Below are 110,164 nucleotides of genomic sequence, written 5' to 3'. Positions count from 1 at the left end.
ACGTCGGTGCCGATGATGGTGCTCGCGCCCGGCTTGTTGTCGATGACGACCTGCTGGCCCCACAGGCCCGTGAGCTTCTCGCCGATCATGCGCGCGACCGGGTCCACGCTGCCGCCCGGCGGGTAGGGGACCACGATGCGCACGGGCCGCGTGGGCCATGCGGCCTGGGCGAGCGCGAGCGTGGGCGCGAGTGCGGCGGCCGCGATCGCGGCTGCCAGGGTGCGGCGGGAAAACTGCATGTCGGTGTCCTTGTGAAGTCGGAAGGGGCGGCCGCGGCGCTCAGCGCATGTCGCCGTCCAGGCGCGCGATCCAGCCCTCGTGCTCGCGCGTCTCGGCGGGGAAACGCTGCAGCACCATCGGGTCGTGGCCGGGGATGACGAGTTCGGGCTTGTCGGCCAGGCTGTAGATGCGCTGGTAGCCTTCCATCATGTCGGCCACGTTGTAGACGGCGGGGAAGGGCCGCTTCTGCTCGATGTTGGCGTAGAAGTGAGACGCGTCGGAGGCGAGCACCATCCAGCCCTTGGCCGTCCACACGCGCACGACCTGCAGGCCGGCGGTGTGGCCGCCCAGGTGGTGCACGGACAGGCCCGGCGCGATCTCGTCGTCGCCGTCGTGGAAGGCGACGTTGCCCTTGAAGACCTTCTTGACCATGCTGGCCACGTCTTCCGGTTCGAAGTGCACGGCGAGCGGGCGATGGCACATGCAGCGGCCGGTGCAGAACTCCATTTCCTTGTCCTGCACGTGGTAGCGGGCATTGGGGAACATGTCGCGGTTGCCCGCGTGGTCGTAGTGCATGTGCGTGATGATCACGTCCTTCACCGACTCGGTGGAGATGCCCACCGCGGCGAGCCCCTGGTCGATGGGGGTGGAGATCTTGCGTCCCCCGCGCTTGTCCGCGCCGGGCTGGTCGAAGCCCGTGTCCACGAGGAAGGTGCGGTCCTTGCCGACCACCGCCCAGACGAAGTAGTCGAGCGGCATCGGCACGTCGTGCGTGTCGCCGCCGATGAAGTTGGCGCTGGAGCTGCGGGCGTGGTGGGCGTACTTGATGGCGTAGACGCGGTACGGGTCTGCGGGTGCTGTCATGGCTGGTGTCCTCGCCGGGTGCGAAATGCTGTGCGGTCAGCGGTGTTGCGTGCTGGCCATATGATACCGCTATCATCGTTTCTTGCCAAAGGCCCTTGTGGCATATGATTTGGCGCATGGCAACTGTGACCGAAACCAAGAAGAGCCGGGTGTCCGAAGCCAAGGTCCGTCCGGGAGGGCAGGGGGCGCGGATGCGGGACGTCGCGCATGCCGCGGGCGTGTCGCTGATGACGGTGTCGCGCGCGCTGCGCGAACCGCAAAAGCTCTCGGAGGAAACGCGCAAGGCCGTGCTCGACGCCGTGCAGAAGATCGGCTACGTGCCCAACAGCGTGGCCGCCAACCTCGCGTCGAACCGTTCCACGGTCGTGGGGCAGATCGTCCCCAGCATCCAGAACTCGCTCTACGCCGACACGGTCAAGGGCACCGCGGACGTGCTGCGCACGGCCGGCATGCACCTGCTGATCGCCGACAGCGGCTATTCCATGCAGGAAGAGGAGGCGCTCATCGGCGCCTTCCTGTCGCAGCGCGTGGGCGGCCTCATCCTGCACAACACCGACCACACGCCCAAGGCGCTGCAGATGATCGAGCGCGCCGGTGTACCGGTGATCGAGACGGGCGATGTGCCCCGCGACCCGATCGACATGGTGGTGAGCTATTCCAACGCCGATGCGGCCAAGGCCATGACGCTGCACCTGGCCTCGCGCGGCTTCAAGCGCATCGGCTTCGTGAGCCTGGACACGCGCACCAACCGCCGCGCGCGGGAGCGCCAGCGGGGCTACCTGGCCGGGCTCAAGTCGCTGGGCCGCGCGAAGGATCCGCTCCTGATGATGGAAGTCCCGGGCGGCCTCACTTCGGGCTCGCACGCGATGGTGGACATGATGCAGCGCGCCCCGGACGTGGACGCGATCTTCTTCGCGGGCGACGTGCTGGCCATCGGCGCGCTTTTCGAGGCGCAGCGCCGCGGCTGGAAGGTGCCGGGCCGCATCGCCATCGCCGGCTTCGACGACCTGGACATCCTTCAGCACACCGTCCCCCGCCTGACCTGCCTGCGCCTGCCGCGCCTGGAGATCGGCCGGCGCAGTGCCGAGGCTCTGCTCGGGCGGATGCGGGGCGACGATGCGCCGGTGCTGCTGGACCTCGGGTTCGAGGTGATCCAGCGCGAGAGCACCTAGGGGGCTTTGCAAGCCCTTGCGTCGCCAATCCATTCGCGCGATAATGTTACCGCTATCACGCATGCTGCTCACCGGGCGTGTCCCGGCTTTTCCATGGAACCTACCTCTCCCAGCCTGAAGGGCAAGACCGCACTGGTCACGGGCTCCGCCGCGGGCATCGGCTACGCCATGGCGCAGGGGCTCGCCAAAGCCGGCTGCAACCTCGTGCTGCACGGCATCGAAGACGCCGATTCGGTGCGTCCCGCCCAGGCCGCGCTGGAGCGCGAGCACGGCGTGAGCGCTGCCTACATCAAGGCCGACCTCGCGGACCCGAAGGCGATCGAGGGCATGTTCGCGCGCATCGCGAAAGAGCACGGCCGCGTGGACGTCCTGGTGAACAACGCCGTGACCCGCCACTTCTCCGCCATCGAATCGTTCCCGACGGACGCGTGGGACAACGCGCTCGCCGTCAACATCAGCGCCGCGTTCCACACGATCCGCCTGTCGCTGCCCGGCATGCGCGAGCGCGGATGGGGACGCATCTTCAATATGTCCTCCGTGTACGGCTCGCGCGCGGTGCCCAACCGCATCGATTACGTCACCACCAAGACCGCGCTGCTCGGCATGACGCGCGTCGTGGCGCTCGAGACGATCAATTCCGGCATCACCTGCAACGCCATCTGCCCGGGCTCGGTGCTCACGCCCTCGATCGACACGCGCGTGCAGGCGCTCATGGAAGAAAAGGGCCTGGACCGCGACGACGCGACCCGGCTCTTCCTCGCGGGCAAGCAGCCGATCCTGCGCTTCGTGGAAGCGTCGCACGTGGCGGACCTGATGGTCTTCCTGTGCGGGCCGGCCGGCCGCGACATCACCGGCGCCATGCTGCCCGTCGAGGGCGGCTGGCTCGCAAGCTGATGGCCGCGACTTCGACCGGCGCCAGCGCCACGCTCGCGACGTTCGCCGCAGGCCTGCGCTGGGCGGACGTCCCGCAAGCCGTGCGGCACGAAGCGAAGCGCTCGCTCGTGAATTTCTTCGGCACCGCGCTGGCGGGTTGCCGCGACCCGGCGATCACGACGGCGGCCTCGGTGTTCGCGGACTTCCGGGCCGCCGGCGACTGCACGGTGATCGGGCGCGCCGCGGGCACCGACGCGCTCCATGCCGCATCGCTCAATGCCATGGCCGGCAACGTGTTCGACTTCGACGACACGCACATGCCCACCATCATCCATCCGACCGCGCCGGTCGCGCCGGCGGTGTTCGCCTTGGCGCAGATGCAGCCGGTGAGCGGGCAGGCGCTGCTCACCGCGTTCGCGCTCGGCGTGGAGATCGAATGCCGGCTCGGCAATGCGGTGTCGCCGTGGCATTACCAGCGCGGTTGGCACATCACATCCACCTGCGGCGTGTTCGGCGCGGCGGCTGCATGTGGCCTGCTGCTCGGGCTGGACGAGGAGCGCATGAACTGGGCGCTCGGCCATGCGTCGGCGCAGTCCTCCGGGCTGGTCGAAACCCTGGGCAGCATGGCCAAGAGCATCGGGGTGGGCAATTCGGCGTCCAACGGCCTGTTGTCCGCGCTGCTCGCGCAACGCGGCTTCGAAGGTCCGGCGCTGCCGCTCGAGGGGCAGCGTGGCTTCCTGCGCGTGATGGGCGATAACGCGGATCTCGCCTCGCTCACGCAAGGTCTCGGCGAGCGCTGGGAACTCTCGAACAACACCTACAAGCCCTATCCCTGCGGCGTGGTGCTCAACCCGGTCATCGAGGCCTGCCTGGCGCTGTACCACGAGGATGGCGTGCGCCTCGAGCAGGTGGAGGGCGTCGAACTCACCGGCCACCCCTTGCTGCGGGAACGCACGGACCGCGCGCGTCCGCGCTCCGGGCGCGAGGCGCAGGTAAGCGGCCAGCACGCGATCGCGATGGTGCTCTCGCGCGGCCGGGCCGGGCTCGACGAATTCAGCGATGCGAGCATGCAGGACGCAACGGCGTCCGCGCTGTCTTCCCGCGTGCGCTTCAACGACGATCCGGCCTACGCGATCGAGGCCGCGCAAGTCCTGCTGCATCTGCGCGACGGCACCCGGGTGTCCCGCCACATCGCCGCGGCGCGCGGCAGTTTGCAGGGGCCGCTCGCGGACGCCGATCTCGACGCGAAGCTGCGCGAGCTGTGCCGCTGGGGCAACAGCGGATGCGAGGCGCAGCCGCTCATCGATGCGCTCTGGTCCCTCGATTCGCGCACGGATGCCGGCAGCCTGATGCTGCTCGCGGCCGGGCGCGCCTGATTTTTTTATTTCCCATCATCCCAAGGAGATCTCCATGAACAAGGAACAGTTCGAGAAAGGCCTCGCCGTGCGCAAGGCGGTCGTCGGCGAAAGCTATGTCGAGGCATCGCTCAAGGGCGCCGACGACTTCAGCATGCCCATGCAGGAGCTCGTCACCGAGTTCTGCTGGGGCGAGGTGTGGACCCGCCCGGGCCTGGACCGCCGCAGCCGCAGCATCCTGAACCTCGGCATGATCGCGGCGCTCAACAAGCCGGAAGAACTCGCGATCCACGTGCGCGGCGCCATCAACAACGGCGTGACCAAGGACGAGATCAAGGAATGCTTCCTGCAGGTCGCCGTGTATTGCGGCATGCCAGCGGGCCTGTCGAGCTTCAAGATCGCGCGGCAGGTGTTCAAGGACATGGGCATCTGAGCCCGGGAGACTGACATGGCAGACAAGCGAATCATCGGTTTCATCGGCGTCGGCGTGATGGGCAACCCCATCGCGAAGCATCTTCTCGCCAAGGGTCATGAAGTCATCGTGTACGACGCAGCGCCCGCCGCCGTCAGCGCGATGGTGGAAGCGGGCGCGAAGGCCGGCGCGAGCCTCAAGGACGTCGTCGACCGCGCACCCGTCGTCTTCACCAGCCTCCCCAGCCCGGCCGTCTTCACGCAGGTGATGGTGGGCGAGGGGGGCATCAAGGAAGGCAAGGCGGTGAAGGTCGTGGTGGACCTTTCGACCGTGGGCTCGCGAGCGACCAAGGCCGCCGCGGCGGGCTTGCTCGCCAGGGGCATCGACCTGGTGGATGCGCCCGTGAGCGGCGGGGCCGCCGGCGCGAAGGCGGGCACGCTGGCCGTGATGGTCGCGGGACGCGAGCAGGCGGTGGCACAGGTGAAGGGCTTGCTCGAAGCTTTCGGCAAGCTGTTCATGGTCGGGCCGGAGCCGGGCCAGGCGCAGCTGCTCAAGCTGCTCAACAACATGCTGAGCTCGACGGCCTTCGCCATTACGTCCGAGGCCTTCGTCGCCGGGGTCAAGGGCGGGCTCGACCCGCAGGTCATGATGGCCGCGATCAATGCCGGCAGCGGCCGCAGCGGCGCGTCGCAGGACAAGTTCATGAAGCAGGTGCTGCCGCGCAGCTTCGACTTCGGCTTCCCGATTTCCAGCGTGTGCAAGGACATCGGCCTGGCCGTGGAAGAATGCGAGGCGCTGGGCGTGCCGATGTGGGTCGGCAACACCGTGCGCCAGCTCTGGAACTTCGCGGGCGCCACCGACGGCATGCAGCGCGACATGACGGAGCTCGTGACTTCCATCGAACACTGGACCAAGGACTCGAAAAAATGAAGTTGACGCGACTGGGCTCGACCGGCCTGAAGGTCTCCCGCATGTGCATGGGCACGATGACCTTCGGCACGCAGACGGCCGAGCCCGATGCGTTCACCATCCTCGACGCCTGCGCGCAGGCGGGGGTGAACTTCATCGACGTCGCGGACAACTATCCGCTGGGCTCCGAAGGCGAGGTGCGCGGCGAGACCGAGCGCATCGTCGGCCGCTGGCTCAAGGGCAGGCGCCACAACTTCATCCTCGCGACCAAGGGCAGCTCGCCCATGGGGCCGCTACCCTGGGACAGCGGCAATTCGCGCAAGCACCTGCTCGATGCGATCGACGCGTCGCTCAAGCGCCTGGACACCGACTACGTCGATCTTTACCAGTTGCACCGCGACGACCCGGACACCTCGATCGACGAAACGCTGGAGGCGCTGGACACTATCGTGAAGAGCGGCCGCGCGCGTTACGTCGGCGTTTCCAACTGGACGGCGTGGCGCCTGGCCCGCGCGCTGGGTCGCAGCGAAGCGCTGGGCGTCGTGAAGATCGCGACGGCGCAGCCGCGCTACAACCTGCTTTTCCGCCAGTTCGAGCGCGACCTCTTTCCGCTGTGCCAGGAAGACGGCATCGGCACGCTTTGCTACAACCCGCTGGCCGGTGGGCTGCTGACGGGCAAGCACAGGGACCTGAATGCGCCGGACGCCTCGGGCCGTTTCGGGCAGGGCGGCGCGGCGAAGATGTACAAGGAGCGCTACTGGCACGAACGCGAGTTCGAGGCCATCGGCAAGCTCTCGAAGATCGCGGACGAGGCGGGCATCCCGCTGCTGCGCCTTTCGCTCGCCTGGGTGATGGCGCAGCCGGGCGTCACCTGCGCGATTCTCGGTGCGAGCAAACTCGCGCAGATGCCGGAGCTGTTCGCGGCGAACGAGGTGAAGCTGGATGCCGCGCTGCTCGCGAAGCTTGACGAGGCGACGCACGAGTTCCGCATGGGGGACGCGTCTCGCTAGTTCATTCCATCTTGATGTTGGCGCTCTTGATGATGCCGGCGTACTTCTGCCGGTCCGAGGCGAGCATCGCGCCGAACTGATCGGGGCCCAGGAAGTACGGGTCCTGTCCCTGCGCGGCAAATTTTTCCTTCACGTCGGGCATCGCGAGGATCTTCGCGATCTCCGCCGCCAGCTTGTCGACGATGGGCCGCGGCGTCCCAGCCGCAACGAACACGCCGTTCCATGAATTGATGTCGAAGTTGGGAAGCCCTGCCTGCGCGAAGCTCGGCACCGCGAGCCCGGGAAGCGGAATGCTCCCGGTGTAGGCGAGGGCGCGCAGCTTCCCGGCCTTGATGTGGCCCGCCACCGACGTGGGCACCGAGAACATCGCCTGCACCTGGCCGCCGAGCAGGTCCGAGATGGCAGGGCCCCCGCCTTTGTACGGGACGTTGTTCAACTTCACGCCCGCGACCATACCGAAGTATTCGCCCGCGAGATGGTTGGGGTTGCCGTTGCCGGAGGTGGCGTAGTTGAGGACGCCGGGTTTTGCCTTGGCGAGCGCGATGAATTCCTGCAGGTTGTTCGCGGGCACCGACGGATGCACCACGAGCACGAACTCGCTGCGCACGATCAGCGCGACGGGCTGGAAGTCCTTCACGCTGTCGTAGGGCAGGTTGGGGATCAGCAGCGAGTTGATCACGTGCGTGCTCGCGGTGTAGAGCAGCGTGTGGCCGTCGGCCGGGGCCTTCGTCAGCGCTTCGGTGCCGATGATCGTGTTGCCGCCGGGACGGTTGTCCACGATGACGGGCTGGCCCCAGGCGTCGTTGAGCTTCTGCGCGAGCAGGCGGGCGATCGGGTCCGTGCTGCCGCCGGCGGGGAAGGGCAGCAGGATGCGGATCGTTTTCGATGGATAGGCGGACTGGGCGAACGAGGTTCCCGTGGTGAGACCGGCGGCAGCCAGGGCCGCGGCATGGATGAGCGAACGGCGGGTGTGGGAAATGCGGGTGGTGGACATTGTGCAGTGGAAGGATACGCGTGTTAGCGCTAACCGCCCACGATAGGCGGGCATCCCGGCGCTGTCAAGGCGCGCCGCATCAATTGACTTTTCAATCGCTGAAGTAGCCGGGGTGCGCCTTGCGGATGGCCTGCGCCTGCGCAAGCGTCCCCGACAGGTGCTCGCGCAATGCGTCCTGTGCGCGCTTGACCGACCCAGCAGCAATCGCGTCGACGATCGCGGTGTGGTCCGCGACGATGCGCTGCACCTTGCCGCGGGTGGGCACGTGCAGGTTGCGCAGCCGGTCGATGTGCCCGCTCAGGCTTCGCACCAGCTGGTGCAGAGGCTCCTGGCCGCAGGCCGCGTACATCTCGAAGTGGAAGGACTGGTCCGCGCGGGAGAAGCCTTCGAGGTCGCGCGCCGCGGCGAAGGCGACCTGCTGAGCGATCCACGCGCGCAGCTTCGCGATGACCACTGCGTCCCGCTCCTGCGCGAGCGTTCGCACGATCTCCATCTCAAGCGAGCGCCGCAGGAAGTGCGCCTGCGATGCGAGGGCCAGGTCGATCTTGCTCACCTGCGTGGCGGCCTGCGGAAAGATGTCCACGAGGCTTTCGTGCTGCAGGCGCTGCAGCGCGTCGCGCACCGGCGTCTGGCTCACCCCGAAGCGCGCCGCGAGTTCGGTACGCACCAGGGTGCTGCCGGGCGCGAGTTCGAGCGACAGGATCATCTCGCGCAGGGATTCGTACACCTGCGGCGAAGCCTGGCGGTAGCGGTCGAGGCGGATCGGCTGGGGCATGGCGCGTGTATTGATGTGCTAATATATCAGTTCCTTTCGCCATCCGCAGGACTGCCGTGACGCCACCCCGCAAGAAGACCCCCGAAGAGTTGCGCAGCCACCGCTGGTACGGCGTCAAGGACCTGCGCGCCTTCGGCCATCGCTCGCGTACCGCGCAGATGGGCTTCCATCGCGACGACTACGCCGGCAAGCCCGTCATCGCCATCATCAACACCTGGAGCGACATCAACTCCTGCCACACGCACTTCAAGCAGCGCGTGGAGGAGGTCAAGCGCGGCATCTGGCAGGCAGGAGGCTTCCCGGTGGAGATGCCCGCGATGTCGCTCGCGGAGCCGTTCCAGAAGCCCACGACGATGCTCTTTCGCAACCTGCTCGCGATGGAGACCGAGGAGCTGCTGCGCTCGTACCCCGCCGACGGCTGCGTGCTCATGGGCGGCTGCGACAAGACCACGCCCGCGCTCATCATGGGCGCGGTGTCGATGGACCTGCCGACCATCTTCATGCCGGCCGGGCCGATGCTCCGCGGCGACTATAAGGGCGGCTTCCTGGGCTCGGGGTCGGACACCTGGAAGTACTGGGCGGAACTGCGGGCAGGAAACATCGGCGAGCAGGACTGGCGGGACGTGGAGGACGGCATCGCGCGCTCGCCCGGCCATTGCATGACCATGGGCACGGCCAGCACGATGACGAGCGCGGCGGAGGTGCTGGGGCTCACGCTGCCGGGCGCAGCGTCGATCCCCGCACCGGACTCGCGTCACGCGCAGATGGCGTCGCTGACGGGCAGGCGCATCGTGGACATGGTCTGGGAGGACCTGAAGCCTTCCGACATCCTCACGGCGAAGTCTTTCGACAACGCCGTCACCGCGGTGCTGGCCCTGGGCGGCTCCACGAATGCCATCGTGCACCTGATCGCGATGGCGCGGCGTGCGGGGATCGCGCTGGACCTTGCACGCTTCGATGCGCTGGCTCGCGAGACCCCGGTGCTCGCGAACCTTCGGCCGAGCGGCAAGTACCTGATGGAAGACTTCTTCTACGCGGGCGGCCTGCGTGCCTTGCTCACGCGCCTGCCGGGTTTGCTCGACCTGGGACAGACAACGGTGAGCGGCCGCACGCTCGGGGAGAACATCGAGGGCGCGCAGGTGTTCGACGACGACGTGATCCGCACCCGCGAGAACGCGCTGCTGCAAAGCGGCGGCCTCGCGGTGCTGACGGGCAACCTCGCGCCGCAGGGCGCCGTGATCAAGCCCGCGGCGATGGAGCAGCGGCTGCGCAAGCACACCGGCCCGGCCGTGGTGTTCAAGGATTACGCGGACATGGCTGCACGCATCGATTCACCGGACCTGGCGGTGACCGCCGACAGCGTGATCGTCCTGCAGAGCGCCGGCCCCCAGGGCGCGCCCGGCATGCCGGAGTGGGGCCAGCTGCCGATCCCGCAGAAGCTGCTGAAGGAAGGGGTGCGCGACATGGTGCGCATCAGCGATGCGCGCATGAGCGGCACGAGCTACGGCGCGTGCGTGCTGCACGTCACGCCGGAGTCGCACGTGGGTGGGCCGCTCGCGCTGGTGCGCGACGGCGATCTCGTCACGCTCGACGTGGATGCGCGCCGCATCGACATGCAGGTCGACGACGCGGAACTCGCGCGCCGGCGCATCGCGTGGCAGGCGCCGCCCGAAAAATTCTCGCGCGGCTACGGCGTGCTGTATCTCAAGCACGTCGGGCAGGCCGATACCGGCTGCGACTTCGACTTTCTCGAGCCGGAAAGCAAAACCGCGAGCAGCGGCGAGCCCGAGATCCACTGATTCCCACACCTGGAGAGAGACATGCAAAGACGTTCCGCCCTCAAGGGCCTGGCCTCGGCCGGACTCGCCGCCGCCGCCCCCTGGGGCCTCGCGCAGGACGCGCCCTGGCCGGCGAAGCCCGTCAGCTACGTCGTGCCTTTCACGCCCGGCGGCTCGACCGACGTGATCGGCCGCACGCTGTGCGAGAAGCTGCAGGCGTCGCTCGGCCAGCCTTTCGTCGTGGACAACAAGCCCGGCGCGGCGGGTGCGGTGGGCGCCGCCTACGTGGCCAAGGCGAAGCCGGACGGCTACACGCTCTTCGGCGGCACCATCAGCACGCACGCGATCAATGCGAGCCTGTACAAGAACCTTCCATACGACCCGGTGAAGGATTTCGAGCCGGTGTCGCTCGTCGCCATGCTGCCCAACGTACTGCTGGTCGACCCGAACCTGGGGGTGAACACCGTGCAGGAACTCGTCGCGCTCCTGAAGAAAGAACCGAAGAAGCGCAGCTTCGCGTCTTCCGGCGCGGGCACGTCCACGCACCTGGCCGGCGAATTGTTCGGCGAGCTGATCGGCGTGCCGCTCACGCACATCCCCTACAAGGGCACGCCGCCCGCGATGATCGATGTGTCCTCCGGCACCGTGCCTTTCATGTTCGACCAGATGACGGCTGCCGTGCCCCTGGTGCAGGCAGGCAAGCTGAAGGTGATCGCCGTGACGACGGCAAAGCGCATGGCGCTGGCGCCGCAGATCCCCACGATGATGGAGTCGGGCGTGCCGAAGTTCGAGATGGCGTCCTGGCAGGCCGTGTATGCGCCCCACGGGACGCCGAAGGCGATCGTGCAGAAGCTCAACGCCGAGATCCGCAGGATCCTCGCCATGCCCGATGTCAGGGAAAAGCTGCAGGCGAACCTGGGCATGGAAATCGTCGCGAGTTCGCCCGAGGATCTGGCCGCGCACATGGCGCGCGAGATCCCCCGTTGGGCCGAGCTGGTGAAGAAATCCGGCGCCACCGCGAACTGAAGGGACCCTCATGGCCGATATCGAATTCAAGGAAGCCACCCGTGACCTGCTGCGCGGCGTGAGCGTCGCGACCTTGTGCACGCAGCTGTTCAAGCGCGGTTTCCGCAATGTGTACATCCAGGGCATCGCCCGCCTGACCGAGCCCTCGGGTGGCAACCTCGTCGGCCCCGCGTTCACGATGCGCAACATCCCGGCCCGCGAGGACGTGGACCAGATCAGCGCTTTCGACGACCCGAACCATCCCCAGCGCAAGGGCATCGAGAGCGTGCCGCCGGGCCATGTGCTCGTGATCGATTGCCGCGGCGAAACCCGCGTCGCCTCGGGCGGCCAGATCCTGACCACGCGACTGAAGGTCCGCGGCGCGGCGGGCCTCGTGTCCGACGGCCCGGTGCGCGACAGCGGTGCGATCTCCGCGATGGACTTCCCGGTTTACTGCGCGGGCGGCAGCGCGCCGCTGAACCTGATCCACCACCACGCGATCGACCTGGACGTGCCGATCGGCTGCGGCGGGGTCGCGGTGTATCCGGGCGACATCATGGTGGGGGACGACGAGGGCGTCGTCGTCATCCCGCGGCACCTGGCGGAGGAAGTCGCGCGCGACGCGTCCGAGCAGGAAAAGATGGAAGCTTTCATCCTCGAGCGGATCGAGGGCGGCGCGGCCTTGCCCGGGACCTACCCGCCGAACGCGCAAACGCGCGAAGCCTTCGCCGCGTGGCGTAAAGACCGCGGCATCTAGGCCTGCCCCTGCGCATTTTTGCGCAGCTCTGCCGTCCTGTGTGCGATCCCGCACGCAGCGGGCGTGGTTTTTGCTCGATCGCAACACGCGGTGGCGCGGAATGTGCACACTGTCCCCAGCGAAAACCCCGAGGAACTCGACCCTCTTGTTTTAATCTACCGTTCACCTACAGTGAACACAGATTTTTACTGACAGGCGAGTCCGCTGCGTGCAATTGGTCATGCGTTAGAGTGACTCGGCGTTAGTGCGTTGTCGAGGCGATCAACAGGTCCGTCAAAGGAGCTCTCTCATGGATGTGGTCCGCAACTTCCTGGCACGTTACGAGCAGACGCGCGAAGAGGAGATGTCGCTCGAGGATTACCTGGAGCTGTGCAAGCGCGACAAGATGGCATACGCCACCGCCGCAGAGCGGATGCTGGCCGCCATCGGCGAACCGGAGCTGGTCGATACGCGCCACGACCCGCGCCTCTCGCGCATCTTCGGCAACAAGATGGTGCGCATCTATCCCGCCTTCAAGGATTTCTACGGCCTCGAAGAGCCCATCGAACAGGTGGTCTCCTGCTTCCGGCACGCGGCGCAGGGCCTGGAGGAAAAGAAGCAGATTCTCTACCTGCTGGGCCCGGTGGGCGGCGGAAAGTCCTCCATCGCGGAGCGCCTGAAGGCGCTGATGGAGCAGGTGCCCTTCTACGCGATCAAGGGATCGCCGGTGAACGAATCGCCGCTGGGCCTTTTCAACAACGTCGAGGACGCGCCGGTGCTCGAGCAGCAGTACGGCATCGCGCCGCGCTACCTGCAGCGCGTCATGTCGCCGTGGGCCGTGAAGCGCCTGGAAGAATTCGGCGGCGACATCCGCAAGTTCCGCGTGGTCAAGCGCTACCCCTCCATCCTCAAGCAGTGCGGCATCGCCAAGACGGAGCCGGGCGACGAGAACAACCAGGACATCTCCGCGCTGGTGGGCAAGATCGACATCCGCAAGCTCGAGACCTTCGCGCAGGATGACCCGGACGCCTACAGCTACTCGGGCGGCCTGTGCCTGGCCAACCAGGGCCTGCTGGAATTCGTGGAAATGTTCAAGGCGCCGATCAAGGTGCTGCACCCGCTGCTCACGGCGACGCAGGAAGGAAACTTCAAGGGCACCGAAGGCTTCGGCGCGATCCCGTTCGACGGCATCGTGATGGCCCACAGCAACGAAAGCGAGTGGAAAGCATTTAAGAACAACAAGAACAACGAAGCTTTCCTGGACCGGATCTACATCGTCAAGGTGCCGTACTGCCTGCGCGTGACCGAAGAGATCAAGATCTACGACAAGCTCGTGCGCAATTCGTCGCTCAAGGACGCGGTGTGCGCACCGGGCACGCTCAAGATGATGGCGCAGTTCTCGGTGCTCACGCGCCTGAAGGAGCCGGAGAATTCCAGCATCTTCTCCAAGATGCAGATCTACGACGGCGAGAACCTGAAGGACACCGACCCCAAGGCCAAGAGCTACCAGGAATACCGCGACTACGCGGGTGTCGATGAAGGCATGACCGGGATTTCCACGCGCTTCGCGTTCAAGATCCTGTCGAAAGTGTTCAATTTCGATTCCACCGAGATCGCCGCGAACCCGGTGCACCTGATGTACGTGCTGGAACAGCAGATCGAGCGCGAGCAGTTCCCGCAGGAGACCGAGCAGAAGTACCTGGCGTACATCAAGGAACACCTGTCGGCCCGCTATGCGGAATTCATCGGCAAGGAAATCCAGACGGCCTACCTCGAGTCGTATTCGGAGTACGGCCAGAACATCTTCGACCGCTACGTGACGTATGCGGACTTCTGGATCCAGGATCAGGAGTTCCGTGACACCGACACGGGCGAAATCTTCGACCGCGCGGCGCTGAATGCGGAACTGGAGAAGATCGAGAAGCCCGCCGGGCTGTCCAACCCGAAGGATTTCCGCAACGAGATCGTGAACTTCGTCCTGCGCGCGCGCGCGAGCAACGCCGGCAAGAATCCGGTGTGGACCAGCTACGAGAAGCTGCGCACCGTGATCGAGAAGAAGATGTTCTCCAACACCGAGGACCTGCTGCCGGTCATCAGCTTCAACGCCAAGGCGAGCGCCGACGAGCAGAAGAAGCACGAAGACTTCGTGAACCGCATGGTCGAAAAGGGCTATACGCACCGGCAGGTCCGCCTGCTCTGCGAGTGGTACCTGCGCGTGCGCAAGAGTTCATAAGGAACGGATGCAGGAAGCCATCCAGTGACATCCAGACCGCCCGGAGACAGGTCCATGCTCCACCAGGTCATCGACCGCCGGTTGTCGGGCAAGAACAAGTCGATCGGCAACCGCGAGCGCTTCCTCAGGCGCTACAAGGAGCAGATCAAGGACGCCGTGCGCAAGGCCGTGGGCGACCGCAGCATCACGGACATCGAGGGCGGCACCGACATCACGCTGCCCAAGCGCGACGTTTCGGAGCCTTCGTTCAACCATGGTGCGGGCGGCAGCCGCGAAATGGTGCATCCGGGCAACAAGGAATACGTCCGCGGGGACCGCATCGCGCGTCCCGAGGGCGGGGGCGGGCAGGGCAACGGTAACGGGGCGTCGCAGGACGGCCAGGGCGAGGACGACTTCGTCTTTCGCATCACGCGCGAAGAGTTCATGAACTACTTCTTCGACGACCTCGCGCTGCCGCACCTGATCCGCACGCAGTTGATCGCCGACGCGCCCGAATGGAAGTCCCGCCGCGCCGGTTTCATCTCCGAAGGCAACCCCACGAGCCTGCACGTGGTGCGTTCCATGCGCATCGCGCTGGGCCGGCGGATCGCGATGGGCGGGGACGCGCGGCTGGAGTTGCGCGATGCGCTGGCCAAGCTCGAACAGCTGCGGCAGGCCGATGCCTCGGGCAACGTGATCGCCGCGCTGGAAGCGGAGATCGAGGAGCTCAAGGCGCGGCTCAAGCGCGTGCCATTCCTGGACCCGTTCGACCTGCGCTACCGCAACCGCGTCCGCGAACCCGTGCCGACGAGCAAGGCCGTGATGTTCTGCCTGATGGACGTCTCCGGCTCGATGGACGAGGCGCGCAAGGACCTCGCCAAGCGCTTCTTCATCCTGCTCTACCTCTTTCTTTCGCGGCATTACGAACGCACGGACGTGATCTTCATCCGCCACCACACGCAGGCGGCGGAGGTGACGGAGGACGAGTTCTTCCATGCGACCGAAAGCGGCGGCACCGTGGTGTCGAGCGCGCTCACGCTGATGCACGACATCATCCGCGAGCGCTACATGGGCTCGGACTGGAACATCTACGGCGCGCAGGCCTCCGACGGCGACAACTGGCAGCAGGATTCCTCGAAGTGCCGGGAGCTGCTGGACAGCAAGCTGCTGCCGCTCTGCCGCTACTTCGCCTACGTGCAGGTGGCGGACGAGGACCAGAATCTCTGGGAGGAATACACCCGTGTGCGGGACGCCAATGCGCACTTCGCGATGCAGAAGATCGTGACGCCCGCGCAGATTTTCCCGGTGTTCCGCGACCTGTTCAAGAAAGCGACGGCGGCATCATGAGTGCGATCCTGGACAACAACGACGTGAAATCGAAGCGGCTGCCCAGCCCCTCGGACTGGACCTTCGAGCTGATCGAGGAATACTTCGACGCGATCCGGAAGACGGCGCACAAGTTCGGGCTGGACACCTACCCGACGCAGTTGGAGCTGATCTCCGCGGAGCAGATGCTCGATGCCTATGCGTCGGTGGGCATGCCGGTGAACTATCGCCACTGGTCCTTCGGCAAGCAGTTCATCGCGAGCGAGAAGAACTACCGCCGCGGCCACATGGGGCTCGCCTACGAGATCGTGATCAATTCCGATCCGTGCATCGCCTACCTCATGGAGGAGAACACGATGCCGATGCAGGCGCTCGTGATGGCGCATGCGTGCTTCGGCCACAACAGCTTCTTCAAGGGCAACTACCTGTTCCGGATGTGGACGGACGCGAGCTCCATCGTGGACTACCTGGTCTACGCGAAGTCCTACATCGGCGAGTGCGAGGAGCGCCATGGCATCGACGCGGTCGAGGAAGTGCTGGACGCATGCCATGCCCTGATGCACCATGGCGTGGACCGCTACCGCCGGCCGCAGAAGATTTCCATGGTCGAAGAGGAGATGCGCCGCAAGGACCGCGAGGCCTACCTGCAGCAGCAGGTCAACGACATGTGGCGCACGCTGCCCAAGTCCGCCGGCAAGCAATCGCGCAAGGAGCAGCGCCGCTTCCCGGACGAGCCGCAGGAGAACATCCTGTACTTCATCGAGAAGAACGCGCCGCTGCTCGAGCCGTGGCAGCGCGAGATCGTGCGCATCGTGCGCAAGGTGGCGCAGTATTTCTATCCGCAGCGCCAGACGCAGGTGATGAACGAGGGCTGGGCGACGTTCTGGCACTACACCCTGCTCAACGACATGTACGACCAGGGCCTGCTGACCGAAGGCTACATGATGGAGATCCTGAGCTCGCACACCAACGTGGTGTTCCAGCCGCCCGTCACGCACCCGGGCTACAGCGGCATCAATCCCTATGCGCTGGGCTTCAACATGTTCGTGGACCTGCGCCGCATGTGCGAGAACCCGACGGACGAGGACCGGGCGTGGTTCCCGGAGATCGCCGGCTCAGACTGGAAGAAGACGCTCGACTATGCGATGCGCCACTTCAAGGACGAAAGCTTCATCGGCCAGTACCTGTCGCCGCGCGTCATGCGGGAGTTCCGGCTCTTCTCCATCGTGGACGACGCGACCGAGAAGGAACTGGAAGTCTCCGCCATCCACGACGACGCCGGCTATCGCCGCGTGCGCGAGGCGCTGTCGCGCCAGCATGACCTCAACTGGCGCGAACCCAACATCCAGGTGTGGAACGTCAACCTGCGCGGCGACCGCTCATTGACCCTGCGCCACACGCGCCACAACGACCGCCCGCTGGACAACGGCGCCGAGGAGGTGGTGAAGCACGTCGCCCGTCTCTGGGGTTTCCGTGTGCGGCTGGAGAGCGTCGACGCCCACGACCGCGTGCTGCAGCACTGGGAAGTGACGCCCCCGCAGGCGCATCACTGAAGGCCCGCGCCGCGACTCAGCGGCGCGAACCGATCGACAGCGTGAGCTGAGAGGCGCTGTTCTCGCCGCTGTCGTAGGCCTTGCCCGTCGCCGTCACGTCCGTCACCGTGAAGACGCTCGTCGGCATGACGGTCGGAATCGCCGGACTCGAGATCACGCACTGGCCTTTGTTGTTGGTGGTGCATGAGCTGGTGCCTCCGGGTGCGAAGCTGCCCGTCACGACGGCATTGGGAACGAGCGTCGTCGATCCGACGTTGCGGATCACCACGGTCACCTGGCCGACCCAGGTGGTGCGCGACTTGGCTGTCTTGCCGGCCAGGGACTTCACGGCGATCCCGGGCACCGGCGGTTCGGTCGGGGTCCCGTCCGCCAGCGAGTACAGCAGCAGGTTGGGCGAGCCGGAGTTGAGCGAGGCGAGACGGTTGGGCGTGGCCTGGGAGGTCAGGTAGAGCGTCACGGCAGCGGGCGTCGAGTCGGGACTGGCCTCCAGTGCGAGGGCGGCGGCGCCGGTGACGTGGGGCGTGGCCATCGAAGTGCCGCTGATCGTGTTGGTCGCCGAATCGCTGGTGTTCCACGACGAGGTGATGCCGGAGCCCGGCGCGAAGATGTCCACGCAGGTGCCGTAATTGGAATAGGACGCGCGGGCGTCGGTGCTCGTGGTCGCGCCGACCGTGATGGCCGTCGGTTCGCTCGCGGGCGAGCTCTTGCAGGCATTGGTGTTTTCGTTGCCCGCGGCCACCACCATGACCACGCCCTTGGCGACGGCGTTGGCGACGGCCGCATTGACGGAGGCCGAGAAGCCGCCGCCCAGCGACATGTTGGCGACGGCCGGGCGCAGGGGGCTGTTGGCGACCCAGTCGATGCCCGCGATCACGCCGCTCCAGGTGCCGGAGCCGCTGCAATCCAGCACGCGCACGGGGATCAGGGTGACGGCTTTCGCGACGCCCCAGGTGGTGCCGCCTACCGTGCCGGACACGTGCGTGCCGTGCCCGTCGCAGTCGTTGGTGCCGTTGCCGTCCTGCACGGCATCGAAGCCGGCGAGCATCCGGCCGGAAAACTCGGAATGCGTGGAGCGGATGCCGGTGTCGATGATGAAGGCGTAGACGCCGGCGCCGGTGCGCGTGTAGTGGTAGATCGTGTCCAGCGGACGGTCCGCCTGGTCGATGCGGTCCAGGCCCCAGGTGGCGGGCGTTTCCACGGCCGCCAGCGAAATCGCCTGGTCCTGCTCGATGTAGGCCACGTTGGGGTTGTAGCGCAGGTCCTGCACGGCGGCATCGGACATCGACGCGGAGAAGCCCTTGATGGCCTTGGAGTACGTGTGGTGGCGGCGTCCGCCGGCCCGGCGCACCGCCTTGTCGGTCTCACCGGCGACGTCTCTCACGCCGTCCTTGAACACCACGATGTACTGGCCGGGAATGGGCTGCGAGCGGAAGGGATGGCGGGCCGCGGGGTCGGCGCCCTGCGCGGAGGCGCCGAAAGCGCCAAGCAACGCGAGGGCCGCGAAGGCCAGGCGCATGAATCGGTGACGGATGCTGGAAACAACGGGCATGGGACGGGCTCATCAATACAGGCCCGCCGATGAGACTACAGATTCCCCGCCCGCGCAATCACAACTCCATCACAATTGCGCCCCAACCGGGAATACGTCACCCTCAAGCCGTGCGGATCACCGTGATGTGCTCCGTCCCGCTCTCCGGCAGCCAGATCTCGCCCGGGCGTCCCAGGATCTGCCGGACATTGGCGCCGTCGCGCGGGAGGGCGTGGCGCTCGAACTTTTCGGTGCGCAGATCGAAGCTCAGGATGGCGTTGCTGCCCCAGTCGCTCACCCACGGCGTGTCGTGTTCGTCCACATAGACGGCGTAGATGCGGGGACTCGCGCCCGGCGCTTTCCACTGGCGCCACGCGCCCGATTGCGAGTCGTGCATGGAAAGCTGCCCGCTGTTCCACTCGCTCACCCAGATGCGCCCCTTGCCGTCGCTCCACACCCGCCGCGCGCCCTGGTTGCGGGTGGGCGGATCCACGACGTGGGCCTCGCCGGTGCGCCGGTCGATGCGCGCGATGTAGGAGCTGGCGAGCGAGCAGAACCAGACGTCGCCCGCCGGCGTGGCGCAGATGCCGTACGCGCCGTGGCCGCGCGGCGCTTGCGTCGCGCTCACCTGGCCGGTCTTGACCGACACCTTGCCGTACCAGCCGTTCTGGCCGGTGTACCAGAGGTCGCCGTCACCGTCGAAGGCGCAGGTATTGAGGTTGGCATTCGGCGTGCCGGCCGGCAGGCGCATGACCCGGACCTGACGGTCCGGCCAGCCGACCCGGACGATGGCGTTCTGGCCGCCGTCGGTGATCCAGGCGGCGTGGTCGGGGCCCTGGATGACGCCGTGCGGGGCCGAGCCGCCGCCCAGCGCCACGAGTTCCGTCTTGCCCGACTTGGGGTCGAACCAGCCGAGGTGCCCGCTGGCCTGCGCGGTGAACCAGACGCCGCCGTCGGGCGCGGGCGCGACATCGTGGATGCCGGTGCGGCGCGGTGTGCCCAGTGCCCAGGATTGCATGCGGGCCGGGGTTTGCGCCAGGGCGGGCAGGGTGCGCGACAGCAGCATCGCGGTGCCGGCGGCGAGGACGCCGCGCCTGGTGATTGCCTGCATCTCGACCTCCTGGGGTGCGGGGGAGGCGCAGATTGTCGCGCGTTCCGGCGCGACGCGGGGGGCGTTTGCGCCCGCTTCAGTGGACCGTCGGTTCCACCGAGGGCACGGCCATCTCGCGGCCCACCATCGCCTTGGCGAAGAAGTAGTTGTTGCGCGCCCGCTCGCTCAGCGCGTCCAGGTCGACGCGGCCCATGGGGTCGCAGGGGAAGGCGTAGCCGCGGCCGCTGTTGAAGAGGGAGCGGAAGCAGAGGCGGTAGGGGGAGTGGGGCTGCTCGGTCATGGATGTACTCCTGTCGGCCCCGCGACTGCGCGAAGACCGTGGAGCCATCTTGGTTCACGCGCCCGCGTTTCGCCTCGGCCCGAAGGCCGCGCCTGCCTCGGCCGGAGGGCCTACATCAGGCGCCGCCCCACATCTCCTGCGCGGTTTCCACCACCAGCCGCAGCTTGGCGCGCTGCGCCTCCACCGCGATGTTGTTGCCGTGGACCGTGCTGGAGAAGCCGCATTGCGGCGACAGCGCGAGCTGCTCCATGGGCGCGTACTTCGCGGCTTCCTCGATGCGGCGCTTGAGCGAGTCCTTGGACTCCATCTCGCCGAACTTGGTCGTCACGAGGCCGAGGACGACGGTCTTGCCCTTGGGCAGGTAGCGCAGCGGGCGGAAGTCGCCCGAGCGGTCGTCGTCGTATTCGAGGAAGTATGCATCGAGGTCCATCTCCTTGAGCAGCGCCTCGGCGACGGGCTCGTAGTTGCCGGCAGCCGCATGCGTGCTCTTGAAGTTGCCGCGGCACAGGTGCATGGCCAGCAGCATGCCGGCGGGCTTCTGCGCCACGACCTTGTTGATGAACTTCGCGTAGCGGTGCGGCAGCTCGTTGGGGTCGTCGCCGCGCTGGCGGGCGGCTTCGCGCATCTTTTCGTCGCACAGGTAGGCCATGTTGGTGTCGTCCATCTGCACGTAGGTGCAGCCGGCCGCCGCGAGCGAGCGCAGTTCGTCCCCGTAGGCCTTTGCGACGTCGTCGTAGAACACGGGATCGAGTTCCGGGTACGCCTCCTTGCTGATGCCCGCGCGGCCGCCGCGGAAATGCAGCATGGTCGGCGAGGGGATGCAGACCTTGGGCGTGCGGCCCGCGCTCACCTGGCCCTTGAGGTACTGGAAGTCCGCGAGCTGGATGTCCTTCGCGTGGCGCACCTTGTCGATGACGCGCATGACCGGCGGCGCGAGTTCCTCTGTGCCGTCGGGCTTGCGGATCGTGACCGGGATGTCCGTCTTCACGCCGCCCAGCTGCTCCAGGAAATCGATGTGGAAGTAAGTGCGGCGGAACTCGCCGTCGGTGATGCTTTTGAGGCCCACGTCCTCCTGGAACTTCACGATCTCCGCGATCGCCTTGTCCTCGACCTCGCGCAGCTGCGCCGGCGTGATCTCGCCCCTGGCCTTGCGCTCCCGCGCCTCCAGCAGGTATTTCGGTCGCAGGAAGCTGCCGACGTGGTCGTAGCGTGCAGGCAATTGCGTCATGGGTGTCTCCTTGGGTTGAATGCGGGTGGCGCGTCAGAGGTCCAGCACCAGCAGCCTGCTTCGCGCGCGCGAGCAGCAGGGCGTGAACTGGTCGTTCGCGGCCTTCTCCTCGTCGGTGAAATACAGGTCGCGATGGTCGGGCTCGCCTTCGAGCACGCGCGTGATGCAGGTGCCGCACACGCCCTGCTCGCAGGAGGTGAGGATGTCCACGCCCCGGGCCTGCAGGGCCTGGACCACGGTCTGGTCCTTCGCGACGTCGTAGGTCTTTCCGGTGCTCGCGATCTTGACCTGGAAGGCGCCGTCGGCGGCGTGGTCCTGCGGTGCCGCGGTGAAGTATTCGAGGTGGAGCTGCGACGCGGGCCAGCCCATGCCTTGCGCCACCTGCAGCACATGGTTGATGAAGCCGGCGGGGCCGCAGATGTAGGCATGGGTGCCCGGGTCGGGCGGGCCCAGGTCCTGCGGCACATTGAGGATCTGCTGCGGGCCCGCGTCGTCGAAATGGAAGCGGACCTTGTCCGCGAATGCGGAGGCGGCGATCTCTTCGAGGAATGCCGTGCGTTCCTTCGAGCGCGCGCTGTAGTGCAGGGTGAAGTCCGCATCGATCGCCGCGAGACGCTGCGCCATGCACAGGAGAGGCGTGACACCGATGCCACCCGCGAACAGCAGGGTGCGTTGCGCGTGCACGAGGGGAAAGTGGTTGCGCGGCTCGCTGATGCGGATCACGTCGCCCTCGTTCACGGCGTCGTGCATGCCTTTCGAGCCGCCGCGCGTCGCAGGGTCGCGCAACACCGCGATGCGATAGCGGTGCTGTTCGCCCGAGTCGTTGCACAGCGAATACTGCCGCGTGAGCCCGCCGGGCACCTGCACGTCGATGTGGGAGCCCGCGCTGAACGAGGGCAACGGGGCGCCGTCGGCACGTTCGAGCTCGAAGCTCGCGATGCCCTCCGCTTCGCGGCGCTTGCGCAGCACCTTCACTTCGAGAGGTTCCATGGTCAGGCCGCCTGTGCCTGCGGCTGTTCGAGCGCGATGAGCCGGTCGAGGATGCGCCGCGACTGCACCCCGCCGGCGTCGATATTGAGCATCAGCAGCTTGCGTCCGGGATGCAGCGAGAGGTTGCGCTGCTGCGCCTCGAGGACCACCGTGTCCTCGGCGAACACCCTGGCCTGGCCGTCGCGGATCTGCGCCGTGAGGGCCTTGTCCTTCGGCGCGAAATTGCGCGCCATGCCCCAGAAGTACCACATCGAGGTTTCCGTCTCCGGCGTGAGGAAGTCCACCACGATGCTGGAGACCTTGTCCTTCGGATCGGCGTCGTAGCCGCCCTTGCCGGCGTGCGCCACGCCCACTTCGATCATCACGTGGCTGGGCGGCGTGAAATGGCACACCTGCCAGCGGTCCACCGGCACGTCGTCGGCGAGCTGGTTGCCGCGCAGGTTGGCGCGCCAGAAAGGCGGGGGCATGACGTTGTTCATGAAGCGGCGGGTCACCACGTGGTCGCCCTCCGCCTTCGTCGTCACCGGCGCTTCATCGATCTCCTTCTGCCCGATGCTCGTGGTGTGCACGTAGGTCTCGTGGGTGAGGTCCATCAGGTTGTCGATCATGAGGCGGTAGTCGCACTTCACGTGGTACATGCCGCCGCCGTACGCCCAGTCGGGACTCTCGGCCCACTCGAGGTGATGGATGGTCGACGCGTCCGCGAGCTGCGCGTCGCCGGGCCATACCCAGATGAAGCCGTAGCGCTCGACCGCGGGATAGCTGCGGATGCGCGGGAAGCCCTGCACGCGCTGGCCGGGCATGGACACCGTCTTGCCGTCGCAGCCCATGGTGAGGCCGTGGTAGCCGCACACGAGCTGGCCTTCGCAAACCTGGCCGAACGAGAGCGCCGCACCGCGGTGCGGGCAGAAGTCTTCCAGCGCGGCGACCTTGCCTTCGGCACCGCGATAAAAGACGATTTTTTCGCCGCAGATGGTGCGGCCGAGCGGCTTGTCGTCGATTTCGGTGGGCGTGCAGGCCACGTACCAGGCGTTCTTGGGAAACATGTCGTCCTTCGCTTGCGTCGCGGAAATTATGCGAGCAAAATCGCTCGCTGTATACATCCACCCCGTTGCTTTGCGTGTGAATTGCAAAATTAGAGGTATTTGGCATTAACAAGATCGCTTCCGTGTATACCGACGAGCCTGCCGAGGCTGGTGCGTCCCAAGCGGTGCGGGCGCAGTTGCGCCTGCGCGAGATGATCCTCGCGGGGGAACTTCCCGGGGGCGCGCGCATCGCGGAACTGGCGCTGGTCGACCTGCTCGGCGTGTCGCGCACACCCATCCGCGCGGCCCTCGTGCGGCTCGAGCAGGAGGGCCTGCTGGAGTCGCTGCGCAACGGCGGCTTCGCGGTGCGGACTTTCTCCGAAAACGATGCGTCCGATGCGATCGAGCTGCGCGGCACGGTCGAGGGCATGGCCGCGCGGCTGGCGGCGGAGCGCGGGGCGCCTGCTGCGGTCCTGGCCGGCGCGTCCGCTTGTCTCGCCCGCATCGACGACGTCCTCGCCCGGCCCGCGCTGGACGACGACGCCTTCCTCGCCTACGTGACGCTCAACCGCGAGTTCCACCAGCTCCTCAGCGAGATGTCGGGCAGCGCGGTGGTGCAGCGCGAGATCGAGCGGGTGGTCAACCTTCCCTTCGCATCGCCTTCCGCGTTCGTCGTGCTCCAGGCCAACGCGCCGCGCGCGCGCGACATGCTCGTCGTCGCGCAGGACCAGCATCGCCAGGTGCTCGAGGCGATCACGCGGCGCGAAGGCTCGCGCGCGGAAGCGCTGATGCGGGAGCACTCCCGCATCGCCCGGCGCAACCTCGGCGAGGTGATGCGCCAGCGCGCGGAAGACCTGGCGCGGATGCCCGCGGCGCGGCTGATCCGCAAGCGGTCCCCATGAAGTTCGCATGAAGAACAACTGTCCTCGATACGAACAATCGCTATACTCGCCGCCGTCAGGCGAGAGATGAATTCCCACCTACCGGAGACAACGATGCAACGACGTACCTTCACCGCCCTCGGCCTGGCCGTGGCCGCCTTCGCCGCGAGCCCGCCGGCCCTTGCGCAGTCCACCCCCTTCAAGATCGGCCTGATCCTGCCCATGACGGGGCAGCAGGCGACGACCGGCCGGCAGATCGAAGCGGCCGCGCGCCTGTACATGGCGCAGAACGGCGATACCGTGAATGGACGCAAGATCGAACTGATCCTGAAGGACGACACCAGCCTGCCGGACACGACGCGCCGGCTCGCGCAGGAACTCGTGGTGAACGACAAGGTGGACGTGCTCGCCGGCTTCGGCATCACGCCCTCGGCCCTGGCCACCGCGCCGATCGCCACGCAGTCGAAGACGCCGGAAGTCGTGATGGCCGCGGCGACGTCGAGCATCACGGAAGCCTCGCCCTACATCGTGCGCACCAGCTTCACGCTGCCGCAGGTGTCGGTCGCGCTCGCGGACTGGGCGCCGAAGAACGGCATCAAGAAGGTCGTGAGCCTCGTGAGCGACTACGGTCCCGGCATCGACGCCGAGAAGTTCTTCAAGGACCGCCTCACCTTCAACGGCGGCCAGGTCACCGAGTCGCTGCGCGTGCCGCTGCGCAACCCGGACTTCGCCCCCTTCCTGCAGAAGGTGCGCGACCTGAAGCCGGACGCGCTGTTCGTGTTCGTGCCGTCCGGCGCGGGCGCGGCGGTGATGAAGCAGTTCCTGGAACGCGGCATGGACAAGGCCGGCATCAAGCTGATCGCCACCGGCGACGTGACCGACGACGACCAGCTCAACGACATGGGCGATGGCGCGCTGGGCGTCGTCACGTCGCATCACTATTCGGCGGCGCACCCTTCGGCCGCGAACAAGAAATTCGTCGAGGCGTTCAGCAAGGCCAACAAGGGCCTGCGTCCGAACTTCATGGCAGTCGGCGGCTATGACGGCATGCGCGTCATCTACGAAGCGCTGAAGAAGACCGGCGGCAAGGGCGGCGGCGATGCGTTGCTCGCCGCGATGAAGGGCCAGATCTTCGAGAGCCCGCGCGGCCCCGTGTTCATCGATGCGCAAACGCGCGACATCGTGCAGAACGTGTACCTGCGCAAGGTCGAGAAGAAGGACGGCCAGCTCTACAACGTCGAGTTCGACGTGATCAAGGACGTGAAGGATCCGGGCAAGACGAAGTGATGGATTGCGCAGCGCGTCCGCAATGACGGGAGCCCGATGCTGACCATCCTCTTCGACGGCATCGCCTACGGGATGCTGCTGTTCATCCTCGCCGTCGGGCTGGCGGTGACGATGGGGCTGATGAATTTCATCAACCTCGCCCACGGCGCCTTCGCGATGGTCGGGGGCTACATCACGGTGCTGCTGATGCAGCGCCTGGATGTTCCCTTCCTCCTGTGCCTGCCGCTCGCCTTCGCAGGGGCGGCGTTGCTGGGCGCCGTGCTCGAGCGCACGCTCTACCGCCCGCTGTATGGGAAGCCCCACCTGGACCAGGTGCTGTTTTCCATCGGCCTCGTGTTCATGGCGGTCGCCGCCTTCGACTACTTCGTCGGTTCCACGCAGCAGATCGTGCAGTTGCCCGCATGGCTCAAGGGCCGCACCGAGATCGGCAGCGGCGCCTGGACGCTGGGCATGGGGCATTACCGGTTGTTCATCATCGCCATCTGCGCGGCGCTCACCGTGGGGCTGCAGTTCATCCTCGCGCGCACGCGCTTCGGCAGCCGCCTGCGGGCATCCGTCGACGACCAGCGCGTCGCGGCGGGCATGGGGATCAACGTCAACGTGGTGTTCCTCTCGACCTTCGCGTTCGGCTCGGGCCTGGCGGGCCTGGGCGGCGCGCTCGGCGCGGAAGTGCTGGGGCTCGACCCGAGCTTCCCGCTGAAGTTCATGATCTATTTCCTCATCGTCGTCGCGGTCGGCGGCACGTCGTCCATCACCGGTCCGCTGCTGGCCGCGCTGCTGCTCGGCATCGCCGACGTGGCGGGCAAGTACTACATCCCCAAGATGGGCGCCTTCATCGTGTACAGCCTGATGATCGTGATCCTGATCTGGCGGCCGCAGGGCCTTTTCGTGCGGCGTGGCGGACGGGCATGAGCGCATCGCAAACCTCCCTGCGCCGCAGTGCGCGCATCCGCCCCTGGGAGCCGGTGCTGTGGCTGCTCGCCTTCGCGGCGCCGGTGGTGTTGCCATCGCATGCCGCGCTGGTGAACGAGATCGCGATCGTCGCGCTCTTCGCGGTGTCGCTCGACCTCGTCCTCGGCTACACCGGCATCGTGTCGCTGGGGCATGCGGCTTTCTTCGGCATCGGTGCCTACACCGCGGCATTGCTGGCCAAGCACGTGAACGCCGACCCCTTGCTCGGCCTCGCGGCCGCGGCGGGCGTCGCCACGCTCCTCGGCGCGGCGGCGAGCCTCACGATCATGCGCGGCAGCGACCTCACGCGGCTGATGGTGACGCTCGGCTTCGCGCTCATCCTGCTGGAACTCGCCAACAAGCTCGATTGGCTCACGGGCGGCGCCGATGGCCTGCAGGGGGTCGTAATGAATCCGCTGCTCGGGCGCTTCGAGTTCGACCTGGGGGGACGTACCGCCGCGTTCTACTCGCTGACCGTGTTGCTGGTGCTGTTCCTGCTCGCGCGCCGCCTCGTGCATTCGCCCTTCGGCGCGACGCTCAAGGCGATCCGCGACAACCGGCTGCGGGCGATGGCCATCGGGATCCCGGTGCGTTCTCGCCTGGCGGTGATCTACACGGTCGCCGCGGGCGTCGCGGGGATCGCCGGCGCGCTTCTCGCACAGACGACGGGCTTCGCGTCGCTGGACGTGTTCGAGTTCCACCGCTCGGCCGACGTGATGCTGGTGCTGGTCGTCGGAGGCGCGGGTTGGCTCTACGGAGGCGTCGCGGGAGCCATCGTGTTCAAGCTGATGCAGGACGCGCTCTCGGCCGTCACGCCGCAGTACTGGACATTCTGGATCGGCCTGTTCCTCGTGGTGCTGGTGCTCGCCGGACGCGAACGACTGCTGCGCCCGTGGACGTGGTGGAAGCGGGCACGGCCGTGAGCGAGGTCGTGCTTTCCGCGCAGGGGCTGGTGATGCGCTTCGGCGGCATCGTCGCGACGAACGACGTGACGCTGGAAGTACGGCGCGGCGCACGCCATGCGCTGATCGGGCCGAACGGCGCCGGCAAGACCACCCTCGTGAACCTGCTCACGGGCGTGCTGGAACCCACGGCGGGCCGCATCGTGCTGGAAGGCGAAGACATCACACGGCTTGCACCGCACCAGCGCGTGCGCCGGGGCATGGTGCGCACCTTCCAGATCAACCAGCTGTTCAACTCGATGACGCCGCGCGAGACGCTGGCGCTGGTCGTGTCGCAGCAGCGCGGGCTGGGCGGACGCTGGTGGCAGGGCCTGGGCGCGAACGCGCAGGTGGGCGAGCGCTGCGACCAGCTGCTCGGGCAGTTCCGCCTCGCCGAGGTGGCCGACCAGCGCGTCGAGTTGCTCGCCTACGGCAAGCGCAGGCTGCTGGAGATCGCAATCGCGCTCGCCTGCGAGCCGCGCTTGCTGCTTCTGGACGAACCCGTCGCGGGCGTGCCCGCCGGCGAGCGCGAGGAGTTGCTGCAGACCGTCGCCGCGCTGCCGGCCGATGTCTCGGTGCTGCTGATCGAGCACGACATGGACCTCGTCTTCAGCTTCGCGAACCGCATGACGGTGCTGGTCAATGGGACGGTGCTGACCGAGGGCGACCCGGACCAGATCGCCAATGACCCGCAGGTGAAGGCGGTGTACCTCGGGCATGGGGAAGAGGCGGCGCATGGCTGAGTTGCTCGCCATCGACAAGCTGAGCGCCGGTTACGGCGAGGCGGTGGTGCTGCACGACGTGTCGCTGCGCCTCGACCAGGGCCACACGCTCGCGCTCCTCGGCCGCAACGGCACGGGCAAGACGACGCTCATCAACACGCTCGCCGGGGCCACGCGGCAGCATGGAGGGACGCTCTTGCTCGGTGGTGTTGCGCTGCACAAGCTGGCGCCGCACCAGCGGGCCGCGGCCGGCATCGGCTGGGTCCCGCAGGAGCGCAACATCTTCAAGTCGCTCACCGTGCACGAGAACCTGACCGCCGTGGCGCGGCCGGGCAAGTGGACGCCCGAGGGTGTCTACGCCATGTTTCCGCGCCTGGCCGAGCGCAAGGGCAACCTCGGCACGCAGTTGTCGGGCGGGGAGCAACAGATGCTCGCCGTCGGCCGGGCGCTGGTGGTCAACCCGAAGCTGCTGCTGCTGGACGAACCGCTGGAAGGCCTCGCGCCCATCATCGTGGAAGAGCTGCTGCGGGCCATTCGCCGCATCACGCGCGAGGAGGGGCTGTCCGCGATCATCGTCGAGCAGCATCCGCAGGCCATCCTGGCGATTTCCGACAGCGCCGTGGTGCTCGATCGCGGCACGATCGCGCACGCGGGGAGCGCGAAGGAATTGCGCGAGCAGCCGCAGCTGCTCGACCGGCTGCTGGGCGTGTCGCGCTAGAGCGTTTCGATACATACGACGGCGTTGGGGGAATCGCCACGTGCGCGGATGGCGCTGCGATACTGGCCGCGGGGCGATGTGTTTCGCCCCAGGGGGAATTGCCCATGGGCCAAGTCATCCGGAAAGACGCGGAACCCGAGTTCCAGCACAGCAGCTTCGTGCAGTCGTGCGCCTACTGCGGAGCACGGTTCGCGGTGTTCGTTTCGCGCGAGCGCGGCGGCGACGCCGAAGAAGGCTACGCCTGCCCCGAATGCGACAAGTCCTATCACACGCATGCGGCGCTCGAGCCGATGGTCAGCCTGCTCGCCGCGCGCAGCGACGGCAAGAAGGACAGGTACCAGGAGACGATGTTCTAGGCTCCATGAAAAAAGCCGGATCGCTCCGGCTTTTTTCATGTGCGGCAACCGGGAGTCACAGCGTGTCGATGAACGAGCGCAGCTTGTCCGAGCGGCTCGGGTGCTTCAGCTTGCGCAGGGCCTTGGCCTCGATCTGGCGGATGCGCTCGCGGGTCACGTCGAACTGCTTGCCGACTTCTTCCAGCGTGTGGTCCGTGCTCATCTCGATGCCGAAGCGCATGCGCAGCACCTTGGCTTCGCGCGGCGTCAGCGAGTCGAGGATGTCCTTGACCACATCGCGCAGGCCCGCCTGCATCGCGGCCTCGATCGGCGCGGTGTTGGCCTGGTCCTCGATGAAGTCGCCCAGGTGGGAATCGTCGTCGTCGCCGATCGGCGTCTCCATGGAGATCGGCTCCTTGGCGATCTTCATGATCTTGCGGATCTTGTCTTCCGGGATCTCCATCTTGGCGGCCAGGATGCCGGCGTCCGGCTCGAAGCCGAATTCCTGCAAGTGCTGGCGCGAGATGCGGTTCATCTTGTTGATCGTCTCGATCATGTGCACCGGGATGCGGATCGTGCGGGCCTGGTCCGCGATGGAACGCGTGATGGCCTGGCGGATCCACCAGGTCGCATACGTGGAGAACTTGTAGCCGCGGCGGTATTCGAACTTGTCCACCGCCTTCATCAGGCCGATGTTGCCTTCCTGGATCAGGTCCAGGAACTGCAGGCCGCGGTTGGTGTACTTCTTGGCGATGGAGATCACGAGGCGCAGGTTGGCCTCGATCATTTCCTTCTTCGCTTCGCGGGACGATGCCTCGCCCTCGTTCATGCGCTTGTTGATGTCCTTCAGCTGCGCGAGGGGCACGACCACCTTCGATTGCAGGTCGGCGAGTTTTTGCTGCAGTTCCTGGATCGGCGGGATGTTGCGCGCGATCACGGTGGACCACGGCTTGCCCGCGGCGGCCTGCTTCTCGACCCACTTCTGGTTCAGCAGGTTGGGCGGGAACTCCTTGATGAAGGTTTCCTGCGGCATGCCGCACTTGTCCACGATGATGCGGCGCAGCTCGCGCTCCTTCTTGCGCACGTCGTCCACCTGGCCGCGCACCATGTCGCACAGCTTCTCGATGGTCTTGGCCGTGAAGCGGATGGTCATCAGCTCCTCGGACAGGGCGTGCTGCGCCTTCACGTAGGCGGGCGTGCCCCAGCCTTCCTTGTCGTAGATGCGGTGCACCTTCTCGAAGAGGCCGTGGATGCGGTCGAAGCGCTCGAGCGCCTGCGACTTGAGCTCCTCGAGCTTCTTGGTCAGCGCCTTGGAGCCGCCGTTGCCGTCGTCGTCGTCATCGGCGTCGAATTCGTCGAAGTCCTCTTCGGCAACGTAGTCGTCGGCCTCGTTCGGGTTGGAGAAGCCGTCCACCACCGTGGAGATGACGATCTTGCCTTCGCGGATCTCGTGCGCCAGGCGCAGGATTTCGGCGATGGTCGCGGGGGAGGCGGAGATCGCCTCCATCATCGCCATCAGGCCGCCTTCGATACGCTTGGCGATCTCGATTTCGCCTTCGCGCGTGAGCAGCTCCACCGTGCCCATCTCGCGCATGTACATGCGCACGGGGTCGGTCGTGCGGCCGAACTCGCTGTCCACGGTGGACAGGGCGGCTTCGGCTTCCTCTTCCGCTTCTTCCACGGTCGCCGCGGTGGGCGTCGTGTTGTTCAGCAGCAGCATCTCGGCGTCGGGCGTCTGCTCGTACACCGCCACGCCCAGGTCGTTGAGCATGGTCACCACCACTTCGAGCGTTTCCGCGTCGATCAGCTTGTCGGGCAGGTGGTCGGAGATTTCGGAGTGCGTGAGGTAGCCGCGCGTCTTGCCGAGGGTGATCAGGGTCTTCAGGCGCTGGCGGCGCTTGGCCATGTCCTCTTCGGACAGGACGGTTTCGTCCAGGCCGAATTCCTTCATCAGGGCGCGTTCCTTTGCCTTGCTGATCTTCATGCGCAGCGGCTTGACCTTCTCGGTCGCCGCTTCGACGACGGGCTCGCCCTGCAGGTCGTCCTCGATGTCCGACATGTCCGCGTCATCGCCGCCCGGTTTGCCGTCGGCGTCCTTGGGCTTGCGGCCGCGCTTGGCACCGGTGGCCTTGCCCGCGGCTTCAGGCGCCGCGGAGGCTGCCTTGGGCGGGCGGCCCGGTTTCTTCTTCACCACCTCTTCGGTGGCGGCTTTCAGAGGCTTTTTCACCTCGTCCTTGGCGGCGGCTTTCTCGGTGGTCTTGGCGGGGGTCTTCGTTGCGGACACTGGCGGTGCTTTCGTTGCGGCCTTGGCGGCTGGCTTGGGCTTCGGTTTCGGCTCGGTCTTCACGACCTTGAGCTTGACCTTGGCCGGGGGCGGTTTGATCACTTTTTTCGCGACAGGTTTCGCGGCTTGCTTGACGAGCTTTCCGGACTTTTGAGCGGGCATGAACTAATACCTCGGGTCATCAAAAAAACAGAAACACAAAAAGCGCCACGACGGCCCGGCGCGGGTGGAAGGGACGGCGTGGGCCGGGGAACGGCTCAGCTGTCCTTTGCGGGGCAAGATGGGTGGGCGAACATTTGGGGTGCAGTCCTTGCGGTAGGTAGGCCGGTCGGGAAGCTGTGTCCGCGGTGGGCCGGGTCCGGAGGTGCTGCTGTCGCTCTTGCCGCTAGCAACCTTACATTATACCGCCAACGCGTAAATTCAAGGGCTGCCGGTGCGCTCGCCGGCCAGGAGGCGCTTGAGCTCCTCGTAGGCGGCCGGGTCGCTGCGGGCGCGCTCGACGAGCGCCGTGCGCCGTTCCGCATCGAGGCGGGCGCGTTCCTTCGCGAGGATCTGCCGCAGTTCGCTCAGGTCGTGCTCGATGTCCGGCAGCATCTTTTCCACCTGGTCGACCAGGAAAGGCTCGAATTCGTGGCCCGACAGCGCCGCCCGCAAGGCCTCCCAGGGTTGGGGGCCGTGTTCGTGCACCTGGCTGTCGAGCCAGGCGAAGAGGGGGCCGTGGGGCGGGGCGAGCTCGCACAGCAGGTGGTGGTCGTCATGGCTGAGCGCGTCCCAGGCCATGGCGTCCATGAAGACGATCTGCAGGGCGCGGTCGGCCCGGCCGGGCGGCAGCGTGCGTCCCGGCCTCCTTGGGCGGTAGGGTTCGCGCCGGCGGACGGGCTGCGCGGGCGCGGCGTCGCCCCACAGGCTGGAGAGCTCGCGCGACTCCAGCTGGGCGAGCGCCGCGATCTCACCCAGCAGCTGGCGCTTGAGCGCGCCGTCGGGCAGCGCCGTCCACAGCGGCTTCGCGTTGGCGGCCATGTGCGCGCGTCCTTCCGCGGTGGCGAGGTCGCAGCCCTCGCGCGCTGCGTCGATCAGGAAGCGGCTGAGGGGGATGGCGTCGCTGACATAGCGGGAAAACGCGTCGCGGCCGAACTCGCGGATGTAGCTGTCCGGGTCATGCTCGGAGGGCAGGAACAGGAACTTGACGGTGCGCACGTCGGTCGCATAGGGCAGGGCGCCGTCGAGCGCCTTGCGCGCCGCGCGCCGCCCGGCGTCGTCGCCATCGAAGCTGAACACCACGGAGTCGGTGAAGCGAAAGAGCTTCTGCACGTGCTCCGTGGTGCAGGCCGTGCCCAGCGTCGCCACCGCGTTCGGAAAGCCCAGCTGCGCCAGGGCCACGACGTCCATGTAGCCCTCGGTCACCAGCACGAAGCCCTGTTCGCGCAGCGCCTGCCGCGCCTCGAACAGGCCGTACAGCTCGCGCCCCTTGCTGAAGACGGGCGTCTCGGGCGAGTTGAGGTACTTCGGTTTGTCGTCGCCCAGCACGCGGCCGCCGAAGCCGATGCATTCGCCCTTGACGTTGCGGATGGGGAACATCACGCGGTCGCGGAAGCGGTCGTAGCGCTTGTCCTCGTCCTCGTTGACGATGACGAGGCCGCTTTCCACGAGCAGCGGGTCGTCGTAATTGGGAAATACGCTCGCGAGGCTGCGCCATCCTTCGGGCGCGTAACCCAGGCCGAACTGTTTCGCGATCTCGCCGGACAGGCCGCGGCCCTTGAAGTAGTCGATCGCGCGCGGCGATGCCCGCAGGTGCTTGCGGTACGCCTCGCCGGCCTTCTCCAGCACGTCGGTGAGTGTGGCCTGCTTCTCGCGCTGCTGCGCGGCGCGCGCGCGGTCCTGCGGCGACGCGTCTTCCTCGGGCACCTGCATGCCGTACTGGCCCGCGAGGTCCTTTACCGCCTCGACGAAGTTCATGCCCGCGTGTTCCATGAGGAAGCCGATGGCGTTGCCGTTCTTGCCGCAGCCGAAGCAGTGATAGAACTGCTTAGTGGGGCTCACGGTGAAGGACGGCGATTTTTCGGCGTGGAAGGGGCACAGGCCGGAATAGTTGGCGCCGGTCTTTTTGAGCTGGACGTAGCGCCCGACGATTTCCACCACATCGGCACGCGCCACCAACTCCTGGATGAAACTCTGAGGGATCGCCATCGTTTGCGTATTCTTACCTAATGCCACGGGGCACCGAAAAGCCTTAACCTCTGCGCACACCGGGAAGCGACCCGGGAGCCACCGGAGACACAGCATGCCGAACATTTTCGACCAGGGGCTGGCGCGCAACGGCGCGAACTTCGCGCCGATCTCGCCGTTGTCGTTCATCGAGCGGACCGCGGAGGTTTATCCGGAGCGCCTGGCCGTGGTGCACGGCGACCTGCGGCGCAACTGGGCGCAAGTCTACGACCGCTGCCGCCGCCTCGCGAGCGCGCTGGCAAGGCGTGGCGTCGGCAAGGGAGACACCGTCGCCGTCATGCTGCCGAACACGCCGCCCATGGTGGAGGCGCACTTCGGCATCCCGATGGCGGGCGCGGTGCTCAATGCGCTCAACACGCGGCTGGACGCCGAGACGATCGCGTTCATGCTGGACCACGGCGAGGCGAAGGTCGTCATCGTGGACCCGGAATTCGCACCTGTGATGAAGCGCGCGATCGCGCTGCGGCAATCGAAGGCGCCGCTCGCCGTGATCGACGTGGAGGACGAGGTCTACACCGGGCCCGTCGAGCGGATCGGCGCGCTCACCTACGAACAGCTGCTGGCCGAAGGCGATGCGCAATACGCGTGGCAATTGCCCGGCGACGAGTGGGATGCCATCGCGCTGAATTACACGAGCGGCACCACGGGCAATCCCAAGGGCGTGGTCTATCACCACCGCGGCGCGGCGGTCAACGCGGTCTCGAACATCCTCGAGTGGGACATGGCGCGGCATCCCGTCTACCTGTGGACCCTGCCCATGTTCCACTGCAACGGCTGGTGCTTCCCCTGGACCGTCGCCGCGCGGGCGGGGGTGAACGTGTGCCTGCGCAAGGTCGAGGCCAAGGCGATGATCGATGCGATCGCGGCGCACGGCGTCACCCATTACTGCGGCGCGCCCATCGTGCACGGCATGCTGGTCAATGCCCCTGACGAGATGAAGCGCGGGCTTCCCACCGGCGTGAAGGCCATGGTGGCCGGCGCGGCGCCGCCCGCCTCGATGATCGAAGGCATGGAGCGCATGGGCTTCGACCTCACGCACGTCTACGGCCTCACCGAGGTGTACGGCCCCGCGACGGTGTGCCCGAAGCACGACGAGTGGAACGAGGTCGACATCGGCGAGCGGGCGAGGCTCAATGCGCGGCAGGGCGTGCGCTACCACCTGCAGCGCGATGCGCGCGTGATCGACCCCGCGACCATGCAGCCCGTCCCGCTGGACGGCGAGACCATGGGCGAGATCATGTTCCGCGGCAACATCACGATGAAGGGCTACCTGAAAAATCCCGCAGCCACGGCGGAAGCCTTCGCCGGCGGCTGGTTCCACACCGGCGACCTCGCGGTGCAATATCCCGACGGCTACATCAAGATCAAGGACCGCAGCAAGGACATCATCATCTCGGGCGGCGAGAACATTTCGTCGATCGAGGTGGAGGATGTGCTCTACCGCCACCCGGATGTGCTCGCCGCCGCGGTCGTCGCCAGGCCGGACGCGCGCTGGGGCGAGACGCCATGTGCCTTCGTCGAGCTGAAGGCGGGCGCGTCGCTGAAGGCCGAGGACATCGTCGCGCACTGCAAGAAGCACCTCGCGGGCTTCAAGGTGCCCCGCGCCGTGGTCTTCGGCGAGCTGCCGAAGACCTCCACCGGCAAGATCCAGAAGTTCGAGCTGCGCAAGCAGGCAGGCTCGGCGGCGGCGATCGACGTCTGACCCCACGGCGGGCCGCGCGCGCGGCATACTGGGCCTTGCCATGTCCCTGCTCAGTCCCGCCGTCGCCCACATCCTCAAGAGTCCCGGCGCCTTCGCCTGGCGCGTGCTGAAGGCTTTCAAGAAGAACCAGGGCCTGCTGCTCGCAGGCGCCGTCGCCTATTACGCGCTGCTGTCGGTCGTGCCGCTGCTCATCCTCGCGGTGATCGCGCTGTCGCATGTGATCGACCAGCAGGAGCTGCTCGTCACCCTGGGCCGCTATCTCGAATGGCTGATCCCGGGGCAGTCCAAGGCCATGGTGGGCGAATTGCGCAACTTCCTGGACCACAAGGAAGTCATCGGCTGGCTGCTGCTCGTCACGATGCTGTTTTTCAGCTCGCTCGCCTTCACCGTCCTGGAGAACGCGATGACGGTGATCTTCCTGCACCGCATCGCGGTGCGCAAGCGCCGCTACATCGTGTCCGCGCTGCTGCCCTACATCTACATCCTGTGCCTGGGGTTCGGGCTGCTCGTGATGACGCTGGTATCGGGCAGCCTGCAGGCGATGGGGCAGGAGAGCGTGGAGTTCCTCGGCTACGAGTGGTCGCTCAAGGGTGTGTCCGGCGTGCTGCTCTACGTGCTGGGCCTCACGGGGGAGATCTTCGTGCTGAGCTCGGTGTACATGGTGATGCCGGTGGGCCGCCTGTCGTGGCGCCACGCGCTGATCGGCGGCGCGACGGCGGCACTGCTGTGGGAGATCACGCGCCATATCCTGGTCTGGTATTTCAACACCCTGTCGCAGGTGAACGTGGTGTACGGCTCGCTCACGACGGCCATCGTCGTGCTGTTCAGCCTGGAGATCGGCGCGACTCTGCTGTTGCTCGGCGCGCAGGTGATCTCCGAGTTCGAGCGGGTGGAACTTCCGGAGGAACCGCCCAAGCGCAATCCACTGCGCGTCGGCGGCGGCGAGGCCGAGCGGCCGATCGTCAATCGCCCCTGACCACGCCCTCGCGGCGCGGGTCGGCGCCGCCGAACCAGCCGCGTTCGGCGCGCTGGATCGCCTGCAAGCCGCTCGTGAGCGTTTCTTCGCGCACTTCCGCGCCGCGTGCGCGCAGGGCATCGACGGTGGCCGGCGGGAAGCGCCCGGCTTCGAGGACGCTCGGCCCGTTGAGGGAGCCGAAGTTCGGCAGGTCGATGGCGCGCTGCGCGTCCAGGCCCCAGTCGAGCACACCGTAGATCGTCTTCGCGGTGAAGTGGATGAGGAACGCGCCGCCGGGGCTGCCCACGCTCATCTCGAAACGGCCGCTCGCCTTGTCGAACACCAGCGTGGGCGACATCGAGGAGCGCGGCCGCTTGCCGGGCTGTACGCGATTGGCGATAGGCAGGCCCTGCGCATCTGCGGGCGTGAAGCTGAAATCGGTGAGCTCGTTGTTCAGCAGGAAGCCGCCGGCGCCACCGTGCACGCTCACCATCTGCCGCGCGCCGAACTGGCCTTCCACGGTGGTCGTCATCGCGATAGCGTTGCCGTAGCTGTCGACGATGCTGATGTGCGAGGTGCCCTGCTCGACCTGCTGGGGCATCGGCGCGAGCGATGTTGTCCCGGGTGCCGGTGTTCCGGCCACCGCGCGGCGCATGCTCTTGCCGGCGGGCGAGGTGTCGATGAGCTTCGCGCGCTGCGCGAGGTAGGCCGGGGCGAGCAGCGTGGACCAGTTCCCGCCGGGCGCCTGCACGAAGGCGGGGTCGGCCACGTAACGGTCGCGGTCCGCGAAGGCGAGACGCGAGGCTTCGGTGTAGAGGTGCAGCCAGGGTGCGGACGGCGCGGGCGCGCTCGTCCCGGCCACGCCGCCGAACCCGGTTTCGAGCGGCATTCCCGAAGCCGGTGTGTTCTCCAGGATGCCGAGGATCTGGCCGATCGCGATCGTGCCGGAGGAGGGGGGCGGGAATCCGCAGAGGCGCCAGTCGCGGCCACGCGCACGATGATCGTGGCAGATCGGCTCGCGCCTCTTCGCTTCGTAGCCGGCGAGGTCCGCGAGGCTCAGGCGGCCGGGGTTCGTGGGGTGCGAACGTACCTTGTCGACGATCGCCTGCGCCACCTCGCCTTCGAGCAACCCCTTCGATCCCTGCGCCGCGATCTTTCGCAGCACCTCGGCGAGTTCAGGATTGCGCAGCAGGTCGCCCGCGTCGCGGGCGTGGCCATCGGGTCGATAGAGATACGCGGCCGCGACGGGGTCCTTGCGCAGGTACGTATCCGATTCCGCGAGCATGTGCAGCCGGGGGCCGATGTGAAAGCCCTGCTCGGCCAGCGTGATCGCAGGCTGGAACAGGGTGGCCCAAGGCAGCTTGCCGTATTGCCGGTGCGCCATCTCCAGCATGCGGACCGCGCCCGGGACGCCGACCGAACGGCCGCCGACGACGGCTTCGTAGAACGAGAGCGGCTTGCCGTCGGCCGCGAGGAACATGCGTTCGTCCGCGGCAGCCGGCGCGGTTTCGCGTCCGTCGAATGCTTCGACTTCCTTTCCGTCGAAGTGAAGCAGCAGCGCGCCGCCGCCGATGCCGCTGGATTGCGGCTCGACGAGCGCGAGGACCATCTGGACCGCGATCGCGGCGTCCACGGCCGAGCCGCCGGCCTTGAGGACCTGGTAGCCCGCGTCCGTCGCAAGCGGATTGGCGGCGGCGACGGAAAACCGGCTCGTCGCCCATCCGGGCTTCGGCGTGTAGCCCGACCCGCTCTCGGGCTGGTTGGGGATGGCGTAGTCGAATCGCGCCGGCGCCGTGCATGCCGCGACGCCAAGCGCGGCGGCGCAGAGCGCGAGGCGGAACCTCACCTCGGCGCGAGGCGGATCGCGCCGTCGAGGCGGATCACCTCGCCGTTGAGCATGTCGTTTTCGAAGATGTGCTTCGCGAGCTTCGCGTAGTCCTCGGGGGTGCCGAGGCGGGAGGGGAAGGGCACGCTGGCGGCGAGCGCGTCCTGCACGTCCTTGGGCATGCCGAACAGCATCGGCGTGCCGAAGATGCCCGGTGCGATCGTCATGTTGCGGATGCCGTTGCGCGACAGGTCACGCGCGATCGGCAAGGTCATGCCGACGACGCCGCCCTTGGACGCGCTGTAGGCGGCCTGGCCGATCTGGCCGTCGTACGCGGCGACGGAAGCGGTGGAGATCATGCAGCCGCGCTCGCCCGTCGATTCCGGCTCGTTCTTGCACATCGCGTCGGCGGCGAGGCGGATCATGTTGAAGCTGCCCACGAGGTTCACCATGATGGTCTTCGTGTAGACGGCCAGCGAATGCGCGCCGTTCTTGCCCACGGTCTTTTCCGCCGGCGCGATGCCCGCGCAGTTCACGAGCCCCATTAGCTTGCCCATCGACACCGCCTTGGCCACCACGGCTTGGCCGTCGGCCTCCTGGCTCACGTCGCACTTGACGAAAGCGCCGCCGATGTCCTTCGCGACTGCCTCGCCCTTGTCGGCCTGCATGTCCGCGATGACGACCTTGCCGCCGGCCGCGGCGAGCATGCGCGCCGTGCCTTCGCCGAGCCCGGAGGCCCCGCCGGTGACGATGAAGACCTTGCCGCTGATGTCCATGGAAACTCCTGGGTGCGTGTGGAAGTTGACGTTGACGTAAACGTCAATTATGTCCGATCCGCCTCACTTGAATCCGACGCGGTCCAGCATCTGCTGCACCTTGACCTGGTTCGCGCCGACCGCCGCGAGCGGGATGGTCTCGCTCTTGAAGTGTCCGCCGCTCATCGCCTTGAGCGCCGGATTGCTCACCTGCACACCTTTTGCGATGGGCCATTCGTTGTTGCCGTTGGCGAAGTAGTTCTGAGCGTCCGGGCTCGCGAGGTATTCGAGGAACTTCACCGCGGCATCCGGATGCTTGGCGTACTTCGCGACGGCGCCGCCCGCGATGTTGACGTGCGTGCCCCAGGACGACTGATTCGGGAAGACGACGCCCACACGCTCCATGAGCGCGCGGTCGTCCGGGTTGTTGGAGCGGATCAGGCGCGCGATGTAGTAGGTGTTGCTCACCGCCACCTGGCATTCGCCCGCGCCCACGGCCTTGATCTGGTCGACGTCGCCGCCCTTGGGGTCGCGCGCGAGGTTCGCGACCACGCCCTTGAGCCAGGCCTCCGCCTTCTGCTCGCCCATGTGTTCGGTGATCGCGCCGAAGAGCGACAGGTTATAGGGGTGGGAGCCCGAGCGGATGCAGATGCGGCCCTTGTTCTTCGGGTCGGCGAGTTCCTCGTAGGTGTCGACGTCCTCGCGCTTCACCTTCAGCTTGTCGTAGGCGATGACGCGGGCGCGCATGGAGAACCCGAACCAGGGTGTGCCCTCGGGCGTGGCCTTGCCGCGGTATTGCGCCGGGATCGCGTCGTCCAGCGCCCTGGACTTGACGGGCTGGAACATGCCCTCGACCTCGCCCTTGTAGAGGCGCGCTGCGTCGACCAGCAGGATCACGTCGGCGGGCGATGCGGCGCCTTCGGACTTCAGGCGCGCGATGATGCCGGCGTCGTCGGCGTCCACGCGGTTGATCCTGATGCCCGTGGCCTTCGTGAAGTTCGTATAGAGCGCTTCGTCGGTCGAATAGTGGCGCGCGGAATAGAGGTTCAGCACCTGGTCCTGGGCGTGGGCGCCGGTGGTGGCGGCCAGCAGGGTGAAAGCCAGCGCCGCAGTCTTGTGAGCCATGTAAATCCTTGGGAAATGCCTTGTGGAAGAATGGCACGATGATAAGTCAAACGCGAATCATTCTCAGTTGGAGGGCTGTGACAAGGACCAAGGCGGCCCTGGCCGCCGCCTGCCTTGGCCTGCTGGCGGCCTGCACGAGCGCGCCCGTCGTGCCCGAGCCGGTGGTGCCGCCGCAACCGGTCGCCAAGCGCGCGCCGCGCATCGGGCTCGCACTGGGCGGGGGCGCGGCGCGCGGATTCGCGCACGTGGGCGTGATCCAGGCGCTGGAGGAGGCCGGCATCCGGCCGGACTACGTGGTGGGCACTTCCGCCGGCAGCCTGGTCGCGTCGCTCTACGCGAGCGGGCGCAGCGGCAAGCAGCTGCGGCAGCTTGCCGAGTCGATGGAGGAGGCCGCCTTCACCGACTGGACGCTGCCGATTTTCAGCCGCGGCGTGCTGCGTGGCGAGGCGCTTGCGCGCTACGTCAACGGGGAAGTCGGCCACAAGCTGATCGAGCAGATGCCGCTGCCGCTGGGCATCGTCGCGACCGATCTCAACTCCGGGCAGGGCGTGCTCTTCCAGCGCGGCGACACGGGGACGGCGGTACGCGCCTCCAGCGCGGTGCCCGCGGTGTTCCTGCCGGTGAAGATCGGCACCCACGAATACGTGGACGGCGGACTGGTCGCGCCGGTGCCGGTGCGGTACGCGAAGCAGATGGGCGCCGAACTGGTGATCGCCGTCGACATTTCCAGCGCGCCCGAAGGAAACCCGGCCGGCGACACGATGCAGATCCTGCTGCAGACCTTCGCGATCATGGGCCAGTCCATCAACCACTTCGGCCTGCGCGAAGCGGACGTCGTGGTGCGTCCGGCGCTGGCGGGCGTGGGCGGTGCGGACTTCACCGCCCGCCGCCGCTCGATCGATGCGGGCCGCGCCGCCATGCAGCGGCTGCTGCCGCAGCTCAGGTCGGCGATCGAAGCGAAGACGAAGTGAGCGCCGCGGCGGACCGGAAATAAAAAAAGGGCAGACCTTGCGATCTGCCCTTGAAGGATCCCTGAACCCGTGAGGGTGTCGAAAGGACCCGAGGAGACAACTTGTGCTGTTTAGCGCTTCTTGGACGTGGTCGTCTTGGCAGCGTTGACGGCCTGGTTGGCGACCGCGTTGAAATTGGCTTCGGCGACGTCGGAAGCTTGCTTCACGGCCTTCTGCACGGATTCCAGGGCGTTGTTGCCGGCGGCAACGGCGCTCTTGAACACGGCGACGGCGGTTTCGCTGCCGGCCGGAGCGTTCTTGGCGGCGTTGTCGACGACGGCCAGGAACTTCTTCTGGGCTTCAGCGGCTTGCACTTCGAAAGCCTTGCCGAATTCGGCGCCGGTGCCCGAAGCGATGTCGTACAGGTGACGGCTGTAAGCGGCGGTCTTCTCGGCCAGGGGCTGGAAGAGGGCGGCTTGCAGGGCCAGCAGCTCTTGCGCGTCCTTGACGCCCATGATGGCTTGCGTGGTGCCGGCGGCTTCGGCCAGTGCGGCCTTGGAAGCGGTGACGTTCAGTTCGACCAGCTTCTCGACGCCTTCGAAGGCCTTGGTGGTCAGGCCGAAGAGGGTTTCGACGGAAGCTTTTTGCGAGGCGAGGACTTGTTCAGCGGTCAGCATGGAGATCTCCAATAAAAAGTGGGGTGTGGAACTCGGGGCCTGCGCTGAACACCGGTCTGTCGGGTCTATGTTGCAGTGCAGCATGGATTGAATTATAGGGACGGTGCGCCGGATGGCAAGCGGTTTTTGTTGCATTGCAGCAATCTAGGAACGCCCCCCTAAAACGCCGGCCGGGGAGCCCGCTTCACAATGACAGCGATGCAGGTTTTCTACGCCACGCAGTTCGTGCTGCCGCTGCCGCCCGGCCACCGCTTCCCGATGGCCAAATACCAGCTCCTGCGCGACCGGCTGGCGGATGAGCTGCCGTCCGTCCGCTTGGGGCAGGCGCTGCCGGCGACCGACGGCGAACTCGCGCTGGTCCATACCCCGGCCTACATCCAGTCGATCGCGGACGGGACGCTCGACCCCAGGGCGATGCGGGAAATCGGGTTTCCGTGGAGCGAAGCGATGGCGGAGCGGGCCCGGCGTTCCGTCGGCGCGACCATCTCGGCTTGCCGTGCCTCCCTGCGCGAGGGCGTGTCCGCGAACATCGCGGGCGGCACCCACCATTCGTATGCGGACAAGGGCGGCGGCTTCTGCGTCTTCAACGACGCCGCGGTGGCGTCGCGCCTGATGCAGGCCGAGTGGGCGCGCTCGCACGCCCGCCCCCTGCGCGTGGCCATCGTGGACCTCGACGTGCACCAGGGTAACGGGACCGCGCGCATCTTCCGGGGCGACCCCAGCGTCTTCACGCTGTCGATGCACGGGCAGAAGAACTTCCCCTTCCGCAAGGAGGAGAGCGACCTGGACGTGGACCTGCCCGACGGCTGCGGCGACGAGGAGTACCTGCACGCGCTCGACCTCGCGCTCGACGAACTCGACCGGCGCTTCGATCCCGGCCTCGTGATCTACCTTGCGGGCGCGGACCCGCACGAAGGCGATCGCCTCGGCCGCCTCAAGCTCACCTGGGACGGGCTCGAGGCCCGCGACCGCCGCGTCTTCGACTGGGCGTGGCAGCGGCGCGTGCCGCTGGCCTTCGCGATGGCCGGCGGCTACGGCACACGCATCGAGGACACGGTGCAGGTCCAGGTCAACACCTTCCGCGTCGCGGCGCGGTACCACGAGCGCTGGCAGAATCGCAGCCGATGAGTCCTTCCGCCGCGCCCAAGCCCCAACCTGAACCGCGCAGCGCTTATCGCGCGTTCCGCACCATCGGCACCCGGTGGGCCGACAACGACGCCTACGGCCACGTCAACAACGTCGTCTACTACAGCTGGTTCGACACAGTGGTCAACGCCCACCTCATCGAGGCCGGCGCGCTGGATATCCACCGCGGCGAGACCATCGGCCTCGTCATCGAGACGCAGTGCAACTATTTTTCCGCGATCGAATTCCCCCAGACCGTCGAGGCGGGCTTGCGCGTCGCGCACATGGGCAAGTCGAGCGTGCGCTACGAAGTGGGCCTCTTCGTGCAGGGCGAGCCCATGACCGCCGCGCGCGGGCACTTCATCCACGTCTACGTCGACCGGGCGACGCGCCGGCCGGTGTCCCTTCCCGAGAAACTCAGGTCCGTCCTGGAGGCGCTTCAATGAATGACCAACCGGGCACCGCGCAGGTGTCGACCGTCGTGCAGGACATGGCGAGCGTGGACGCGGCGATCGAGAGCCGCTTTTCGTGCCGTGCGTTCCTGCCGACTCCGGTGGCGCGCGACACGATCGCCGACATCCTTCGTGTCGCAAGCCGCGCGCCCTCGGGCACCAATTGCCAGCCCTGGAAGGTCTACGTGCTGCAGGGCGCGAGCCGCGACGCCCTGGTCGGGAAAGTCTGTGCCGCGCACGATGCGATCTACGCCGACCCGTCGCTCGCCGCTTCGTACAAGGAAGAGTACGACTACTACCCGGAGAAATGGGTGTCGCCCTACATCGACCGCCGCCGGGAAAACGGCTGGGGCCTCTATGGCCTGCTGGGCATCGCGAAAGGCGAGAAGGACAAGATGCACGCGCAGCACCATCGCAACTTCAGGTTTTTCGACGCACCCGTCGGGCTCATGTTCACGCTCGACCGCGTGATGGGCCGGGGGTCCCTGGTGGACTACGGCATGTTCATGGAAAACATCATGGTGGCGGCGCGGGCGCGCGGACTGCACACCTGCCCGCAGGCTGCGTGGAACGGCTTCGGAAGGATCATCCTGCCGCACATCGGCGCCGGCGAGGACGAGATGCTCGTGTGCGGCATGGCGCTCGGCCACGCCGACGAATCGCACAAGGTGAACGCCTTCCACACGCCGCGCGTGCCGGTGGAAGCGTTCACGCACTGGCTCGACTGAACGCCCGCCGAGCCGCGCTCAGGACTTCTCGAACTTGAAGTCCGGGTTGCGGCGCTCGAAGGTGTCGACCTGCTGCTCGGCCTCTTCCTTCGCGAAGCCGTGACGCTGCTGGATGCGGCCGAGCAGCTGGTCGCGCTTGCCCGCGATGACGTCCAGGTCGTCCTCCGTGAGCTTGCCCCACTGCTCCCTGATTTTTCCCTTGACCTGTTTCCAGCGTCCTTCGATCCGATCGTGGTTCATTTGGCGCTCCCGCGAAGTGAGGCCTCGTCTCAGAGGCGATAAACCACTGTAGATTCCGGGTCCGGGGCGCGCGGTAGGAGGAGGGAGGCTCCTGCCAGTCGCCGGGCGCCTACAGTCGAGCGTCCATAATGCAGCGTCCCTTTCCCACCCAGAAAAATTCTCGGAGACCGGCTTGTCGTTCGCGGGCGTCCCCATCGATTTCATCCTCTTCGCGCTCACGCTGGCCGGCGTGGCTCTTTTCCACCACCACACGCTGGCGGTCGCACTGACCGGCCTCGCCGCCATCGCGCTCTTCAAGCTCGGCTTCGGCGATTTCGGCGGCGTCGCCGGCGTGCCGGGCCTGTGGAAGCTGCTGGGGCACGAATGGGTCACGGTCGCCAACCTGCTGGGCCTGTTGCTGGGCTTCGCGCTGCTGTCGGATCACTTCGAGCGCAGCGGGCTGCCGGCCTTGTTGCCGCGCTTCCTGCCGGACGACTGGAAGGGGGGTTTTTGCCTGCTCCTGCTGGTCTTCGTGTTGTCGAGCTTCCTGGACAACATCGCCGCCGCGATGATCGGGGGCTCGATGGCTGCCGTGCTGTACCGCAGGCGGGTTCACATCGGTTTTCTCGCAGGCATCGTCGCGGCGAGCAATGCAGGCGGCTCCGGCAGCGTGGTGGGCGACACCACGACGACGATGATGTGGATCGCCGGCGTGCGGCCGGGCCAGGTGTTCGAAGCGTATGCCGCCGCCGTCACCGCGATGCTGATCTTCGGCGTGTTCGCGGCGCGCCAGCAGCACGCGCTGCAGCCCATCATGAAGGACAACCCGGAGGGCGCGAGCGTCGATTCCGCGCGGCTCGGCATCGTGGCAGTCATCCTGCTGGCCGCGATGGGAGCGAACATCTTCTTCAACCTGCGCGACGCCTCGGTGCTCGACCGGGTCCCCGTGATCGGGATTGCGGTCTGGCTCGCCATCGGCCTCACGAGCGCGTGGCGCCGCCCGACGTGGAGCCTGCTCCCGGGCGCCTTCCGCGGCTCCATGTTTCTCCTCGCGCTCGTGATGTGCGCGGCGATGATGCCGGTGCAGAAGCTGCCCGCCGCTTCCTGGCAGACGGCGCTCGGGCTCGGATTCGTGAGCGCCATCTTCGACAACATCCCGCTCACCGCCCTGGCCTTGCGGCAGGGTGGGTACGACTGGGGCTTCCTCGCCTACGCCGTCGGCTTCGGCGGCTCGATGGTCTGGTTCGGCTCGTCGGCGGGCGTGGCGCTGGCCAACATGTACCCCGAAGCCCGGTCCGTGGGTGCGTGGCTCAAGGCGGGCTGGCACATCGCACTGGCCTACGTCATCGGCTTTTTCGTCCTCCTGGCCGTCCTCGGCTGGCACCCCGATGCGCCGGTCGCGCCTTCGGCTCCTTCACACACCACATCACCATGAACAAGCCCAGGATCCTGATGGCCCGCGCGGTCTTCCCCGAAGTGATTGCCAGGCTCGGCCAGCACTTCGAGGTCGAGACCAATCGGTCCGACGAACCTTTCAGCAAGGCGGAGCTGGCGAGGCGCCTGCAGGACAAGGTCGGCGCATTCACCACCGGCGGGGATCGCATCGACGATGAAACCATGGCGGGCGCGCCGCTGCTCAAGATCTGCGCGAACATGGCGGTCGGCTACAACAACTTCGACGTGCCTGCCATGACCGCGCGCCGCGTCCTGGGGACCAACACGCCCGACGTGCTCACCGAGACCACCGCGGATTTCGGCTTCGCGCTTCTGATGGCCACCGCGCGGCGCATGGCGGAAAGCGAGCATTTCCTGCGCGCCGGGAAATGGAACCGCTGGAGCTACGACATGTTCGCCGGCTCCGACGTGCACGGCAGCACGCTGGGCATCCTGGGCATGGGACGCATCGGGCAGGGCATCGCGCGCCGCGGCGCGCACGGCTTCGGCATGAACGTGATCTATCACAACCGCTCGCGGCTCACCCCCGACCTCGAAGCGCAGTGCAAGGCGCGCTACGTGACCAAGGACGAACTGCTGGCGACAGCCGACCACCTGGTGCTCGTGCTGCCTTATTCCGCGTCGTCGCACCATGCGATCGGCGCGGCGGAGCTTGCGAAGATGAAGCCGACGGCCACGCTCGTCAACATCGCGCGCGGCGGGATCGTGGATGATGCCGCGCTGGCCGCGGCCTTGCGCGCGCGCACGATCGCCGCCGCGGGCCTGGACGTGTTCGAGGGAGAACCGAAGGTCCATCCGGACCTGCTCACCGTGCCCAACGTCGTCCTGACGCCCCATATCGCGAGCGCGACGGTGCCCACGCGCCTGGCGATGGCGAACCTGGCCGCCGACAACCTGATCGGCTTCCTCGTGCACGGCAAGCCTCTGAACCCGCTGAACCCCGAAGTCCTGAACTGAGAGCCCGAGTGGAAATCTGGATCATCATCGCCCTGGCCGTCGCGAACCTCGTCGTCGCCTTCATCGTCCTCACGCGCAAGCCCCCGGTCAACGAAGGCGCGAAATCGGAATTGCTGGCCGCGAACGAGCGGATGGAGCGTGAGCTGCGGCGCGAGATCAGCGAATCGTCCCGCGGCGCTCGAACCGAGCTCACGCACACGCTCGCCACCTTCCAGGACGCGCTGGTGAAGCAGGGCGCCGAGGCCACGCGCACGCAGAACGTCCAGATCGACGCCTTCGGGCAGCAGCTTGCGCTCCTGCAGAAGTCGCTCTCGGACACGCTCGCGATGCAGCTGCAGGGGCTCGGCGATTCGAATGCGAGGCGCATGGCCGAGGTGCGCACGACCCTCGAGTCGCAGCTCGCGCTGCTGCAGCAGACGAACGCCGCGAAGCTCGACGAGATGCGCAGGACCGTGGACGAGAAGCTGCAGACCACGCTGGAGACGCGCTTGGGCGAGAGCTTCAAGCAGGTCGCGGACCGCCTCGAGCAGGTGCACAAGGGCCTGGGCGAGATGCAGTCCCTGGCGCAGGGCGTGGGCGACCTGCAGCGCGTGCTGACGAACGTGAAGACGCGCGGCATGTTCGGCGAGGTGCAGCTCGAGGCGCTGCTCGAGCAGGTGCTCACGAACGAGCAATACGGCAAGCAGGTGGAGACCAAGCCGAACAGCAACCAGCGCGTGGACTTCGCGATCCGCTTCCCCGGCCGCAGCGGCGACGGCACGCCGGTGTGGCTGCCGGTCGACGCGAAGTTTCCGCGCGACGATTACGAGCGCCTGCTCGACGCGCACGACCGCGCCGACCCGGCCGCGGCGGACATCGCGGCGCGCGCGCTCGAGTCGCGCATCCGGATTGAAGCCAAGTCGATCAGCGCGAGCTACCTGTGCCCGCCCCACACGACGGACTTCGCGATCCTGTTCCTGCCGATCGAGAGCCTGTACGCGGAAGTGCTCCGCCGGCCCGGGCTCATGGACAGCCTGCAGCGCGACTATCGCGTGACGCTCGCCGGCCCGACGACCTTGCTGGCGATGCTCAACAGCCTGCACATGGGATTTCGCACGCTCGCGCTGGAGCAGCAGGCGTCGGAGGTCTGGAAGGTGCTCGGGGCCGTCAAGACGGAATTCGAGCGCTACGGCACCTGGGTCGAGAAGATCCGCGACCAGGTGCGCAAGGCCTCCGACACGCTCGACACCGCGAGCACGCGCACGAACCAGATGCGCCGCGCACTGAAAGTGGTGGAGGCGCTGCCCGAGGCGCAGGCGCAGGCGCTGCTGCCGCCCGCCGCGGAAGGGGACGAGCCGTCGCCATGAGCGGCGGCCTCAAGCCCGAACTCGCACGGCTCATCGCCGCGCAGATCTGCGTGCATGCGTGCATGGCCGGCACGCGGCTGGCGGCGCCGCTCCTCGCCCTCAAGCAGGGCTACAGCGAGGCTGCCGTGGGCGTGTTGCTGGCCCTGTTCGCGCTCACGCAGGTGTTTCTCGCGCTGCCCTCCGGGCGCTATGCGGACCGCCACGGGTTGAAGCGACCCATCGGCCTCGCGGTGATCGCCGCGACCCTGGGCGCGGGCCTCGCGGTCGCATTCCCGATCTTTCCGGTGCTGTGCGTCGCGGCGCTCCTGACGGGCGGGGCGACCGGTACCGCGTCGATCGCGCTTCAGCGGCACGTGGGGCGCGCGGCCTCCAGCCCGACGGAGCTCAAGCAGGTGTTCTCGTGGCTTGCGATCGGCCCCGCGGTCTCCAACTTCGTGGGGCCGTTCGCCGCCGGATTGATGATCGACAACGCGGGCTTTCGCGGCGCCTTCCTCCTGATGGCGCTGCTGCCGATGTTCGCGTGGTACTGGGTGCGTACCGCCCAGGAGTTGCCGCCGGTGATCCGTGCGGAAGGCGAGCAGCACGGGCCCACATGGAACCTGCTGCGCGAGCCCATGTTCCGGCGGCTGCTGTTGATCAACTGGCTGCTGTCGTCCTGCTGGGACGTCCATACCTTCGTCGTGCCGGTGCTCGGCCACGAGCGCGGCATCTCGGCTTCGGTGATCGGCACGATCCTCGGTTGTTTCGCGATCGCCGCCGCGCTCGTGCGCGTCGCCATCCCGCTGCTGGCCTCGCAGGTGAAGGAGTCGCAGATGCTGATGTGGGCCATGGCCGCGACGGCCCTCGTCTTCGGCATCTACCCGTTCATGCACGCTTCGCTGTTCATGGGCCTGTGCTCCGTCGCGCTGGGCATCGCGCTCGGGTCGGTGCAGCCGATGATCATGAGCACCCTGCACCAGATCACGCCCGAGTCCCGGCACGGGGAGGCGGTGGCGCTGCGCATCATGCTGATCAACGCATCGAGCGTCGGCATGCCCATGCTGTTCGGGGCAGCCGGCGCGGTCATCGGAATCTCCGGCGTGTTCTGGGTGGTCGGCGCGGCCGTGGGCGCGGGCACGCACCTCACGCGCGGACTCAAATCCGGTAGAACGTCCTGATCAGCTCCCAGGCGGTTTCCGCGTCGTCCGCGTACTGGAAGAGGTCCAGGTCGGCCGGCGAAATGACGCCTTCCTCGATCAGCACGTCGAAGTTGATGAGGCGCTTCCAGTAGTCGGTGCCGAACAGCACGATGGGCACCTGCTTGGCCTTGCGGGTCTGCACGAGCGTGATCACCTCGAAGAGTTCGTCGAGCGTGCCGAAGCCGCCCGGGAATGCGACGAGCGCTTTCGCGCGCATCATGAAGTGCATCTTGCGCAGCGCGAAGTAGTGGAACTTGAACGAGAGCTCGGGCGTGACGTACGGGTTCGCCGCTTCCTCCATCGGCAGGGCGATCGCCAGGCCCACGCTCACGCCGTCGGCTTCATGCGCGCCGCGATTGGCCGCCTGCATGATGCCCGGGCCGCCGCCGGTGCAGATGAACAGCATGTCGCGCGGGTCCTTGCCCGCGCTGTACTTCGCGACCAGGCTGCCGAACGCGCGCGCCTTCTCGTAGTAATGCGCATTGCGCGCGAGCGCCCGCGCGCGAAACACGAGCGCCTCGTCGCCGGACGCTTCGGCTTCCGCGACGAGGGCCGCGGCATCGTCCGCGCTGCGAAAGCGCGCGCTGCCGAACACGACGATGGTGTTCTCGATGCCGTGCGCCTGCTGCTCCAGGTCGGGCTTGAGCAGCTCGAGCTGGAATCGGATGCCGCGCGTCTCGCGCCGCAGGAGGAATTCGGGGTCCGCGAAGGCGAGGCGGCTCGCGTCGGGGTCCAGCGGCAGGCCGGCATCGGAATGGGCCTTGAGTGTCGCCCAGGCGTCGGCGAGGCGCCTGTCGTGGATGTTGCGTGTAGAGGAAGGCATGGCCTCATTTTGATGCCAATCCGCCGGCTTCTCCGTTATCCTTTCGCCCTACAAGAATCGGGGGCACGAGGTGGAAGAGGCTCAATATCACGTCGTACTGGACGGTCGCAAGATCGGCCCGTACGACCGGCGCACGATCGTCGGCATGCGCATCAAGAAGGCGCTGACCAGCGACCACGTGCTCATCGGGACGGACGGGTCGCAGTCCACGGTCGCGCGGCTGATCGGCACGCGCCCGCCCGGGCAGTTCAACGCGGACCGCAGCCAGAGCTTCTCGGTGGTGCAGGCCACGTTCGCCGCCGGGCTGGTCGAGGCCGAAGGCAGGGAATTGCAGATCCCCGCCTTCGCGGGCGAAGTCGAGGTGCGCGTGCAGGGGCCCGTGCTGCGCATTGCCGGTACGTTCCGCAAGGGATTCGGCTGGAGGCAGGACAGGGTGAAGCTGCAAGTGGGCGACATCGTGCACGCGCGCATCCGCGCGACACAGGTCGACCTGTGGCTGCGCACCGGCGAGGCAGCCGCCGCGCCTCTGCGCCGCGTCACGCTGGAACTCTTCACGCCGGAGTCGGCCGGTGAACTCGTCGAATGGTTTCCGGCCGCCACACCCTGGCCCGGCGGCAACGATCAGGCGGGCGCCCGGGTGAAGGGCGACAAGCAGGTGCTGTGGGCCGCCGGCGCGGCCGTCGGCGCCGCGGCGGTGGTGCTCCTGGTGTTCGTGGCGCTTGCGGGCCGGAGGATCTTCTAGCGCGCGCCGGCGAGCCAACGCAGCAGCCGCTCGCGCGCCGGCGCGAGGCCCTTGTAGTGCAGGACGGCCTCGGACATCGATGCCAGCGAGTCATGCAGGCGGGCTGCACGCTGCGCGTTCCCGACGGCCTGCACCAGCGGCTCGAGCGTCACGCGTATCGTGAAGACCGCCTGGCGCGTGCCTTGCCCGACGGGAAAGAACACCTGCCGTTCCGTGCGCAGCCAGCAGCGCCGCGCGAATTCCGCGGCGTCCGGTGTTTCGGGCCAGGGCTCGCGGGCGTGGCGGCCGGGATGCTGGTCGTAGCGGTCGGAAGGGCTGATCGTCCACACGAAGCGCTCCCAGCAGTCCCCGTTGGTAGCCAGCGCCACGAGTTGCCGCGATGCGGCGACCAGTGCGGCGTTGTCCGCCACGGGCGCGTGCAGGGTCGCGAAGTCGAGGCCGAGCTTTTCCTCGGGAGCCCAATGGGACGGCACGCAGACGCAGAGGAACGGAAGGGTCGCGGTGGCGCCGTCCAGGACGGCAAAGTCCTCTTCGAAGTGCAGCTCGGGCTGGAAGCTCGTGGGGTCCGCGTCGATACCGGCACGGCTGGCGATGGCGCGCAGCGCAGGGAGGGGGTCGAACCCCGGTACCAGCAAGCGGGAGCGGCCCGCCTGGACGACGGCGAGTTTTTCCGCATGAAGATGCCCCGCCGGGTCCAGCGGCGTGAGCCGCAGGGACGGCCCGTCCACGCGCTGCAGCCCCGGCTGCATGCGAAACGGAACGGCGATGCGATTGAAGTCGAACATGGAAAGAGGCGCTGCGGGCGAAAAAAAGGCTCCTTGCGGAGCCTGCATCGTAGAGCCTGCGGGCTCAGACGCGCCTGCGGTACTCGCCGGTGCGCGTGTCGACTTCGACCTTGTCGCCCTGGGCGACGAAGATCGGCACGCCGATTTCGAAGCCCGTGCCGAGCTTGGCGGGCTTCAGCACCTTGCCCGAGGTGTCGCCCTTGACGGCCGGCTCGGTCCAGGTGATTTCGCGCTCGACGCTGGTCGGCAGCTCGACGGAGATCGCCTTGCCTTCGTAGAACACCACTTCGGCGGGCATGCCCTCTTCGAGGTAGTTGAGCGCGTCGCCCATGTTTTCCGCCTCGACTTCGTACTGGTTGTAGTCGGCGTCCATCCAGACATACATGGGGTCGGCGAAGTAGGAGTACGTGCAGTCCTTCTTGTCGAGCACGATCTGGTCCATCTTGTCGTCGGCCTTGAACACGACTTCGGTGTTGAAGTTGGCGATCAGGCTCTTGAGCTTCATGCGCACGGTGGCGGAATTGCGGCCGCCGCGGCTGTATTCGGTCTTGAGGACGACCATCGGGTCCTTGCCGTGCATGATGACGTTGCCGGCGCGGATTTCTTGAGCGATTTTCATGGCGCGTGTTTCGTTGCGTTGAGCGAGAGGGTAGGCCGGCCGTGGCGCAAGGCGCGTGACTGCGGCGGGGCGCAGGCGTCCGGTCCGCGGCCGCGCTGCACAAAGCCCCCTATTTTAGCTGTTTTTGCCGGGGCGGTCCGGCCGTACCGCTCACGCTGCTCAGCGGGCCTTAAGTCAATGCCGTCATACTCGCCCGCAATGAAAAATTCACACCTGGGCGGGGGCGGCCTGCCGCGGCCGGCCGTGCACGTCGAAACCCTGCTCCTCGCGGGCGCGGTTTTCCTGATGGTCGCCGGGAATGGCCCGTTCTGGCGGGCGCTCCTGGCCGGCCGGAGCCTGGCCGAACCGGCGACGTGGGGCTTTGCCGCGGCCGTCTTCTGCGCCTTCACGGCGTTCTACGTCGCGGTGGCGGCGCTGTTTTCCACGCGGATGACGGTTCGGCCGCTCCTGGCGCTGCTGTTCATCGTCACGGCCAGCGCCTCCTACTACATGGAGCGCTACTCCGTGTACATGGACCGGGCGATGGTCGCCAACGTCCTGGCCACGCAGTACAAGGAAGCGCGCGAACTCATCAGTGTCGCGATGGCCGCGCACGTGCTGGCCTTCGGCATCCTGCCTGCCGCGCTGCTGTGGTGGCCGCGCCTCAAAGACCGATCTTGGGGACGTGCGGCTGCCGTCCGCACGGCGTGGATCGCCGGCGGCATCGTGATCGGCGTGGCCAGCCTGCTGCTGGTGTTCGCCGATTTCTCTTCGCTGATGCGCAACCACAAGGAGATCCGCCATCTCCTGACGCCGGGCAACGTGGTCGCCTCCCTGGCGGGCAACGTGTGGGGGCGCGCCAAGCGGCCCAACCAGCCGAAGATCCAGGTCGGTGCGGATGCGAGGCCCGGCGCCGGCTGGGAGCAGCGGCGACCCCGCCTGTTCGTGGTGGTGATAGGGGAGACGGCGCGCGCACAGAATTTCTCCCTGAACGGCTACGCACGCGACACCAACCCCGAACTCGCCAGGCGCGGCGTCATCAACTTTTCCCGGGCCACGGCCTGCGGCACGTCCACCGAAGTGTCCTTGCCCTGCATGTTCTCGCCCTTCGGCCGGGCCCAGTACGACGAGGAGAAGATCCTCACCCACGAATCCTTGCTGCACGTGCTGGCGCGGGCGGGCGTGCAGGTGCTCTGGCGCGACAACCAGTCGGGCTGCAAGGCCGTGTGCGCGGGCCTGCCGGAGCAGCAGCTGGACCACGAGAAGGTGCCCGCCCTCTGTTCGGACGGCCAATGCCTCGACGAAATCCTGGTCGAGGGGATGGACGGCGTGCTCAAGGACGCGAAGGGCAACCTCTTCGTCGTCATGCACCAGCTCGGCAGCCACGGCCCGGCGTACTTCAAGCGCTACCCGCCGGCCCTCGCGCGCTTCAAGCCCGCCTGCGAGACCGAGGAGTTGAGGCGCTGCACCGCCGCGGAAATCGTCAACGCCTACGACAACTCCCTGCTGTACACGGACTTCTTCCTGGGCCGCGTGATCGACTTCCTGGACAAGGCGCAGCGAACGCACGACACCGCGATGCTCTACGTGTCGGACCACGGCGAGTCGCTGGGCGAAGGCGGGCTGTACCTGCACGGCATGCCGTACGCGATCGCGCCCGACACGCAAAAGCACGTGCCTTTCGTGGTGTGGATGTCGCCGGCGTTCAGGCAGGGGGCGGGCGTCGACGAGACCTGCATGCGTGGCCGCTCGGCCCAGCCGGTGAGTCACGACAACCTGTTCCACACCATGATCGGCGTGATGGACGTCAGGACGTCCGCCTACGACGCGCGCATGGACATCTTCGCGGGCTGCAGGCCCGCTACGGGCGCGCGCTGAGGCGCCTGGCGATGCCCCGCGACCATACCCAGTCCAGCGCCAGCGCGATCGTCCAGCAGACCCAGGCCGACCACAGGGTGTGGCTCATGAAATGCGCGCCGCGAAGCTGCTGGTTCAACCCGAAGACGATTCCCAGGAGCAGGGCGCCGAGGAACCACGCGCGGGCGGCGCGTGGATGGCTCCGGCGAAATGCGAAGTAGCCTGCGAAGTACACGAAGCCCGAAGAGGCGTGCCCCGAAGGGAAGCAGTGCCCGACGCCGCCATCGGACTGCAGGGTCCAATGCGACAGCTGGTGCGCGAAACGGCCGAACGCCGCCATGTCCCAGGGGCAGCTGGTCGCGCTCACGGATTTGATGGCGACGATGGCCAGCGCGGCGAGGCCCGCCGTCACGGCGAACTGCAGGCGCCGGGAGGCCTCGAGGCGCTTCCAGGGGCCGAACGGCCAGCGGACCGCGACGCAGGAAGCTACCCACACGATCAGCGAAAGCTTGCGCGCCGCGTCGTGCAGGACCTCGGTCATCCACCAGTTGTCCCGGAGCGCAAAGCCCTTGGGCGTGCCGGACCAGCCGGCAATCACCATGTCGAAGGGGGTCAGGTCCCACGCCAGGAAGGCAAGCGCAGCGGCAAATGTCAACGCCAGCTGGGCGCGTGGGGTCAGGGTCATGCAGGGGAAGATTGTGCCGCCTGGAAAGACATCAACTGCGTGACGAGGTCTTTTTGTGCAAGCAACCTGTCGCGCGCCAGGAGGGCGCACGGCGACCAGGTGTCCGCGTCCAGGGGCGGCAATGCCGCGCCGATCCCGTTCCAGCCCCTGTGAAACTGACGCAATGAGTCAGGTGCGGCCATCCATTCGAGGAAGGCCTCCAGTTTCGCGTGGTGGGCGTCGTCGTCCTGCGGATAGATCTGCCAGGCGAAAGGCTTGCCCGCCCAGAGCGCGCGCACGAGGGAGTCTTCGCCGCGCACGAAGTTGAAGTCGCAGGCCCAGAGCAGGCGGTCGAATTCGGCTTGCGTCATCAGCGGCAGGAAGGTGACCGCCAGGGAGCCGCCCACGAGCGACAGGCGTTCGCGCACCGCCGTGCCCGCGCGTCCGTGTGTCACCAGCAGATGCCAGGGCTGCGTGCCTGCGGAGAGTCCCGCGAGGAGCGCGTCGAGCGCCGGAGGCTCGTAGCAGAAGAGGCTGGCGAGCCGGGCGTTCGCGGCCTCGATGCCGCGCGCGCGCAGCCATCCGGCGCGATCGAACGCTGCCTGCCGGGCCAGCAGGTCCGGCTCGCGCAGCAACCCGCCCGTGCCCTGCGTGAAGCCCGGATAGAAGAAGTGCTTGGTCAGTCCTGCCGCCGGGCCGGACAACACCGGCGAGGGCAGGCCGTGGCAACGCGCCGCGAAGGATTCGGCCGTGAGGTATTCGAGGTTGATCCATGCAGCCTGCGTGCCGCGCTCCCGGGCTTGCGACGCCATCGCCGCCTGGAACTGCGCCGGCAGTTCGCACCCGAAAGCCTCCACAACCACCTCCCCGGGTGCGACCCCGGGAGCAGCCAGCGGCCATTCGCGCACTTCGACGCCTGCTGCTCCTTCCGGCGCCATCCAGCGCAGCGCGGAGGCGTCGTCGATCCACAGCCGCACGCGCTCGCCGCGCGACGCGAGGCCGCGCGCGAGCCGCCAGCACACGCCGATGTCGCCGTGGTTGTCGATAACCTTGCAGAAGATGTCCCAGAGCATGCCGCGATGTTCCCCCGCCGGATTGTCCACAATACGGCCTGTATGCCAGAGGTCCATTCCGAACAATTGCTTGCCGAGGTCGCGGCGCTTCCCGCGCTCCCCGGCGTCTACCGCTATTTCGACGCCGACGGCGGCGTGCTCTACGTCGGCAAGGCGCGCAACCTCAAGAAGCGCGTCTCCAGCTACTTCCAGAAGAACCACGGCGGCACGCGCATCGGCCACATGATCGGCAAGATCGTGCGCATGGAGACGACGGTGGTTCGCTCGGAAGCCGAAGCCCTGCTGCTGGAAAACAACCTCATCAAGACGCTCAACCCGCGCTACAACATCCTGTTTCGCGACGACAAGAGCTATCCCTACCTGAAGATCGCCGGCACCGAGCGCCCGGCCGCAACCGGCGCGGCACCCGGCCCCTCCGCGTTTCCGCGGGTCGCGTACTACCGCGGGGCGGTGGATCGCAAGCATCGCTATTTCGGGCCCTATCCCAGCGCGTGGGCGGTCAAGGAATCGATCCAGCTCCTGCAGAAGGTGTTCCGGCTGCGCACCTGCGAGGACACGGTGTTCGCGAACCGCACCCGGCCCTGCCTGCTCTACCAGATCAAGCGCTGTTCCGGCCCGTGCGTGAACCTCATCGCGCCGCAGGACTACCAGCACGACGTGGACAACGCCGAGGCCTTCCTGCGCGGCGACACGCAGCAAGTGCTCGCGACCCTGGAGACACGCATGATGAAGCATGCGGAGAACCTGGAGTTCGAGCAGGCGGCGGAGCTGCGCAACCAGATGGGCGCGCTGTCGAAAGTGCTTCACCAGCAATCGGTGGAAACGATCTCCGACAAGGATGTCGATATCCTGGCCGTGAAGGTCCACGGCGGCAAGGCCTGCGTCAACCTCGCCATGGTGCGGGGCGGCAGGCACCTCGGGGACCGGCCGTATTTCCCGAGCCACATCGAGGACGGGGCGGCCCTGCAGCAGTTTGACTCGAATGCGGATGACGACGCCCCCGCCGACGCATCGACCCCCGTGGAAGTGCAGGTGCTGGAGGCCTTCATCGCGCAGCACTACATCGGCGTGCCGGTGCCGCCCGCGCTCATCACGAGCGAGCCGGTGGGCCGCGAGCTGATCGAGGCGCTGTCGCTGCAGTCGGGCGTGCGGATCGCCGCCGTGCACAACCCGCGGGAGCAGCGGCGCCTGTGGCTGGAGATGGCGCAGAAAAACGCCGACATCCAGCTCGCCCGGCTGCTCGCCGAGGAAGGGTCGCAGCAGGCCCGCACGCGCGCGCTGGTCGAAGCGCTGGATCTCTCGCCGGACGACCTCGAAGGTTTCCGGATCGAATGCTTCGACATCTCGCACACCGCGGGCGAGTCGACGCAGGCCTCCTGCGTGGTGTTCCACCACCACAAGATGCAGAACAGCGAGTACCGGCGCTACAACATCGACGGCATCACGCCGGGCGACGACTACGCCGCCATGCGGCAGGTGCTGATGCGCCGCTACAGCAAGCTGGCAGAAGCCGGGCGCGATCCGCCGGACGCGACGCCCCCGCGCGGGGCCGGCGGCTCCGCGGGGCGTTTGCCCGACCTCGTGCTCGTCGATGGCGGCAAGGGCCAGGTGAGCATGGCGCGCGAAGTCTTCGCCAACCTGGGCCTGGACCTCACCGTCATCGTCGGGGTGGAGAAGGGCGAGGGGCGCAAGGTGGGCCTCGAAGAACTCGTGTTCGCCGACGGCCGCGAGAAGGTGTACCTGGGGCGCGATTCCGCCGCGCTGATGCTCGTCGCGCAGATCCGGGACGAAGCCCACCGCTTCGCGATCACCGGCATGCGCGCGCGCCGGGCGAAGGTGCGCGTGGGCGGCAGCCAGCTGGAGGACATCCCCGGCATCGGCGCCAAGAAGCGCGCCCGGCTGCTCCAGCGCTTCGGCGGCGTGCGTGGGGTCGCGTCCGCGGGCGTGGACGATATCGCGAGCGTGGAAGGCATCTCGCGCGAGCTCGCCGAGGAAATCTACCGGGCCCTGCACTAGGCTTTTCCGCGCGCCACCTAGAATGCGTGCATGTTCTTCAACATCCCCACGCTCTTCACCTGGACCCGCATCGTCGCGATTCCGCTGATCGTCGGGGTGTTCTACCTGGGGCTGAAGCCGGAGCTGCAGAACCTGATCGCCACGGTGATGTTCGTGGTGTTCGCGCTGACGGACTGGCTGGACGGCTTCCTCGCGCGCAAGTTGAACCAGACTTCTGCCTTCGGCGCGTTCCTCGACCCCGTGGCCGACAAGATCCTCGTGTGCGCCTCGTTGCTGGTGCTGGTGCACCTGGGCCGTGCGAACGTGTTCGTGGCGCTCATCATCATCGGCCGCGAGATCGCGATCTCGGCGCTGCGCGAATGGATGGCGCAGATCGGCGCGTCCAAGAGCGTGGCGGTGCACATGCTGGGCAAAGTCAAGACCACCGTGCAGATGATCGCCATCCCGTTCCTGCTGTACGACGGCCTGCTGTTCGGGCTCATCGACACCGGCACCTGGGGCACCTGGCTGATCTGGCTGGCCGCCATCCTGACCGTGTGGTCCATGGTGTATTACCTTCAGAAGGCCTTGCCCGAGATCCGCAAGCGGGTGAAGTAGGGCGCCCATGGACTCCGATTCGCGGCGCGATGCGCTGGTGCGGGCGATGCCCGCGGTCTTCGTCTTGATCTGGAGCACCGGCTTCATCGTCGCGCGCTTCGGCATGCCGCACGCGCCGCCGATGAAGTTCCTCGCCTGGCGCTATTTCTTCTCCGTCACCTGCTTCGTGGTGTGGGCCGTGCTCGCCCGCGCTGCCTGGCCCCGGGATCGTTCGCAAGTCCGGCACCTGGCGGTGACGGGCGTGTTGATGCATGCGGGCTACCTGGGCGGCGTCTGGGCCGCGGTCAAGCTCGGCATGGGCGCGGGCCTGGTCGCGCTGCTCGTCGGGCTGCAGCCGGTCCTGACGGCCATCTGGGTTTCGTCGCGCGGTGGCGCGGTGGCCGCGCGGCAGTGGGCGGGCCTGGCGCTCGGCTTCGCCGGCCTCGCGCTGGTGGTGTGGCAAAAGCTCGGGCTGGGCGAAATCCACGCCGTCAACCTGGCGCTGGCTGCGGGTGCGCTCCTCAGCATCACCGCCGGCACCCTGTACCAGAAGCGCTTCGTCGCGCCCTGCGACGTGCGCACCGCAAGCCTCGTGCAACTGTGCGCGGCGTTCGCCGTGACGCTCCCGCTGACATTGCTGGAGTCCGAGGCCGTGCAGTGGAGCGGGCAGCTCGCCGCCGCGATGGCCTGGTCCGTCCTCGCGCTGACGCTCGGCGGCAGCTCGCTGCTGTACCTGCTGATCCAGCGCGGCGCGGCGACCGCGGTCACGAGCCTGCTCTATCTCGTGCCCCCCTGCACCGCGGTGATGGCGTGGCTCCTCTTCGGCGAAGCGATCACGGTGTTCACCATCGCGGGCATGGCACTCACGGCGCTAGGCGTGAGCCTCGTGGTGCGTTCGCCCTCGCGGCCGTCCTGACCGCGGGCTTGAGCTTCCAGGGCTCGCCGCGAAAACGCTCGGCGAGGAAGTCGATCAGCAGGCGCACGCGCTTGGGCGTCTGCGCGCGGTGCGGCGCGAGCCAGTGGATGTCCGCGTCCCACATCGCCCAGGCCGGCAACACGCGCACCAGTTGCCCGGAGGCGAGTTGCGGCGCGATATCCCACAGGCTGCGCAGCATGATCCCGCGTCCGGCGATGCACCAGTCGCGCACCAGCTCGCCGGAGTTGCTGCTGAGCGGCCCCTGCACGCGCACGCGCGATTCCGACTTGTCGCGTTCGCGGCGCAGCGGCCAGGTGTCGAATCGCTGGTCGTTTTCCCGCACGAGCAGGCAGGCGTGGTGCTCCAGGTCCGCGACCGATTGCGGCGCCGCGTGCCGCCGCAGGTACGACGGCGCCGCGACGAGCACGCGCTGGTTGCGGGCCAGGCGCCGGCCCACCCATTCGGAGGCGCGGCGGCCCTGCACCGACCACAGCCACACGGCGCCGTCGTAGCCGTCCACCGCGAGGTTGGGCAATTGCTCCGTCAGTTGAAGCTGCACGTTCAGGCCGGGGTGAAGGGTCTGGAAGTCCGCCAGCGCCGGGCCGAGCCACAGGCGGCCGAAACCGAAGGTGGCAGCGAGGCGGATGGTGCCAGTGGGTTCGGTGCGCCCCTCCTGCAGGTCGGCCTCGAGCTGGGTGAAGGACTGGAGCAGCGGCGCAGCCCGTTCGCAGAGCGCTTCGCATTCGGCCGTGGCCACGACGCGGCGGGTGGTGCGCTGGAAGAGCGGCAGGCCCAGGCGGGCTTCGATCGCCGCGAGCTTCTTCGTGACCACCGAGGCCACGACGCCGGCAGCCGCGGCGGTCGCCGACAGGCTGCCGTGCGCACGCACGGCAAGCAGCAATTCCAGGTCCTCACGGTCGAGCAAGCCGGGCAACTCTTTCCCCTGCGGAAACAATCGATTGCCGGATTATTGCTTGTCCGTACGGCGCGCCGCGTCCAGAATCGCCGCATGCTGGAGCAGTTCGAAGACTTTCACGTGGAGCGGGGCGGCGTGCGCCTGCGCTGCCGTGCGGGTGGCCGGGGCGCGCCGCTGCTGCTGCTCCACGGGCATCCGCAAACCCATGCGATGTGGCATCGGGTGGCGCCGGTCTTGGCGCGGCAGCACAGCGTGGTAATGATGGACTTGCGCGGCTATGGCGACTCCGGGCGGCCGCCGGCCGGGGAGGACAGTGCCGCCTATGCCAAGCGGGAAATGGCACTGGATGCGCTTCAGGTCATGCGCGCGCGCGGATTCGCCGAATTCCAGGTGCTTGCGCACGACCGGGGCGCGCGTGTCGCGCATCGCCTGGCAGCGGACCATCCCGCTGCCGTCTCGCGGCTGATGCTGCTCGACGTTGCCCCCACGCTCGGCATGTACGAGCACACCTCGCTCGAGTTCGCGACGGCTTACTGGCACTGGTTCTTCCTGGTGCAGCCGCCGCCCCTGCCGGAAGCGCTGATCGAATCCGACCCGGTGCGCTACCTGCGCAGTGTCATGGGCAAGCGGCACGCCGGCCTCGGTGCATTCGCGCCCGAGGCGCTCGCCGAATACGAACGCTGCATCGTCCTTCCAGGCACGGCGCAGGGGATCTGCGCGGACTATCGCGCGAGCGCGGGCATCGATCTCGTGCACGACCGCGCCGACCTCGCGGCGCAGCGCCTGCTGGCGCAACCGCTGCGCGTGCTCTGGGGCGAGCACGGCGCCGTGGGCCGATGCTTCGACGTGCCGGCGCTCTGGCGCGAGCGCGCGCAACAATTCACCGGACGCGCGTTGCCGTGCGGCCATTACATCGCCGAGGAGGCGCCGGCGCTGTTGCTGGACGAAGCCTTGGAATTTTTCAGGAGTTGAAGATGAGCAGGAAACGAATCGCAGTCATCGCCGGCGACGGCATCGGCAAGGAAACCATGCCCGAGGGCGTGCGCGTGATGGAGGCGGCGGCGAGCAAGTTCGGCATCGACCTGCACTTCGACCACTTCGACTTCTCGAGCTGGGACTACTACGAGAAACACGGCAAGATGATGCCGGACAACTGGAAGGACCTGGTGGGCGGGCACGACGCGATCTACTTCGGCGCGGTGGGCTGGCCCGAGAAGATCGCCGACCACGTGTCGCTGTGGGGCTCGCTCCTGCTGTTCCGGCGCGAGTTCGACCAGTACGTCAACCTGCGCCCCGCGCGCCTCATGCCCGGCATCATCGCGCCGGTGGTCCGGCGCGACGGCAGCGCGCGCCAGCCCGGCGAGATCGACATGTACATCGTGCGCGAGAACACCGAGGGCGAATACTCCGCCGTCGGCGGGCGGATGTACCCCGGCACGGAGCGCGAAATCGTCATGCAGGAGACCATCATGTCGCGCGTGGGCGTCGACCGCGTGCTGAAATTCGCTTTCGAGCTTGCGAAGGCGCGCCCGAAGAAGCATTTGACGTCGGCCACCAAGTCCAACGGCATCGCGATCACGATGCCCTACTGGGACGAACGCGTGGCCGAGATGGCCAAGGCGTATCCCGGCGTGAACGTGGACAAGTTCCACATCGACATCCTCACCGCGCACTTCGTGCAGCGGCCCGACTTCTTCGACGTCGTGGTGGCGAGCAACCTCTTCGGCGACATCCTGAGCGATCTCGGGCCCGCGTGCACGGGCACCATCGGCATCGCGCCGAGCGCGAACCTGAACCCGGACCGAAAGTTTCCCTCGCTGTTCGAACCGGTGCACGGCTCCGCGCCGGACATCGCGGGAAAGAACATCGCCAACCCCATCGGGCAGATCTGGTGCGGCGCGATGATGCTGGAATTCCTCGGGCGCAAGGACGCGCACGATGCCGTGCTCGCCGCGATCGAAAAGGTGCTCGCGCCCGGAAGCGGGGCGCCGCGCACCGGCGACCTGGGCGGCAAGGCGAGCACCACGGACGTCGGCCGCGCGATCGCGCAAGCGCTGTAGGGCCGCGCCGGGCGCGCGCATTTCTGCTCGTGAAAATTGGCGCAGCGCCGCACGGAAATCGGCCCGCAGGCCGCATGGAATCTCGCCAAAAGCGTCTAGAATCCGCCTCCGCGCTGTTGTAAAGCCGCTCGTCGTATTGACACCGTGGGGTGCCGTCGCTTTAATGAGCCGGTGGCTTTCGAGCCGCGAAATGAGTCTCCCGCATCACTGCCTGGAACCGCAAAGCGGCCGCAGGGATGGGGAGACAATAATTTTTGAAGAGACAACCTGATCAACTCCATTTAGTACGAGGGGCCCCTTGTGAACAAGACAGAACTCATCGAGCACATCGCAAAGCATGCCGACATCTCCAAGGCCGCAGCCACGCGCGCGCTGGAATCGATGATCGGCGCCGTCAAGACCACACTAAAAAAAGGCGGCTCGGTCTCGCTCGTGGGTTTCGGCACCTTCGCCGTGGGTAAACGCGCAGCCCGTAGCGGCCGCAATCCCCGCACCGGCGCAGCGATTAAAATCAAGGCAGCCAAGGTGCCGAAGTTCCGTCCCGGCAAGGCGCTGAAGGATGCGCTGAACTGACCGGGCCGCGATAGCGGGTGCTTAGCTCAGCTGGTAGAGCAGCGCCCTTACACGGCGTAGGTCGGCGGTTCGAGCCCGTCAGCACCCACCAACCCAAGCGAAGGCGAACAGATGTTCGCCTTTTGCTTTTGATAGCAATGTGAGAGTCAAGCGATGTTCGATTTCGTCCGCAAGCACACCAAGATCATGCAGTTCCTGCTGTTCCTGCTGATCTTCCCTTCGTTCGTGCTGGTGGGGATCAACGGGTACAACCGCATGCAGGAAAAGGGCGAGGCCGTCGCCAAGGTGGACGGCCATGAGATCCGACAGGGCGATTGGGATGCCGCGCACAAGCAGCAGGTCGACCGGCTGCGACAGAAGATGCCCGACCTGGATGCGAAGGTGCTGGAGTCCCCGGCCGCGCGCTATTCGACGCTCGAGCAGTTGATCCATGACCGCGTGCTGGCTGCGGCGGCGGAAAAGATGCACCTGCAGGTGTCGGACCAGCGCTTCAAGCGCATCCTCGCGGCGGACAAGAGCCTGGACGCGTTCTACAACGCGGAAGGCAAGCTCGACTCGCAGCGCTTCATGGCCGCCACCGGCATGAGCCCTGAGCAGTTCCGCGCCAACCTCATGAACGACATGGCCGCGCGCCAGGTGCTGGCGGGCGCGGGCGGCACGGCTTTCGCCACGGCTGCACAGACGAATGCAGTACTGGACGCCTACTTCGAGAAGCGCGAGGCGCAGTTCGCCCGTTTCGCCGCCGCGGACTACGCCTCACGCGTCAACCCGACGGATGCCGAACTCGAGGCCTACTACAAGGCGAACACCGCGCAGTTCCAGTCGGCCGAACACGCCGCGATCGAGTACATCGTGCTCGACATCGAGACCATCCGGAAATCCATCGCGGTCAACGAGCAGGACTTGAAGACCTACTTCGAGCAGAACCAGGCGCGCCTCGCGGGACCGGAAGAGCGCCGTGCGAGCCACATCCTGGTCAAGTCGAAGCAGAAGGCCGAGGAATTGCTTGCCGCGGTGAAGAAGGCGCCGGACAGCTTCGCCGACCTCGCCAGGAAGAACTCGGAAGACCCCGGCACGAAGGACAGGGGCGGTGACCTGGACTTCTTCACGCGCGGCGCGATGGCCAAGCCTTTCGAGGACGCGGTGTTCGGCATGAAGAAAGGCGACATCGCCGGGCCGGTGGAAACCCAGTTCGGCTGGCACGTCATCAAGCTCACGGACCTGAAGGTGCCCAAGGTCCGTACCTTCGAGGAGATGAAGCCCGAGCTCGAGGCGGAGCTGCGCAAGCAGCAGGCGCCGCGCAAGTTCTCCGAAGCGGCCGAGGCCTTCACGGACACCGTGTACCAGCAGCCCGACAGCCTCAAGCCCGCCGCCGACAAGCTCAAGCTCGACATCCAGAAGGCGGACGTGCGCCGCACGCCCACGCCGGGGGCGACCGGCGCCTTGTCGAATGCGAAATTCCTGGCGGCGCTGTTCTCGCCGGACAGCCTGGAGAAAAAGCACAACACCGAATCCATCGAGGTCGCGCCCAGCACGCTGGTGTCCGGGCGCGTGGTGCAGTACTCGCCCGCGCGCACCGTCGCGTTCGCCGAAGTGAAGGACCAGGTTCGGGAGCGCGTGGTCGCCGCCCGCTCGGCGGAACTGGCGAAAAAGGACGGCATGGAGAAGCTCGCTGCGTGGAAGGCCAACCCTGCCTCGGCGACGCTGCCGCCAGCGGTCACGGTCTCGCGCCAGGACATGCAGAAGCAACCCGCCCCCCTGGTCGATGCCGCCATGCGCGCCGACCCGACGGCACTCCCAGCGCTGTCGGGGGTCGATCTCGGCGAGAACGGCTATGCCATCGTGAAGGTGAACAAGGTGCTGCCGCGCGAGGCGCCACCGGCCAACAAGGCGGCGCAGGAACGCGCGCAGTTCGCGCAGGCACTGGGCACCGCCGAAAATGCGGTGTACTACAACGTCCTGAAAGAGCGCCTGAAGGTGCAGATGAAGGTGCCCAAGCCCCCGATGGCGCCGGACCTGCAGTGAAGGGCGCGAATGAAAAAGCCGGCGGAAGCCGGCTTTTTCACGAGGTGTTTCTGGGGTGGCTGATGGGGCTCGAACCCACGACAACAGGAATCACAATCCTGGACTCTACCAACTGAGCTACAGCCACCGTCGAGTCGAGGATTATACGGCCTTCGCAGTGATCCCTCAGTTGACCATCACGAGCTTGCCCTTCACGCCGCGCGAACCCATGTGCGCATAGGCGGCCTTGAGCTCGGCCATGGGCATGGTGCGGTCGATCACGGGCTTGATCTTGCCCTGCGCATACCACTTCGCGAGTTCCATCATCATCGCGCCGTTGGCCTGCGGCTCGCGCTTCGCGAAATCGCCCCAGAACACGCCGACCAGCGACGCGCCCTTGAGCAGCGCCAGGTTCAGCGGGAGCGAGGGAATCGGCCCGGAGGCGAAGCCGACGACGAGGTAGCGCCCGCGCCAGGCGATCGAGCGGAACGCGGGCTCCGCGAAGTCGCCGCCCACCGGGTCGTAGATGACGTCCGGACCCTTCCCGTCCGTGAGCGCCTTGATGGCATCGCGCAGGTTCTCGCGGGTGTAGTTGATCGTCGCGTCCGCGCCGATGGACTTGCACAGTTCGCATTTCTCGTCGGTCGAGGCCGCGGCGATGACCCGCGCGCCCATCGTCTTCGCGATCTGGATCGCGGAGGTGCCGACGCCACCCGCGGCGCCCAGCACGAGCACCGTTTCGCCCGCCTTCAGTTGCGCGCGGTCGACCAGTGCGTGGTAGGACGTCGCATAGATCATGATGAAGGCTGCGGCATCGACGTGCGGGAATCCCGGCGGCAGCGGCATGCACAGTGCCGCGGGGGCGATCGTATGCGTGCCGAACCCTCCGGTTCCCGAGAGGCAGGCGACGGCCTGGCCGACCTTCAGGTGCGTGACGCCTTCGCCGACCGCCACGATGTTGCCTGCGTATTCCGATCCCGGCACGAAGGGCAGCGGCGGCTTGATCTGGTACTTGTTCTGGACGATGAGCAGGTCGGGGAAGTTGAGGCTTGCCGCCTTGATCTCGATCAGCACCTGTCCCGCTTTCGGCTGCGGGGTCGGCATCTCTTTCCATTGCAGCGCATCGACGCCGACGGGGTTTTCGCATAGCCAGGCATGCATGATCGCGGTCTCCGGTGGGTGATGGCGCGATGATAGGCGCAGACCGGCGGGCGGATTGTCCCTGGCGCGACGGCGCGCGCACCTACAATCTTTCAACCCCCGCACACCATGAAAATCCTGCTTTCCAACGACGACGGCTACCAGGCGCCCGGCCTCGTCGCGCTCTACGAGGCGATCAAGGATCTCGGCGATGTCGAGGTCGTCGCGCCCGAGCACAACAACAGCGCGAAGTCCAATGCGCTCACCTTGCACTCGCCGCTGTACGTGCACCAGGGCGCCAACGGCTTTCGCTACGTCAACGGCACGCCGGCCGACTGCGTGCACGTCGCGCTCACCGGCCTGCTCGGCTACCGGCCCGACATCGTGGTGAGCGGCATCAACAACGGCGCGAACATGGGCGACGACACCATCTATTCCGGTACCGTCGGCGCTGCGATGGAGGGATATCTCTTCGGCATTCCGGCGATCGCGTTCTCGCAGACCGAGAAGGGATGGGCGCATGTCGATGCCGCTGCGCGCAAGGCGCGCGACCTCGTGCAGCAGGTGATCGCGGACGACAACGCCGCGGGCAAGCTGTGGCTGCTGAACGTGAACATCCCGAACCGGCCCTACGAAGAGCTGAAGCCCTTTCGCATCTGCCGTCTCGGCCGCCGTCATGCGGCGGAGAAGGTGATCTCGCAGCCCAGCCCGCACGGCGAGACGATGTACTGGATCGGCGGCGCCGGCGCGGCGAAGGATGGCGCCGACGGCACGGACTTCCATGCGACGGCGCAAGGCCATGTCTCGGTGACGCCGCTGAAGGTGGACCTCACCGACCACGATGCGCTCGCCCAATGGAACTGGTTGTCTCGCGAGCAGGCGGGCAGCCGATGACGCGGCGCCCCGGGTTTCCGGCGAAGCTGGACTCCGGTCCCTCGCGCGGTGCCGCACCGCGCCCCAACGCGCCGCAGCCTTCGCGCAGTGCGTTGGACCGAACCCTGCCTCCAGGCGGCCTCGGCCTCGACTCGCAGGCGGTGCGCACGCGCATGGTCGAGAAGCTCGCGGCGCAGGGCATCTCCGACGCGCGCGTTCTCGGCGCCATGGGCGCGGTGGAGCGGCATCGCTTCGTCGACACGGCGCTCATCACGCAGGCCTACGAAGACACCAGCCTGCCCATCGGCCTGGGCCAGACGATCTCCAAGCCGAACGTCGTCGCGCGGATGATCGAATTGCTGCTCGGCGGGCGCACGGATGCGCAGGGCCGGCTCGGTCGCGTGCTGGAGATCGGCACGGGTTGCGGCTACCAGGCGGCGGTGCTCGCACGCGTGGCGAGCGAGGTGTACAGCATCGAGCGCCTGCGGGGCCTGCACGACAAGGCGCGCGAGAACCTGCGCACGTTTCGCCTCGCCAATGTCCACCTGCTCTTCGGTGACGGCATGGTGGGGTATGCGAAGGGCGCGCCTTATGCGGGCATCATCGCCGCGGCGGGCGGGCAGTCGGTGCCCCAGGCGTGGATCGACCAGTTGGCGGTCGGGGGACGCATCGTTGCGCCGACGGTGATGGCGGATGGCAAGCAGGCGCTCGTCGTGCTCGAGAAAACGCCGCATGAAATGAAACAATGTGTTCTTGAGGCCGTGCACTTTGTCCCCCTAAAATCAGGCATCGCTTGAAGGAAACATGAAGATGCTGGAGATGCGCAACAGGGGTTGGATGTGGACGGCGGCACTCGCGGCGGCATGGCTCGCGGGGTGTGCCTCCAGCTCCCGCGCGCCTGCACCGGTGGAAGACCGCAGCGCCGGGGTGCGCCCCGCCCCCGCGATCGTGGAGCCCGCCAAAGGCGCGCCCGGTTCGGAGAATGCAGGCAAGCCTGGTTACTACACCGTGCGTCCCGGCGATACGCTGATCCGCATCGCGCTCGACAGCGGGCAGAACTGGCGCGATGTCGCGCGCTGGAACAGCATCGACAACCCCAACGTGATCGAAGTGGGGCAGGTGCTTCGCGTCATCCCGCCCGCTGCTGCCGCCGAAGTCGCGGTGTCGAGGCCGGTCGCGAGCAACACCTTGCCGAGCGCATCGATTCCCGTGCCGCCCGCCACCGGTTCCAGCGCCCCGCGCACGGGCGCATCCGCGGCCGTGGCGCCGCCGGTTGCCGCGCCGGCGTCCTCGACCGTCGCGAGCGTTCCGCCCGTGGTGCCCACGCCCGCGCCGGCGGGCGAGGAGGACGTGCCTTGGGCCTGGCCGACGCCCGCGGGCGGCGCCGTGCTGGCGGGCTTCGACGAGCAGCGCAACAAGGGCCTCGACATCGCGGGCAAAACGGGCGACCCCGTACTGGCCTCGGCGGATGGGCGCGTGGTGTATGCCGGCGCAGGGTTGCGCGGATACGGCAACCTCATCATCCTCAAGCACAACAACACTTACCTGTCCGCCTACGCGCACAACCAGACGCTGCTGGTCAAGGAAGACCAGACCGTGCGCAAGGGCCAGAAGATCGCGGAGATGGGCAACAGCGACGCCGACCGCGTGAAGCTGCACTTCGAGATCCGGCGGCAAGGCAAGCCGGTCGACCCGGCCCGGTACCTACCGGCGAGGTAGCCATGACGAAGCGCAACGGCAGCACCAAACCGGCGGCTCCGCTTGCGACGAATGGAAGCGCGGGTGCGTTGCCCGAGGCGCCGCCCGACGGTGTGCCCGTCGAGACGGATGCGCAGGCGGACCTCAACCCGCGGGACATCCCGGCGGAGATCGCCGGCGAGTCCAGCGACACGCTGACGCTGTACCTGCGCGAGGTGCGCCGCACCGAGCTCTTCACGCCCGACGAGGAATTCCAGACGGCGACGCGCGCGCGCGCCGGCGACTTCGCCGCGCGGCAGTCCATGATCGAACACAACCTGCGCCTCGTGGTGAGCATCGCCAAGGGCTACCTCGGACGTGGCGTGCCGCTCTCGGACCTGATCGAGGAAGGCAACCTCGGCCTGATGCATGCGATCGACAAGTTCGAACCGGAGCGCGGTTTCCGCTTTTCCACCTATGCGACCTGGTGGATCCGCCAGTCGGTCGAGCGCGCGGTCATGAACCAGGGCCGCGTGATCCGCTTGCCCGTTCACGTCGTGCGCGAGTTGCAGCAGGTGCTGCGCGCGCGCCGCACGCTGGAGAACGACCCCGCATTCGCCGCGGCGCGCAATGGGTTCGAGGGTGAGGGCGTGCGCGTGGAAGACGTGGCGGCGCTGCTGGGCCGCGACGTGCACGAGGTCGCGCAGCTGCTGGCGATGGCGGAGACGCCGAAGTCGCTCGACGCCACCGTGGATCGGTCCGAGGACGAGCACACGCTCGGCGACTCGATGGCCGACGAGCTGGCGGTCGACCCCACGGGCGTCACGCAGAACCACGAGGTGGAGAAGCTCCTGGCCAACTGGATCGATGCCCTGTCGGGCCGCGAGAAGGAAGTGCTGGAAGGCCGCTTCGGCCTGCACGACCGCGAGCCTGAGACGCTGGAAGTGCTGAGCGACCGCCTGGGCCTCACGCGCGAACGCGTACGGCAGATCCAGAACGAGGCGCTGTCGAAGCTGAAGCGCCACATGGCGCGCAACGGCGTGACCAAGGAGGCTCTTTTCTAGGAGCGTGCACCCTCCCCATCAGGGGGAGGGCCGGGGTTGGGGGTCTCCTGAAACGGCCGAAGGCCGACTCATGGAGGCGGCTGGTACAGTCGCTTCAATGAGTTGGCCTGTCCTTGTTTTTGACATCGAATCCATTCCGGACATCGCGGGGCTGCGCGCGTTGAGGGGCGATCCGCAGGAGTCGACGGACGCGCAGGTCTACGCGCGCTGGGTCGAAGAACGCAAGGAAAAGGGGCAGGGCGATTTCATGCCCCACTACCTGCAGCGCGTGCTCGTCATCAGCTGCGTGTTCCGCAATGCCGAGGGCTTGCGCGTCCATTCCTTTGTCGACCGCGACAACGCGAGCGAGGCGAAGGTGATCCAGACCTTCTTCAACACGCTGGAAAAGCACGTGCCGCAGCTCGTGAGCTGGAACGGCGGCGGGTTCGACCTGCCCGTGCTGCACTACCGCGGGCTGCGCCACGGCGTGGTCGCCGACAAGTACTGGGACATGGGCGACGACGACCGCGAGTTCAAATGGAACAACTACATCTCGCGCTACCACATGCGCCACCTGGACCTGATGGACCTGCTGGCGATGTACCAGCCGCGCGCCAATGCGCCGCTCGATGCGATGGCCAAGCTGTGCGGCTTTCCGGGCAAGCTGGGCATGGACGGTTCGCAGGTCTATTCGGCCTTCCTGGACGGCAAGCTCGAAGAGATCCGCCGCTACTGCGAGACCGACGTGATGAACACCTACCTCGTGTACTGCCGCTTCCAGAAGATGCGCGGCGGCCTCACCGAGGCGGAATATGACCAGGAAGTCGCGCTCGTGAAGGAGAGCCTCGGCAACCTGGCGCCCACGGAGCCGCACTGGCAGGAATACCTCGCGGCGTGGCGCTGACGCCTGAGACAATCGGGGGATGACAGACGAAGTGGAAAACAAGCCCGCCCTGCCCGAGGGCTGGCTGGCGGTCGATGCCCTCGACATGGATGCGCAGGGCGTCGCCCGGCGCCCGGACGGCAAGGTGGTGTTCATCGACGGTGCGCTGCCGTTCGAGCTGGTGTCGGCCAACGTGCACCGCAAGAAGAACAACTGGGAGCAGGGCTCGCTCACCCAGATCCACAAGGAATCCTCTCAGCGCGTGCGGCCGCGCTGCCCGCACTTCGGCCTGCACGAAGGCGCCTGCGGCGGCTGCAAGATGCAGCACCTGCACGAAGGCGCGCAGGTCGCCATCAAGCAGCGCGTGCTGGAAGACAACCTGTGGCACCTCGGCAAGGTGAAGGCAGACACGGTGCTGCGCCCCATCGAAGGGCCGACCTGGGGCTATCGCTGGCGGGCGCGCTTCTCCGTTCGGCACGTGCGCAAGAAGGGCGCGGTGCTGGTGGGCTTCCACGAGCGCAAGAGCCGCTACGTGGCCGACATCAAGGAATGCCATGTCGTGCCGGCCAATGTCAGCGACCTGCTGCTGCCGCTGCGCGCATTGATCGGCTCGATGGACGCGATCGAGACCTGCCCCCAGATCGAGCTGGCGTGCGGCGATGACGTCATCGCGCTGGTGCTGCGGCACCTCGAGCCGCTCAGCGAGGGCGACCTGTCGAAGCTGCGCGCCTTCGCGTCGGCGCACCCGGGCGTCCAGTGGTGGCTGCAGCCCAAGGGGCCGGATACGGTCAAGCTGCTCGACGACGACGGTCCGCAGCTTTCCTACGCGCTCCCGGAATTCGGCATCACCATGCCCTTCAGGCCCACCGATTTCACGCAGGTCAATCCGCACATCAATCGCGTGCTCGTCTCGCGGGCCTTGCGCCTGCTCGACGTGCAGCGCAGCGAGCGCGTGATCGACTGGTTCTGCGGCCTCGGCAACTTCACGCTGCCGCTCGCGACGCGGGCCGGCGAGGTTCTGGGGATCGAGGGCAGTGAATCGCTCGTCGCGCGCTCGCGGGAAAACTACGCGAAGAATGCCGCATCCCGCACAGGGCCGGCGCTTGCGCCCACCACTTTCGCCGCGCGCAACCTCTTCGAGATCACGCCGGAACAGCTCGTGAAGGATGGACGCGCACAGCGCTGGCTGGTGGATCCCCCGCGGGAAGGCGCTTTTGCGCTGACCAAGGCGCTGGTCGACCTGCACCAGCAGCCCGGACTGCGCGGCGACTGGGAGCCGCCGCAGCGGATTGTCTATGTGAGCTGCAACCCGGCGACGCTGGCGCGCGATGCCGGCCTACTCGTGCACCAGGCAGGCTACCGATGCACCTTCGCGGGGGTGGTCAACATGTTCCCGCATACGGCGCACGTGGAGAGCATCGCCGTGTTTGACCTGGGAAGTTGAAAACCAAAAGGACAAGGGGCCCACGGGCCCCTTGTTCCGTGTTGGAGCGAAGCGGGCTAGTCGTCGCCGCCCACGATCCCCAGCAGTGCCAGCAGGCTCTGGAACACGTTGAAGATGTCCAGGTAGAGCGCGAGCGTCGCGGAGATGTAGTTGGTCTCGCCGCCATCGACGATGCGCTTCAGGTCGTACAGCATGTAGGCGCTGAAGATGCCGATTGCCATCACGCTGATCACCAGCATGCCGGTGGACGAGCCGACGAACACGTTGATGATGCCGCCGATCAGGATGGCGAGCGCGCCGACGAAGAGCCACTTGCCCATGCCGGAGAGGTCGCGCTTGATCACGCTGGAGAGCGTGGCCATCACGAAGAAGACGCCGGCGGTGCCGCCGAACGCCGTCATGATCAGGCCGGAGCCGTTCTTGAAGTGCAGCACCGCGATGAGCAGGCGCGACAGCATCAGACCCATGAAGAACGTGAAGGCGAGCAGCACGGGCACGCCGGCGGCGGAGTTCTTGGTCTTTTCGATCGCGAACATGAAGCCGAAGGCGCCCGCGAGGAAAACGACGAGGCCGATGCCGCCGCCGAGGCCCGACACGATGCCGGTGGCCACGCCGAGCCAGGCGCCGAGCACGGTGGGAACCAGGCTGAGCGCGAGCAGCCAATAGGTGTTGCGCAGGACGCGGTTACGCTCGGCCGTGGACGGCAGCGCATAGCCGGAGTCGATGGTCTGGACTTGATCGTTCATGGACGGTTTCCTTTGCCTGTGAGGCGTTAGATGGGCGCATTCTAGGTTGGTTCAACCCTTTGGCACCCCCCGGCGAACCGTTATGCTTGCCCTTTTCCGCCAAAGCAACACCTCCGCCCATGAAAACCCGTTCCGCCCTCGAACTGTCCGACCTGAAGGCCATCGCCGCCGCCGCCGAAGCCGAGGCGTTGAAGAACCACTGGGCGGTGAGCATCGCGATCGTCGACGACGGGGGCCACCTCCTCTGGCTGCAGCGCCTGGACGGCGCCCCGCCGATCTCCGCGCACATCGCCCCGGCGAAAGCCAACACGGCCGCCGTGGGGCGGCGCGAAAGCAAGGTCTACGAGGACATGATCAACGGCGGGCGCGTCTCGTTCCTGAGCGCCCCGGACCTGAAGGGCCTGCTCGAAGGCGGCGTTCCCATCATGAAGGACGGCAATTGCATCGGTGCCGTCGGCGTGAGCGGGGTCAAGTCGACCGAAGACGCGCAGATCGCCCGCGCCGGCATCGCGGCGATCGGCCTTTGATCAGTTCGCCGGCTTCGGCTCGGTGATGAAGCCGATCTTGCGCAGTCCGGCCTGCTGCGCGGCCGACATGGCCTGCGCCACGCGTTCATAGCGCACGTCCTTGTCGCCGCGGATGTGCAGCTCCGGCTGCGGATCGCGCGCCGCCTCCGCCTTCAGAAGGCCCGGCAGGTCCTTGTCCTGCACGCGGCCCTCGTTCCAGTAATACGCGCCCTGCGCATCGACCGACAGGCGGATGGTCTGGGGTTTCACGTCCTGGGGTTTGGCCGTCGCGCGCGGCAGGTCGATGTTCACCGCGTGTTTCATCACCGGCACCGTGATGATGAAGATGATCAGCAGCACCAGCATGACGTCCACGAGCGGCGTCATGTTGATCTCGTTCATGACCTCGTCGGTCTCGTCCTGCGTCCCGAAAGCCATGGCCTCAGCTCCGCTTCATCGGGACGACCTTCGGGTCCTCGCCGCTCGCGACGCGGGCGCCGGTCAGCAGGTAGGCGTGGAGGTCGTGCGCGAACCGGTTGAGCTTGTTCAGGATGGCCTTGTTGCCGCGCACGAGCGCGTTGTAGGCGAGCACCGCCGGAATGGCGACCGCGAGCCCGAGGGCCGTCATGATCAGCGCCTCGCCGATCGGCCCGGCGACCTTGTCGATGGTCGCCTGGCCCGCCGCGCTGATCGAAATCAGCGCGTGATAGATGCCCCACACGGTGCCGAAGAGGCCGATGAACGGGGCGGTCGAGCCCACCGACGCCAGCACGGCCAGGCCGGACTGCAGGCGGGCGGTCGATTCGTCGATGGAGTTGCGCAGGGAGCGCGTCAGCCATTCGCTGGCGCCCAAGGCATCGTGGAGCTGGGGCTGCGCGTGGTGGTGCGCGGTGGCTTCGCGGCCTTCCATCGCCAGTGAGCGGAACGGGTTGCCGGCGTCGCTGCCCAGTTTGCCGAGCCCGTCCGCGAAGTCCGCCGCGTGCCAGAAGCTTTCGGTGGAGCGCGACTGGACGGCGAACTTGCGAAGGTCCAGCGCCTTGACGATGAGGACGATCCAGGTGGAGAGGGACATGCCCAGCAGCAGGATGGCCACCACGCGGGTGACGATGTCGCCTTGGCTCCACAGGTTGTAAAGGCCGAACTCGGAATTCATGTCGTTCACTCCAGGACGAAATTGATAGGGACTTGCCACCACCCGGCTTCCGCCACGCCGCCGCGCTTGCCGGGGACGAAGCGCCACGTCATGACGGTGTTGATGCCGGCCTGGTCGAGCCGGTCGAAGCCGCTGGACTTCGCGACCTCGGCTTTCTGCGGGACGCCGTCGGCGCCGATGTACACGCGCACCATGACGACGCCTTGTTCGCCCAGGCGTTTGGACAGGGGCGGGTACGCTGGCTTGGGATTGTTGAGATAGTCCGCCTGGCTCGACGGGGGCTCGTATCTGGCGGGGGCGGCCGGCGCCGGCTCGGCAGGCGCCGCGGCGACCGGTGCGGGCGCAGGGACTGGCTGCGAAGTCCCGGTCGCGGCATTCGGCGCCGGTCGGCTGTCGGGAATCGCTGCCGGCAACGGCGCCGGGGCGGGCGCCCGGACGGCCTTCTTGACGGGCTGCGCCACGGTCTCCGGCGGGACGGGACGCGGTTCGACCTTGGGGGCGGGCGGCGTGAACAGCTCGCTGATCATCTCCACCGGCACGACTACCTCGACGGCGCGCCGCAGCAAGCCGGTCTGCAGCGCCCACAGGGCCGCCACATGGAAGAGCACCACGCTCCCCGTGATGACGACATTGCGATCGAGCGTGCGCACGGCGGGCCGGGGCGCGGGCGTTCAGGCCTGCGCGGCGGACTGCGTGGAGCGGTTGAGGCTGTCCTGCAAGGAGGCCGCGAGCTGGATCGCGGCCACCGGATGGCGCGCATTGCATTGCGCCACCACTTCGCGCGCACAGCCTTCGCATTGGCCGCATTGCGTCGCGACGCCCAGCTCGAACTGGATGTCCTCGAAATCCATCCCGGCATGCGCATGGCGGGCGATTTCCCGGTCGGAGACGCGATGGCAGACGCAAACGATCATGGCAGGCAGGCGGGTGGGATGGCTGAAGTGGTGGGCTGATTATAAATACGAATCGCTCGCATTTGCAATACCCATCGGGCGGGCCGGCATTTGGCTAGTCCGGGGGTCTGGGCTCAGACCTCCGCCCACATTCGAAGGAGGTTGTGATAGCAGCCGGTCAGCTTCACCGTTTCCGCGGTGTCGCCGCCTGCGCGGCGCAGCGCCAGGATCGCCATGTCCATCTCGTACAGCAGGCGCCTCTGGTCGTCCCGCCGGACCATGCTTTCGATCCAGAAGAAGCAGGCCAGCCGCTCCCCGCGGGTGACGGGCTCGACCCGGTGGACCGAGGTGCCCGGGTACATCACGAGGTCGCCGGCGTCGAATTTGATGCGTTGCTCACCGTAGGTGTCCTGCACCACGAGCTCGCCGCCGTCATAGCTCGAGGGATCGCTCAGGAACAGCGTGCAGGAGATGTCCGTGCGGACGTGACGCGCGGTGGCCGCGTGGGTGCGCACCGCGTTGTCGATGTGGTCGCCGAAGGCGTTCGCCTTCGCGGCGTAGCGGTTGAACAGGGGCGGGTAGACCGTCTTGGGCAGCGCGCCCGTCACGAACATGGGATTGCGCGCCAGCGCCACCGACACGATGTGGCGCGCCTCCTGCGCCGCGGGCAGCTCTTCGGGCAGCTGCTCGTTGTTCTTCACGCGCGCGCTCTGGTCGCCGGCGGTGGCGCGCCCGTCGCCCCAAGCTGCCCCGGTGACGAGCTGACGCACGTGCGCCAGCTCTTCGGGATTCAGCGCCTGGGGGATGCGAAGCAGCATGGCGGGGGCCCTAGAACTTCCCGGTCCAGGTTGCGCGGACGGTACGCAGCGGCGCCTGGCTCGGCCACTGCTGGTACAGCGAGCTGTAGTAGACCTTGTTCGTCATGTTGTCGATGTTGAGCTTGAACGTGTGGTTCTCGTTGTACACGTACTCGAGCATCGAGTCCCAGCGCGTATAAGCCGGCGCGCGGTTCGCGAGCAGCAGGGCGTTCGCTGACGCGGGGCCGTTCTCGCTCACGTGCGTGAAGCCCCCGCCGATGCGCCACTTGTCGGTGAGTTTGTAGGTCGTCCAGAGGTTGGCCTGGCGCCTGGGCGTCAGGCCCGGGTTGAGGCCCACCGTCGCCTGCGAGGCCGGCGACGAGCCTGCCTGGTCGATCACACCGTGCATGAAGACGAGGCCCGTGAAGACGTCCCACTTCGGGTTGATGCGGCCGGCGACTTCGAACTCCAGCGAGTTGGTGTGACGGCGTCCCGACAGGAGGTACTCGCCGGTTGCCTGGTTGACGTCCGTGTTGCGCTCGTTGAACTTGTCCGTCCTGGCAAGGGCCGTGCGCACCGAGAGATCGCCTTCGTACAGCTCCCACTTCGCGCCCACTTCCAGGTTGCGGCTGCTTTCCGGCGGTGTTTTCGCCGAGTTGGCGTCGTACTGGTACAAGTCGCCGGAGGTGTTGAACGAGGTGCCGTAGGACGCGTAGTAGCTCACTTCCTCCGTGGGCTGGTAGAGGATGCCGGCGCGCTTGCTCAGCACGCCGTCGCTGCGCGAGAGGGGCGTGTTGTTCGGCGCGGCGTTGCCCGAGCGGTCGAAGTCGCCTGAGAACCTGTCCCAGCGCAGGCCGCCGACGAGCTTCCAGTGGGGCGCGATCGTGATCGTGTCCTGCACATACACACCCAGCGCGGTGGAGTCGAATGAGGTGGCGAGGTTGCGCACGCGCGTGTCGGGAAGGGGGCTGTTGGATGCGAGCGCCACGGTGGTGGCGGGCCGCAGCGCAATGCCGGTATAGGCATCGCGGTCGGAGCGTTCGCGCGCGAGGTCCGCGCCAACCAGCAATTCGTTCTTGCGGCCGAACCACTGGGTCTTCGTGAGGAAGTCGCTTTGCAGGAAGGTGTGGTGTTCCTGCCCGGCGCGCGTCTGCGTGCCCCGGTTGACGATGGTGGACGGGCCGAAGTTGGCCTGCGTCGTGCCCGTCGGGAACGCGGTGATTTGCGTCGCCCACAGGTCGCGCTTGAAGTGGCCGTCGCGCAGGGTCGTCTTCAGCGTGCTGCCGTCGGTCCAGCGATGGGTCCACGTGAGGGTGGCGATGTCCGCGCTGTCCTTCTGGTAGTCCGAATCCGCGCCGTACCACTTGTCCGCCGGAAAGGGCGCGGGGCGGCCTTCGAGCCAGCGGCCGCCGAGGTCGGGCTTGTCGTTGTAATTGAGGTGGTACAGGCTGAAGAGGAACTCGTTGGTTGTGCCGATGCCGATGCGGTAGTCCGCGGCCAGGCCGCGCCGTTGGGTGGATGCCTTGTCCGCGCGGCCATCCCAGTCCGTCGTCATGGTGCCGATGCGCAGCGCAGAGTCTTCGCCCATGCGGAAGTTGAAGTCGCCCGTGGTGCGCAGGTACTTGCCGTCGCCGACGGTGACGTTCACCTCGTGCTCGGTGAGGAGGCGGGGCGTCCGGCTGACCTGGTTCACCACGCCGCCAGTGGATCCGCGGCCGAACAGCATGGACGCCGAGCCGCGCAGCACCTCGATGCGGTCGTAGTTGAAGGTGTCGCGGTTGTATTGCGCGATGTCGCGGATCCCGTCCAGGTAGATGTCGCCCGAAACACTGAAGCCGCGCAGGCGGATGCTGTCGCCGATGCGGCCGCCTTCGCCGGCCTCGAAGGTGATGCCGGGAACGTTCTGCAGCGCTTCCTTGAAGGTGTCCTTGCCTTGGTCGTGGATCAGCTTTTCATTGACCACCGTGAGCGATTGGGGAACATCCTTGGCCGCGGCGGGCGTCTTGGCCGTGCTGGTCACGCCGCTCTGGTAAGTCTGCTCGGCGCGGTCGTATTTGTCCTTGACGATGACCGGCTTGAGCGTCGATGCCTCCTGGGCCCAGCTGCCGACCGACGCCGCGAGCATCAGGGCGCCCAGGGGAAGGAGGGGCAGGGGAGCGTGGGGGACTGTCGCTGGGCTGGGGGGCTTCTTTGCCGACTTCTTCGCCAAGATGGAACTCCGGGGTAATGCGTTGTGGTCGTAAAAATTCTAACGCAAATGCGAATCGATCTCATTTATAATCGTGGCATCGTGGTGAAGTTGCCACGCCAGACCGAGGTCCGTCCATGCTTCAAACCTTGCTCATTGCCTTCCGTGAAGGCCTGGAAGCGCTGCTGATCGTCGCGATCGCCGCGCTCTACCTGCGAAAGACCGGGAGGCCGCAACTCGTCTCCGCCATCCGCGCGGGCGTGGTCACGGCTTTGGTGTTCTCCGCCGTCGTGGGCGTGATCCTCGCCCAGGTCGGTGCGATGTCGCCCGCGTGGGAAGGCCTGCTGGCGCTGGTCGCAGCGGCCGCGGTGATCAGCTGCACGGTCCACATGCTGCGCATGGGACGGCACATGAAAAAGCACATCGACACGCAGCTTTCGCAAGCCACCGCGCAGCCGGGCGGTGCGGGCTGGTGGGCGGTGTTCGCATTCGCCTTGTTCATGGTCGGCCGCGAAGGCGTCGAAACCGCGACGATGATCGCGTCGCTCGCCGGCAGCGCCGAACTGGGCCACATGGCGTGGGGTGGGGCGATCGGCTTCGCCCTGGCCGCGTGGATTTCCTGGCTCTGGACGCGCCATGGCCACAAAGTCAACCTGAGCCGCTTCTTCCAGGTCACCGCCGTTTTCATGGTGGTGTTCTCGCTGCAGCTCGTCCTGCACGGTTTCCACGAGTTCACCGAAGCTGCGCTGGTCCCGGGCATCGACAACGCCTGGTGGCACGCGGCGACGGAAGACCTGGCGGAGGGCAACGTCGCGCAGCTGATCTCGGTGCTGATGGTCGGGCTGCCCTCGATCTGGCTCGTGGGCGCGTTCTGGAAAGACAGGCGCGATTCGCGCGCGACGGCAGGCTAGCTCGCTTCGCTTTCGCCGAGCTGGGACTGCAGGTAGTTCTGCAGTCCCACCTTCGCGAGCACGTCGATCTGGGTCTCCAGGAAGTCGATGTGCTCCTCGGTGTCCTTCAGGATGTCCTCGAGGATTTCGCGGGACACGTAGTCCCGCACCGTTTCGCAGTGGGCGATTCCTTCCTTGACGGCCGCCTGCGCGCCGCGCTCGCTGCGCAGGTCGCAGTCGAGGATCTCCGGTACGTCCTCGCCGACGAGCAGCTTGCCGAGGTCCTGCAGGTTCGGCAGGCCGTCCAGCATCAGGATGCGTTCCATCAGGCGGTCCGCGTGCTTCATCTCGCCGATCGACTCCTCGTATTCCTTCTTCGCCAGCCGCTCGAAGCCCCAGTGCTTGAGGATGCGGTAGTGCAGGAAATACTGGTTGGTCGCGGTGAGCTCGTTGCGCAGTTGCGCCTGGAGGTGCTGGATGACTTGCGGATCGCCTTGCATGGAAATTCCCGGGGATGTGTTCCCCGGGATTGTGGACCAAGTCTCAGGCGCGCACGAGGTGCTCGAAGGCGCCCAGCGCGGCCTTCGCGCCATCGCCCGCCGCGATGATGATCTGCTTGAAGGGAACGGTCGTCGCGTCGCCCGCGGCGAAGACGCCGGGCAGGGAGGTCTGTCCCTTCGCATCCACGATGATCTCCCCGTGCCGCGACAGCTCGAGCGTGCCCTTGAGCCACTCCGTGTTGGGCACTAGGCCGATCTGGACGAAGACGCCCTCGAGGTCGACGCGCGACGTCTCGCCGCTCGCGCGGTCGCGCCAGGTCAGCCCCGACACGCGCTGGCCGTCGCCGAGGATTTCGGTCGTCTGCGCATTGAGCAGCGTGGTCACGTTGGGCAGCGACGCCAGCTTGCGCTGCAGGACGGCGTCCGCCCGGAGTTGCGTGTCGAACTCGATCAGCGTCACGTGGCCCACGATGCCCGCGAGATCGATCGCGGCTTCGACGCCCGAGTTACCCCCGCCGATCACCGCGACGCGCTTGCCCTTGAAGAGCGGGCCGTCGCAGTGTGGGCAGTAGGCGACACCCTTGTTGCGGTATTCCTGCTCGCCGGGCACGTTCACGTTCTTCCAGCGGGCGCCGGTCGTGACGATGACCGTCCGCGCTTTCAGCGCCGCACCGCTCTCGAGTTCCACCCGGATACCGCCGTCCACCGGGGCCAGCGCCCTGGCGCGCTGAAGGTTCATGATGTCCACGTCGTAGTGGCGCACGTGTTCTTCCAGCGCGAGCGCGAATTTCGGCCCTTCCGTTTCCTTCACCGACACGAAGTTCTCGATGCCCAGCGTGTCCATCACCTGGCCGCCGAAGCGTTCGGATGCGACGCCGGTGCGCACGCCCTTGCGAGCCGCATAGACGGCGGCCGCGGCGCCCGCGGGGCCGCCACCGACGATCAGCACGTCGAAGGGATCCTTCTGCGCGAGCTTTTCGGCTTCGCGTTTGGCGGCGCCCGTGTCGATCTTCGACAGGATTTCCTCCAGCGTCATGCGGCCCTGGCCGAAGCGCGTGCCGTTCAGGAAGATGGTGGGCACCGCCATGATTTCGCGCGCCTTGACCTCGTCCTGGAACAGGGCGCCGTCGATCATCGTCGCGCGGATGCGCGGGTTCTGGATCGCCATGAGGTTCAAGGCCTGCACGACGTCCGGGCAGTTGTGGCAGGTGAGCGAGATGTAGATCTCGAATTCGAAATCGCCGTCCAGGTCGCGCACTTGTTGCAGGACGGCTTCGTCCACCTTGGGCGGATAGCCCCCCACCTGCAGCAGCGCGAGCACCAGCGACGTGAATTCATGGCCCATCGGCAGGCCCGCGAAGCGCGGCCCGTTCGACTGGCCGGGCCGGTTCACGGAGAAGGACGGCGTGCGCTGTCCCTGGGCCTGCGTTTCCGTCACGCGAACGAGCGGCGAGGCGTGCGCGATGTCGGCCAGCAGTTCGCGCAATTGCCCGGACGCCGCGCTGTCGTCCAGGGATGCGGCGATCTCGACGGGAGTCGAGATGCGCTGCATGTAGGCGCCGAGTTGCGCCTTGAGGTTGGCGTCGAGCATCGCGTCCTCAGATCTTGCCGACGAGGTCCAACGACGGCGACAGGGTCTGCGCGCCTTCGCTCCACTTGGCGGGGCACACCTCGCCGGGGTGGGCGGCGATGTACTGCGCGGCCTTCACGCGGCGCAGCGTTTCCGTCGCATCGCGGCCGATGCCGTTGTCGTGCACCTCGATCGTCCTGATGCGGCCTTCGGGGTCGATCACGAACGTGCCGCGCAGCGCCAGCCCGGCGTCCTCGCCTTCGGTGATCAGGACCTGGAAGAAGCGCGCCAGCTGGTGGTTGGGGTCACCCACGAGCGGGTACTGAACCTTGCGGATGGTGTCCGACGTGTCGTGCCAGGCCTTGTGCGTGAAGTGCGTGTCCGTGGACACACCGTAGACCTCGACGCCCAGGCGCTTGAACTCGTCGTAGTGATCGGCCAGGTCGCCCAGTTCGGTGGGGCACACAAAGGTGAAGTCGGCGGGGTAGAACACCACGACGGACCACTTTCCCTTGAAGTTTTCCTCGGTCACCGGGACGAACTTGCCCTGGTGGTAGGCGGTTGCCTGGAAGGGAGCGACGGCGGTATTGATGAGTGACATAGATTTCCTCTCTTGGGGAGTTGTGGTTGATTGCGTATGGCTATGATCATAGGGACGCCGGCGCCGCGGAGCCAATTCATTGGCCCAATGGGCCCTTTAGGCCCTGCCTATGAGGGGGCCTCAGTACTCCAGCCGCTCGGGCCGGATCTCCTGAAGGATCGTGGTCGCAATCTCTTCGATCGACTTGGTGGTCGTGCTCAGCCAGCGGATGCCGGCGCGCCGCATCATGGCCTCGGCTTCGGCGACTTCCATTCGGCAGTTGTCCAGCGCGGCATACCTGGAGTCGGGCCGCCGCTCGTTGCGGATCTCCCTCAGCCGTTCCGGCTGGATGGTGAGGCCGAAGATCTTCTTGCGATGCGGCACCAGGGCCGGCGGCAGCTGCTGGCGTTCGAAGTCGTCGGGGATGAGCGGATAGTTCGCTGCCTTGAGGCCGTGCTGCATGGCGAGGTAGAGCGACGTCGGCGTCTTGCCGCTGCGGCTCACGCCGACCAGGATCACGTCGGCCTGCTCCAGGTCGCGGTTGGACTGGCCGTCGTCGTGCGCCAGGCTGTAGTTGATCGCCTCGATCCGGTCGTGGTACTCCTTGCTCTTGCTCACGTCCGAGAAGCGCCCGATGCGATGCGACGACTTCATGCCGAGTTCGATTTCGAGCGGCCGCACGAAGGTGCCGAACATGTCCAGCAACATGCCCTTGCAGCCTTCCTCGATGACCTTGAGGATTTCCACGTTCACCAGCGTGGTGAAGACCACGGGCTTGCGTCCCTCCAGCTCGGCGGTGTGGTTGACCTGCCGCACCACCTGGTGGGCCTTGTCCACGCTGTCGATGAAGGGCATGCGCACGTGGCGGGGTTTGAATTCGAACTGCGCGAGGATGGCGTTGCCGAAAGTCTCGGCCGTGATGCCGGTGCCGTCGGAGACGAAAAACACGGTGCGGGTGTGCAGGGTGGTCACATGATGCTTTCAGACTAATCACGGCCGCGGCGACGCGTGCGCGGCCTACAATTGCGCCAATTATCCGATTCCCATCCCCATGCCGCGCCACCGCCCATTCGAACAAGCACAAAGCCTGTCGCGCCCGCATGGGAAGACGCTCCGCTCGAGCGCAGACCCGGTTTCAACTTCTGGAGTTTTCCCATGTCTGCACTGTTCAGCGCGACCGCCCTGGTCGTTCCGTTTGAGAACCTGAGAATGACCGACGTCGAGGCGGTGGGCGGCAAGAACGCAAGCCTCGGCGAGATGATCTCCCAGCTGCCCCAGGGCGTGCGCGTGCCGACCGGCTTCGCCACCACGGCGCATGCGTTCCGCGAGTTCCTCGCGCACGACGGCCTCGCCCAGCGAATCAATGCCAAGCTGACCGAACTCGACACCGAGGACGTGCGCGCTCTCGCCGCCGCGGGCGCCGAGATTCGCGGCTGGGTGGAGGCGCAGCCATTTCCCGCAAACCTGCAGCAGGCGATCACCGAAGCATTCGCCAGGTTGTCGGAAGGCAACCCGCAGGCGAGTTTCGCCGTGCGGTCCTCAGCGACGGCCGAGGACCTTCCCGACGCCTCCTTCGCCGGGCAGCAGGAGACCTTCCTCAATGTGGTCGGCATCGAGTCGGTGCTGCACAAGATGAAGGAAGTCTTCGCGTCGCTGTATAACGACCGCGCGATCAGCTATCGCGTGCACAAGGGCTTTTCGCATTCCGAGGTCGCGCTTTCCGCGGGCGTGCAGCGCATGGTTCGAAGCGACCTCGGCGCGGCCGGCGTCATGTTCACGATCGACACCGAATCGGGATTCGACCAGGTCGTCTTCATCACCTCCAGCTACGGCCTGGGCGAAACGGTGGTGCAGGGCGCCGTCAACCCGGACGAGTTCTACGTGCACAAGCCGATGCTCGAAGCGGGCAAGCGTGCGGTGATCCGCCGCAACCTCGGGTCCAAGCTGCTGCAGATGGTGTTCGCGGGCAGCGAGGAGAAGGCCGCCTCCGGCAAGCTCGTGAAGACCGTCGATGTGCCGCTCGAGCAGCGCAATCGCTTCTCGCTCACCGACGCGGACGTCGAGCAGCTCGCGCGCTACGCGCTCGTGATCGAGAAGCACTACGGCCGCGCCATGGACATCGAGTGGGGCAAGGACGGCAACGACGGCCAGCTCTACATCCTGCAGGCTCGACCCGAGACCGTGAAGAGCCAGCAGCAGGGCAAGGCGGAGCTGCGCTACAAGCTCAAGGGCAAGAGCAGCGTGCTCGCCGAGGGCCGCGCCATCGGCCAGAAGATCGGGACCGGGCCGGTCCGGCTCGTGCACAGCATCAGCGAGATGGACAAGGTGCAGGCGGGCGATGTGCTGGTCACGGACATGACCGACCCCAACTGGGAACCCGTCATGAAGCGCGCGAGCGCGATCGTCACGAACCGCGGCGGTCGCACCTGCCACGCCGCCATCATCGCGCGCGAACTCGGCATCCCGGCGGTGGTGGGATGCGGCGATGCGACGGACAAGCTCAAGGACGGCACGCTCGTCACCGTGAGCTGCGCCGAGGGCGATACGGGCTTCATCTACGACGGCCTGCTCGAGACCGAGGTGACGGAGGTGCAGCGGGGCGTGATGCCCGAGATCGCTGTGAAGATGACGATGAACGTGGGCAACCCGCAGCTTGCGTTCGATTTCGCGCAGCTGCCCAACGACGGCGTGGGCCTGGCCCGGCTGGAATTCATCATCAACAACAACATCGGCGTGCACCCGAAGGCCATCCTCGACTACCCGAACGTCGACGCGGACCTGAAGAAGGCGGTCGAGTCGGTGGCGCGCGGGCATGCGTCGCCGCGGGCCTTCTATGTCGACAAGGTGGCCGAAGGCATTGCCACCATCGCCGCGGCCTTCTGGCCGAAGCCGGTGATCGTTCGGCTGTCGGACTTCAAGTCGAACGAATACCGCAAGCTGATCGGCGGTTCGCGCTACGAGCCGGAGGAGGAGAACCCGATGCTCGGCTTCCGGGGCGCCGCACGCTACATCAGCAACGAATTCCGCGAGGCATTCGCGATGGAATGCGAGGCGCTGGTGCGCGTGCGCCGCGACATGGGCCTGTCGAACGTGCAGGTGATGGTGCCGTTCGTGCGCACGCTCGGCCAGGCCGACCGCGTCACCCAGCTGCTCGCGCAGCAGGGCCTCAAGCGCGGCCAGGATGACCTCAAGGTGATCATGATGTGCGAGGTACCGAGCAACGCGATCCTTGCCGATGAATTCCTCGAATACTTCGACGGCTTCTCGATCGGCTCCAACGACCTCACGCAGCTGACACTCGGGCTGGACCGCGACTCCGGGCTGGAACTGCTGGCCGCCGACTTCGACGAGCGCGACCCCGCGGTCAAGGCGATGCTGTCCAGGGCCATCACGGCCTGCGTGTCCAAGGGCAAGTACGTGGGCATCTGCGGGCAGGGGCCGAGCGACCATCCGGACTTCGCCCAGTGGCTCGCCGACCAGGGCATCACGTCGATCTCGCTGAATCCCGACAGCGTCATCGCGACCTGGCAGCAACTGGCAAGGCGCTCCTAGCAAATACCTAGGGGCTCGCCGTGCCGGCGGTGCGATGATCGCGCGATGGGCGACCCCGAGGTACAGGAAAAGCACGACCCCCGCGTCCTTGCGCTGAAGGCCGGCCTGCTGCTCCTTTGGGCGTTGGTGGCCTTCGGCTTCCCCTTCTTCGCGCGCGACCTGCAGTTCGTCGTCGCGGGCTGGCCCTTCGAATACTGGATGGCGGCGCAGGGCGCGGTGCTGGTCTTCCTGGCCATCATCGTCCTCTACGCGGCGGTGATGAAGCGGCTCGCGCCGCAGGACGCCGAACTGCCCGGCGACGGGGCCGTCGATGGCTGACTCCGCCTTCTACCAGGCCTACAAACGCCGCCTGCATCGCACCGTCGGCGTCTACGTGGTGTGCCTGCTGGCGTTCCTGCTGCTGATGGGGTGGGCGGAGCGTCGGGGCCTCTCGCGTTTCTGGATCGGCCCCATCTTCATGTTCGCGTCGGTGATGATGTACGCGGCCATCGGCATCTACGGCCGCACGACCGATCCCGACGAGTACTACGTTGCCGGCCGCCGGATCCCGGCGATGTACAACGGCATGGCAGCGGCGGCGGACTGGATGAGCGCGGCTTCGTTCATCAGCATGGCGGGCGGGCTGTACCTGCAGGGATTCGCCGGCACCGAAGCGCAGGCGGGCGGCCTCGCGTACGTGCTCGGATGGACGGGGGGCTTTTGCCTGGTCGCGCTGCTGATCGCGCCGCACCTGCGCAAGCTCAATCTCTACACGGTCCCGGACTATTTCAGCGTGCGCTTCGGCGGGCGCTGGCCGCGCGTCATCGCGGCCTTCGCGGCGATGCTGTGCTCCTTCACCTACGTCGTCGCGCAGATCTATGGCATCGGCCTCATCGCCTCGCGCCTCACCGGCGTGCAGTTCGAGATCGGCATCCTGCTCGGGCTCGGGGGCGTCCTCCTGTGCTCCTTCCTCGGCGGCATGCGCGCGATCACATGGACGCAGGTGGCCCAGTACATCATCCTGCTGCTGGCCTTCCTGATCCCGGTGTCCTGGCTGGCATACAAGCAACTCGGAAATCCGGCAGCGCCGGTCGTCTACGGGACGCAGTTGCAGAAGATCTCCGAGCTCGAGCGCAAGCTCATGGACGATCCGGCGGAAAAGCAGGTGGCGGCCGTTTTCCAGAAGCAGGCGAAGGAATACGAGGAGCGTTTGCGCGATGTCGAGGGGGCGCTGCGACGGGAGCGCGCCGCGGCGCAGGAACGCATCCGCTCCCTCAAGGCGCAGGGCGCGGATTCCGCGCTGATCGTGCGGGCCAACCGCGAGCTGGCATCCATGCCGCAGGACGCGGCGACGGCGCGCGACCGCTGGGTGCGCGCGATGAACGAGAACTACGAACGCGCGAAGCCGCTGGGGGGACTTCCGCCGCACAGCCAGCCCTTCATGGGCGATCCCGAGGGGACGCCGCAGGAGCAGGATGCCTTCACGCTCTCGCGCCGCAATTTCCTGGCACTCATGTTCTGCCTGATGGTGGGAACGGCCGGCCTGCCGCATCTGCTGACACGCTACTACACGACACCGACGGTGGCGGAGGCGCGCTCGTCGGTGGCGTGGTCGATCTTCTTCATCGCGCTCGTCTACCTGAGCGCCCCGGCGCTCGCGGTGCTGGTCAAGTTCGAGGTGATGAACAACCTGGTCGGAAGCAGCTTCGACGCGCTGCCCCCATGGATCGCGCAATGGGCGAAGGTCGACCCGAGCATCATCTCCGTCGCCGACGTCAACGGGGACCGCATCCTCCAGTGGGGCGAGATCCGCCTGGGTGCCGACATGATCATGCTCGCCACGCCCGAGCTCGGCGGATTGCCCTATGTGATCTCGGGCCTCGTCGCGGCCGGCGGGCTGGCAGCAGCGCTTTCCACCGCGGACGGGCTGCTGCTCACGATCAGCAACGCCATGGTGCGCGACGTGTATTCGCACGAGATCAACCACCGCGTCACGCCGGAAGAGCGGGTGATCCTCTCGAAATTCGCGTTGCTCGCGGTGGCGCTGGTCGCCGCGGCCGTCGCTTCGCTCAAGCCCGCGGAGATCCTGCCGCTCGTCGCGGCCTCGTTTTCACTCGCGGCCTCCGCCTTCGTGCCCGTGATGGTGCTCGGCATCTTCTGGCCCGGCACCACGCGAAAGGGCGCTGTCGCCGGCATGCTGTGCGGCCTGGGCGTCACCGTGTACTACATGCTCGTCAACGCACCGCCGGTGCGCGCCTTCTTCGCCATGGGTCCCGGGCAGGACCTCTGGTTCGGCATCCAGCCGATCTCCGCGGCGGTGTTCGGCGTTCCGCTCGGCTTCGCCGCAGCGGCCGTCACCAGCGCGCTCACGCGCGTGCGCAGCCCCGGCCCCACTGTGGCGAAACCCGCACGACTCTAGGGAATACCCTGAGCGCGTTTGCCCGCAAGCGCAGCGCGCGTCAGCGTGGTGTCAGACCGGATGAGAACACTGGCCCGGCCAGAAACAACCACAGGAGACATCATGGCAACTGCGACGGCAATGAGCGGCGCCAATACGGCCGCGCCACCGATGAGCAAGGAGGAGCGAAAAGTCATCTTCGCGTCTTCGCTCGGCACCGTATTCGAGTGGTACGACTTCTACCTGTACGGCTCGCTCGCGGGCATCATCGCGGGGCAGTTCTTCTCGGGACTCGACCCCACCTCCGCGTACATCTTCGCGCTGCTGGCCTTCGCGGCAGGCTTCCTGGTACGGCCGTTCGGCGCGATCTTCTTCGGCCGGCTGGGCGACATGATCGGCCGCAAGTACACGTTCCTGGTGACCATCCTCATCATGGGCGCATCGACCTTCATCGTCGGCTTGCTGCCGGGCTACAAGGCCATCGGCATCGCGGCGCCCGTGATCCTCATCGCGTTGCGCCTGCTGCAGGGCCTGGCGCTCGGCGGTGAATACGGCGGCGCCGCCACTTATGTGGCCGAACACGCGCCGCGCGGCAAACGGGGCGCGTACACGTCGTGGATCCAGACGACCGCGACGCTCGGCCTGTTCCTGTCGCTGTTGGTGATCCTGGGCGTGCGCGAAGCCATGGGCACGAAGGACTTCAACGACTGGGGCTGGCGCATCCCGTTCCTCGTCTCCATCGTCCTGCTGGGCGTGTCGGTGTGGATCCGCCTGAGCCTGGCCGAGTCGCCCGCCTTCCAGAAGATGAAGGCCGAGGGCAAGACGTCCAAGGCGCCGCTGGCCGAATCCTTCGGCGAATGGCGCAACCTGAAGATCGTGATCCTGGCGCTGCTCGGCCTGACCGCCGGCCAGGCCGTCGTCTGGTACTGCGGCCAGTTCTACGCGCTGTTCTTCATGACGACGATCGCCAAGGTGGACGTCACGACGGCCAACCTGTTCATCGCGGCATCGCTCCTGATCGGCACGCCGTTCTTCGTGATCTTCGGGACGCTTTCGGACAAGATCGGCCGCAAACCGATCATCATGGCCGGCTGCCTGATCGCGGCGCTCACGTATTTCAGCGTGTTCCCGATGATCCTGAAGTACGCCAATCCGGCCCTGCTGCAGGCGCAGCAGACGGCCAAGGTGACCGTGACCGCCGATCCGGCCCAGTGCTCGTTCCAGGGCAGCCCGATCGCGCGTGAAATCGACTTCACCTCGTCCTGCGACATCGCCAAGCGCACGCTGACCACCTCCTACATCCCGTACGAGAACAAGGCAGGCGCACCGGGTTCGCCGGCGACCGTGACCATCGGCGACAAGGTCATGCCCGCCCCGACCGCCACGCTCAATGCGGAGCGCCACGGCTTCTCTCCGGAGAGCGGCAAGGCCATCGCGGACTTCAAGAAGGCGGTGGGGGATTCGGCGAAGGCCGCCGGCCTCACCACCGTGGCCTCGCCCGACAAGATGAACAAGGGCATGGTGCTGCTGCTCCTCGTCTTCCTCGTGATCCTGGTGACGATGGTCTACGGCCCGATCGCGGCCATGCTGGTCGAGCTGTTCCCGACGCGCATCCGCTACACGTCCATGAGCCTGCCCTACCACGTGGGCAATGGCTGGTTCGGCGGGCTGTTGCCGACGACGGCGTTCGCCATGGTGGCGGCGACGGGCGACATCTACTACGGCCTCTGGTACCCGGTGATCGTCGCGACCATGACCTTCATCATCGGCACGCTCTTCATCAAGGAAACGAAGGACGTCGATATCTACGCGCGCGACTGATTTCGCCCCCGTAGCTTGCTGGAAAGGGCCCGCTGGAGCAGCGGGCCCTTTTTTTTGTAAATGCTCTGGATAAACCCGGATGCGACGCGCGGGCCGCGCGAGCAAGCTGCGGGCGTAGTCAGCAAGGGGAGTTCCACATGCTCATGGTCAAGACGGAGGCAGGCCACAGGGTCATGAAGGACCGGTCCGTGCCGCTCACGCCACGGCAGCGGTCCGCATTCATCCTGTTCGACGGCAAGCGCACGCTCGAGGACATCCTGAAGGCCACGGCCCCCGTGGGCGTGTCGCGCGAGGACATCGACAAGCTGGTCGAACTGGGGCTGCTGGTGGACGCGGCGCCGCAGGAGACCGCCGCCGAAGCGGATGCCGCGAGCGCCCAGGCCGCGGCGGCGGAGCAGCACAAGCGCCGGACACCCCAGGAACGTTATGCCGAGGCCTATCCGATCGCCACCAGGCTCACGGCTGCGCTGGGGCTGCGCGGCTTCCGGCTGAACCTGGCCGTGGAAGGGGCTACCAGCTACGAGCAACTGCTGGAAGTCGCCCCGCGCATCCGGGATGCTGTCGGACCCGAAAAGTACCAGCCGCTGGACAACGCCCTGAACGACCGCTGAGCCGGCTCCATGGCAGGGCAGGGCGCGCCTTGCTATAATCATGGGCTTTCCCCTTGCTACACCGCCAGACAGACGCTGCGGGTAGCTTCAATCCACAAGGAGTCTTATGCGTCACTATGAAATCATCTTGCTGATCCATCCGGATCAGAGCGAACAGGTTCCGGCCATGCTGGAGCGCTACAAGGGCATGATCACCGCCGGCGGCGGCAAGGTGCACCGCGTGGAAGACTGGGGCCGCCGCCAGCTGGCCTACCAGATCAACAAGCTCGCCAAGGCCCATTACCTGTGCGTGAACATCGAAGCCGACCAGCCCGTCATGGCTGAGCTGGAGCACGCGTTCCGCTTCAACGACGCCGTCCTGCGCCACCTCACCGTGGTTCGCAAGAAGGCCGATACCGGCCCGTCGTCGATGATGAAGACCGTCGAGCGCGAAGAGGCCCGCAAGGCCCAGCAGGCGGAGTACCAGTCGTAAGCTGCCGCAAGGCGCGGATCGACAGGGAGTGAACCAGATCGTCCTGAGTGCCCGTATCGCCGAAGCTTCGGCCCTGCGATACACCCCGGCTGGATTGCCCGCCCTGGATTTGAGGCTCGAACACGAGTCCGAACTCATGGAAGCAGGCCAGGCCCGGCAGGTGAAGGCGGCGATCAAGGCGGTGGCTTTTGGCGCAGTAGCCGAGACGATGGTCCGGCAGCCCATCGGCAGCCCCTGGAGGTTCACGGGATTCCTGGCGACACCGCGCAACGGCAAGCATCCGGTGCTCCACATCCAGTCATTTCAGCAAGATTAATTTTTAGAGGTCCACATGGCCACGTTCAAGAAATTCAACAAGGACAAGCGTCCGAAGCGCAACACCCAGTCGCTGCTGTTCAAGCGCAAGCGCTTTTGCCGCTTCACCGTCGCCGGCGTCGAGGAAATCGACTACAAGGACGTCGACACCCTGCGCGACTTCATCGCCGAAAACGGCAAGATCATCCCCGCCCGCCTGACCGGCACGCGCGCGATCTACCAGCGCCAACTCAACACCGCCATCAAGCGTGCCCGCTTCCTGGCCCTGGTCCCGTACACGGACCAGCACCGCATCTAAGGAGCGAAGCACATGCAAATCATTCTGCTCGAGAAGGTTCCGAACGTCGGCGAACTCGGCGAGATCGCCAAGGTCAAGGACGGCTACGCCCGCAACTTCCTGATCCCGCAAGGCCGCGCACGCCGCGCGACTGCTGCCAACAAGGCCGAATTCGAGGCCAGGCGCGCCGAGCTCGAAAAGGCTGCGGCCGCCAAGCTCGCGGAATCGCAGGCCCAGGGCGAAAAGCTCGGCGGCACGACCGTCAAGCTGACGCAAAAGGCGGGTGTGGACGGCCGCCTGTTCGGCTCCGTCACCAACTACGACATCGCCGAAGAGCTGAACAAGCAAGGCTACAAGGTCGCGAAGGCCCAGGTGCGCATGCCCAACGGCCCGATCAAGACCGTCGGCGACAGCACTGTCAGCGTGCAGCTGCACACGGACGTGGTGGTGGACATTACTGTCACGGTGTACGGCGAAACGGCATAAGCCGCCTCGTCTGAGCCTCCACCCAAACGCCGCCTTCGGGCGGCGTTTTCTTTTCCAGTGGCTATACACGGATAAGCACCACTTATCCACATACCTCTCCACACAGTTGCGCACCGCGCGCTTTGACCGTCCCCGGCGCGCCGCGTAGCATCTCCCATCGCCTCCGCACCCTTCACGATGTCCGCAGTACTTTCTTCCCTCGACGACGACTTTTCGCGCGACCACCAGGTCGCCCAGCTGCGGGTCCCGCCGCACTCCATCGAGGCGGAATCGAGCGTGCTCGGGGGCCTGTTGCTCGACAACGGCGCCTGGGATCGCGTGGGCGACCTGCTGACCGACGGTGACTTCTACCGGTACGAGCATCGCCTGATTTACGGCGTCGTCGGCACGCTGATCAATGCCACGAAGCCCGCAGACGTCATCACCGTCTACGAACAGCTGCAGGGGCTCGGCAAGGCCGATGAAATCGGGGGCCTCGCATACCTCAACTCGCTCGCGCAGTACGTGCCGAGCGCCAGCAACATCCGCCGTTACGCGGAGATCGTGCGCGAGCGCTCGATCCTGCGCAAGCTCGTGAGCGCGAGCGATGAAATCGCCACCGCGGCCTTCAACACGCAAGGCAAGGCCGTCGACAAGATCCTGGACGAAGCCGAGCAGAAGATCTTCAACATCGGCGAGGAAGGCTCGCGGATGAAGCAGGGCTTCCAGGGCATGGACAGCCTGGTCGTGCAGCTGCTCGATCGCGTGCAGGAGATGGCGGACAACCCGAACGACATCACGGGCGTGCCCACCGGCTTCTACGATCTCGACCGCATGACTTCCGGCATGCAGGCGGGCGACATGATCGTGCTCGCGGCGCGGCCTTCGATGGGCAAGACGGCGCTTGCGATCAACATCGCCGAGCACGTCGCACTGAACGAGGGCCTGCCCGTCGCCGTGTTCTCCATGGAAATGGGCGCTTCGCAACTCGCGGTGCGTATCGTCGGCTCGATCGGCCGTATCGACCAGATGCACCTGCGTACCGGCAAGCTCACGGACTCCGAGTGGCCGCGGCTCACCGAGGCGATCGAGAAGCTGCGCAACATCTCGCTGCACATCGACGAGACACCCGGCCTCACGACGAGCGAGCTGCGCGCCAATGCGCGCCGCCTCTCGCGCCAGTGCGGCAAGCTCGGCCTGATCGTGGTCGACTACCTGCAGCTCATGAGCACCTCGGCCAGCATGAACGACGAGAACCGCGCCACGGCCGTCGGTGAAATCTCGCGCGGCCTGAAGATGCTCGCCAAGGAACTGCAGTGTCCCGTGATCGCGCTGTCTCAGCTGTCGCGCGGCGTGGAGTCGCGTACCGACAAACGGCCCATGATGAGCGACCTGCGCGAATCGGGGGCGATCGAGCAGGACGCGGACGTGATCATGTTCATCTACCGCGACGACTACTACAACAAGGACTCCAAGGAGCCCGGCGTCGCCGAGATCATCATCAGCAAGCAGCGAAACGGCCCCACCGGGACCGTCAAGCTCGCTTTCATGAAGGAAATGACGCGCTTCGAATCGCTCGCGTCAGGCAACGATTTCTAGAGCACTTCGCTCGCGAAGTCCGCGAGCCTCGACCTCTCGCCGCGCGCCAGGGTGATGTGCCCGCTGTGCGGCCAGCCTTTGAACTTGTCCACCGCGAAGGTGAGGCCCGACGAGCCCTCGGTGAGGTAGGGTGTGTCGATCTGGGCGAGGTTGCCCATGCAGATGATCTTGGTGCCCGGGCCCGCGCGCGTGATCAGCGTCTTCATCTGCTTGGGCGTCAGGTTCTGCGCCTCGTCGATGATCACGTACTTGTTCAGGAACGTGCGGCCGCGCATGAAGTTCATGCTCTTGATCTTGATGCGGCTGCGGATCAGCTCGTTCGTTGCGGCACGTCCCCATTCGCCGGCGCTGGTCTCGGTCTTGGCAAGCACCTCGAGGTTGTCGTCGAGCGCGCCCATCCACGGGCCCATCTTTTCTTCTTCCGTCCCGGGCAGGAAGCCGATGTCCTCGCCCACGCTCACCGTCGCGCGGGTCATGATGATCTCGGTGTAGCGGCGGTCGTCCAGCACCTGCGTGAGGCCGGACGCGAGCGCCATCAGTGTCTTGCCGGTGCCGGCCGTGCCGGTCAGCGTCACGAAGTCGATTTCCGGGTCCATCAGCAGGTTCATCGCGAAGTTCTGCTCGCGGTTGCGCGTCGTCACGCCCCACACGGAGTTCTTCAGGTGGCCGTAGTCCTTCAGCGTCTTGAGCACCGCGGTCTTCGCGCGGATTTCGGTGACGCGCGCGTACAGGCTCGGCTCGCCGGGCGACTCGAAGTACACGAACTGGTTGATCAACAGGCTCGGCACGATGGGTCCGGTGATCCGGTAGAACGTGTGCTGTCCGCTCTGCCAGCTCTCGATCGTCTTGCCGTGCTTGGTCCAGAAGTCCGGGGGCAGGGCAAGGGCGCCCGAATAGAGCAGGTCGAGGTCGTCGAGCGTCTTGTCGTTCTGGTAGTCGTCGGTCGCGAGACCCAGCGCGCGGGCCTTGACCCGCATGTTGATGTCCTTGGACACCAGCACGACCTCGCGCGGCGCACGCTCTTCCCGCAGGGCCTGCACCACGCCCAGGATCTGGTTGTCCGCCTTGCCCTGCGGCAGCCCCAAGGGCAGCTGGCTGGCGAGCGGCTTGGTCTGGAAGAAGAGGCAGCCGCCGGCTTCCCGGTGCCCCGTGGTGTCCAGCTTCAGGCCGCTCGCGATGTCCGCGCCCTGTGCCCCCGCGAGCGCGTCGAGCGTACGGCTGGCCTGACGCGCATTGCGCGCGACCTCCGTCATGCCCTTCTTGTGGCCGTCCAGTTCTTCCAGGACGATCATGGGAAGGAAGATGTCGTGTTCCTCGAAGCGGAACAGGCTCATTGGGTCGTGCATCAGCACGTTGGTGTCGAGCACGAACAGCTTTTTCGGACCGGTGGATTTCGGCTTGCGGGCCGGCTTGGGAGCGGGTTCCGACCGGCGTTTGGAGGGGTGGACCGGCTCCCCATGCTCGAGGTCGGCGTCCGCGGGTGCCTTGAACGCTTCCGGATGTGCTTCACCGCCGCCCGAGCGGGGATCGAAATCCATGGCCTGCGGCTTCTCAGGCAGCGGGCTGTCGAGCGCCGTGACCTCCGATTTTCGCGAAGCCTTGTGCAGGGAGCGGGCCGGGGCGTCGTATGCGTCCGGGGCAAGCATGGCGGCGCGCTTGGTGGGGGCGGGAGGCAGGGGCATAAGGTAGGTGATTCCCGGAGAAGAAAGGCAAAAAGAGAGACGAAAAGCGGTTCAAAAAGCGAAAAAGCCGCCTGGCGAGCCCGGCGGCTTTGTCTGCGTTTGCGGTGATGGCGCTGGGCGCCAGGGTCAACGGCATGAATTCATTATGCACAGAAGGTGTCGCCCTTCAACCCGCCACCCGCGCATGTTGCTACAAAACGTCAGGCAGCCTTCTTGAGGAGCTTGACGGCCTTCAGCACTTCGTCGACGTGGCCGGGCACCTTCAGGCCGCGCCATTCCTGCTTCAGCACGCCGTCCGCGCCGATGAGGAAAGTGCTGCGCTCGATGCCCTTGACCTTCTTGCCGTACATGATCTTGTTCTTGACCACGCCGAACATGTGGCACATCTTTTCCTCGGTGTCCGCGATGAGCTCGAACGGCAGCTCGAGCTTGGTCTTGAACTCGTCGTGGGACTTCATGTTGTCGCGCGACACGCCGAAGACTTCGGCGCCGGCCTTCACGAAATCCTTGTACTTGTCGCGGAACTGCATGGCTTCGGTCGTGCAGCCGGGCGTGTTGTCCTTCGGATAGAAGTACAGTACGAGCACATTGCCGTTGTGCGAGGTGTTCGTGACCTTGAGGCCGCCCGTGGCGTTTGCTTCAAATTCGGGGATGGGTTTGTTGACAACGATCGCCATGGATTTTGTTTCTCGTGTGACAGGAATGCTCGTTGCTACAGATGGGGACTGGGCGCCCCGTTGCAACCTCCAATTTTACCCTGAAACCGCTCCCGCGGGAGCGCGCCCTCACACGGGCTGTTCGACCAGCAGGGCCACCGCGACGTTGCGCCCTTCCTGAGCCAGGATGTTGTAGGTCCGGCACGCGGCCGGCGTGTCCATGGTCTCGACGCCGATCCGGCGCTCGATCAGGGGCGCCAGCCACGCCGGCCGGGGAAAGCGGATGCGCGCGCCACTGCCGAAGATCACGATCTCCGCGTCCACCTGGGCGAGCGCCGCGAAATGCCCGGGCTCCAGTGCATCGAAGCTCCCCACGGGCCAGGCGATACGCGTGCCGCCCGAACTCACGATGACGCTCGATGTGATCTTTTCCCCATCGACGCCGATCCAGCCGGGGCCGTGGCCCGTGATGGTCTGGACGGTGGATTTGTCGGGTTGCAGCTTCATGGGCGGTGCGGTCCTGGGTATTGCTGCGCTGCACTAAAAAAGAGCGGAACTGTGGTCAAATTATAGGATTCACCCTGAGAAAAACGCCTTGGAGGGGCATTTGAAAACCGTCCAGAAATCCGCGAAGCTGGCCAACGTCCTCTACGACATCCGGGGTCCCATCATGGATGCGGCCCGGCAGATGGAAGAGGAAGGGCACAAGATCATCAAGCTCAACATCGGCAACCTGGCCGTGTTCGGTTTCGATGCGCCCGAAGAGATCCAGCAGGACATGGCGCGCAACCTGCCCAACTCGGCCGGCTACTCCGACAGCAAGGGAATCTTCGCGGCCCGCAAGGCGGTCATGCACGAGACGCAGAAGCAGGGTATCAAGGGCGTCACCCTCGACGACATCTACCTCGGCAACGGCGCGAGCGAACTTATCGCCATGGCCACGAACGCGCTGTTGGACAACGGCGACGAGCTGCTGCTGCCCGCGCCCGACTATCCGCTGTGGACGGCCACCAGCACGTTGTCGGGCGGCAAACCGGTGCATTACCTCTGCGAGGAGGCGAACGGCTGGATGCCGGACCTGGACGACATCCGCCGCAAGATCACCCCGGCCACCAAAGGCATCGTGGTCATCAACCCCAACAACCCGACTGGCGCGCTGTATTCGGACGAATTGCTCCAGGGCATCGTGGACATCGCGCGCGAGCACAACCTCGTGATCTTTGCGGACGAGGTCTACGACAAGGTCCTCTACGACGGCGCGAAGCACACCGCGATCGCCAGCCTGTCCGAAGACGTGCTGACCCTCACCTTCAACTCGCTGTCCAAGAGCTACCGCTCCTGCGGCTACCGCGCGGGATGGATGGTGGTGTCCGGGGACAAGCGCAATGCCGCCGACTACATCGAGGGCCTGAACATGCTGTCGAACATGCGGCTGTGCGCGAACGTGCCCGGCCAGTGGGCGATACAGACGGCGCTCGGGGGCTACCAGAGCATCAACGAACTCGTGGCCGAAGGCGGTCGCCTGCGCCGCCAGCGCGACCTCGCCTACGAACTCATCACCGCGATCCCTGGCGTGACGTGCGTGAAGCCCTCTGCTGCGCTGTACATGTTCCCGAAGCTCGACCCGAAGGTCTACCCCATCGAGGACGACCGCCAGTTCTTCCTGGAATTGCTGCAGGAGACGCGTGTGATGCTGGTGCAGGGCACCGGCTTCAACTGGGCGACACCCGACCACTTCCGCATCGTCTTCCTGCCGCACGAAGACGACCTGCGCGAAGCCGTCAACCGCATCGCCAAATTCCTAGAAAACTACCGCAAACGTCACTCGCAATGAAAGCTATCCAGGCAGGCCTGCTCGGCATCGGAACCGTCGGCACCGGCGTCTACAACGTTCTCCAGCGCAACCAGGCGGAAATCAAGCGCCGCGCCGGCCGGGGGATCGAGATCACCATGGTGGCCGACCTCGACACGGCCCGCGCGCAGTCCCTCGTCGGCCCGGATGTGAAGGTCGTGAACGACGCACGCGCCGTCATCGCGAATCCCGACATCGACATCGTCATCGAGCTGATCGGCGGCTACGGCATCGCGCGGCAGCTGGTGATGGAGGCGATCGAGGCCGGCAAGCATGTGGTCACCGCCAACAAGGCATTGCTCGCCGTGCACGGCACCGAAATCTTCGCCGCCGCGCATCGCCGCGGCGTGATGGTCGCCTTCGAGGCGGCTGTGGCGGGCGGCATCCCGATCATCAAGGCGTTGCGCGAAGGCCTCACGGCCAACAGCATCGAGTGGATCGCCGGGATCATCAACGGCACCACCAATTTCATCCTGTCCGAGATGCGCGACAAGGGTCTCGACTTCGACGTGGCCTTGAAGGACGCGCAGCGCCTGGGCTACGCCGAGGCGGACCCGACCTTCGACATCGAAGGCGTGGACGCCGCGCACAAGGCCACCATCATGTCGGCCATCGCATTCGGCATCCCCGTGCAGTTCGACAAGGCCTATGTCGAAGGCATCACGAAGCTGGGCGCGCAGGATATCCGCTACGCGGAACAGCTGGGCTACCGCATCAAGCTGCTGGGCATCACGAAGCGAACGTCCAAGGGCGTGGAGCTGCGCGTGCATCCGTCGCTGGTGCCCGCCAAGCGCCTCATCGCCAACGTCGAGGGTGCGATGAATGCGGTTGTAGTCCAAGGCGATGCCGTCGGCACCACCATGTACTACGGCAAGGGTGCGGGCAGCGAGCCGACGGCCAGCGCGGTGATCGCGGACCTGGTGGACATCACGCGGCTGCATACGGTGGACGCCGCGAACCGCGTGCCGCACCTGGCGTTCCAGCCGGACCAGATGAGCGATGCCGTCGTCCTGCCCATGGCGGACGTCGTGACGAGTTACTACCTGCGCCTGCGCGTGGCGGACCAGGCGGGTGTGCTCGCGCAGGTCACGGGACTGCTCGCAGGCGCGGGCATCAGCATCGACGCGATGCTGCAGAGGCAGGCACAGGAGCTCGGCGGCGCCGGTGCCACCCAGACCGACCTCATCATCCTCACGCACAACGTTCGCGAAGGCACGATGAACGAGATCCTCGCGAAAATGCAGGCCCTGCCCACGGTGCTGGCCCCTATCGTGCGCATCCGCAAAGAAGAACTTGCCTGACAATTCTGGTTAGAATGTCCATTATTCTGACCATAAGGACAACCCCACCATGGCTGCGGTCTGGCAAGTGCAAGAGGCGAAGAGCCGCCTGAGCGAACTGATGGATCGGGCCCTCGACGAGGGTCCCCAGATCATCACGCGCCATGGGAAGCCGGTCGTCAAAGTCGTGGCGGCCGACGCCCCACCGGACGCGGCGGACAGCGATGACGATTTCCTGGAGTTCCTCGTATCGATCCCGAAGTCGGGGCTAGACGAAGGCTTGCCTCGCATGCCGCGCCGCAATCGGCGCAGGCCCCTTTTCGGGGACGAGTGAATGGCTGCGCGCTGGCTGCTGGACACCTGCGTCGTTTCGGAACTGGCGAAACCCGTGCCGGACGCGCGTCTTCGCGAGTGGCTGTCGGCGCACGTGAACGGCTGCCGCCTCGCCGCCGTGACCTTGGGAGAGATCGCCTTCGGGATCGAAAGCCTGCCGCATGGCGCGCGTCGCAACGGCCTGCAGCGTTGGGCGGGTGAGCTGCAGCAGCGCTTCTCCAGCCGCACGCTGGTCACGGATGAACCGGTGTGGACGACCTTCGGGCGGCTCAAGGCATCCCTGCGCATGATCGGCCGTCCCCAGGACGACCTGGACATCCTCATGGCAGCCACGGCCACGGTCCACGGTTTGGGCCTGGTCACGCGCAACACACGCCACTTCTCTGACACGGGCGTGGCACTCATCAATCCCTGGGAGCCTGCCCATTAGGGCGGGCCTGAATCGATGCTCTACCTGTCGACGCGCGGCGATCCGGCCCGCAAGCATTTCTGCGAAATCCTGCTCGAGGGCCTGGCGCCTGATGGAGGCCTGTACCTGCCCGAGCGCTACCCGCAGGTCGACGCCGCGACGCTCGCGAAGTGGCGAACGCTTCCCTACGCGGACCTCGCCTTCGAGATCCTGTCGCTCTACATCGACGACATTCCCGCGGAGGACCTGCGCGCGATCTGCCGCAAGACGTACACCGAGGAAGTCTTCGGCACGCGGGCGATCGTGCCCCTTCGCAAGCTGCACGACGGCCTGCTGCTGGAGGGCCTGTCGAACGGCCCGACGCTCGCCTTCAAGGACATGGCCATGCAGCTGCTGGGCAACCTCTTCGAGTACGAACTGGCGCGCCGCGGCGAAGAGCTCAACATCCTGGGCGCCACCTCGGGCGACACGGGCAGCGCGGCGGAGTACGCGATGCGCGGCAAGAAGGGCGTTCGCGTGTTCATGACCTCTCCGGAGGGCCGCATGAGTCCGTTCCAGCAGGCGCAGATGTTCAGCCTGCAGGACGCCAACATCCACAACATCGCCATCGCGGGCGTGTTCGACGATTGCCAGGACATCGTGAAGGCCGTGTCGAACGACCTCGATTTCAAGCGCCGCTGGCGCATCGGCACCGTCAACTCCATCAACTGGGCGCGGCTGGTCGCGCAGGTGGTGTACTACTTCGCGGGATACTTCCAGGCCCACTCGGACAAGGTCAGCTTCACCGTGCCCTCGGGCAATTTCGGCAACATCTGCGCCGGCCACGTCGCGCGCATGATGGGCCTGCCCATCGACCAGCTGGTGCTGGCCACGAACGAGAACGACGTGCTCGACGAGTTCTTCCGCACCGGCGTGTACCGGGTGCGGGCGGCGGCGGACACGCACGAGACCTCCAGTCCCTCGATGGACATCAGCAAGGCGAGCAATTTCGAGCGCTTCGTGTTCGACCTGCTGGGGCGCGACGGCGCGCGCGTGAAGTCGCTGTTCGGCGAGGAACTTCAACGCAGCGGCCGTTTCGACCTGGGCGCCGAGCCCGCATTCCGGGAAGTAAAGGCGCGTTATGGCTTCGCGAGCGGCAAGAGCACGCACGCGGACCGCATCGCGACGATCCGCAGCGTGTCCGAACGTTCGGGCACGGTCATCGACACCCACACCGCCGACGGCGTCAAGGTGGCCCGCGAACATGTCCGCCCCGGCATCCCCATGATCGTCCTGGAGACCGCGCTGCCCATCAAGTTCGCGCAGAGCATCGTCGAAGCCCTGGGCCGCGAGCCCGAACGGCCCGCGAAATTCAATGGCATCGAAGCCCTGCCGCGCCGGGTCACCGTGATGCCCGCGGACGCGGAAGCGGTCAAGGCCTTCATCGTCCGGCACTGCGCCTGAAAGGCCGGCATGAAGGCCATCGGCTTCGCGGGATTTTCCGGGTCTGGCAAGACCACGCTGGTCGAGCGACTGATCCCGGCGCTCAAGCTGCGCGGGTTGCGCGTGTCGGTGGTCAAGCATGCGCACCACAAGTTCGACATCGACCATCCCGGCAAGGACACGTGGCGCCATCGCGAAGCCGGCGCCTTCGAAGTGGTCGTGGCCTCGGACAGGCGCCTCGCGCTGATGCGTGAATTCGAGCGGCCGGCGCAACTCTCCGTGCATCACCTCATCGCCGAGCTGTACGAGGGCGTCGACTGGGTCCTGGTCGAAGGCTTCAAGGAGAGCAACCTGCCCAAGATCGAGGTCTGGCGTGCCGCGAGCGGCCAGCCGGTGCTCTATGACGACGACGACTTCGTCGTCGCCATCGCAACGGACTCGCCCGGTGCGATGCCGCAGGCCACCCTGAGGCCGGTGCTGGATTTGAACGACGCCGATGCGGTGGCCGACTGGCTCGTCGAGAATCAGGACCGGTTCGACTACCAGTCCGGGATGTACACGTGAACGCACCTCGCCCTGCATTGCGCCCGCTGGACGATGCGCTGGCGGAATTGCTGGCGCATGCGCGCGTGCTCGAGGACACGCAGCAGGTGGCCACCTTCGACGCCGAGGGCCGTGTGCTGGCGGCGGACCTCGTGTCTGCCTTGCAGGTGCCCCCGCAGGACAACAGTTCGATGGACGGCTATGCGGTACGCTGCGCGGACGTGGGCGACGCAGGCGTCGTGCTCCCCGTGAGCCAGCGCATCCCGGCCGGCGCGCCGGCGCAGCCGCTGTCCGCCGGCAGCGCAGCACGCATTTTCACGGGCGCCTCGATTCCCCCGGGCGCGGACGCGGTGGTCATGCAGGAAGACACCGAGCCGGCGGGCGAGGGCGCCGTCCGGATCCTGCGTGTTCCGGCCATGGCCCAGTGGATCCGGCGCAGCGGCGAAGACGTGCGCCTCGGTGCCGTGGTGCTGGCGCGCGGTGAAAGGCTCTCGGCGGCAGCGGTCGGCCTGGCGGCGAGCATCGGCATGGCCGAACTGCAGGTGGCGCGCCGCCCGCGTGTCGCGCTCTTTTCCACGGGCGATGAGTTGGTGATGCCCGGCGAGGTCCCGCCCGAGCGGATGAAGCCCGGCGCGATCTACAACTCGAACCGTTTCTTCCTGAGCGCGATGCTGCGCCGCCTCGGTTGCGAGGTGCGTGACTTCGGCATCGTGCCTGACCGCCGGGATGCAACGGTCGCGGCGCTGCACGACGCGTCCGCCGACAACGACCTGATCCTCACCAGCGGCGGCGTCTCCGTGGGCGAAGAGGACCACATCAAGCCGGCGGTGGAGCAACTCGGCAAGCTCGACCTCTGGCAGATCGCGATCAAGCCCGGCAAACCCTTCGCCTACGGGCAGGTGGGCGCGGCGCATTTCATGGGCCTGCCGGGCAACCCCGTGTCGAGCTTCGTCACCTTCCTGCTGCTGGTGCGCCCCTTCCTGTTGAAGCTGCAGGGTGCCACGGTGCTCGCGCCGGTGGCCTCGCAGCTGGCTGCGGATTTCGACTGGCCACGGGCCGACAAGCGCCGCGAGTTCCTGCGCGTGCGGCGCAATGCGCAAGGCACGCTGGACCTGTTCCCGAACCAGAGCTCCGGCGTGCTGACATCGGCCGCCTGGGCCGACGGCCTCGTCGACAACCCGCCCGGCCGCACCATCGCCAGGGGCGACAGGGTCTCGTTCATTCCACTCGCGGAGCTGCTTGCATGAAGCTCACGGTGAAGTACTTTGCCGCGGTGCGCGAGGCCATCGGCACCGGCGCCGAAGCGGTGGAAACTTCGGCGGCATCGCTCGGCGCGCTGCGCGACGAGCTGATTGCCCGCGGTGGTGCATATGCGTCCGCACTCGCGCGGGGCAAGTCCGTGCGGGTCGCGATCGACCAGGTGATGAGCGACGAGACCGCGCCACTGCGCGACGGCGGCGAAGTCGCGTTCTTTCCTCCCGTCACGGGTGGCTGACATGGCATCGCGCGTTTCGATCCAGCCGCAGGACTTCGACGTTTCGGACGAGATCGCTGCCCTGCGCCTCGCGGACAAACGCGTCGGCGCCGTGTGCGCCTTCGTCGGTACGGTGCGAGACCGCAACGACGGCGCCTCCGTCAGCTCGATGGAGCTGGAACACTATCCCGGCATGACGGAGAAGTCGATCGAAGCCATGATCGACGAGGCTTGCGCGCGGTTCGACGTGTACGGCGTGCGCGTGATCCATCGGGTCGGCCTGCTGCAGCCGCTCGACCAGATCGTGCTGGTCGCCGTCACCTCCGCGCATCGCGGGCAGAGCTTCCAGGCCTGCGAGTTCCTGATGGACTACCTCAAGACGCAGGCGCCGTTCTGGAAGAAGGAGCAGACGCCGGCCGGCGCGCGCTGGGTCGATGCGCGCGTCGCCGATGACGCGGCGCTGGCGCGTTGGGGAATCGCCGGCGGCAAGAACGCCTGATCAGCCGTTCTTGCGCCCCGGGGGGACGAAAGCCGCGCGCGCGTCGTCCTCGAGTTCGCCGGTGAGGAGTTGCAGCAAGGCCACGAGCTGCGCCTGCTGCTCCTTGTCCAGCGGCGCCAGCAGCCGCTTGTAGGCGCGTTCCGCGGGCTTCTGCGCCCGCGTCAGCACGGCGGCGCCTTCGGCCGTGAGCGCGACCGACACGTTGCGCTTGTTGTCGGGGGCGGGCGCCCGCGACACGAGACCGCGCGTTTCCAGCCCCCGCAGCACACGCAGCACGGTCACCTTGTCGAAACCCAGCGCGCGCGCCAGGCTGGACTGGCCCATGCCCGGGTGCGACCGCAGGATCGTGAGCACGCCGAACTGCGCCGGCGTCAGGCCGAGCTCCCGGCATTCGTCTTCGAACACCGCGGCGGAGATCTGGTGCGCGCGGCGCAGGAGGAAGCCCGGTCGCGCATAGAGGCGCGAGAGGCTGGCGGGCAGGGGGGCGGCGAGGGCGGTCACGGTCGTTCGCGGTCTAGGGAATCCATGGATTGTGCCTTCCCGGCCGGCCGGGATAATGGTTAGCATACAAACTTCTCACGGAAACATCCATGCCTGCTCTCCTCGCGCGCATGGCCGTGCTCGCGTTTTCCGCCCTGGCCGCCTTCGCCGCCAGCGCCCAATCGCCCGCCGCGGCCCCCAGCCAGGCGCCGCTGCGTCTCATCGTTCCCTTCACGCCCGGCACGGGCATCGACCTGATCGCGCGCACCGTTGGCCCGAGACTCGCGGAGCGCCTCGGGCGCCCCGTGGTGGTGGACAACCGCGCCGGCGCCTCGGGCAACATCGGAACGGAAGCCGTGGTGCACGCCGCGCCCAACGGCACGACCCTGCTGGTCAGCGTCAACACGCTCGTGATGAACCGCAGCCTCTATCCCCAACTGCCGTTCGACCCGGTGAAGGACCTGGTGCCCGTCTCGCTCACCAGCTGGGGACAGCTCCTCCTGGTCGCGAGCTCCAAATCGGGCTTCAGGACCGCCGGCGACCTGGTCTCCGCGGCGAAGCGAAAGCCCGGCGCCATCAACTATGCGAGTCCCGGCGTGGGAACGCCCCACCACCTCTCGATGGAGCTGTTCAAGTCGACGGCGGGCGTCTTCCTCACGCACATCCCCTACCGGGGCACCGCGCAAGCCGTCACCGACCTGCTGGGCGGCCAGATCGACGTGATGTTCCTGCCGATCCACGTCGCGCTGCCGCAGATCAAGGCCGGCAAGCTCGTGGCATTGGGCATCGGCAGCGCGAAGCGCCACCCGTTGCTGCCGCAGGTGCCCACGCTCGCCGAGGCCAGGGCCGGCAATGTCGACGTGGACATGTGGTACGGCATCTTCGCGCCGCCCGGCACGTCGGCGGACCTCGTGGCGCAGCTCAACCGCGACATCAAGGAGATCCTGGCGACGCCCGAGATCCGCACGGCCTTCGAGACGCAGGGGATGGATCCCGCGTCCAGCACGCCGGAGGAATTCCGCAGGCTGGTCGCGCAGGACGCGCAGCGGTGGGAGCGCCTCATCAAGGCGCAGGGGATCACCGCGCAATGAAGGTAGCGATCATCGGCGGAGGCATCGGCGGGCTCGCCCTGGCCCTGTCGCTGCATCGCCAGGGCCAGGCTTGCGAGGTGTACGAAGCCGTGGCCGAAGTCCGCGAGATCGGCGTGGGGATCACCCTGCTGCCGCATGCGATGCGGGAGCTCGCGGCGCTCGGGCTGCAGCCGCAGCTCGAAGCGGCGGGTATCGAAAACCTGGAAAGCGTGTTCTTCAACCGCTTCGGCCAGTTCATCTTCCGCGAGGCGCGCGGACGCCATGCGGGCTACGACACGCCCGAGATCGGGCTGCATCGCGGCAAGCTTCACCGCGTGCTGTACGACGCGGTGCTCGAGCGCCTCGGCGCCGATCGCGTGCACCTCGATCACCGCTGTGTCGGCGTCGACCAGGACGAACGCGGCGCGACCGCCAGGTTCCAGGACGCATCGGGCCGCGCGCTCGCCCCTGTCTCCGCCGAGGTGGTCGTCGCCTGCGACGGCGTCAATTCGGCCGTGCGCCGCCAGTTCTATCCCGGGGAAGGCCTCGCGTTCGCGGGGATCAACACGTGGCGCGGCGTGACTGTGCACAAGCCCATCCTCAGCGGCAAGAGCTACCTGCGCATCGGCTCCATCGAGACGGGCAAGATGGTGATCTACCCGATCGCCGACAACGTCGACGGCCAGGGCGGCCAGCTCGTCAACTGGGTCGCGGAAATCCGCCGCGAGGGCGCGCCGAAGAACGACTGGAACAAGCCGGGCAACCTGGACGATTTCCTGGGGATCTTCCAGGACTGGCGCTTCGACTGGCTCGACGTGCCGGCCCTGATCCGCGGCGCCGCTTCCATCTTCGAGTACCCGATGGTCGACAAGGACCCCGTGTCCCGCTGGACCTTCGGCCGCGTGACGCTGCTGGGCGACGCGGCGCACCCGATGTACCCGCGCGGCTCCAATGGCTCGGCGCAGGCGATCATCGACGCGCGCACCCTGGCGGAACAGCTCGGGTCCGCGGCCGACGTGCCGGCCGCGCTGCTGGCCTATGAGAAGTTGCGGCTGCCGGTGACCTCGCGGATCGTGGAGACGAACCGCACCGTGCCGCCGGATTTCATCAATACGCGCGTGGACGAGCTCTCGGGCGGCCAGCCGTTCCGCCACATCGACGACCTCATCAGCCAGGAAGAGCTGCGGCGCATGTCCGACGAGTACAAGCACATCGCCGGGTTCGCGCTGAAGGCGAAGGCCTAGTTCAGGTAGCGGGGCTTGCGGCCGGTCGAGGTCGCGTCCTCGTCCTCCGCGGCGCCTTCTTCCAGGGCCACGGGCGTGCCGAAAGGCTCGCGCCACTGCGAGCGCCCCAGGGCCTGCTCCAGCAGGTGCATGAGGCCCTGCATGAGCTTGGGTTCCAGCTCCATCTGGAAGTTGCGGGGCTTGTCCGCGTTGGGCGGCTTCTCGTTGAACGTGAGCCGCAGGCGCCCGCTCGGCTGCGGCGAAGCGTCGACGTCCGTGACGAGCAGGGGCTCCTCGCCCAGCGGAAGGGTCACCCGTTCCTCCTGGTAGGGCGTGTCGAAATCGGCGTGCCGCAGGAACTCTTCCTTGCGGAAGTCGGTGAGCATCTTCTTGAGCCCGTCGTCCGCGGTGTCGAGCACGGTGCCCGCGGCTTCCAGCTTGAGCAGGTGCTTGGTCAGCAGCTTGGACAGCAGCGGCCAGAGGCCGAGCATCAACCGGCGCGTCAGCCACATGCGGATCTCCTCCGCGCTGGACGTGTTGATCCGCACGAGGATACGGTCCTGCTCGGCGACGTAGTTGACCGAGAGCTGGTGAATTTTCATTGGGATTGATTTTAGTCAGCCGCCGGCGGCACGCCCGGAAGCAGAGTGACCTTGAAATCGCCCGGGAAATGCCTAACCTGTGCGGAAACCGGAGTTACCCACCCATGCGGCTAGACAAGCTCACCACCCAATTCCAGCAGGCCCTCGGCGAAGCGCAGAGCCTCGCGCTCGCCAACGACCATCCCTATATCGAGCCCGAGCACCTGCTCGTCGCGATGCTGCGCCAGGACGACGGGCCCACGGCCCTCCTGCAGCGCGCGGGCGTGAACGTGCCCGGCCTGCTCGCCGGCGCCGAGGCGGCGATGCACAAGCGCGCCAAGGTCGAAGGCCACGAACAGGTCCAGGTCGGGCGCGACCTGTCCGCGCTGCTGCAGGCCACCGAGAAGGAGGCGCTCAAGCGCGGCGACCAGTACATCGCGAGCGAGCTCTACCTGCTCGCGCTCGCCGACAGCAAGCAGGACATCGGCCGGATCGCCCGGGAGAACGGGCTCACGCGCAAGACCTTCGAGGCGGCCGTGGATACCGTGCGCGGCGGCGAAAAGGTCAACAGCGCGGAGGCCGAAGGCCAGCGGGAAGCGCTCAAGAAATACTGCATGGACCTGACGGAGCGGGCGCGGCAGGGCAAGCTCGACCCCGTGATCGGCCGCGACGAGGAAATCCGCCGCGCGATCCAGGTGCTGCAGCGCCGCACGAAGAACAACCCTGTGCTCATCGGCGAGCCCGGCGTGGGCAAGACGGCCATCGTCGAGGGCCTCGCGCAGCGCATCATCGCGGGCGAGGTCCCCGAGACGCTGAAGAACAAGCGCGTGCTGTCGCTGGACATGGCGGCACTTCTCGCCGGCGCGAAGTACCGCGGCGAATTCGAGGAGCGCCTGAAGAACGTGCTCAACGAACTCGCGAAGGACGAGGGCCAGACCATCGTCTTCATCGACGAGCTGCACACCATGGTGGGCGCGGGCAAGGCCGAGGGCGCGATGGACGCGGGCAACATGCTCAAGCCGGCGCTCGCACGCGGCGAGCTTCATTGCGTCGGCGCGACCACGCTGGACGAATACCGCAAGTACATCGAGAAGGACGCCGCGCTCGAGCGGCGCTTCCAGAAGATCCTCGTCGGCGAGCCGACGGTGGAGGCCACCATCGCCATCCTGCGCGGCCTGCAGGAAAAGTACGAAGTCCACCACGGCGTCGAGATCACCGACCCCGCCATCGTCGCCGCGGCGGAGCTCTCGCATCGCTACATCACCGACCGCTTCCTGCCGGACAAGGCGATCGACCTGATCGACGAAGCCGCGGCCAAGGTGAAGATCGAGCTCGACTCCAAGCCCGAGGCGATCGACCGCCTCGACCGCCGCCTGATCCAGCTGCAGATCGAGCGCGAGGCCGTCAAGCGCGAGAAGGACGAAGCCTCCCAGAAGCGCCTGGGCCTGATCCAGGAAGAGATCACGAAGCTGCAGAAGGACATCGCGGACCTCGAGGAAATCTGGAAGACCGAGAAGGCGCAGGCGCACGGCTCCGCGCAAGTCAAGGAAGAGATCGACAAGCTGCGCCGCGAGATCGAGGAGTTCACCCGCAAGGGCGACTTCAACAAGGTCGCCGAGCTGCAGTACGGCCGGCTGCCCGGCCTCGAGAAGCAGCTCGCGGAAGCGCAGGCCAAGGAATCGGGCAAGGCGAAGAGCGCCAAGGACGGCGGCCGCCCGCAGCTGCTGCGCACCATGGTCGGCGCCGAGGAAATCGCGGAAGTCGTGGCCCGGTCCACCGGCATCCCGGTGTCCAAGCTGATGCAGGGCGAGCGCGAAAAACTGTTGCTGATGGAAGACCGCCTGCACCAGCGCGTGATCGGCCAGGACGAGGCGATCGCCGCCGTGTCCAACGCGATCCGCCGCTCGCGCTCGGGCCTGTCCGACCCGAACCGGCCCACCGGCTCGTTCCTGTTCCTGGGCCCCACGGGCGTGGGCAAGACCGAGCTGTGCAAGGCCCTCGCGACCTTCCTCTTCGACAGCGAGGAGCACCTCGTGCGCATCGACATGAGCGAGTTCATGGAGAAGCATTCCGTGGCCCGCCTGATCGGCGCGCCGCCCGGCTATGTCGGCTATGAAGAGGGCGGTCACCTCACGGAGGCGGTGCGGCGCAAGCCCTACAGCGTGATCCTGCTCGACGAGATCGAGAAGGCGCACCCCGACGTGTTCAACGTGCTGCTGCAGGTGCTCGACGATGGCCGCCTCACCGACGGCCAGGGCCGCACCGTGGACTTCAAGAACACCGTGATCGTGATGACGAGCAACATCGGCTCGCACAAGATCCAGGCGATGGTCAACAAGCCCTACGACGAGGTCAAGGAGGCGGTGTGGGACGAGCTGAAGAACCACTTCCGCCCGGAGTTCCTCAACCGCATCGACGAGACGGTCGTGTTCCACGGGCTGCATGCGGCGGACATCGCGAAGATCGCGGCGATCCAGCTGCGCATTCTCGAGCAGCGCATGGCCAAGATGGACCTCACGCTGCAGGTGTCGCCGGCGGCGCTGGAAGAACTCGCGAAGGTGGGCTTCGATCCGGTGTTCGGCGCGCGTCCGCTCAAGCGGGCGATCCAGCAGCGCATCGAGAATCCGCTCTCCCGGCTGATCCTCGAAGGGCGGTTCCCGCCCAAGAGCGTGATTCCGGTGGAGGTCGACCCGGTGCGCGACCCCGGCGTGTTCCACTTCGGGGGCGCGGTGGCCGCGCCGGAAACGCAGGAGGCCTGAACTTCAGCGGCCGAGCGGGCTCGGCCGCGAGTTGAGGTCCCCGGGCAGCAGGCCCTGGAATCGCGTGTTGATGCGCGCGATCTTCTCGCGCGCAGTCACTTCGCCGTCGAGCCCGGCCAGCGCCGCCATGAGGTCGCCGCGCAGGTACCAGAGGTCCTGGATTTCCGTGGCGTAACGGATGCGGCGCGTGGTCGCCGCGAACTCCTTGATGCCGCGCTCGCCGAGCATCTGCAGCATCGCTTCGCGGATGTCCTCGATGCCGTCTTCCAGCACGGAATCCGAGGGCGGCGCCGGGCGGCGCAGGATCAGCCCCGAAATGCTGTTCTTGAAATCGTTTCTGGAAAACTTCATGGCCAACGTGTGTCTCTTTGCCTGAGTTTGCATCTTTTTACGCGCGCGCTGCTGACCTTTGCCTGAGCAACCTTCGCCAATGCGTGAAATCCTGCCGAGGCGGCGCGCCTAAAATCCAGCTCTTCCGCTGCACAGGAGATACCGCATGGCCAAAGGCTACTGGATCGTTCGCGTCGACATCACCGATGCCGAGCAGTACAAGAAATACATCGCCGCCAACAACAAGCCGCTGGCCGCCTACGGCGCACGCTTCCTGGTGCGCGGCGCGCCTTTCGAAAACGTGGAAGGCGGCGCGCGCCAACGCAACGCGGTGATCGAGTTCCCGAGCTACCAGGCGGCGCTGGACTGCTACCGGTCCGAGGACTACCAGGCGGCGATCAAACTGCGCGCGGACGTGGCCACGGCCGACCTCATCATCATCGAGGG

110 protein-coding genes and 2 tRNA genes (2 of these 112 only partly in view) are annotated in these 110,164 nt (G+C 66.8%); 70 read left to right on the top strand and 42 right to left on the bottom strand.

The features are described 5' to 3' along the window. Both I5803_RS05095 and I5803_RS05090 read right to left on the bottom strand, forming a co-directional pair. Positions 1–239, bottom strand: partial view of a tripartite tricarboxylate transporter substrate binding protein gene (locus tag I5803_RS05095; protein ID WP_196985312.1) — the beginning only. It extends 739 nt beyond the left edge of the window; only the first 239 of its 978 coding nucleotides appear in the window; it begins with the start codon at positions 237–239; its stop codon lies off the left edge, out of view. 40 nt (positions 240–279) lie between these two features. Further along, a complete protein-coding gene (locus I5803_RS05090) occupies positions 280–1,083 on the bottom strand; it encodes an N-acyl homoserine lactonase family protein (RefSeq protein ID WP_196985311.1) in 804 nt (267 codons plus the stop codon). Between the two features lie 116 nt (positions 1,084–1,199). Here I5803_RS05090 and I5803_RS05085 point away from each other — a divergent pair, with 116 nt between their 5' ends. The 6 genes from I5803_RS05085 to I5803_RS05060 all read left to right on the top strand — a co-directional run bounded on the left by I5803_RS05085 (position 1,200) and on the right by I5803_RS05060 (position 6,814). Further along, positions 1,200–2,255, top strand: coding sequence for a LacI family DNA-binding transcriptional regulator (locus tag I5803_RS05085; RefSeq protein ID WP_231402336.1), 1,056 nt, complete (start codon positions 1,200–1,202; stop codon positions 2,253–2,255). A gap of 93 nt (positions 2,256–2,348) precedes the next feature. After that, entirely contained in the window at positions 2,349–3,149 is an 801-nt protein-coding gene (locus I5803_RS05080; RefSeq protein ID WP_196985309.1) for an SDR family oxidoreductase, read from the top strand. Beyond that, positions 3,149–4,504: an MmgE/PrpD family protein gene (locus I5803_RS05075; RefSeq protein WP_196985308.1), complete on the top strand. Its 1,356-nt coding sequence runs from the start codon at positions 3,149–3,151 to the stop codon at positions 4,502–4,504. The genes I5803_RS05080 and I5803_RS05075 overlap by 1 nt, the downstream gene beginning before the upstream one ends. Positions 4,505–4,538: 34 nt before the next feature. Next, a complete protein-coding gene (locus I5803_RS05070) occupies positions 4,539–4,916 on the top strand; it encodes a carboxymuconolactone decarboxylase family protein (RefSeq protein ID WP_196985307.1) in 378 nt (125 codons plus the stop codon). A 15-nt stretch (positions 4,917–4,931) separates the two neighbouring features. Beyond that, a complete protein-coding gene (locus tag I5803_RS05065) occupies positions 4,932–5,825 on the top strand; it encodes an NAD(P)-dependent oxidoreductase (protein WP_196985306.1) in 894 nt (297 codons plus the stop codon). Beyond that, positions 5,822–6,814, top strand: coding sequence for an aldo/keto reductase (locus I5803_RS05060; RefSeq protein WP_196985305.1), 993 nt, complete (start codon positions 5,822–5,824; stop codon positions 6,812–6,814). Before I5803_RS05065 ends, I5803_RS05060 begins: the two co-directional genes overlap by 4 nt. 1 nt (position 6,815) lies before the next feature. Here the strand turns inward: I5803_RS05060 and I5803_RS05055 are convergent, their stop codons facing one another. Then, positions 6,816–7,808 (bottom strand): Bug family tripartite tricarboxylate transporter substrate binding protein, encoded by a 993-nt coding sequence (locus I5803_RS05055; protein ID WP_196985304.1) that lies wholly within the window; start codon positions 7,806–7,808, stop codon positions 6,816–6,818. A 91-nt stretch (positions 7,809–7,899) separates the two neighbouring features. Beyond that, positions 7,900–8,583: a GntR family transcriptional regulator gene (locus tag I5803_RS05050; RefSeq protein WP_196985303.1), complete on the bottom strand. Its 684-nt coding sequence runs from the start codon at positions 8,581–8,583 to the stop codon at positions 7,900–7,902. A gap of 56 nt (positions 8,584–8,639) precedes the next feature. Between I5803_RS05050 and araD the strand changes: the two genes are divergently transcribed. The 6 genes from araD to I5803_RS05020 all read left to right on the top strand — a co-directional run bounded on the left by araD (position 8,640) and on the right by I5803_RS05020 (position 17,193). Beyond that, positions 8,640–10,382, top strand: coding sequence for an L-arabinonate dehydratase (gene araD, locus I5803_RS05045; RefSeq protein WP_196985302.1), 1,743 nt, complete (start codon positions 8,640–8,642; stop codon positions 10,380–10,382). Between the two features lie 21 nt (positions 10,383–10,403). Further along, complete coding sequence (locus I5803_RS05040) at positions 10,404–11,387, top strand: Bug family tripartite tricarboxylate transporter substrate binding protein (RefSeq protein WP_196985301.1); 984 nt, start codon at positions 10,404–10,406, stop codon at positions 11,385–11,387. Positions 11,388–11,397: 10 nt separating this feature from the next. Then, entirely contained in the window at positions 11,398–12,123 is a 726-nt protein-coding gene (locus tag I5803_RS05035; protein WP_196985300.1) for a ribonuclease activity regulator RraA, read from the top strand. Between the two features lie 289 nt (positions 12,124–12,412). Continuing rightward, a complete protein-coding gene (locus tag I5803_RS05030; protein WP_196985299.1) occupies positions 12,413–14,335 on the top strand; it encodes a PrkA family serine protein kinase in 1,923 nt (640 codons plus the stop codon). A gap of 54 nt (positions 14,336–14,389) precedes the next feature. Continuing rightward, entirely contained in the window at positions 14,390–15,661 is a 1,272-nt protein-coding gene (locus tag I5803_RS05025; RefSeq protein ID WP_196985298.1) for a YeaH/YhbH family protein, read from the top strand. After that, a complete protein-coding gene (locus tag I5803_RS05020; protein ID WP_196985297.1) occupies positions 15,658–17,193 on the top strand; it encodes a SpoVR family protein in 1,536 nt (511 codons plus the stop codon). The genes I5803_RS05025 and I5803_RS05020 overlap by 4 nt, the downstream gene beginning before the upstream one ends. Before the next feature lie 16 nt (positions 17,194–17,209). Here I5803_RS05020 and I5803_RS05015 read toward each other — a convergent pair whose 3' ends face one another. The 6 genes from I5803_RS05015 to I5803_RS04990 all read right to left on the bottom strand — a co-directional run bounded on the left by I5803_RS05015 (position 17,210) and on the right by I5803_RS04990 (position 23,376). Further along, positions 17,210–18,742: a S8 family peptidase gene (locus tag I5803_RS05015; RefSeq protein WP_196985296.1), complete on the bottom strand. Its 1,533-nt coding sequence runs from the start codon at positions 18,740–18,742 to the stop codon at positions 17,210–17,212. A gap of 103 nt (positions 18,743–18,845) precedes the next feature. Beyond that, entirely contained in the window at positions 18,846–19,832 is a 987-nt protein-coding gene (locus I5803_RS05010; protein ID WP_196985295.1) for a Vgb family protein, read from the bottom strand. A 76-nt stretch (positions 19,833–19,908) separates the two neighbouring features. Continuing rightward, positions 19,909–20,112 (bottom strand): hypothetical protein, encoded by a 204-nt coding sequence (locus tag I5803_RS05005; RefSeq protein WP_196985294.1) that lies wholly within the window; start codon positions 20,110–20,112, stop codon positions 19,909–19,911. Positions 20,113–20,227: 115 nt separating this feature from the next. Further along, entirely contained in the window at positions 20,228–21,340 is a 1,113-nt protein-coding gene (locus tag I5803_RS05000; protein WP_196985293.1) for a 5-methyltetrahydropteroyltriglutamate--homocysteine S-methyltransferase, read from the bottom strand. Between the two features lie 33 nt (positions 21,341–21,373). After that, positions 21,374–22,330 (bottom strand): PDR/VanB family oxidoreductase, encoded by a 957-nt coding sequence (locus I5803_RS04995; protein ID WP_196985292.1) that lies wholly within the window; start codon positions 22,328–22,330, stop codon positions 21,374–21,376. A gap of 2 nt (positions 22,331–22,332) precedes the next feature. After that, positions 22,333–23,376 (bottom strand): aromatic ring-hydroxylating dioxygenase subunit alpha, encoded by a 1,044-nt coding sequence (locus I5803_RS04990; RefSeq protein WP_196985291.1) that lies wholly within the window; start codon positions 23,374–23,376, stop codon positions 22,333–22,335. Positions 23,377–23,489: 113 nt separating this feature from the next. Here I5803_RS04990 and I5803_RS04985 point away from each other — a divergent pair, with 113 nt between their 5' ends. The 7 genes from I5803_RS04985 (at position 23,490) to I5803_RS04955 (ending at position 29,211) form a co-directional block, all read left to right on the top strand. Continuing rightward, positions 23,490–24,257 carry a GntR family transcriptional regulator gene (locus I5803_RS04985; RefSeq protein WP_435520871.1) on the top strand — a complete coding sequence of 256 codons (768 nt, stop codon included), beginning with the start codon at positions 23,490–23,492 and terminating at the stop codon, positions 24,255–24,257. Positions 24,258–24,350: 93 nt separating this feature from the next. Then, entirely contained in the window at positions 24,351–25,523 is a 1,173-nt protein-coding gene (locus I5803_RS04980) for an ABC transporter substrate-binding protein (RefSeq protein ID WP_196985290.1), read from the top strand. A 36-nt stretch (positions 25,524–25,559) separates the two neighbouring features. Beyond that, complete coding sequence (locus tag I5803_RS04975; protein WP_196985289.1) at positions 25,560–26,435, top strand: branched-chain amino acid ABC transporter permease; 876 nt, start codon at positions 25,560–25,562, stop codon at positions 26,433–26,435. Next, positions 26,432–27,397, top strand: a complete 966-nt coding sequence (locus tag I5803_RS04970) for a branched-chain amino acid ABC transporter permease (protein ID WP_196985288.1) — start codon at positions 26,432–26,434, stop codon at positions 27,395–27,397. The genes I5803_RS04975 and I5803_RS04970 overlap by 4 nt, the downstream gene beginning before the upstream one ends. A 32-nt stretch (positions 27,398–27,429) precedes the next feature. Next, positions 27,430–28,158 carry an ABC transporter ATP-binding protein gene (locus I5803_RS04965; RefSeq protein WP_196988460.1) on the top strand — a complete coding sequence of 243 codons (729 nt, stop codon included), beginning with the start codon at positions 27,430–27,432 and terminating at the stop codon, positions 28,156–28,158. Continuing rightward, entirely contained in the window at positions 28,151–28,855 is a 705-nt protein-coding gene (locus I5803_RS04960; protein ID WP_196985287.1) for an ABC transporter ATP-binding protein, read from the top strand. Before I5803_RS04965 ends, I5803_RS04960 begins: the two co-directional genes overlap by 8 nt. Before the next feature lie 104 nt (positions 28,856–28,959). Next, positions 28,960–29,211: a hypothetical protein gene (locus I5803_RS04955; RefSeq protein WP_196985286.1), complete on the top strand. Its 252-nt coding sequence runs from the start codon at positions 28,960–28,962 to the stop codon at positions 29,209–29,211. A gap of 55 nt (positions 29,212–29,266) precedes the next feature. Here the strand turns inward: I5803_RS04955 and rpoD are convergent, their stop codons facing one another. After that, the gene (gene rpoD / locus I5803_RS04950) at positions 29,267–31,636 is read right to left on the bottom strand and encodes an RNA polymerase sigma factor RpoD (protein WP_196985285.1); all 2,370 of its coding nucleotides are present in this window, start codon (positions 31,634–31,636) and stop codon (positions 29,267–29,269) included. 258 nt (positions 31,637–31,894) lie between these two features. After that, positions 31,895–33,661 (bottom strand): DNA primase, encoded by a 1,767-nt coding sequence (gene dnaG, locus I5803_RS04945; protein WP_196985284.1) that lies wholly within the window; start codon positions 33,659–33,661, stop codon positions 31,895–31,897. 94 nt (positions 33,662–33,755) lie between these two features. On the opposite strand from dnaG, the gene I5803_RS04940 reads away from it, so the two are divergent. Beyond that, complete coding sequence (locus I5803_RS04940; protein ID WP_196985283.1) at positions 33,756–35,402, top strand: acyl-CoA synthetase; 1,647 nt, start codon at positions 33,756–33,758, stop codon at positions 35,400–35,402. 40 nt (positions 35,403–35,442) lie between these two features. After that, the gene (locus I5803_RS04935) at positions 35,443–36,378 is read left to right on the top strand and encodes a YihY/virulence factor BrkB family protein (protein ID WP_196985282.1); all 936 of its coding nucleotides are present in this window, start codon (positions 35,443–35,445) and stop codon (positions 36,376–36,378) included. Here the strand turns inward: I5803_RS04935 and I5803_RS04930 are convergent. The 3 genes from I5803_RS04930 to I5803_RS04920 form a co-directional block, all read right to left on the bottom strand. Next, positions 36,365–38,203, bottom strand: coding sequence for a gamma-glutamyltransferase family protein (locus tag I5803_RS04930; protein ID WP_196985281.1), 1,839 nt, complete (start codon positions 38,201–38,203; stop codon positions 36,365–36,367). The genes I5803_RS04935 and I5803_RS04930 overlap by 14 nt on opposite strands. After that, the gene (locus tag I5803_RS04925; protein ID WP_196985280.1) at positions 38,200–38,958 is read right to left on the bottom strand and encodes a 3-hydroxyacyl-CoA dehydrogenase; all 759 of its coding nucleotides are present in this window, start codon (positions 38,956–38,958) and stop codon (positions 38,200–38,202) included. Before I5803_RS04925 ends, I5803_RS04930 begins: the two co-directional genes overlap by 4 nt. Before the next feature lie 63 nt (positions 38,959–39,021). Then, positions 39,022–40,062: an extracellular solute-binding protein gene (locus I5803_RS04920; RefSeq protein WP_196985279.1), complete on the bottom strand. Its 1,041-nt coding sequence runs from the start codon at positions 40,060–40,062 to the stop codon at positions 39,022–39,024. Positions 40,063–40,139: 77 nt separating this feature from the next. On the opposite strand from I5803_RS04920, the gene I5803_RS04915 reads away from it, so the two are divergent. Next, positions 40,140–41,033, top strand: a complete 894-nt coding sequence (locus tag I5803_RS04915; RefSeq protein WP_354001622.1) for a patatin-like phospholipase family protein — start codon at positions 40,140–40,142, stop codon at positions 41,031–41,033. Between the two features lie 110 nt (positions 41,034–41,143). On the opposite strand, the gene I5803_RS04910 is transcribed toward I5803_RS04915, so the two are convergent. Then, complete coding sequence (locus I5803_RS04910; RefSeq protein WP_196985277.1) at positions 41,144–41,689, bottom strand: phasin family protein; 546 nt, start codon at positions 41,687–41,689, stop codon at positions 41,144–41,146. A gap of 198 nt (positions 41,690–41,887) precedes the next feature. Between I5803_RS04910 and I5803_RS04905 the strand changes: the two genes are divergently transcribed. From I5803_RS04905 to I5803_RS04895, 3 genes are read left to right on the top strand one after another with little or no spacing between them, the layout of a single operon-like run. Continuing rightward, positions 41,888–42,817: a histone deacetylase family protein gene (locus I5803_RS04905; protein ID WP_196985276.1), complete on the top strand. Its 930-nt coding sequence runs from the start codon at positions 41,888–41,890 to the stop codon at positions 42,815–42,817. Then, positions 42,814–43,260: an acyl-CoA thioesterase gene (locus I5803_RS04900; RefSeq protein ID WP_196985275.1), complete on the top strand. Its 447-nt coding sequence runs from the start codon at positions 42,814–42,816 to the stop codon at positions 43,258–43,260. Before I5803_RS04905 ends, I5803_RS04900 begins: the two co-directional genes overlap by 4 nt. Continuing rightward, positions 43,257–43,994 (top strand): nitroreductase, encoded by a 738-nt coding sequence (locus I5803_RS04895; protein WP_196985274.1) that lies wholly within the window; start codon positions 43,257–43,259, stop codon positions 43,992–43,994. The genes I5803_RS04900 and I5803_RS04895 overlap by 4 nt, the downstream gene beginning before the upstream one ends. An 18-nt stretch (positions 43,995–44,012) precedes the next feature. Here the strand turns inward: I5803_RS04895 and I5803_RS04890 are convergent, their stop codons facing one another. Next, positions 44,013–44,234: a CsbD family protein gene (locus I5803_RS04890; RefSeq protein ID WP_196985273.1), complete on the bottom strand. Its 222-nt coding sequence runs from the start codon at positions 44,232–44,234 to the stop codon at positions 44,013–44,015. 172 nt (positions 44,235–44,406) lie between these two features. Here I5803_RS04890 and I5803_RS04885 point away from each other — a divergent pair, with 172 nt between their 5' ends. Genes I5803_RS04885 through I5803_RS04870 form a run of 4 tightly spaced genes read left to right on the top strand, consistent with a single transcriptional unit; the run spans position 44,407 to position 49,128 of the window. Beyond that, complete coding sequence (locus I5803_RS04885; RefSeq protein WP_196985272.1) at positions 44,407–45,648, top strand: citrate transporter; 1,242 nt, start codon at positions 44,407–44,409, stop codon at positions 45,646–45,648. Further along, positions 45,645–46,625 carry a 2-hydroxyacid dehydrogenase gene (locus I5803_RS04880; RefSeq protein ID WP_196985271.1) on the top strand — a complete coding sequence of 327 codons (981 nt, stop codon included), beginning with the start codon at positions 45,645–45,647 and terminating at the stop codon, positions 46,623–46,625. The genes I5803_RS04885 and I5803_RS04880 overlap by 4 nt, the downstream gene beginning before the upstream one ends. An 8-nt stretch (positions 46,626–46,633) precedes the next feature. Then, positions 46,634–47,971, top strand: coding sequence for a DNA recombination protein RmuC (locus I5803_RS04875; protein ID WP_196985270.1), 1,338 nt, complete (start codon positions 46,634–46,636; stop codon positions 47,969–47,971). Next, positions 47,968–49,128 (top strand): MFS transporter, encoded by a 1,161-nt coding sequence (locus I5803_RS04870; RefSeq protein ID WP_196985269.1) that lies wholly within the window; start codon positions 47,968–47,970, stop codon positions 49,126–49,128. Before I5803_RS04875 ends, I5803_RS04870 begins: the two co-directional genes overlap by 4 nt. Here the strand turns inward: I5803_RS04870 and I5803_RS04865 are convergent. After that, positions 49,106–49,972, bottom strand: coding sequence for an LOG family protein (locus tag I5803_RS04865; RefSeq protein ID WP_196985268.1), 867 nt, complete (start codon positions 49,970–49,972; stop codon positions 49,106–49,108). The genes I5803_RS04870 and I5803_RS04865 overlap by 23 nt on opposite strands. 70 nt (positions 49,973–50,042) lie before the next feature. Between I5803_RS04865 and I5803_RS04860 the strand changes: the two genes are divergently transcribed. Then, positions 50,043–50,714 carry a hypothetical protein gene (locus tag I5803_RS04860; protein WP_196985267.1) on the top strand — a complete coding sequence of 224 codons (672 nt, stop codon included), beginning with the start codon at positions 50,043–50,045 and terminating at the stop codon, positions 50,712–50,714. Here the strand turns inward: I5803_RS04860 and I5803_RS04855 are convergent. Together I5803_RS04855 and efp are read right to left on the bottom strand one after the other, a co-directional pair. Continuing rightward, positions 50,711–51,499 carry a heme-dependent oxidative N-demethylase subunit alpha family protein gene (locus I5803_RS04855; protein WP_196985266.1) on the bottom strand — a complete coding sequence of 263 codons (789 nt, stop codon included), beginning with the start codon at positions 51,497–51,499 and terminating at the stop codon, positions 50,711–50,713. The two genes, I5803_RS04860 and I5803_RS04855, sit on opposite strands and share 4 nt — an antisense overlap. A gap of 64 nt (positions 51,500–51,563) precedes the next feature. Next, positions 51,564–52,118 (bottom strand): elongation factor P, encoded by a 555-nt coding sequence (gene efp, locus I5803_RS04850; RefSeq protein ID WP_196985265.1) that lies wholly within the window; start codon positions 52,116–52,118, stop codon positions 51,564–51,566. 198 nt (positions 52,119–52,316) lie between these two features. Between efp and I5803_RS04845 the strand changes: the two genes are divergently transcribed. Beyond that, entirely contained in the window at positions 52,317–53,975 is a 1,659-nt protein-coding gene (locus I5803_RS04845) for a phosphoethanolamine transferase (RefSeq protein WP_196985264.1), read from the top strand. Here the strand turns inward: I5803_RS04845 and I5803_RS04840 are convergent. After that, the gene (locus I5803_RS04840) at positions 53,959–54,639 is read right to left on the bottom strand and encodes a phosphatase PAP2 family protein (protein WP_196985263.1); all 681 of its coding nucleotides are present in this window, start codon (positions 54,637–54,639) and stop codon (positions 53,959–53,961) included. The two genes, I5803_RS04845 and I5803_RS04840, sit on opposite strands and share 17 nt — an antisense overlap. Then, the gene (gene earP, locus I5803_RS04835; RefSeq protein WP_196985262.1) at positions 54,636–55,691 is read right to left on the bottom strand and encodes an elongation factor P maturation arginine rhamnosyltransferase EarP; all 1,056 of its coding nucleotides are present in this window, start codon (positions 55,689–55,691) and stop codon (positions 54,636–54,638) included. The genes I5803_RS04840 and earP overlap by 4 nt, the downstream gene beginning before the upstream one ends. A gap of 42 nt (positions 55,692–55,733) precedes the next feature. On the opposite strand from earP, the gene uvrC reads away from it, so the two are divergent. The 3 genes from uvrC to I5803_RS04820 are packed head-to-tail and all read left to right on the top strand — an operon-like array spanning position 55,734 to position 59,199. Then, a complete protein-coding gene (gene uvrC / locus I5803_RS04830) occupies positions 55,734–57,707 on the top strand; it encodes an excinuclease ABC subunit UvrC (RefSeq protein WP_196985261.1) in 1,974 nt (657 codons plus the stop codon). A gap of 30 nt (positions 57,708–57,737) precedes the next feature. Next, a complete protein-coding gene (gene pgsA, locus I5803_RS04825; protein ID WP_196985260.1) occupies positions 57,738–58,304 on the top strand; it encodes a CDP-diacylglycerol--glycerol-3-phosphate 3-phosphatidyltransferase in 567 nt (188 codons plus the stop codon). 7 nt (positions 58,305–58,311) lie between these two features. After that, positions 58,312–59,199 carry a DMT family transporter gene (locus I5803_RS04820; RefSeq protein WP_231402335.1) on the top strand — a complete coding sequence of 296 codons (888 nt, stop codon included), beginning with the start codon at positions 58,312–58,314 and terminating at the stop codon, positions 59,197–59,199. On the opposite strand, the gene I5803_RS04815 is transcribed toward I5803_RS04820, so the two are convergent. After that, on the bottom strand, positions 59,147–60,124 hold the full coding sequence (locus I5803_RS04815) for a LysR substrate-binding domain-containing protein (protein ID WP_196985259.1): 978 nt from the start codon (positions 60,122–60,124) through the stop codon (positions 59,147–59,149). The two genes, I5803_RS04820 and I5803_RS04815, sit on opposite strands and share 53 nt — an antisense overlap. 84 nt (positions 60,125–60,208) lie before the next feature. Between I5803_RS04815 and I5803_RS04810 the strand changes: the two genes are divergently transcribed. The 5 genes from I5803_RS04810 (at position 60,209) to I5803_RS04790 (ending at position 64,773) form a co-directional block, all read left to right on the top strand. Next, positions 60,209–61,087 carry an alpha/beta fold hydrolase gene (locus tag I5803_RS04810; RefSeq protein WP_196988458.1) on the top strand — a complete coding sequence of 293 codons (879 nt, stop codon included), beginning with the start codon at positions 60,209–60,211 and terminating at the stop codon, positions 61,085–61,087. Positions 61,088–61,089: 2 nt separating this feature from the next. Then, on the top strand, positions 61,090–62,175 hold the full coding sequence (locus tag I5803_RS04805; protein WP_196985258.1) for a tartrate dehydrogenase: 1,086 nt from the start codon (positions 61,090–61,092) through the stop codon (positions 62,173–62,175). Positions 62,176–62,475: 300 nt separating this feature from the next. Beyond that, positions 62,476–62,748, top strand: a complete 273-nt coding sequence (locus tag I5803_RS04800) for an HU family DNA-binding protein (RefSeq protein ID WP_048438803.1) — start codon at positions 62,476–62,478, stop codon at positions 62,746–62,748. Between the two features lie 15 nt (positions 62,749–62,763). Then, positions 62,764–62,839, top strand: a tRNA-Val gene (locus I5803_RS04795). 62 nt (positions 62,840–62,901) lie between these two features. Further along, entirely contained in the window at positions 62,902–64,773 is a 1,872-nt protein-coding gene (locus tag I5803_RS04790) for a SurA N-terminal domain-containing protein (protein ID WP_196985257.1), read from the top strand. Positions 64,774–64,824: 51 nt separating this feature from the next. Here I5803_RS04790 and I5803_RS04785 read toward each other — a convergent pair. After that, positions 64,825–64,900 (bottom strand) — tRNA-His (locus I5803_RS04785). A gap of 38 nt (positions 64,901–64,938) precedes the next feature. Further along, positions 64,939–65,913 carry an NADPH:quinone oxidoreductase family protein gene (locus I5803_RS04780; RefSeq protein ID WP_196985256.1) on the bottom strand — a complete coding sequence of 325 codons (975 nt, stop codon included), beginning with the start codon at positions 65,911–65,913 and terminating at the stop codon, positions 64,939–64,941. Between the two features lie 108 nt (positions 65,914–66,021). Between I5803_RS04780 and surE the strand changes: the two genes are divergently transcribed. The 6 genes from surE to rlmD all read left to right on the top strand — a co-directional run bounded on the left by surE (position 66,022) and on the right by rlmD (position 71,812). Beyond that, entirely contained in the window at positions 66,022–66,786 is a 765-nt protein-coding gene (gene surE, locus I5803_RS04775) for a 5'/3'-nucleotidase SurE (protein ID WP_196985255.1), read from the top strand. Continuing rightward, positions 66,783–67,562, top strand: coding sequence for a protein-L-isoaspartate(D-aspartate) O-methyltransferase (locus tag I5803_RS04770; protein ID WP_196985254.1), 780 nt, complete (start codon positions 66,783–66,785; stop codon positions 67,560–67,562). Before surE ends, I5803_RS04770 begins: the two co-directional genes overlap by 4 nt. 13 nt (positions 67,563–67,575) lie before the next feature. Continuing rightward, entirely contained in the window at positions 67,576–68,484 is a 909-nt protein-coding gene (locus I5803_RS04765) for a peptidoglycan DD-metalloendopeptidase family protein (protein ID WP_196988457.1), read from the top strand. A gap of 2 nt (positions 68,485–68,486) precedes the next feature. Continuing rightward, entirely contained in the window at positions 68,487–69,506 is a 1,020-nt protein-coding gene (rpoS, locus tag I5803_RS04760; RefSeq protein WP_196985253.1) for an RNA polymerase sigma factor RpoS, read from the top strand. Positions 69,507–69,603: 97 nt separating this feature from the next. Further along, positions 69,604–70,389 carry a 3'-5' exonuclease gene (locus I5803_RS04755; RefSeq protein ID WP_196985252.1) on the top strand — a complete coding sequence of 262 codons (786 nt, stop codon included), beginning with the start codon at positions 69,604–69,606 and terminating at the stop codon, positions 70,387–70,389. 19 nt (positions 70,390–70,408) lie between these two features. Beyond that, positions 70,409–71,812 (top strand): 23S rRNA (uracil(1939)-C(5))-methyltransferase RlmD, encoded by a 1,404-nt coding sequence (gene rlmD / locus I5803_RS04750; protein WP_196985251.1) that lies wholly within the window; start codon positions 70,409–70,411, stop codon positions 71,810–71,812. 56 nt (positions 71,813–71,868) lie between these two features. On the opposite strand, the gene I5803_RS04745 is transcribed toward rlmD, so the two are convergent. Then, the gene (locus tag I5803_RS04745) at positions 71,869–72,558 is read right to left on the bottom strand and encodes a Bax inhibitor-1 family protein (RefSeq protein WP_196985250.1); all 690 of its coding nucleotides are present in this window, start codon (positions 72,556–72,558) and stop codon (positions 71,869–71,871) included. A gap of 119 nt (positions 72,559–72,677) precedes the next feature. On the opposite strand from I5803_RS04745, the gene I5803_RS04740 reads away from it, so the two are divergent. Next, positions 72,678–73,085, top strand: a complete 408-nt coding sequence (locus tag I5803_RS04740) for a GlcG/HbpS family heme-binding protein (RefSeq protein ID WP_196985249.1) — start codon at positions 72,678–72,680, stop codon at positions 73,083–73,085. Here I5803_RS04740 and I5803_RS04735 read toward each other — a convergent pair whose 3' ends face one another. The 6 genes from I5803_RS04735 to I5803_RS04710 all read right to left on the bottom strand — a co-directional run bounded on the left by I5803_RS04735 (position 73,086) and on the right by I5803_RS04710 (position 78,032). Continuing rightward, positions 73,086–73,502 carry an ExbD/TolR family protein gene (locus tag I5803_RS04735; RefSeq protein ID WP_196985248.1) on the bottom strand — a complete coding sequence of 139 codons (417 nt, stop codon included), beginning with the start codon at positions 73,500–73,502 and terminating at the stop codon, positions 73,086–73,088. Between the two features lie 4 nt (positions 73,503–73,506). Then, positions 73,507–74,217 carry a MotA/TolQ/ExbB proton channel family protein gene (locus I5803_RS04730; protein ID WP_196985247.1) on the bottom strand — a complete coding sequence of 237 codons (711 nt, stop codon included), beginning with the start codon at positions 74,215–74,217 and terminating at the stop codon, positions 73,507–73,509. 5 nt (positions 74,218–74,222) lie between these two features. Then, positions 74,223–74,867 carry an energy transducer TonB gene (locus tag I5803_RS04725; protein WP_196985246.1) on the bottom strand — a complete coding sequence of 215 codons (645 nt, stop codon included), beginning with the start codon at positions 74,865–74,867 and terminating at the stop codon, positions 74,223–74,225. A 21-nt stretch (positions 74,868–74,888) separates the two neighbouring features. Further along, a complete protein-coding gene (locus I5803_RS04720; protein WP_196985245.1) occupies positions 74,889–75,131 on the bottom strand; it encodes a (2Fe-2S)-binding protein in 243 nt (80 codons plus the stop codon). Between the two features lie 113 nt (positions 75,132–75,244). Continuing rightward, positions 75,245–75,928: a Fe2+-dependent dioxygenase gene (locus I5803_RS04715; protein ID WP_196985244.1), complete on the bottom strand. Its 684-nt coding sequence runs from the start codon at positions 75,926–75,928 to the stop codon at positions 75,245–75,247. A gap of 10 nt (positions 75,929–75,938) precedes the next feature. After that, the gene (locus I5803_RS04710) at positions 75,939–78,032 is read right to left on the bottom strand and encodes a TonB-dependent receptor (protein WP_196985243.1); all 2,094 of its coding nucleotides are present in this window, start codon (positions 78,030–78,032) and stop codon (positions 75,939–75,941) included. Positions 78,033–78,232: 200 nt separating this feature from the next. Between I5803_RS04710 and I5803_RS04705 the strand changes: the two genes are divergently transcribed. Next, positions 78,233–79,006 carry an FTR1 family iron permease gene (locus tag I5803_RS04705; protein WP_196985242.1) on the top strand — a complete coding sequence of 258 codons (774 nt, stop codon included), beginning with the start codon at positions 78,233–78,235 and terminating at the stop codon, positions 79,004–79,006. On the opposite strand, the gene bfr is transcribed toward I5803_RS04705, so the two are convergent. The 4 genes from bfr to ppsR form a co-directional block, all read right to left on the bottom strand. Further along, positions 79,003–79,485: a bacterioferritin gene (gene bfr / locus I5803_RS04700; RefSeq protein ID WP_196985241.1), complete on the bottom strand. Its 483-nt coding sequence runs from the start codon at positions 79,483–79,485 to the stop codon at positions 79,003–79,005. The two genes, I5803_RS04705 and bfr, sit on opposite strands and share 4 nt — an antisense overlap. Positions 79,486–79,528: 43 nt before the next feature. Then, complete coding sequence (gene ahpF, locus I5803_RS04695; RefSeq protein ID WP_196985240.1) at positions 79,529–81,076, bottom strand: alkyl hydroperoxide reductase subunit F; 1,548 nt, start codon at positions 81,074–81,076, stop codon at positions 79,529–79,531. A 7-nt stretch (positions 81,077–81,083) separates the two neighbouring features. After that, on the bottom strand, positions 81,084–81,656 hold the full coding sequence (ahpC, locus tag I5803_RS04690; RefSeq protein ID WP_196985239.1) for an alkyl hydroperoxide reductase subunit C: 573 nt from the start codon (positions 81,654–81,656) through the stop codon (positions 81,084–81,086). 120 nt (positions 81,657–81,776) lie between these two features. Next, positions 81,777–82,598, bottom strand: coding sequence for a posphoenolpyruvate synthetase regulatory kinase/phosphorylase PpsR (ppsR, locus tag I5803_RS04685; protein WP_196988456.1), 822 nt, complete (start codon positions 82,596–82,598; stop codon positions 81,777–81,779). 192 nt (positions 82,599–82,790) lie between these two features. Here ppsR and ppsA point away from each other — a divergent pair, with 192 nt between their 5' ends. From ppsA to dnaB, 10 genes are all read left to right on the top strand, one after another. Next, positions 82,791–85,187, top strand: a complete 2,397-nt coding sequence (ppsA, locus tag I5803_RS04680) for a phosphoenolpyruvate synthase (protein WP_196985238.1) — start codon at positions 82,791–82,793, stop codon at positions 85,185–85,187. A gap of 45 nt (positions 85,188–85,232) precedes the next feature. Continuing rightward, positions 85,233–85,505, top strand: coding sequence for a DUF4212 domain-containing protein (locus I5803_RS04675; protein WP_196985237.1), 273 nt, complete (start codon positions 85,233–85,235; stop codon positions 85,503–85,505). Beyond that, positions 85,498–87,585 carry a VC_2705 family sodium/solute symporter gene (locus I5803_RS04670; RefSeq protein WP_196985236.1) on the top strand — a complete coding sequence of 696 codons (2,088 nt, stop codon included), beginning with the start codon at positions 85,498–85,500 and terminating at the stop codon, positions 87,583–87,585. Before I5803_RS04675 ends, I5803_RS04670 begins: the two co-directional genes overlap by 8 nt. Positions 87,586–87,687: 102 nt before the next feature. After that, the gene (locus tag I5803_RS04665; RefSeq protein ID WP_196985235.1) at positions 87,688–89,385 is read left to right on the top strand and encodes an MFS transporter; all 1,698 of its coding nucleotides are present in this window, start codon (positions 87,688–87,690) and stop codon (positions 89,383–89,385) included. Between the two features lie 137 nt (positions 89,386–89,522). Then, complete coding sequence (locus tag I5803_RS04660) at positions 89,523–89,996, top strand: hypothetical protein (protein ID WP_196985234.1); 474 nt, start codon at positions 89,523–89,525, stop codon at positions 89,994–89,996. Between the two features lie 106 nt (positions 89,997–90,102). After that, positions 90,103–90,468 (top strand): 30S ribosomal protein S6, encoded by a 366-nt coding sequence (rpsF, locus tag I5803_RS04655; RefSeq protein ID WP_196985233.1) that lies wholly within the window; start codon positions 90,103–90,105, stop codon positions 90,466–90,468. Positions 90,469–90,496: 28 nt separating this feature from the next. Then, on the top strand, positions 90,497–90,784 hold the full coding sequence (gene priB, locus I5803_RS04650) for a primosomal replication protein N (RefSeq protein WP_196985232.1): 288 nt from the start codon (positions 90,497–90,499) through the stop codon (positions 90,782–90,784). Positions 90,785–90,799: 15 nt separating this feature from the next. Next, entirely contained in the window at positions 90,800–91,081 is a 282-nt protein-coding gene (gene rpsR, locus I5803_RS04645) for a 30S ribosomal protein S18 (RefSeq protein WP_141512932.1), read from the top strand. 12 nt (positions 91,082–91,093) lie between these two features. Further along, positions 91,094–91,546, top strand: a complete 453-nt coding sequence (gene rplI, locus I5803_RS04640; RefSeq protein ID WP_196985231.1) for a 50S ribosomal protein L9 — start codon at positions 91,094–91,096, stop codon at positions 91,544–91,546. A gap of 177 nt (positions 91,547–91,723) precedes the next feature. Next, positions 91,724–93,124: a replicative DNA helicase gene (gene dnaB, locus I5803_RS04635; RefSeq protein WP_196985230.1), complete on the top strand. Its 1,401-nt coding sequence runs from the start codon at positions 91,724–91,726 to the stop codon at positions 93,122–93,124. Here the strand turns inward: dnaB and I5803_RS04630 are convergent. From I5803_RS04630 to I5803_RS04620, 3 genes are all read right to left on the bottom strand, one after another. Continuing rightward, on the bottom strand, positions 93,121–94,806 hold the full coding sequence (locus I5803_RS04630; protein WP_196985229.1) for a PhoH family protein: 1,686 nt from the start codon (positions 94,804–94,806) through the stop codon (positions 93,121–93,123). The genes dnaB and I5803_RS04630 overlap by 4 nt on opposite strands. 200 nt (positions 94,807–95,006) lie before the next feature. Beyond that, the gene (locus tag I5803_RS04625) at positions 95,007–95,483 is read right to left on the bottom strand and encodes a peroxiredoxin (RefSeq protein ID WP_196985228.1); all 477 of its coding nucleotides are present in this window, start codon (positions 95,481–95,483) and stop codon (positions 95,007–95,009) included. 108 nt (positions 95,484–95,591) lie between these two features. After that, positions 95,592–95,969 carry an Mth938-like domain-containing protein gene (locus I5803_RS04620; RefSeq protein WP_196985227.1) on the bottom strand — a complete coding sequence of 126 codons (378 nt, stop codon included), beginning with the start codon at positions 95,967–95,969 and terminating at the stop codon, positions 95,592–95,594. A gap of 100 nt (positions 95,970–96,069) precedes the next feature. On the opposite strand from I5803_RS04620, the gene I5803_RS04615 reads away from it, so the two are divergent. The 9 genes from I5803_RS04615 to moaE are packed head-to-tail and all read left to right on the top strand — an operon-like array spanning position 96,070 to position 103,274. Then, a complete protein-coding gene (locus I5803_RS04615) occupies positions 96,070–97,296 on the top strand; it encodes a pyridoxal phosphate-dependent aminotransferase (protein ID WP_196985226.1) in 1,227 nt (408 codons plus the stop codon). After that, positions 97,293–98,615, top strand: a complete 1,323-nt coding sequence (locus I5803_RS04610) for a homoserine dehydrogenase (protein WP_196985225.1) — start codon at positions 97,293–97,295, stop codon at positions 98,613–98,615. Before I5803_RS04615 ends, I5803_RS04610 begins: the two co-directional genes overlap by 4 nt. 49 nt (positions 98,616–98,664) lie before the next feature. Then, complete coding sequence (locus I5803_RS04605; protein ID WP_196985224.1) at positions 98,665–98,928, top strand: type II toxin-antitoxin system Phd/YefM family antitoxin; 264 nt, start codon at positions 98,665–98,667, stop codon at positions 98,926–98,928. Further along, the gene (locus I5803_RS04600) at positions 98,929–99,357 is read left to right on the top strand and encodes a type II toxin-antitoxin system VapC family toxin (protein ID WP_196985223.1); all 429 of its coding nucleotides are present in this window, start codon (positions 98,929–98,931) and stop codon (positions 99,355–99,357) included. A gap of 15 nt (positions 99,358–99,372) precedes the next feature. After that, the gene (thrC, locus tag I5803_RS04595; RefSeq protein ID WP_196985222.1) at positions 99,373–100,779 is read left to right on the top strand and encodes a threonine synthase; all 1,407 of its coding nucleotides are present in this window, start codon (positions 99,373–99,375) and stop codon (positions 100,777–100,779) included. 9 nt (positions 100,780–100,788) lie between these two features. Then, positions 100,789–101,322: a molybdopterin-guanine dinucleotide biosynthesis protein B gene (gene mobB, locus I5803_RS04590; RefSeq protein WP_196985221.1), complete on the top strand. Its 534-nt coding sequence runs from the start codon at positions 100,789–100,791 to the stop codon at positions 101,320–101,322. Continuing rightward, positions 101,319–102,548: a molybdopterin molybdotransferase MoeA gene (locus I5803_RS04585; protein ID WP_354001621.1), complete on the top strand. Its 1,230-nt coding sequence runs from the start codon at positions 101,319–101,321 to the stop codon at positions 102,546–102,548. The genes mobB and I5803_RS04585 overlap by 4 nt, the downstream gene beginning before the upstream one ends. Beyond that, positions 102,545–102,796, top strand: a complete 252-nt coding sequence (locus tag I5803_RS04580) for a MoaD/ThiS family protein (protein ID WP_196985220.1) — start codon at positions 102,545–102,547, stop codon at positions 102,794–102,796. Before I5803_RS04585 ends, I5803_RS04580 begins: the two co-directional genes overlap by 4 nt. A 1-nt stretch (position 102,797) precedes the next feature. After that, the gene (gene moaE, locus I5803_RS04575) at positions 102,798–103,274 is read left to right on the top strand and encodes a molybdopterin synthase catalytic subunit MoaE (RefSeq protein ID WP_196985219.1); all 477 of its coding nucleotides are present in this window, start codon (positions 102,798–102,800) and stop codon (positions 103,272–103,274) included. Here the strand turns inward: moaE and I5803_RS04570 are convergent, their stop codons facing one another. Next, a complete protein-coding gene (locus I5803_RS04570; RefSeq protein WP_354001620.1) occupies positions 103,275–103,775 on the bottom strand; it encodes a MarR family winged helix-turn-helix transcriptional regulator in 501 nt (166 codons plus the stop codon). It abuts the gene before it with no gap. A gap of 89 nt (positions 103,776–103,864) precedes the next feature. Between I5803_RS04570 and I5803_RS04565 the strand changes: the two genes are divergently transcribed. Together I5803_RS04565 and I5803_RS04560 are read left to right on the top strand one after the other, a co-directional pair. Next, positions 103,865–104,845: a tripartite tricarboxylate transporter substrate binding protein gene (locus I5803_RS04565; RefSeq protein ID WP_196985217.1), complete on the top strand. Its 981-nt coding sequence runs from the start codon at positions 103,865–103,867 to the stop codon at positions 104,843–104,845. Beyond that, a complete protein-coding gene (locus I5803_RS04560) occupies positions 104,842–106,068 on the top strand; it encodes a flavin-dependent oxidoreductase (RefSeq protein ID WP_196985216.1) in 1,227 nt (408 codons plus the stop codon). Before I5803_RS04565 ends, I5803_RS04560 begins: the two co-directional genes overlap by 4 nt. Here the strand turns inward: I5803_RS04560 and I5803_RS04555 are convergent. Then, entirely contained in the window at positions 106,065–106,649 is a 585-nt protein-coding gene (locus I5803_RS04555) for a hypothetical protein (protein ID WP_196985215.1), read from the bottom strand. The genes I5803_RS04560 and I5803_RS04555 overlap by 4 nt on opposite strands. A gap of 104 nt (positions 106,650–106,753) precedes the next feature. On the opposite strand from I5803_RS04555, the gene clpB reads away from it, so the two are divergent. Next, on the top strand, positions 106,754–109,387 hold the full coding sequence (clpB, locus tag I5803_RS04550) for an ATP-dependent chaperone ClpB (protein ID WP_196985214.1): 2,634 nt from the start codon (positions 106,754–106,756) through the stop codon (positions 109,385–109,387). A gap of 3 nt (positions 109,388–109,390) precedes the next feature. Here clpB and I5803_RS04545 read toward each other — a convergent pair whose 3' ends face one another. Continuing rightward, positions 109,391–109,738 carry a hypothetical protein gene (locus tag I5803_RS04545; RefSeq protein ID WP_196985213.1) on the bottom strand — a complete coding sequence of 116 codons (348 nt, stop codon included), beginning with the start codon at positions 109,736–109,738 and terminating at the stop codon, positions 109,391–109,393. Positions 109,739–109,883: 145 nt separating this feature from the next. Here I5803_RS04545 and I5803_RS04540 point away from each other — a divergent pair, with 145 nt between their 5' ends. Beyond that, on the top strand, positions 109,884–110,164 hold the 5' portion of the coding sequence (locus I5803_RS04540) for a DUF1330 domain-containing protein (RefSeq protein ID WP_196985212.1). It continues 25 nt past the right edge of the window; only the first 281 of its 306 coding nucleotides appear in the window; it begins with the start codon at positions 109,884–109,886; the stop codon falls past the right edge of the window.

This window comes from Caenimonas aquaedulcis, assembly GCF_015831345.1.
Taxonomy (GTDB): domain Bacteria; phylum Pseudomonadota; class Gammaproteobacteria; order Burkholderiales; family Burkholderiaceae_C; genus Ramlibacter; species Ramlibacter aquaedulcis.
This window is presented reverse-complemented; position numbering and strand designations above follow the sequence as displayed.

What these genes read in the sequence shown, in the direction of transcription:
- I5803_RS04805 (WP_196985258.1), top strand. Translation starts at nt 61,090, where the DNA reads ATGAGCAGGAAACGAATCGCAGTCATCGCCGGCGACGGCATCGGCAAG.
- I5803_RS05040 (WP_196985301.1), top strand. Translation starts at nt 10,404, where the DNA reads ATGCAAAGACGTTCCGCCCTCAAGGGCCTGGCCTCGGCCGGACTCGCC.
- ahpC (WP_196985239.1), bottom strand. Translation starts at nt 81,656, where the DNA reads ATGTCACTCATCAATACCGCCGTCGCTCCCTTCCAGGCAACCGCCTAC.
- surE (WP_196985255.1), top strand. Translation starts at nt 66,022, where the DNA reads ATGAAAATCCTGCTTTCCAACGACGACGGCTACCAGGCGCCCGGCCTC.
- I5803_RS04730 (WP_196985247.1), bottom strand. Translation starts at nt 74,217, where the DNA reads ATGAATTCCGAGTTCGGCCTTTACAACCTGTGGAGCCAAGGCGACATC.
- dnaG (WP_196985284.1), bottom strand. Translation starts at nt 33,661, where the DNA reads ATGGCGATCCCTCAGAGTTTCATCCAGGAGTTGGTGGCGCGTGCCGAT.
- rpoS (WP_196985253.1), top strand. Translation starts at nt 68,487, where the DNA reads ATGACGAAGCGCAACGGCAGCACCAAACCGGCGGCTCCGCTTGCGACG.
- I5803_RS04905 (WP_196985276.1), top strand. Translation starts at nt 41,888, where the DNA reads ATGCAGGTTTTCTACGCCACGCAGTTCGTGCTGCCGCTGCCGCCCGGC.
- moaE (WP_196985219.1), top strand. Translation starts at nt 102,798, where the DNA reads ATGGCATCGCGCGTTTCGATCCAGCCGCAGGACTTCGACGTTTCGGAC.
- mobB (WP_196985221.1), top strand. Translation starts at nt 100,789, where the DNA reads ATGAAGGCCATCGGCTTCGCGGGATTTTCCGGGTCTGGCAAGACCACG.
- I5803_RS05000 (WP_196985293.1), bottom strand. Translation starts at nt 21,340, where the DNA reads ATGACGCAATTGCCTGCACGCTACGACCACGTCGGCAGCTTCCTGCGA.
- I5803_RS04770 (WP_196985254.1), top strand. Translation starts at nt 66,783, where the DNA reads ATGACGCGGCGCCCCGGGTTTCCGGCGAAGCTGGACTCCGGTCCCTCG.
- thrC (WP_196985222.1), top strand. Translation starts at nt 99,373, where the DNA reads ATGCTCTACCTGTCGACGCGCGGCGATCCGGCCCGCAAGCATTTCTGC.
- I5803_RS04845 (WP_196985264.1), top strand. Translation starts at nt 52,317, where the DNA reads ATGAAAAATTCACACCTGGGCGGGGGCGGCCTGCCGCGGCCGGCCGTG.
- I5803_RS04870 (WP_196985269.1), top strand. Translation starts at nt 47,968, where the DNA reads ATGAGCGGCGGCCTCAAGCCCGAACTCGCACGGCTCATCGCCGCGCAG.
- I5803_RS05060 (WP_196985305.1), top strand. Translation starts at nt 5,822, where the DNA reads ATGAAGTTGACGCGACTGGGCTCGACCGGCCTGAAGGTCTCCCGCATG.
- I5803_RS05055 (WP_196985304.1), bottom strand. Translation starts at nt 7,808, where the DNA reads ATGTCCACCACCCGCATTTCCCACACCCGCCGTTCGCTCATCCATGCC.
- I5803_RS04755 (WP_196985252.1), top strand. Translation starts at nt 69,604, where the DNA reads ATGAGTTGGCCTGTCCTTGTTTTTGACATCGAATCCATTCCGGACATC.
- I5803_RS04995 (WP_196985292.1), bottom strand. Translation starts at nt 22,330, where the DNA reads ATGGAACCTCTCGAAGTGAAGGTGCTGCGCAAGCGCCGCGAAGCGGAG.
- I5803_RS04965 (WP_196988460.1), top strand. Translation starts at nt 27,430, where the DNA reads ATGCGCTTCGGCGGCATCGTCGCGACGAACGACGTGACGCTGGAAGTA.
- I5803_RS04840 (WP_196985263.1), bottom strand. Translation starts at nt 54,639, where the DNA reads ATGACCCTGACCCCACGCGCCCAGCTGGCGTTGACATTTGCCGCTGCG.
- I5803_RS04705 (WP_196985242.1), top strand. Translation starts at nt 78,233, where the DNA reads ATGCTTCAAACCTTGCTCATTGCCTTCCGTGAAGGCCTGGAAGCGCTG.
- I5803_RS04715 (WP_196985244.1), bottom strand. Translation starts at nt 75,928, where the DNA reads ATGCTGCTTCGCATCCCCCAGGCGCTGAATCCCGAAGAGCTGGCGCAC.
- I5803_RS04670 (WP_196985236.1), top strand. Translation starts at nt 85,498, where the DNA reads ATGGCTGACTCCGCCTTCTACCAGGCCTACAAACGCCGCCTGCATCGC.
- I5803_RS04710 (WP_196985243.1), bottom strand. Translation starts at nt 78,032, where the DNA reads ATGCTCGCGGCGTCGGTCGGCAGCTGGGCCCAGGAGGCATCGACGCTC.
- I5803_RS04610 (WP_196985225.1), top strand. Translation starts at nt 97,293, where the DNA reads ATGAAAGCTATCCAGGCAGGCCTGCTCGGCATCGGAACCGTCGGCACC.
- I5803_RS04960 (WP_196985287.1), top strand. Translation starts at nt 28,151, where the DNA reads ATGGCTGAGTTGCTCGCCATCGACAAGCTGAGCGCCGGTTACGGCGAG.
- I5803_RS05005 (WP_196985294.1), bottom strand. Translation starts at nt 20,112, where the DNA reads ATGACCGAGCAGCCCCACTCCCCCTACCGCCTCTGCTTCCGCTCCCTC.
- I5803_RS04935 (WP_196985282.1), top strand. Translation starts at nt 35,443, where the DNA reads ATGTCCCTGCTCAGTCCCGCCGTCGCCCACATCCTCAAGAGTCCCGGC.
- I5803_RS04605 (WP_196985224.1), top strand. Translation starts at nt 98,665, where the DNA reads ATGGCTGCGGTCTGGCAAGTGCAAGAGGCGAAGAGCCGCCTGAGCGAA.
- rpoD (WP_196985285.1), bottom strand. Translation starts at nt 31,636, where the DNA reads ATGCCCGCTCAAAAGTCCGGAAAGCTCGTCAAGCAAGCCGCGAAACCT.
- uvrC (WP_196985261.1), top strand. Translation starts at nt 55,734, where the DNA reads ATGCCAGAGGTCCATTCCGAACAATTGCTTGCCGAGGTCGCGGCGCTT.
- I5803_RS04880 (WP_196985271.1), top strand. Translation starts at nt 45,645, where the DNA reads ATGAACAAGCCCAGGATCCTGATGGCCCGCGCGGTCTTCCCCGAAGTG.
- I5803_RS05070 (WP_196985307.1), top strand. Translation starts at nt 4,539, where the DNA reads ATGAACAAGGAACAGTTCGAGAAAGGCCTCGCCGTGCGCAAGGCGGTC.
- I5803_RS04975 (WP_196985289.1), top strand. Translation starts at nt 25,560, where the DNA reads ATGCTGACCATCCTCTTCGACGGCATCGCCTACGGGATGCTGCTGTTC.
- I5803_RS05050 (WP_196985303.1), bottom strand. Translation starts at nt 8,583, where the DNA reads ATGCCCCAGCCGATCCGCCTCGACCGCTACCGCCAGGCTTCGCCGCAG.
- I5803_RS04955 (WP_196985286.1), top strand. Translation starts at nt 28,960, where the DNA reads ATGGGCCAAGTCATCCGGAAAGACGCGGAACCCGAGTTCCAGCACAGC.
- I5803_RS05010 (WP_196985295.1), bottom strand. Translation starts at nt 19,832, where the DNA reads ATGCAGGCAATCACCAGGCGCGGCGTCCTCGCCGCCGGCACCGCGATG.
- rpsF (WP_196985233.1), top strand. Translation starts at nt 90,103, where the DNA reads ATGCGTCACTATGAAATCATCTTGCTGATCCATCCGGATCAGAGCGAA.
- I5803_RS05065 (WP_196985306.1), top strand. Translation starts at nt 4,932, where the DNA reads ATGGCAGACAAGCGAATCATCGGTTTCATCGGCGTCGGCGTGATGGGC.
- ppsA (WP_196985238.1), top strand. Translation starts at nt 82,791, where the DNA reads ATGTCTGCACTGTTCAGCGCGACCGCCCTGGTCGTTCCGTTTGAGAAC.
- I5803_RS04560 (WP_196985216.1), top strand. Translation starts at nt 104,842, where the DNA reads ATGAAGGTAGCGATCATCGGCGGAGGCATCGGCGGGCTCGCCCTGGCC.
- earP (WP_196985262.1), bottom strand. Translation starts at nt 55,691, where the DNA reads ATGCTCTGGGACATCTTCTGCAAGGTTATCGACAACCACGGCGACATC.
- I5803_RS04790 (WP_196985257.1), top strand. Translation starts at nt 62,902, where the DNA reads ATGTTCGATTTCGTCCGCAAGCACACCAAGATCATGCAGTTCCTGCTG.
- I5803_RS04990 (WP_196985291.1), bottom strand. Translation starts at nt 23,376, where the DNA reads ATGTTTCCCAAGAACGCCTGGTACGTGGCCTGCACGCCCACCGAAATC.
- I5803_RS04565 (WP_196985217.1), top strand. Translation starts at nt 103,865, where the DNA reads ATGCCTGCTCTCCTCGCGCGCATGGCCGTGCTCGCGTTTTCCGCCCTG.
- ahpF (WP_196985240.1), bottom strand. Translation starts at nt 81,076, where the DNA reads ATGCTCGACGCCAACCTCAAGGCGCAACTCGGCGCCTACATGCAGCGC.
- I5803_RS04625 (WP_196985228.1), bottom strand. Translation starts at nt 95,483, where the DNA reads ATGGCGATCGTTGTCAACAAACCCATCCCCGAATTTGAAGCAAACGCC.
- I5803_RS04675 (WP_196985237.1), top strand. Translation starts at nt 85,233, where the DNA reads ATGGGCGACCCCGAGGTACAGGAAAAGCACGACCCCCGCGTCCTTGCG.
- I5803_RS04920 (WP_196985279.1), bottom strand. Translation starts at nt 40,062, where the DNA reads ATGGCTCACAAGACTGCGGCGCTGGCTTTCACCCTGCTGGCCGCCACC.
- I5803_RS05090 (WP_196985311.1), bottom strand. Translation starts at nt 1,083, where the DNA reads ATGACAGCACCCGCAGACCCGTACCGCGTCTACGCCATCAAGTACGCC.
- I5803_RS04555 (WP_196985215.1), bottom strand. Translation starts at nt 106,649, where the DNA reads ATGAAAATTCACCAGCTCTCGGTCAACTACGTCGCCGAGCAGGACCGT.
- I5803_RS04660 (WP_196985234.1), top strand. Translation starts at nt 89,523, where the DNA reads ATGCTCATGGTCAAGACGGAGGCAGGCCACAGGGTCATGAAGGACCGG.
- I5803_RS05030 (WP_196985299.1), top strand. Translation starts at nt 12,413, where the DNA reads ATGGATGTGGTCCGCAACTTCCTGGCACGTTACGAGCAGACGCGCGAA.
- I5803_RS04665 (WP_196985235.1), top strand. Translation starts at nt 87,688, where the DNA reads ATGGCAACTGCGACGGCAATGAGCGGCGCCAATACGGCCGCGCCACCG.
- I5803_RS04940 (WP_196985283.1), top strand. Translation starts at nt 33,756, where the DNA reads ATGCCGAACATTTTCGACCAGGGGCTGGCGCGCAACGGCGCGAACTTC.
- rlmD (WP_196985251.1), top strand. Translation starts at nt 70,409, where the DNA reads ATGACAGACGAAGTGGAAAACAAGCCCGCCCTGCCCGAGGGCTGGCTG.
- rpsR (WP_141512932.1), top strand. Translation starts at nt 90,800, where the DNA reads ATGGCCACGTTCAAGAAATTCAACAAGGACAAGCGTCCGAAGCGCAAC.
- rplI (WP_196985231.1), top strand. Translation starts at nt 91,094, where the DNA reads ATGCAAATCATTCTGCTCGAGAAGGTTCCGAACGTCGGCGAACTCGGC.
- bfr (WP_196985241.1), bottom strand. Translation starts at nt 79,485, where the DNA reads ATGCAAGGCGATCCGCAAGTCATCCAGCACCTCCAGGCGCAACTGCGC.
- I5803_RS04735 (WP_196985248.1), bottom strand. Translation starts at nt 73,502, where the DNA reads ATGGCTTTCGGGACGCAGGACGAGACCGACGAGGTCATGAACGAGATC.
- I5803_RS04925 (WP_196985280.1), bottom strand. Translation starts at nt 38,958, where the DNA reads ATGGACATCAGCGGCAAGGTCTTCATCGTCACCGGCGGGGCCTCCGGG.
- pgsA (WP_196985260.1), top strand. Translation starts at nt 57,738, where the DNA reads ATGTTCTTCAACATCCCCACGCTCTTCACCTGGACCCGCATCGTCGCG.
- dnaB (WP_196985230.1), top strand. Translation starts at nt 91,724, where the DNA reads ATGTCCGCAGTACTTTCTTCCCTCGACGACGACTTTTCGCGCGACCAC.
- I5803_RS04620 (WP_196985227.1), bottom strand. Translation starts at nt 95,969, where the DNA reads ATGAAGCTGCAACCCGACAAATCCACCGTCCAGACCATCACGGGCCAC.
- I5803_RS04980 (WP_196985290.1), top strand. Translation starts at nt 24,351, where the DNA reads ATGCAACGACGTACCTTCACCGCCCTCGGCCTGGCCGTGGCCGCCTTC.
- I5803_RS05015 (WP_196985296.1), bottom strand. Translation starts at nt 18,742, where the DNA reads ATGCCCGTTGTTTCCAGCATCCGTCACCGATTCATGCGCCTGGCCTTC.
- I5803_RS04740 (WP_196985249.1), top strand. Translation starts at nt 72,678, where the DNA reads ATGAAAACCCGTTCCGCCCTCGAACTGTCCGACCTGAAGGCCATCGCC.
- I5803_RS04890 (WP_196985273.1), bottom strand. Translation starts at nt 44,234, where the DNA reads ATGAACCACGATCGGATCGAAGGACGCTGGAAACAGGTCAAGGGAAAA.
- I5803_RS04720 (WP_196985245.1), bottom strand. Translation starts at nt 75,131, where the DNA reads ATGATCGTTTGCGTCTGCCATCGCGTCTCCGACCGGGAAATCGCCCGC.
- I5803_RS04900 (WP_196985275.1), top strand. Translation starts at nt 42,814, where the DNA reads ATGAGTCCTTCCGCCGCGCCCAAGCCCCAACCTGAACCGCGCAGCGCT.
- clpB (WP_196985214.1), top strand. Translation starts at nt 106,754, where the DNA reads ATGCGGCTAGACAAGCTCACCACCCAATTCCAGCAGGCCCTCGGCGAA.
- I5803_RS04855 (WP_196985266.1), bottom strand. Translation starts at nt 51,499, where the DNA reads ATGTTCGACTTCAATCGCATCGCCGTTCCGTTTCGCATGCAGCCGGGG.
- I5803_RS04820 (WP_231402335.1), top strand. Translation starts at nt 58,312, where the DNA reads ATGGACTCCGATTCGCGGCGCGATGCGCTGGTGCGGGCGATGCCCGCG.
- I5803_RS04780 (WP_196985256.1), bottom strand. Translation starts at nt 65,913, where the DNA reads ATGCATGCCTGGCTATGCGAAAACCCCGTCGGCGTCGATGCGCTGCAA.
- efp (WP_196985265.1), bottom strand. Translation starts at nt 52,118, where the DNA reads ATGAAAATCGCTCAAGAAATCCGCGCCGGCAACGTCATCATGCACGGC.
- I5803_RS04545 (WP_196985213.1), bottom strand. Translation starts at nt 109,738, where the DNA reads ATGAAGTTTTCCAGAAACGATTTCAAGAACAGCATTTCGGGGCTGATC.
- I5803_RS04970 (WP_196985288.1), top strand. Translation starts at nt 26,432, where the DNA reads ATGAGCGCATCGCAAACCTCCCTGCGCCGCAGTGCGCGCATCCGCCCC.
- I5803_RS04895 (WP_196985274.1), top strand. Translation starts at nt 43,257, where the DNA reads ATGAATGACCAACCGGGCACCGCGCAGGTGTCGACCGTCGTGCAGGAC.
- I5803_RS05075 (WP_196985308.1), top strand. Translation starts at nt 3,149, where the DNA reads ATGGCCGCGACTTCGACCGGCGCCAGCGCCACGCTCGCGACGTTCGCC.
- I5803_RS04745 (WP_196985250.1), bottom strand. Translation starts at nt 72,558, where the DNA reads ATGAACGATCAAGTCCAGACCATCGACTCCGGCTATGCGCTGCCGTCC.
- I5803_RS04865 (WP_196985268.1), bottom strand. Translation starts at nt 49,972, where the DNA reads ATGCCTTCCTCTACACGCAACATCCACGACAGGCGCCTCGCCGACGCC.
- I5803_RS04765 (WP_196988457.1), top strand. Translation starts at nt 67,576, where the DNA reads ATGCTGGAGATGCGCAACAGGGGTTGGATGTGGACGGCGGCACTCGCG.
- I5803_RS04810 (WP_196988458.1), top strand. Translation starts at nt 60,209, where the DNA reads ATGCTGGAGCAGTTCGAAGACTTTCACGTGGAGCGGGGCGGCGTGCGC.
- I5803_RS05025 (WP_196985298.1), top strand. Translation starts at nt 14,390, where the DNA reads ATGCTCCACCAGGTCATCGACCGCCGGTTGTCGGGCAAGAACAAGTCG.
- I5803_RS04600 (WP_196985223.1), top strand. Translation starts at nt 98,929, where the DNA reads ATGGCTGCGCGCTGGCTGCTGGACACCTGCGTCGTTTCGGAACTGGCG.
- I5803_RS04910 (WP_196985277.1), bottom strand. Translation starts at nt 41,689, where the DNA reads ATGCTGACCGCTGAACAAGTCCTCGCCTCGCAAAAAGCTTCCGTCGAA.
- I5803_RS05085 (WP_231402336.1), top strand. Translation starts at nt 1,200, where the DNA reads ATGGCAACTGTGACCGAAACCAAGAAGAGCCGGGTGTCCGAAGCCAAG.
- I5803_RS05080 (WP_196985309.1), top strand. Translation starts at nt 2,349, where the DNA reads ATGGAACCTACCTCTCCCAGCCTGAAGGGCAAGACCGCACTGGTCACG.
- I5803_RS04580 (WP_196985220.1), top strand. Translation starts at nt 102,545, where the DNA reads ATGAAGCTCACGGTGAAGTACTTTGCCGCGGTGCGCGAGGCCATCGGC.
- I5803_RS05020 (WP_196985297.1), top strand. Translation starts at nt 15,658, where the DNA reads ATGAGTGCGATCCTGGACAACAACGACGTGAAATCGAAGCGGCTGCCC.
- I5803_RS05035 (WP_196985300.1), top strand. Translation starts at nt 11,398, where the DNA reads ATGGCCGATATCGAATTCAAGGAAGCCACCCGTGACCTGCTGCGCGGC.
- I5803_RS04630 (WP_196985229.1), bottom strand. Translation starts at nt 94,806, where the DNA reads ATGCCCCTGCCTCCCGCCCCCACCAAGCGCGCCGCCATGCTTGCCCCG.